This is a genomic window from Pedobacter sp. Hv1 (genome assembly GCF_001412215.1).
Classification (GTDB): Bacteria; Bacteroidota; Bacteroidia; order Sphingobacteriales; family Sphingobacteriaceae; genus Pedobacter.
The window spans coordinates 56,585-171,927 of record NZ_LLWP01000009.1 but is presented as its reverse complement, the minus strand read 5'-3'; the positions used below and the strand labels follow the sequence as shown (position 1 = coordinate 171,927).

Annotated in this window: 96 protein-coding genes and 3 pseudogenes (2 of these 99 running past the window's edge); 50 read left to right on the top strand and 49 right to left on the bottom strand. The window is 37.3% G+C overall.

From position 1 onward, the window contains the following. Together AQF98_RS16935 and AQF98_RS16930 are read right to left on the bottom strand one after the other, a co-directional pair. On the bottom strand, positions 1-940 hold the 5' portion of the coding sequence (locus tag AQF98_RS16935) for a PQQ-binding-like beta-propeller repeat protein (RefSeq protein WP_055133152.1). Its footprint begins 821 nt before the window's first position; only the first 940 of its 1,761 coding nucleotides appear in the window; its start codon is at positions 938-940; its stop codon lies beyond the left edge, outside the window. 17 nt (positions 941-957) lie between these two features. Next, positions 958-1,359, bottom strand: coding sequence for a hypothetical protein (locus AQF98_RS16930; RefSeq protein ID WP_055133151.1), 402 nt, complete (start codon positions 1,357-1,359; stop codon positions 958-960). A 179-nt stretch (positions 1,360-1,538) separates the two neighbouring features. Here AQF98_RS16930 and AQF98_RS16925 point away from each other — a divergent pair, with 179 nt between their 5' ends. From AQF98_RS16925 to AQF98_RS16910, 4 genes are all read left to right on the top strand, one after another. Beyond that, on the top strand, positions 1,539-2,651 hold the full coding sequence (locus AQF98_RS16925; RefSeq protein WP_055133150.1) for a DUF4407 domain-containing protein: 1,113 nt from the start codon (positions 1,539-1,541) through the stop codon (positions 2,649-2,651). A gap of 91 nt (positions 2,652-2,742) precedes the next feature. Continuing rightward, positions 2,743-4,569, top strand: a complete 1,827-nt coding sequence (locus tag AQF98_RS16920) for a M61 family metallopeptidase (protein ID WP_055133149.1) — start codon at positions 2,743-2,745, stop codon at positions 4,567-4,569. 54 nt (positions 4,570-4,623) lie between these two features. Beyond that, the gene (locus tag AQF98_RS16915) at positions 4,624-5,931 is read left to right on the top strand and encodes a M20/M25/M40 family metallo-hydrolase (protein ID WP_055133148.1); all 1,308 of its coding nucleotides are present in this window, start codon (positions 4,624-4,626) and stop codon (positions 5,929-5,931) included. Between the two features lie 36 nt (positions 5,932-5,967). After that, entirely contained in the window at positions 5,968-9,288 is a 3,321-nt protein-coding gene (locus AQF98_RS16910; protein ID WP_055133147.1) for a S41 family peptidase, read from the top strand. A gap of 1 nt (position 9,289) precedes the next feature. Here the strand turns inward: AQF98_RS16910 and AQF98_RS16905 are convergent, their stop codons facing one another. The 3 genes from AQF98_RS16905 to AQF98_RS16895 are packed head-to-tail and all read right to left on the bottom strand — an operon-like array spanning position 9,290 to position 10,969. Further along, entirely contained in the window at positions 9,290-9,784 is a 495-nt protein-coding gene (locus AQF98_RS16905; protein WP_055133146.1) for a GNAT family N-acetyltransferase, read from the bottom strand. After that, positions 9,781-10,344, bottom strand: a complete 564-nt coding sequence (locus AQF98_RS16900) for a hypothetical protein (protein WP_055133145.1) — start codon at positions 10,342-10,344, stop codon at positions 9,781-9,783. The genes AQF98_RS16905 and AQF98_RS16900 overlap by 4 nt, the downstream gene beginning before the upstream one ends. A gap of 22 nt (positions 10,345-10,366) precedes the next feature. Then, positions 10,367-10,969, bottom strand: a complete 603-nt coding sequence (locus AQF98_RS16895; protein ID WP_055133144.1) for a hypothetical protein — start codon at positions 10,967-10,969, stop codon at positions 10,367-10,369. 61 nt (positions 10,970-11,030) lie between these two features. Here AQF98_RS16895 and AQF98_RS16890 point away from each other — a divergent pair, with 61 nt between their 5' ends. From AQF98_RS16890 to AQF98_RS16875, 4 genes are all read left to right on the top strand, one after another. After that, positions 11,031-11,531, top strand: coding sequence for a DUF1579 domain-containing protein (locus AQF98_RS16890; protein WP_055133143.1), 501 nt, complete (start codon positions 11,031-11,033; stop codon positions 11,529-11,531). Positions 11,532-11,598: 67 nt separating this feature from the next. Beyond that, positions 11,599-12,459 (top strand): LytTR family DNA-binding domain-containing protein, encoded by an 861-nt coding sequence (locus tag AQF98_RS16885; protein WP_055133142.1) that lies wholly within the window; start codon positions 11,599-11,601, stop codon positions 12,457-12,459. A gap of 112 nt (positions 12,460-12,571) precedes the next feature. Continuing rightward, a complete protein-coding gene (locus tag AQF98_RS16880; RefSeq protein ID WP_082435141.1) occupies positions 12,572-14,098 on the top strand; it encodes a glycosyltransferase family 39 protein in 1,527 nt (508 codons plus the stop codon). Between the two features lie 80 nt (positions 14,099-14,178). Beyond that, entirely contained in the window at positions 14,179-15,330 is a 1,152-nt protein-coding gene (locus AQF98_RS16875; protein ID WP_082435139.1) for a TlpA disulfide reductase family protein, read from the top strand. 10 nt (positions 15,331-15,340) lie between these two features. Here AQF98_RS16875 and AQF98_RS16870 read toward each other — a convergent pair whose 3' ends face one another. After that, positions 15,341-16,441, bottom strand: a complete 1,101-nt coding sequence (locus AQF98_RS16870) for a DNA alkylation repair protein (RefSeq protein WP_055133139.1) — start codon at positions 16,439-16,441, stop codon at positions 15,341-15,343. Positions 16,442-16,561: 120 nt separating this feature from the next. On the opposite strand from AQF98_RS16870, the gene AQF98_RS16865 reads away from it, so the two are divergent. Together AQF98_RS16865 and AQF98_RS16860 are read left to right on the top strand one after the other, a co-directional pair. Then, positions 16,562-17,203 carry a DUF6624 domain-containing protein gene (locus AQF98_RS16865; protein ID WP_055133138.1) on the top strand — a complete coding sequence of 214 codons (642 nt, stop codon included), beginning with the start codon at positions 16,562-16,564 and terminating at the stop codon, positions 17,201-17,203. Between the two features lie 167 nt (positions 17,204-17,370). Further along, positions 17,371-18,303: a hydrogen peroxide-inducible genes activator gene (locus tag AQF98_RS16860; RefSeq protein ID WP_055133137.1), complete on the top strand. Its 933-nt coding sequence runs from the start codon at positions 17,371-17,373 to the stop codon at positions 18,301-18,303. Here the strand turns inward: AQF98_RS16860 and AQF98_RS16855 are convergent. The 5 genes from AQF98_RS16855 to AQF98_RS16835 form a co-directional block, all read right to left on the bottom strand. After that, positions 18,300-18,677, bottom strand: a complete 378-nt coding sequence (locus AQF98_RS16855) for a DUF2784 domain-containing protein (protein ID WP_055133136.1) — start codon at positions 18,675-18,677, stop codon at positions 18,300-18,302. The two genes, AQF98_RS16860 and AQF98_RS16855, sit on opposite strands and share 4 nt — an antisense overlap. 3 nt (positions 18,678-18,680) lie before the next feature. After that, entirely contained in the window at positions 18,681-19,115 is a 435-nt protein-coding gene (locus AQF98_RS16850) for a hypothetical protein (protein WP_055133135.1), read from the bottom strand. Positions 19,116-19,246: 131 nt separating this feature from the next. Further along, entirely contained in the window at positions 19,247-19,855 is a 609-nt protein-coding gene (locus AQF98_RS16845; protein WP_055133134.1) for a superoxide dismutase, read from the bottom strand. A 74-nt stretch (positions 19,856-19,929) separates the two neighbouring features. Continuing rightward, positions 19,930-20,406, bottom strand: coding sequence for a nucleoside deaminase (locus AQF98_RS16840; RefSeq protein WP_055133133.1), 477 nt, complete (start codon positions 20,404-20,406; stop codon positions 19,930-19,932). 1 nt (position 20,407) lies between these two features. Further along, on the bottom strand, positions 20,408-20,743 hold the full coding sequence (locus AQF98_RS16835; protein ID WP_055133132.1) for a tRNA-binding protein: 336 nt from the start codon (positions 20,741-20,743) through the stop codon (positions 20,408-20,410). A gap of 300 nt (positions 20,744-21,043) precedes the next feature. Between AQF98_RS16835 and AQF98_RS16830 the strand changes: the two genes are divergently transcribed. Then, positions 21,044-22,231 carry a class I SAM-dependent rRNA methyltransferase gene (locus AQF98_RS16830; RefSeq protein ID WP_055133131.1) on the top strand — a complete coding sequence of 396 codons (1,188 nt, stop codon included), beginning with the start codon at positions 21,044-21,046 and terminating at the stop codon, positions 22,229-22,231. Positions 22,232-22,253: 22 nt separating this feature from the next. Continuing rightward, a complete protein-coding gene (locus AQF98_RS16825) occupies positions 22,254-23,144 on the top strand; it encodes a bestrophin family protein (RefSeq protein ID WP_055133130.1) in 891 nt (296 codons plus the stop codon). A gap of 19 nt (positions 23,145-23,163) precedes the next feature. On the opposite strand, the gene AQF98_RS16820 is transcribed toward AQF98_RS16825, so the two are convergent. Both AQF98_RS16820 and ffh read right to left on the bottom strand, forming a co-directional pair. Beyond that, on the bottom strand, positions 23,164-24,036 hold the full coding sequence (locus tag AQF98_RS16820) for a hypothetical protein (RefSeq protein WP_055133129.1): 873 nt from the start codon (positions 24,034-24,036) through the stop codon (positions 23,164-23,166). A gap of 127 nt (positions 24,037-24,163) precedes the next feature. Further along, positions 24,164-25,504, bottom strand: coding sequence for a signal recognition particle protein (gene ffh / locus AQF98_RS16815; protein WP_055133128.1), 1,341 nt, complete (start codon positions 25,502-25,504; stop codon positions 24,164-24,166). A 190-nt stretch (positions 25,505-25,694) separates the two neighbouring features. Between ffh and AQF98_RS16810 the strand changes: the two genes are divergently transcribed. The 3 genes from AQF98_RS16810 (at position 25,695) to AQF98_RS16800 (ending at position 30,846) form a co-directional block, all read left to right on the top strand. Further along, positions 25,695-26,060, top strand: coding sequence for a BlaI/MecI/CopY family transcriptional regulator (locus AQF98_RS16810; RefSeq protein WP_235524253.1), 366 nt, complete (start codon positions 25,695-25,697; stop codon positions 26,058-26,060). Beyond that, positions 26,057-28,162, top strand: coding sequence for a M56 family metallopeptidase (locus AQF98_RS16805; protein WP_235524252.1), 2,106 nt, complete (start codon positions 26,057-26,059; stop codon positions 28,160-28,162). Before AQF98_RS16810 ends, AQF98_RS16805 begins: the two co-directional genes overlap by 4 nt. A gap of 248 nt (positions 28,163-28,410) precedes the next feature. Next, positions 28,411-30,846, top strand: coding sequence for a DUF5916 domain-containing protein (locus tag AQF98_RS16800; protein WP_055133127.1), 2,436 nt, complete (start codon positions 28,411-28,413; stop codon positions 30,844-30,846). Between the two features lie 4 nt (positions 30,847-30,850). On the opposite strand, the gene AQF98_RS16795 is transcribed toward AQF98_RS16800, so the two are convergent. From AQF98_RS16795 to AQF98_RS16755, 9 genes are all read right to left on the bottom strand, one after another. Next, complete coding sequence (locus AQF98_RS16795) at positions 30,851-31,843, bottom strand: DUF3078 domain-containing protein (RefSeq protein ID WP_055133126.1); 993 nt, start codon at positions 31,841-31,843, stop codon at positions 30,851-30,853. A gap of 102 nt (positions 31,844-31,945) precedes the next feature. Then, on the bottom strand, positions 31,946-32,269 hold the full coding sequence (locus tag AQF98_RS16790) for a hypothetical protein (protein ID WP_055133125.1): 324 nt from the start codon (positions 32,267-32,269) through the stop codon (positions 31,946-31,948). Continuing rightward, positions 32,266-33,018, bottom strand: a complete 753-nt coding sequence (locus AQF98_RS16785) for a hypothetical protein (protein WP_055133124.1) — start codon at positions 33,016-33,018, stop codon at positions 32,266-32,268. The genes AQF98_RS16790 and AQF98_RS16785 overlap by 4 nt, the downstream gene beginning before the upstream one ends. Before the next feature lie 47 nt (positions 33,019-33,065). Further along, entirely contained in the window at positions 33,066-33,905 is an 840-nt protein-coding gene (locus AQF98_RS16780; protein WP_055133123.1) for a glucosaminidase domain-containing protein, read from the bottom strand. Continuing rightward, on the bottom strand, positions 33,905-34,609 hold the full coding sequence (locus tag AQF98_RS16775; protein WP_055133546.1) for a glucosaminidase domain-containing protein: 705 nt from the start codon (positions 34,607-34,609) through the stop codon (positions 33,905-33,907). Before AQF98_RS16775 ends, AQF98_RS16780 begins: the two co-directional genes overlap by 1 nt. Positions 34,610-34,729: 120 nt before the next feature. Then, on the bottom strand, positions 34,730-35,362 hold the full coding sequence (locus AQF98_RS16770; protein WP_055133122.1) for an O-methyltransferase: 633 nt from the start codon (positions 35,360-35,362) through the stop codon (positions 34,730-34,732). A 5-nt stretch (positions 35,363-35,367) separates the two neighbouring features. Continuing rightward, positions 35,368-35,784 carry a Holliday junction resolvase RuvX gene (ruvX, locus tag AQF98_RS16765; RefSeq protein WP_055133121.1) on the bottom strand — a complete coding sequence of 139 codons (417 nt, stop codon included), beginning with the start codon at positions 35,782-35,784 and terminating at the stop codon, positions 35,368-35,370. A 104-nt stretch (positions 35,785-35,888) separates the two neighbouring features. Beyond that, positions 35,889-38,315 carry an outer membrane beta-barrel protein gene (locus AQF98_RS16760; protein WP_055133120.1) on the bottom strand — a complete coding sequence of 809 codons (2,427 nt, stop codon included), beginning with the start codon at positions 38,313-38,315 and terminating at the stop codon, positions 35,889-35,891. A 4-nt stretch (positions 38,316-38,319) separates the two neighbouring features. Next, a complete protein-coding gene (locus tag AQF98_RS16755) occupies positions 38,320-38,760 on the bottom strand; it encodes a MarR family winged helix-turn-helix transcriptional regulator (RefSeq protein ID WP_055133119.1) in 441 nt (146 codons plus the stop codon). A 151-nt stretch (positions 38,761-38,911) separates the two neighbouring features. Between AQF98_RS16755 and AQF98_RS16750 the strand changes: the two genes are divergently transcribed. Genes AQF98_RS16750 through AQF98_RS16735 form a run of 4 tightly spaced genes read left to right on the top strand, consistent with a single transcriptional unit; the run spans position 38,912 to position 43,187 of the window. After that, complete coding sequence (locus tag AQF98_RS16750) at positions 38,912-40,060, top strand: ATP-binding protein (RefSeq protein WP_055133118.1); 1,149 nt, start codon at positions 38,912-38,914, stop codon at positions 40,058-40,060. A gap of 1 nt (position 40,061) precedes the next feature. Next, entirely contained in the window at positions 40,062-41,489 is a 1,428-nt protein-coding gene (gene ricT / locus AQF98_RS16745; RefSeq protein WP_082435137.1) for a regulatory iron-sulfur-containing complex subunit RicT, read from the top strand. Next, a complete protein-coding gene (locus AQF98_RS16740) occupies positions 41,482-41,949 on the top strand; it encodes a gliding motility lipoprotein GldH (protein ID WP_082435135.1) in 468 nt (155 codons plus the stop codon). The genes ricT and AQF98_RS16740 overlap by 8 nt, the downstream gene beginning before the upstream one ends. 41 nt (positions 41,950-41,990) lie before the next feature. Then, positions 41,991-43,187 carry a thioredoxin family protein gene (locus tag AQF98_RS16735; RefSeq protein ID WP_055133115.1) on the top strand — a complete coding sequence of 399 codons (1,197 nt, stop codon included), beginning with the start codon at positions 41,991-41,993 and terminating at the stop codon, positions 43,185-43,187. Positions 43,188-43,631: 444 nt separating this feature from the next. Here AQF98_RS16735 and murF read toward each other — a convergent pair whose 3' ends face one another. Further along, the gene (gene murF, locus AQF98_RS16730) at positions 43,632-44,933 is read right to left on the bottom strand and encodes a UDP-N-acetylmuramoyl-tripeptide--D-alanyl-D-alanine ligase (RefSeq protein WP_055133114.1); all 1,302 of its coding nucleotides are present in this window, start codon (positions 44,931-44,933) and stop codon (positions 43,632-43,634) included. A 92-nt stretch (positions 44,934-45,025) separates the two neighbouring features. Between murF and AQF98_RS16725 the strand changes: the two genes are divergently transcribed. After that, complete coding sequence (locus tag AQF98_RS16725) at positions 45,026-47,509, top strand: M14 metallopeptidase family protein (protein WP_055133113.1); 2,484 nt, start codon at positions 45,026-45,028, stop codon at positions 47,507-47,509. Positions 47,510-47,721: 212 nt separating this feature from the next. Beyond that, positions 47,722-48,201: a DUF4943 family protein gene (locus AQF98_RS16720; protein WP_152969747.1), complete on the top strand. Its 480-nt coding sequence runs from the start codon at positions 47,722-47,724 to the stop codon at positions 48,199-48,201. A 59-nt stretch (positions 48,202-48,260) separates the two neighbouring features. Here the strand turns inward: AQF98_RS16720 and aspS are convergent, their stop codons facing one another. Next, positions 48,261-50,006, bottom strand: a complete 1,746-nt coding sequence (aspS, locus tag AQF98_RS16715) for an aspartate--tRNA ligase (protein WP_055133111.1) — start codon at positions 50,004-50,006, stop codon at positions 48,261-48,263. A 236-nt stretch (positions 50,007-50,242) separates the two neighbouring features. Here aspS and AQF98_RS16710 point away from each other — a divergent pair, with 236 nt between their 5' ends. From AQF98_RS16710 to rplQ, 14 genes and pseudogenes are all read left to right on the top strand, one after another. After that, a complete protein-coding gene (locus AQF98_RS16710; RefSeq protein ID WP_055133110.1) occupies positions 50,243-50,794 on the top strand; it encodes an RNA polymerase sigma factor in 552 nt (183 codons plus the stop codon). Continuing rightward, complete coding sequence (locus AQF98_RS16705; protein ID WP_055133109.1) at positions 50,791-51,324, top strand: hypothetical protein; 534 nt, start codon at positions 50,791-50,793, stop codon at positions 51,322-51,324. Before AQF98_RS16710 ends, AQF98_RS16705 begins: the two co-directional genes overlap by 4 nt. Further along, positions 51,321-52,529: a hypothetical protein gene (locus AQF98_RS16700; RefSeq protein ID WP_152969746.1), complete on the top strand. Its 1,209-nt coding sequence runs from the start codon at positions 51,321-51,323 to the stop codon at positions 52,527-52,529. Before AQF98_RS16705 ends, AQF98_RS16700 begins: the two co-directional genes overlap by 4 nt. Positions 52,530-52,584: 55 nt before the next feature. Continuing rightward, complete coding sequence (locus AQF98_RS16695; protein ID WP_055133107.1) at positions 52,585-53,955, top strand: S41 family peptidase; 1,371 nt, start codon at positions 52,585-52,587, stop codon at positions 53,953-53,955. Positions 53,956-53,973: 18 nt separating this feature from the next. Next, on the top strand, positions 53,974-55,284 hold the full coding sequence (locus AQF98_RS16690) for a hypothetical protein (protein WP_055133106.1): 1,311 nt from the start codon (positions 53,974-53,976) through the stop codon (positions 55,282-55,284). Positions 55,285-55,375: 91 nt separating this feature from the next. After that, positions 55,376-56,164, top strand: coding sequence for a TerC family protein (locus tag AQF98_RS16685; RefSeq protein ID WP_055133105.1), 789 nt, complete (start codon positions 55,376-55,378; stop codon positions 56,162-56,164). A 196-nt stretch (positions 56,165-56,360) separates the two neighbouring features. After that, entirely contained in the window at positions 56,361-57,275 is a 915-nt protein-coding gene (locus AQF98_RS16680) for an NAD(P)/FAD-dependent oxidoreductase (RefSeq protein WP_055133104.1), read from the top strand. Between the two features lie 84 nt (positions 57,276-57,359). Then, entirely contained in the window at positions 57,360-58,415 is a 1,056-nt protein-coding gene (locus AQF98_RS16675; RefSeq protein WP_055133103.1) for a nucleoid-associated protein, read from the top strand. 78 nt (positions 58,416-58,493) lie between these two features. Further along, positions 58,494-58,850 carry a hypothetical protein gene (locus AQF98_RS16670; protein ID WP_055133102.1) on the top strand — a complete coding sequence of 119 codons (357 nt, stop codon included), beginning with the start codon at positions 58,494-58,496 and terminating at the stop codon, positions 58,848-58,850. A gap of 151 nt (positions 58,851-59,001) precedes the next feature. After that, positions 59,002-60,531 carry an MFS transporter gene (locus AQF98_RS16665; protein ID WP_152969745.1) on the top strand — a complete coding sequence of 510 codons (1,530 nt, stop codon included), beginning with the start codon at positions 59,002-59,004 and terminating at the stop codon, positions 60,529-60,531. A 7-nt stretch (positions 60,532-60,538) separates the two neighbouring features. Then, positions 60,539-60,790 (top strand): DUF6814 family protein, encoded by a 252-nt coding sequence (locus AQF98_RS16660; RefSeq protein WP_055133100.1) that lies wholly within the window; start codon positions 60,539-60,541, stop codon positions 60,788-60,790. A 460-nt stretch (positions 60,791-61,250) separates the two neighbouring features. After that, positions 61,251-62,111, top strand: a pseudogene (locus tag AQF98_RS16655) (YifB family Mg chelatase-like AAA ATPase); the annotation flags it as partial. Between the two features lie 65 nt (positions 62,112-62,176). Further along, the gene (locus AQF98_RS16650) at positions 62,177-63,877 is read left to right on the top strand and encodes a hypothetical protein (RefSeq protein WP_055133099.1); all 1,701 of its coding nucleotides are present in this window, start codon (positions 62,177-62,179) and stop codon (positions 63,875-63,877) included. A gap of 433 nt (positions 63,878-64,310) precedes the next feature. Further along, positions 64,311-65,051 (top strand): 50S ribosomal protein L17, encoded by a 741-nt coding sequence (gene rplQ / locus AQF98_RS22465; RefSeq protein WP_082435132.1) that lies wholly within the window; start codon positions 64,311-64,313, stop codon positions 65,049-65,051. Here the strand turns inward: rplQ and AQF98_RS16640 are convergent. The 5 genes from AQF98_RS16640 to AQF98_RS16620 form a co-directional block, all read right to left on the bottom strand. After that, positions 65,041-65,703, bottom strand: coding sequence for a hypothetical protein (locus AQF98_RS16640; protein ID WP_055133098.1), 663 nt, complete (start codon positions 65,701-65,703; stop codon positions 65,041-65,043). The two genes, rplQ and AQF98_RS16640, sit on opposite strands and share 11 nt — an antisense overlap. 228 nt (positions 65,704-65,931) lie before the next feature. Continuing rightward, positions 65,932-66,927, bottom strand: a complete 996-nt coding sequence (locus tag AQF98_RS16635) for a hypothetical protein (protein ID WP_055133097.1) — start codon at positions 66,925-66,927, stop codon at positions 65,932-65,934. 211 nt (positions 66,928-67,138) lie between these two features. Beyond that, positions 67,139-69,184, bottom strand: a complete 2,046-nt coding sequence (locus AQF98_RS16630) for a hypothetical protein (protein ID WP_152969744.1) — start codon at positions 69,182-69,184, stop codon at positions 67,139-67,141. A 5-nt stretch (positions 69,185-69,189) separates the two neighbouring features. Then, positions 69,190-70,155 (bottom strand): hypothetical protein, encoded by a 966-nt coding sequence (locus AQF98_RS16625; RefSeq protein ID WP_055133095.1) that lies wholly within the window; start codon positions 70,153-70,155, stop codon positions 69,190-69,192. Positions 70,156-70,293: 138 nt separating this feature from the next. Then, entirely contained in the window at positions 70,294-70,617 is a 324-nt protein-coding gene (locus AQF98_RS16620; protein ID WP_055133094.1) for a hypothetical protein, read from the bottom strand. A 187-nt stretch (positions 70,618-70,804) separates the two neighbouring features. Here AQF98_RS16620 and AQF98_RS16615 point away from each other — a divergent pair, with 187 nt between their 5' ends. Continuing rightward, entirely contained in the window at positions 70,805-72,748 is a 1,944-nt protein-coding gene (locus AQF98_RS16615) for an SIR2 family protein (RefSeq protein WP_055133093.1), read from the top strand. Positions 72,749-73,118: 370 nt separating this feature from the next. On the opposite strand, the gene AQF98_RS16610 is transcribed toward AQF98_RS16615, so the two are convergent. From AQF98_RS16610 to AQF98_RS16600, 3 genes are all read right to left on the bottom strand, one after another. Further along, the gene (locus AQF98_RS16610; RefSeq protein WP_055133092.1) at positions 73,119-74,027 is read right to left on the bottom strand and encodes a hypothetical protein; all 909 of its coding nucleotides are present in this window, start codon (positions 74,025-74,027) and stop codon (positions 73,119-73,121) included. A gap of 136 nt (positions 74,028-74,163) precedes the next feature. After that, a complete protein-coding gene (locus AQF98_RS16605) occupies positions 74,164-74,862 on the bottom strand; it encodes a hypothetical protein (RefSeq protein WP_055133091.1) in 699 nt (232 codons plus the stop codon). Positions 74,863-75,161: 299 nt separating this feature from the next. Then, entirely contained in the window at positions 75,162-75,941 is a 780-nt protein-coding gene (locus tag AQF98_RS16600) for a hypothetical protein (protein WP_055133090.1), read from the bottom strand. 518 nt (positions 75,942-76,459) lie between these two features. On the opposite strand from AQF98_RS16600, the gene AQF98_RS16595 reads away from it, so the two are divergent. Next, on the top strand, positions 76,460-77,380 hold the full coding sequence (locus tag AQF98_RS16595) for a hypothetical protein (protein ID WP_055133089.1): 921 nt from the start codon (positions 76,460-76,462) through the stop codon (positions 77,378-77,380). 11 nt (positions 77,381-77,391) lie between these two features. On the opposite strand, the gene AQF98_RS22275 is transcribed toward AQF98_RS16595, so the two are convergent. From AQF98_RS22275 to AQF98_RS16575, 5 genes and pseudogenes are all read right to left on the bottom strand, one after another. Continuing rightward, positions 77,392-77,676: a hypothetical protein gene (locus tag AQF98_RS22275; RefSeq protein ID WP_235524251.1), complete on the bottom strand. Its 285-nt coding sequence runs from the start codon at positions 77,674-77,676 to the stop codon at positions 77,392-77,394. A 315-nt stretch (positions 77,677-77,991) separates the two neighbouring features. Further along, a pseudogene (locus tag AQF98_RS22460) lies at positions 77,992-78,423 on the bottom strand (TniQ family protein); the annotation flags it as partial. After that, positions 78,420-79,310 (bottom strand): TniB family NTP-binding protein, encoded by an 891-nt coding sequence (locus AQF98_RS16585; protein ID WP_055133087.1) that lies wholly within the window; start codon positions 79,308-79,310, stop codon positions 78,420-78,422. The gene AQF98_RS16585 and the pseudogene AQF98_RS22460, both read right to left, overlap by 4 nt. After that, positions 79,294-81,201 carry a Mu transposase C-terminal domain-containing protein gene (locus AQF98_RS16580; protein ID WP_055133086.1) on the bottom strand — a complete coding sequence of 636 codons (1,908 nt, stop codon included), beginning with the start codon at positions 81,199-81,201 and terminating at the stop codon, positions 79,294-79,296. The genes AQF98_RS16585 and AQF98_RS16580 overlap by 17 nt, the downstream gene beginning before the upstream one ends. Then, a complete protein-coding gene (locus tag AQF98_RS16575; RefSeq protein WP_055133085.1) occupies positions 81,180-81,860 on the bottom strand; it encodes a heteromeric transposase endonuclease subunit TnsA in 681 nt (226 codons plus the stop codon). Before AQF98_RS16575 ends, AQF98_RS16580 begins: the two co-directional genes overlap by 22 nt. Before the next feature lie 115 nt (positions 81,861-81,975). Between AQF98_RS16575 and AQF98_RS16570 the strand changes: the two are divergent. The 9 genes and pseudogenes from AQF98_RS16570 to AQF98_RS16530 all read left to right on the top strand — a co-directional run. After that, a pseudogene (locus tag AQF98_RS16570) lies at positions 81,976-82,650 on the top strand (ATP-binding protein); the annotation flags it as partial. A 1,005-nt stretch (positions 82,651-83,655) separates the two neighbouring features. Then, on the top strand, positions 83,656-84,168 hold the full coding sequence (locus AQF98_RS16565) for an RNA polymerase sigma-70 factor (RefSeq protein ID WP_082435128.1): 513 nt from the start codon (positions 83,656-83,658) through the stop codon (positions 84,166-84,168). A gap of 74 nt (positions 84,169-84,242) precedes the next feature. After that, positions 84,243-85,436, top strand: coding sequence for a FecR family protein (locus AQF98_RS16560; RefSeq protein ID WP_161805883.1), 1,194 nt, complete (start codon positions 84,243-84,245; stop codon positions 85,434-85,436). Positions 85,437-85,454: 18 nt separating this feature from the next. Next, positions 85,455-88,964, top strand: coding sequence for a SusC/RagA family TonB-linked outer membrane protein (locus tag AQF98_RS16555; RefSeq protein WP_055133082.1), 3,510 nt, complete (start codon positions 85,455-85,457; stop codon positions 88,962-88,964). 20 nt (positions 88,965-88,984) lie between these two features. Next, a complete protein-coding gene (locus AQF98_RS16550) occupies positions 88,985-90,382 on the top strand; it encodes a RagB/SusD family nutrient uptake outer membrane protein (RefSeq protein ID WP_055133081.1) in 1,398 nt (465 codons plus the stop codon). Between the two features lie 8 nt (positions 90,383-90,390). Continuing rightward, positions 90,391-91,503: a TlpA disulfide reductase family protein gene (locus AQF98_RS16545; protein WP_055133080.1), complete on the top strand. Its 1,113-nt coding sequence runs from the start codon at positions 90,391-90,393 to the stop codon at positions 91,501-91,503. Positions 91,504-91,506: 3 nt separating this feature from the next. Then, the gene (locus AQF98_RS16540) at positions 91,507-92,799 is read left to right on the top strand and encodes an amidohydrolase family protein (protein WP_055133079.1); all 1,293 of its coding nucleotides are present in this window, start codon (positions 91,507-91,509) and stop codon (positions 92,797-92,799) included. A 250-nt stretch (positions 92,800-93,049) separates the two neighbouring features. Next, positions 93,050-93,298: a hypothetical protein gene (locus AQF98_RS16535; RefSeq protein WP_200911915.1), complete on the top strand. Its 249-nt coding sequence runs from the start codon at positions 93,050-93,052 to the stop codon at positions 93,296-93,298. A gap of 215 nt (positions 93,299-93,513) precedes the next feature. Continuing rightward, complete coding sequence (locus AQF98_RS16530) at positions 93,514-94,947, top strand: M23 family metallopeptidase (RefSeq protein ID WP_055133078.1); 1,434 nt, start codon at positions 93,514-93,516, stop codon at positions 94,945-94,947. Positions 94,948-95,081: 134 nt separating this feature from the next. On the opposite strand, the gene AQF98_RS16525 is transcribed toward AQF98_RS16530, so the two are convergent. The 9 genes from AQF98_RS16525 to htpG form a co-directional block, all read right to left on the bottom strand. After that, positions 95,082-95,339, bottom strand: coding sequence for a hypothetical protein (locus tag AQF98_RS16525; RefSeq protein ID WP_055133077.1), 258 nt, complete (start codon positions 95,337-95,339; stop codon positions 95,082-95,084). Between the two features lie 46 nt (positions 95,340-95,385). Continuing rightward, positions 95,386-95,961, bottom strand: a complete 576-nt coding sequence (locus AQF98_RS16520; protein WP_235524250.1) for a TlpA disulfide reductase family protein — start codon at positions 95,959-95,961, stop codon at positions 95,386-95,388. 19 nt (positions 95,962-95,980) lie between these two features. Further along, positions 95,981-98,659: an outer membrane beta-barrel protein gene (locus tag AQF98_RS16515; protein ID WP_055133075.1), complete on the bottom strand. Its 2,679-nt coding sequence runs from the start codon at positions 98,657-98,659 to the stop codon at positions 95,981-95,983. Between the two features lie 86 nt (positions 98,660-98,745). Then, positions 98,746-100,083, bottom strand: a complete 1,338-nt coding sequence (locus AQF98_RS16510; protein WP_055133074.1) for a hypothetical protein — start codon at positions 100,081-100,083, stop codon at positions 98,746-98,748. Beyond that, positions 100,070-100,579 carry an RNA polymerase sigma factor gene (locus tag AQF98_RS16505; RefSeq protein ID WP_255352934.1) on the bottom strand — a complete coding sequence of 170 codons (510 nt, stop codon included), beginning with the start codon at positions 100,577-100,579 and terminating at the stop codon, positions 100,070-100,072. Before AQF98_RS16505 ends, AQF98_RS16510 begins: the two co-directional genes overlap by 14 nt. Before the next feature lie 169 nt (positions 100,580-100,748). After that, positions 100,749-101,441, bottom strand: a complete 693-nt coding sequence (locus AQF98_RS16500; protein WP_055133072.1) for a DUF4397 domain-containing protein — start codon at positions 101,439-101,441, stop codon at positions 100,749-100,751. Between the two features lie 142 nt (positions 101,442-101,583). Next, on the bottom strand, positions 101,584-104,412 hold the full coding sequence (locus tag AQF98_RS16495; protein WP_161805882.1) for an outer membrane beta-barrel protein: 2,829 nt from the start codon (positions 104,410-104,412) through the stop codon (positions 101,584-101,586). 234 nt (positions 104,413-104,646) lie between these two features. Continuing rightward, positions 104,647-105,867, bottom strand: coding sequence for a metallophosphoesterase (locus AQF98_RS16490; RefSeq protein ID WP_055133070.1), 1,221 nt, complete (start codon positions 105,865-105,867; stop codon positions 104,647-104,649). A 55-nt stretch (positions 105,868-105,922) separates the two neighbouring features. Further along, positions 105,923-107,809, bottom strand: a complete 1,887-nt coding sequence (gene htpG / locus AQF98_RS16485; RefSeq protein ID WP_055133069.1) for a molecular chaperone HtpG — start codon at positions 107,807-107,809, stop codon at positions 105,923-105,925. Between the two features lie 196 nt (positions 107,810-108,005). On the opposite strand from htpG, the gene AQF98_RS16480 reads away from it, so the two are divergent. The 3 genes from AQF98_RS16480 (at position 108,006) to def (ending at position 112,071) form a co-directional block, all read left to right on the top strand. Then, the gene (locus tag AQF98_RS16480; protein ID WP_082435124.1) at positions 108,006-110,153 is read left to right on the top strand and encodes a S9 family peptidase; all 2,148 of its coding nucleotides are present in this window, start codon (positions 108,006-108,008) and stop codon (positions 110,151-110,153) included. A gap of 64 nt (positions 110,154-110,217) precedes the next feature. Then, positions 110,218-111,450 carry a pitrilysin family protein gene (locus tag AQF98_RS16475; protein WP_055133068.1) on the top strand — a complete coding sequence of 411 codons (1,233 nt, stop codon included), beginning with the start codon at positions 110,218-110,220 and terminating at the stop codon, positions 111,448-111,450. A 63-nt stretch (positions 111,451-111,513) separates the two neighbouring features. Beyond that, positions 111,514-112,071, top strand: a complete 558-nt coding sequence (gene def / locus AQF98_RS16470) for a peptide deformylase (protein WP_055133067.1) — start codon at positions 111,514-111,516, stop codon at positions 112,069-112,071. Between the two features lie 5 nt (positions 112,072-112,076). Here def and AQF98_RS16465 read toward each other — a convergent pair whose 3' ends face one another. The 3 genes from AQF98_RS16465 to AQF98_RS16455 all read right to left on the bottom strand — a co-directional run bounded on the left by AQF98_RS16465 (position 112,077) and on the right by AQF98_RS16455 (position 114,125). Further along, entirely contained in the window at positions 112,077-112,694 is a 618-nt protein-coding gene (locus AQF98_RS16465; RefSeq protein ID WP_235524248.1) for a carboxypeptidase-like regulatory domain-containing protein, read from the bottom strand. A 73-nt stretch (positions 112,695-112,767) separates the two neighbouring features. Next, the gene (locus tag AQF98_RS16460; RefSeq protein ID WP_055133065.1) at positions 112,768-113,013 is read right to left on the bottom strand and encodes a NifU family protein; all 246 of its coding nucleotides are present in this window, start codon (positions 113,011-113,013) and stop codon (positions 112,768-112,770) included. Positions 113,014-113,048: 35 nt separating this feature from the next. Further along, positions 113,049-114,125: an Mrp/NBP35 family ATP-binding protein gene (locus tag AQF98_RS16455; protein ID WP_200911913.1), complete on the bottom strand. Its 1,077-nt coding sequence runs from the start codon at positions 114,123-114,125 to the stop codon at positions 113,049-113,051. A gap of 120 nt (positions 114,126-114,245) precedes the next feature. Here AQF98_RS16455 and AQF98_RS16450 point away from each other — a divergent pair, with 120 nt between their 5' ends. Beyond that, positions 114,246-115,343 carry the 5' portion of a transglycosylase domain-containing protein gene (locus tag AQF98_RS16450; protein WP_055133064.1) on the top strand. The gene runs 1,056 nt beyond the window's last position, so only the first 1,098 of its 2,154 coding nucleotides appear in the window; its start codon is at positions 114,246-114,248; the stop codon falls past the right edge of the window.

Below are 115,343 nucleotides of genomic sequence, written 5' to 3'. Positions count from 1 at the left end.
CTAAAGTTCCATAAATTCCCTTTTTAGATCGGTTGCCCAATATACTCGAAGATTTGCTCATATCGTTCTCATACTCTACCTCCCAAACCTTTTGCCCATTATCTAAATTGAAACACTGCAACCCATCTAACCACAAGAAAACCTTATTCCCTTTGATATCCAGATTAACCAAAGCCTCCCTAGAAACCAGTTTCTTTTCAATAGTTCCTCTAAATGTGGCATCCCATAAAATCTCTCCATTGGCAGCATTAATTTTAACCAATTGGTTTTTAAATCCAGAGAACAATGCTGCCAGGGCCGTTGGTTTGTAATTGATCATTACAATTTCATTTTTACTTCTGTCGTAAACATATTTACCTATACTTCCCTTAAATAGTTTGGTTTCCCAAATTTTTTCGCCAGTTTTTGCCTTTACCATGTTCAAGCCATCTTTTTGGGCAATCATAAAAGCATCTAATTCATTGATATAATTAACGGTTTCTACTGGGCCACCATCTTTTGAAAGTAGGTTCTGATAGTTTTCAGAGTTCCACATCTCTTTCCCAGTTTTCACGTTGATTACGGCAACTCTGTCTGTACCTAATTTTCTACTGTCAAAAAGAAATAGATAACCTCCATCATTACTTTTAATGTAATATTGAAACTCAGAGTTATTGGTTTTGTTGGTCGTAATTTTTTTGAAATCGCCTTCCCAAAGCTGCTTGCCATCACCATCTAAAACAGTTGCAGAGTTATCATCTGTGCCCAATATAAAAGTGCCTTCTTGATTAGTCATTGCTAACCTATTGGCCTTATTGGCAAATTCTGATTCCCAAACTGTTTTGAAATTTCCAGATTTTTTGCTGGCTTTTCCACCACCAATCAGCTTGCCCAATTGGGCATGTACAGCTCCTAAACCCACGAATAGGAGCAATGTTAAAGTGAGTAATTTTTTGTTCATGGTTTTAGTTTTTAATCTTATTCTATATTTATGGTTTGTCTAATTTTATAGCGTTGTTGTTTGGGCAGCTTGAATTCGAATTTTTGTTTCAAAACAAGGTCAGACACATATTCTATAAAGTCGATGTTTTTGATATCGCTATCTACCTTGAAAAAAGAAGATACCTTGCCATTTTGTACGATGGCCATATCTACCACCATATAGCCCTTTACCTCATTAAATTTTTTGGTCTTCTTTTTTAAGAAATCAGCACTTTTAAATAATTCATCTATTTCTTTCGTTACGGCCTCTTGTACTTGTTCTTCTTCTGTTAGTACTGGCCTCTTTTGTGCATAAGATTGGAAAGCAAATAAGGAAGTGAACAATACACAAAAGCCTAAGGCTATTAAGTAAATTTTTAGGGCGTATAATTTTTTCATTAGAAAAAGTGCTTATTGATGCCTTCAAAATTGGATGAAATAAGATTCTGTTTAAATACCCGCAATTTGGTATTTTAGCATACCCAATAACACGTAGCAAATTCATTTTTAGCAGACCGATTGTAACAAGTTCGGCCATTATGCGTTTAATAATAAATCTTGATTAATCGGTTAATCTCATGAATGATATCTCTCGTTTCTTTTGGTTTTGCTCTGGCGCTCATATCGCTACATTAGAAAAACATCCTACAGAACACAATAAATACCTTGGCATTGGCGCAACCATCTTTTTTACGGGATTATTTGCTGCACTGTCTGGCGGTTATGCCATGTATTTTGTATTTAAAGGCGGAGATTGGGCATGGTTGTTTGCCTTATTTTTCGGGATTATTTGGGGATTAGCCATCTTTAATATGGATCGTTACATTGTATCCAGTATCAATAAAAATGCAAGTACCAACAAGCAAATCTTACAAGCCACCCCACGTATTCTTTTGGCCATTATGATCGGGATGGTCATCTCTAGGCCTTTAGAACTCAAAATCTTCGATAAAGAGATCAAAGAGCGCTTAAATGTGAGTTACCTTAATGGTCAACGTTCAAAAATTGATACTTTAAATAAGGCATTCGATAAAAAATATACCATTGAACTGAATAAACTCAAAGATGCTAAAGCACAACGCGATTCGTTAGCTGCTGGTATCAAGGGCGATAGACAAAAACTAAACTTCGAGATCTTTGGGAACAAAACCAACGAAACATCTGGGGTGATGGGTTATGGACCTTATGCCAAAATGAAAGAAGCCGACCTTAAGCAACGTCAACAGAATTTAGACACTTTGTCTCAAGCGGTACGGAAGCTAGAAAATTTTGTGGATGGCAGAAAGCAGTTTGACGGTTTATTGAGCGAAAAATTATACACCAAAAAACAACTAGATAGCCTAAGCAATATTGCAGGTTTTGCCGATCGAAACTGGGCTTTAGGCCAATTGAGCTTTAATGTTGATGGAACTAGAGATACCAATACGGCAATTGCCGTTACCTTTATTGGCCTGCTCTTTATTTTCTTCGAGTGTTTACCAGTTTTTGTAAAACTGATGAGTGGCCGTGGTCCCTATGACCAGTCTGTAGAGAATCTAGAAATTTCTCAAGTTCACCATTCTAATAAAGAAAGAGAATTTGAAGTAGAAGTGGCAGATGGCATTCATGAAACCAAGGTAAGTACCGAAATAGAGAAACGAAAGGAACTGATCCGTAAAAGTGCCATTAGAGCATTAAACCAAGAAGAATAAGCGGCCTTAAATTGCCATATCTCAGGTATTAATTTACGTACAATTTGTAGTTTTTGCCGAATAGCAGTACCTTGAGGCAATATTTAAATTTATGAAGAAAATTATACTTGCCATTAGTTTAATCGCAATTGCCAGTGCCGTAAACGCACAACAGGAAATTAGCTATGAAGTTAGTTTTAAAAATGCAATTCATCATGAAGCGCAGATCAGCATGACCATTCCGAATGTGCCTGCTGGATCTTTAAAAGTTCGAATGGCTCGCTCATCTCCTGGTAGATATGCCACCCACGAGTTTGGAAAAAATGTGTATAATTTCAAAGCTTTCGATGCTTCAGGTAAAACATTAACCTTAAAACAACCCGCTGGTGATGTTTACGAAATCCCAACCCATGGTACCAGTGTAAAGATTACTTATACTTTGTTTGGCAATTGGATTGATGGTACTTATGCTGGTTTCGACGAAACACATGCCCACATGAACATTCCTGCAACTTTTGCCTTTCCTGTTGGGATGGATAAAAGACCACGAACCGTAAAATTCAACTATGCAGAAAAGCAAAACTGGAAAGTGGCTACACAATTGAAACCAATGGGGCAAGACAAGTACTATGCACCCAACTTTCAGTATTTTATGGATAGTCCGATAGAGATTTCTGCTTACAATACTGCTAGCTGGCAAGTCAAAAATCCTGATGGCAAAATACAAACCATCCATTTGGTTTCGCATTCTAATGATGAACAACAAACCATAGATAAGTACGCAGAGATGCTTAAGAAAATGGTGGCCGAACAAATGGTAGTTTGGGGAGAATTGCCAAATTTCGATTATGGTAATTATTACTTTTTACACGATGTTTATCCTACCTATGCTGGCGATGGAATGGAGCACAGAAACTCTACTTCAATTGTACAACGTACCCCAAAAATTGCAGGTAATGAGGCCAACTTGTTAGGCACCTTTTCTCATGAGTTTTTCCATGCTTGGAATGTAGAACGATTGAGGCCTAAAACCTTGGAACCTTTTAATTTTGAGCACGCTAATGTGAGCGATGAACTTTGGCTAGCCGAAGGCTTTACACAATATTATGGCAATTTGCTGTTAACGAGAGCTGGATTTAGATCGGTAGACAATGCGGCACAAACCTTTAATGGATTAGTAAATAGTGTTTTAAATTCTCCCGGAGCTAAAAACTTTTCGCCAATAGCTGCTAGTAGATATGCTGTTTTCGCCGATGCAGGTGTAGCTATCGATCAAACCAATAAAGGAAATATTTTCACTTCTTATTATACTTATGGTGCTGCCGTTGCCTTAGCCTTAGACCTTCGTTTAAGAGCAGAGTTTAAACTTACCCTTGATGATTATATGCGTGCTTTATGGAAAGCCTATGGCAAACCCGAAATTGCCTATACTGTTCCAGATCTAGAAAAAACTTTAGGTACCTTAACTAAAAATCCAGCCTTTGCTGCAGATTTCTTTAAAAACTATATTTATGGAACTACAAAAAATGATTATGCCAAATTACTGTTAAATGCAGGATTTGTGCTGCGCAAATCAAATCCTGATAAGGCCTATACAGGCTTGGGCAGGTTAACTTTCGAAAATGAAAAAGCCGCTTTACCACAAACCACTATGGGCACACCTGCCTACAATGCAGGCTTAGATGTGGGTGCTATCTTATTAACCGTTGATGGGGTGGAGATCAAAGATCAAGCCGCATTAACTAAAGTAACCGAAGCACACAAACCTGGCGATGTTGTTACAGTTACCTACAGTTACAATGGCCAAGAAAAAACAACCAAACTTACGTTTGCCGAAAACCCTGCTCTAGAATTACTAAGCATTGAAAAAACTGGTGGCATACTTACTCCTCCCATGCAAGCATTTAGAGACCATTGGCTACAAACTCAAATTAAATAATCAAACTCAACTCGGTTAAACCCGACCTTAACTATTATGATAAAATTACAACTGATGAAAAAAACACTTTACACTTTATGCTTGCTGTTTGCCGTTACTGTTGCTTCAGCTCAAGACATTAATAAAATTATTACCAAAGATTATGTAGACCATTTGATCAAAACTTTAAGTGGTGATGAGATGCAGGGTAGGGCAACTTTTTCGCCAGGTATTGACAAAGCGGCTACCTTTATTGAAAGTGAGTTCAAACAAATTGGCCTGAAACCTTTGGCAGGCGCAAGTGGTTATCGTCAAACTTTTTATAAACATCAATTGAAAGCAGCTTCTGCTCAAGTTACTATTGACGGTCAAGCGATAGCTAACGACGATATCCTTGTTGTTGGCCACAATAGCGAGCAATTGACCTTCGACCAAAGCAATAGCGATGGTTGGGTTAAACTTGATCCTGAAAAGGACTTCGCAACCCAATACAGAGCTTTATCAAGGTCAGGAAAAAAACAATTGGTATTGGTTGATGCCAAATTTGCAGAAGCGTTTAAACGCTTAAAAAACACCCCCGTAAGAACATCGATGGTTGATGATCCCAATCCGGCGAAAGCGATGGCTTCGGTTTTTATCTTGAATAAAGATAATGTTGTTAAAGATTTTAAAGTAGAGTTGAAAAATACCGTAACCAAAATGCCTTTGTTCAATGTGGCGGGTATTATTCCTGGTAAATCTAAAGCTAAAGAATTGGTTATTTTTTCTGGGCATTATGACCACATCGGCATTGTTAAACCTAAAGAAGGAGACAGCATTATGAACGGTGCTGACGATGATGCTTCTGGTACATCGGCAATGATTGCTTTGGCCAAATATTACAAGAAATTAAACAACAACGAGCGCACCTTAATTTTTGTTGCTTTTACTGGCGAAGAAATGGGAATGCTAGGGTCGCGTTATTTCTCTCAACAATTAAATCCTGATGAAGTTGTAGCCATGTTCAATATTGAAATGATTGGCAAAGACAGTAAGTTTGGTAAAAATACGGCCTTTATTACTGGTTATGATAAATCTGATTTTGGAAAAATTCTACAAAAAAACCTAGAAGGTACAGAGTTCACATTCCACCCAGATCCTTATACGGCCCAATCTTTATTCTACAGAAGCGATAATGCCACATTAGCAGCCCAAGGTGTACCCGCACATACCATTAGTACCGATCAAATTGATACAGACAAACACTACCACCAAGTAACTGATGAGTATAAAACACTTGATGTAGAGAATATTTTATCGACCATTAAAGCCATTGCCAAAAGTGCGGTGAGCATTGTTAAAGGTATCGATACCCCTTCAAGAATTCCAAAATTAAATCAATAAACAATCTATTTACCCTAAACAACACTATTTAACCTTATGAAAATTTTAAAATCGATTAGTTTTTCACTAATAGGTACCGCACTGTTAACGATCCAGGCCGCACAGCCTGCCGTTGCACAAACAGGCGAGACCTTATTATTAAGAAGCCCTACTGTTAGCAATAACAACTTGGCATTTGTGTATGGAGGAGATATCTGGATTTCGAATAGGGATGGAAGCAACCCTAGAAGATTAACAGTAAACCCTGCCGTAGAAACGAGCCCAGTATTTTCTCCAGATGGCAAGCAAATTGCCTTTACTGGTAATTATGATGGCAATACAGACGTTTATACCATCTCTATTAATGGAGGTGAGCCAAAAAGGGTAACTTATCATCCAAGTGCTGATTTGGTAAAAGGCTGGTTAAATAACAATGAGGTTTATTTTACATCAACCCGTGATTATAAATATGCATTAACATCAAGAATGCATAGCATTAACATTGATGGCAAAAACGAAAAACCTTTGCCTATGCCAGAAGCAGTGCAAGGTTCTCCATCGAGCGATAAACGTTACTGGGCCTATATTAAAAATACAGACCCTACTGACCGTTCTAATGTAGCTTTTAAACGTTACCGTGGTGGAGGTATGCCGCAGATTTGGATTTTCGATACCAAGACCAATGATGTTGAAATTATCCCAGGAACTGGTGCCAATAATGTTAAACCGCAATGGGTGGGCAATAAAGTTTATTTTTTGAGTGATAAAGACCTCACCCTAAATCTTTATAGCTACGATACCAAAAGCAAAAAAGTTGAAAAACTAACCAATTATAAAGATTTCGATATCAAGTCGTTAACAGCAGGAGATGGTGCCTTGGCTTTTGAGCAAGGTGGCAGAATTAACCTGTTAGACCCAAATACCAATAAGGTAACCAAATTGAGCATCAGCATAGAAGCTGATGCACCTTACAAACGTCCTCGTTATATAGACTTGGCAAGTGATGTTCGTAATTTTGAAGTTTCTCCAAAAGGGGTAAGAGCTCTATTCGAAAGCCGTGGCGAAATTTTCTCTGTACCTAAAGAAAAAGGTGATGCCAGAAATCTTTCCAATTCGCCAGGTAGTTATGAAAAATATCCAGGCTGGTCTCCAGACGGGAAATATATTTCTTACTTATCTGATAAAAACGGGAAATATCAATTGGTTTTACTAAACCAGGTTACCAAAGGTGCCCCTGAATATATTGATCTGGGCGATACCCATTTTTATTTCCAACCAACTTGGTCGCCAGATAGCAAAAAGCTTTTCTATGGTGATAGTCACCTGAATTTATTTTACATCGACATCAACGATCGTAAACCAGTTTTAGTTAAACAAGATAAGTTAGGTTCTACCACCAACAGAACTTACAATTCGCTTCAACCTACATGGTCGTCAGATTCTAAATGGATCTCGTATGTAGCCACTTTACCCAACACCGTAAGTGCAGTATTTCTTTATAACATAGAGAAACAAAGCCATACACAGGTAACTGATGGCATGAGTAATGCTGTTGGTCCAACTTTTAGTAAAGATGGCAAATACCTGTTCTTTTTGGCCAGTACCAATGTTGGTTTAACCAATAGTGGTTTACACATGTCGGCGTACGAACATTCGCCAAACTACAATGCTTATGCGTTAATCCTTTCTAAAAAAACACCTTCGTTATATAAAACAGAAAGTGATGAAGAAACCGTAAAAGCAGATGATCCAGCTCCAAAAAAAGAAGAACCTAAAAAAGACGAGCCAAAGAAAGATGCAAAGGACGCTAAAGACAAGCCTGCAACTCCAGCTAAACCTGCTGATGCTGTAAAACCGGTTGAAATTGATCTAGACAATTTGAGTAACCGTATCATTTCTTTACCTATTCCTGCCAGTGGTTTATCTAGCATTTTTGGCGATGTAGATGGGCATCTGTTATTTATCAGAAATGGTGAATTGAGCACCTTGAATTTAAGCAAGATGGAAGTTACCGTTTTGATGCCGGGTGTTTACGGTGGAACGGTAAGTGCCGATGGAAAAACAATGATGTATGCTTCTAGAGGTAGTTATTTTATTGTTCCTGCTGCTCAAAAACCAATGTCGCCAGATGCGGGTAAGATCAAATTGGATGGCATTAAAGTTCTTGTAGATCCTACAGCCGAGTGGAAACAGATGTTTAATGAAGTTTGGCATATGGAGAAAGAATATTTCTATGCCGAAAACATGCATGGTACAGACTGGCCTGCAATGAAAAAGAAGTATGAGAAGTTTTTGCCATACGTAAACCACAGAACAGACCTTGCCTATTTATTCAATGAAATGATGGGCGAAATGGTAGTTGGCCACAACTACATCTATCCTGGCGATGAGCCTAGTGCTACTTCGGTTTCTGTAGGAATGTTAGGTGCCGACTATTCGATAGAAAATGGTTTCTATAAAATTAGCAAGATCTTTAACCGTTTAGATTGGAATCCGAGCTTTAAGGCACCATTAGCAGAACCTGGATTAAACATTAATGAAGGCGATTATATTGTTGCTATTGATGGTGTTCCGCTTACTGCTGAAACTTCAATCTATAGCCTTTTTGATTTTAAAGCTGGCAAGCAAGTAGCCATTAAAGTAAATAGCAAGCCAACACTAGTTGGAGCCAGAGAAGTAGTAGTGGTACCAATTACCATTGCAGGCGAAATGGACTTGCGCAAAACTGAGTGGGTAGAAAGAAATAGAAAACGTGTAGACCAGCTTAGCGATGGCCAGATTGCCTATGTGTATATGCCAAACACAGGTGCTGAAGGTTATACCAGTTTCAACAGGTATTATTTCTCGCAAATGGACAAAAAAGCTTTATTGTTAGATGAGCGTAACAATGGCGGTGGTTCAGTTGCCGATTATGTAATTGACCTATTGAGCCGTGATCTAATTAGCTATTGGGGCATTAGAGATGGTAAGAGCTTTACCACTCCTGGCAATGGTATCTTTGGTCCAAAAGCGATGCTGATCAATGAGAACGCTGGTTCTGGTGGCGATGCCATGCCATACATGTTCAGGTTTAAAGGCTTGGGCAAATTGGTAGGCCGTACCACAATGGGTATCTTGGTAGGTATTAGTGGTTATCCAAATCTATTGGATGGTGGTCGCATTACCTCTCCAAACTTTGGTATTTATGATACCAATGGTAAATGGATCATCGAAAATGAAGGCGTTGCTCCAGACATTTTTGTAGAGCAAATGCCTAAAGATTTATTAGAAGGTAGAGATCCTCAATTGGAGCGCACCATTAAAGTGTTACAAGACGAGATGAAAACCTATAAATATCCGAATGTTGCAAAACCTAAAGACCCAATAAGAGGACAATAGGTTAGATGGCAATTTCCATCACATAATCATTCATCAAGAAACCGTTGCCAATTTCAATGTCAACGGTTTCTTTGATTCTAAAGCCTGCTTTTAGATAGAAATCTTTGGCATTATTATTCCTGTTAACGTTTAATTGCAATGTTTTTCCACCTGCACGTTTGGCCAGGTTAACTACTTCATTGATCAGAATTTTACCCACACCTTTGCCATGTGTTTCTGGCAACACATAAAGCTTGTGCAGTTTATAAGCCTGTTGTACAGAATCAATTACAGAAAAACCAGCAAAGCCAATGTCTTTTCCATCTTCAGAAGCAACTAAAAAAGTATGCCCTTTTTGTAATTGAGAAAGCAATTCTCCTCTGTTATACATCATGTTCAACATGTAATGCAACTGCTCTTCGCTAATGTAACTGCTATAGGTCTGTGGCCAAATTTTTTCTGCCAAATCACTAATAATGGCAATATCTTCTTCCTTCGCTTTTCTTAAAAGGATCATAATAGTTCACTTAAAAATAAATAATCGGTACTAAAATTAAAACTCACAAAGCCATCTTTGAGCACCACAAAATCGCCATTGTCTTCCTGTTTCAGATTACTGGTTTCGAAATAAGAAATAATATCAATTCTAAAAATTGCACCTGCAGGTTTCCATACACTAAATCCAGCTTTAACTGGGTAGCTTTTTTCTGTTTCGGTAAACAATACGATATTGATTTCTGGAATAAAATCGGCCAGATCATCAAATTTATTCTCTTTACTGATCACATTTACCGCTGGATATTTTTCGGCAATGAGATACTTTACCACCGTTTGCAAGTTTGGGCTTGGCGCATAGACCAATTTTGTGTTTTCCTGAATTTGCAAGTCAGTTGCATCTCCAATTACCACATCAACCTTTAGTCCTAATGAAATGGCCTTTTCATATTCGTTGGCAGCTACCAATAAAGTAGGGCTCCACTCTAAAAGCTGGCCAAGGTATTCTTCATCAAAGTTTTCTAACTGATGGATATAAAGGGCTGGTTCTTGTTTTTCTCTTACAATATGGTGTGACGACATGGTACGAAGTTAAAAATAAAGCCTATTTAAATTTCGAATTTTTAAAAGCATCCATCAATACTTTTTTATCTTCTTCATTGTTATAATTGATGTTTACACCAAAATCATAACCCTTTAATAAGGTGCTATACATTACCTGGTGCATTAATACTGCTCCACTTGGCCCATAAACTTTAATGTAAAAGGCATTAAAACGATATCCTTGTATCGTTTCCTTACCAGACAAAGTGTCTATTTTAATCTTTTGATTGCGATAAGTATCAAAAAGGAGTTTCTTGATGGCCTGGTTATTCGCTTCATATTCTCCAGCTTGTTTTTCTACATAAGGTTCAATCGTAGAATCAAAAATATTGAGTTGATTTTTCTGAAAACTAACCAAATGTTTTAAACTATCTGTATTTACATCCCCATCATATACTTCATTAATTGCTTCTTTCCCTTTCTGATCGCTCACTTCAATTTTTGCCTTACTAATTAACCGATAACCTGTCGGGATTTCGATCGTCCAACCTAATTCTTTACTGGTGTAATGTGCTGTGGTTGGCTTTTCTTCTTTTGGTGCTGAAGGATTACAAGCTACCAAAATGATGAAGCACCATAAAAGAGATAAGAATTTTGTTTTCATATCGTTTGAGTCAAATATAGAACAGTGTGTAAATCTAAATAAATTCTGTATTTTAGTACTGATGAGCAAAAGTAAATTCGAAATTTCTAAAGAAAGTGGCCCACACCTTAAGTTGGCAAACTTAGTAGGTAGTTGGGATGGCAGCACAAGAACCTGGTTTGAAAAGGATATATTGGCCGATGAATCTCCGATGAGAGGGAGAATTACCTCGATTATGGGTGGAAGATTCATCAGGTATGAATATACAGGAACAATAGAAGGGAAGCCTTTTGAGGGTTTGATGACTTGGGGCTACGACTTGAGCAACGACAAATGTCAATGTGCATGGATTGATAGTTTCCATATGGGTACAGGAATTTTAGCTTCCGAAGGTCGTGAAACTGGAAATGGCTTTTCAGTTTTGGGCAGTTATGGTGGGCCAGAAATACCCATACCATGGGGCTGGAGAACGGAGCTAGAAATCATCAACTCTGATCAATTTATCATTAGGGCTTTTAACATCTCGCCCGAAGGTGAGGAAGCCAAGGCTACAGAAACCATTTACCATCGGATCAACATTTAAACACAACATTGCCTCCATACTCTTTCACCGAGCAGATTGGTAGCTTCGCATTAACCCATACCTAAAGATGGCACAACTTGCAAAGAACTACAACAAACTTACGGTAATCTTTAGCAGCAATTTTCCCTATCGTTACCACAAAAATTTGGCGAAGCTTGTTGTTCTTCAGTTTTTGCTGGTCTTTTTGTTTCTTTATTTGTTCAGGCCTTTTGGTTATGATCCTGACAAGCACTATTTCAATTATGCAATTACCTGTTTGTTCCAAGCCTGTTCTCCAGCGCTGATTGTCTATTGTTATTTTCTAATCCTTAATCGATCAAATAAAGGAGCAGTAGCGCTCAGGTGGACATTAGGCCTACAGTTACTTCATTTAATCTTAGTTCTATTTTTAATCGGTCTAGCCAGTTTCTTCTTGCGAACATTAATTTACAAGGGCACTAATCACCTCTCGTGGTCTAACTTGGGTACCGAACTCAAAAATGTCTACTTAGCAGGATCGCTATTTGTAGTGTATTTGTTAGCCTTTGGCAATAAAAACACCTCGAAACCACCAATAACAGCGAACCCTTGTAGCATTCCAATAAAAACCGAAACCAAAAAAGACGACTTCACTTTACACAGTGAACATTTCGTTTATGCTAAGTCAGAAGGTAATTATATCGACTTATATACTAAAGACCAAGACCTATTGAAGAAAGACTTGAAGCGCATTTCTCTCAAAAACTTAAATGCCCAATTAAAGCAGAACCCTCAATTTGTACGTTGTCATAGAGCCTATCTTGTTAACACCAACCATATTGTTAAAATAACAGGAAATGCACAAGGCTACTTGCTCTCTGTGAATGGCGCAGCAGAAAAAATCCCTGTATCCAGAACTTATTTACCAGTGTTTGAACCTTTACTTATTAACTTAAAAAAGGATCAATAGTTCTTCCCTTGTTGCTGATCACAAAAGCTTGTTGCCCATCACAGATTTTCTAATTTCTATAATGGCTCTTCTAATTTTGAAACGTTAAGCTCAAAAGCCTTAATCCATTTCAATGAAGATCGTTCAACACCGTTATTTTATTATCTTTTGTTTTTGCAGTTTCAACCTGATGTTAAGGTTACTTGCCGATGCAAACTCTGGTTTTCAGGGAGATGAATTGTTACACATTGCTACAGGAAACCACCCCGCATTTGGCTACATGGAATTTCCACCGATGATAGGGTGGATGGCATGGCTACAAAATCAGTTCCATTCTAGCAGTGTATTTGTTCATCACATTTTTACACATATCGCCTCAACCCTTATCTTTATTTTAACCGCAGCCATTGTACAGCTCTTAGGTGGCCGAAATCGGGCGATCATTATTGCCCTTATGTGTTTATCCATTTCGCCTGGTTTTGGTAGAAGTTTCCAACTGTTTCAACCTACTCTTTTTACCCAGCTATTTTGGCTATTAGGATTTTACCAATTGCTCCGTTTTATACTCACCTTAAAGCACAAGTATCTGTATTACCTTGCAGTTAGTTGTGCCTTTGGCTTTTTAGCAAAATATGATATTGTCTTTTTTATAGCCGGATTAACCAGTTTGTTCTTCTTTAAGCCAACCCGACAACAACTACTAGGGATGGTTTTACCACTTAGTATAGCGCTATGGCTGGTGCTGATCTCGCCAAATTTATGGTGGCAATACCAACATGATTTTCCCGTATTTCAGCATTTTACAGAGCTCTACAAATCGCAACTCGATAAAATTGACTTCCCTACACAACTTGGCAAGCTTGTAGTGGCACTCAACCCTTTTGCTGTGATCATCTATCTCGGGGGTCTTTATTTCATGTTCAACAGCAACAATAAACCTGTTTACCGGCCATTGGCCATTTCAATTCTAGTTTCTATAGGTCTTTTGATCATCGGAAAAGGTAAATTTTATTACTTTTTCCCGATCATGATTACCCTGCTTTGTTTTGGCAGCATATGGTTTGCGCAATTGACATACCAAAGATTTAAATGGGCATTTTATACTTTAGGTTTCTTTTTTATCCTTTCTGGAGCCGTGCTTATTCCTTATGGTTTAGCTGTTTTACCTTTACAAGGCTTTATCAAATTTGCTCGGGTTAAAAAGGAAAATGGTCTTTATGAAATCAAAAATCAGGAGTATTATTCAAAACAAACCTGGAAGGAGATCATGGCAGCACTGCAAAAAACCTATCACTCCTTACCTCCAACTGAACAGAAAAATTGCCTGATCTGGGGCAAACATTACCGACAGGCTGGAGCGGTATCGCTCTTTCATCAAGAGTGGGGCATACCTGATGCTTTTTCTTATCATGGTAGTTTTTACCTCTGGGCACCAACGGGACAAATGCCAAGTGCCGTCATTGCATTTAATAGCGATGATTCGGGACAACAGTTTTGGATGAGTTATTTCGATTCTGTTACACCTGTAGCTCATGTTGTTAATCAATACTCAAAAGACCTAGATGATGGTCAACACCGTTTGACGATTTACATTTGCAAAAAACCCAAACAAGACTTTAATGGACTAAAAGAAATATTCAAGAAAAGAATTTTTGAGTAACCTAAGCATTTGTTTAATAAGCAATTATTCGTAAGTTTAATCTACGAAAACAATCGTACATTACATTTTAAGCTTTTGCTATGAAGAATTTGCTGCTATTCACCTATTTTCTTTTTATGGTATGCTCCTCAAATGCACAACCTGCAAAATTGAAAGGATTTATAAAAGGCTATACACAACCTAAAATATACATGACTATCCTCAATGGCAGTAAACTTTTAAAAGATTCGGCCTTGGTAACAGACGGTTACTTTAATTTTGCTATTGATGCGCAAGAGTCTTTGGTGGCAAGGCTCATCACCCGTGATCCGAGCAAAAGAATTACCGATCAAAGCACTCATTTTACTTCCTATGCTCCTGTTGTGCAATTTTTTTTAGAACCAAAAACCGAGCTAAGCTTAACAGGTGATTATTTGGAATGGCCAATTGTAAACATTACAGGTAGTGCTGCCAACGAACTGCAGAGCAGCTATTACCTTAACCATAAATCGACAATATTACAAGAAGAAAGTGCTTTTAAGGAATCCATTGCACAAAAAAATGCTGGTGATCATTTAAAAGCCAAAGCAATAGATTCTGTTCGTTTACAGCATACCATTACCAACACCAATGCTTATGCGCAACTGGCAAAAGAAAATCCGAAATCAATCTTAAATACATTTTATGTCTATGAGAACCTCCCTTTTACTACAAATGAAGAAAGTCTGGCCAAAGCCTTAGCTGCTTTACCCACGGTTCTTAAAAAGGGTGTATATGGCCAAGCTATCGAGAAGCGATACCAAGAGCTTAGCCAATCTGGCATAGGTACCTTGGTCAAATATTTCAATGTAAATGGCAAGGATAGCCTCATTAATATCAATGCTTATCGAGGCAAATACGTACTGTTAGATTTTTGGGGTTCGTGGTGTGTGCCTTGCAGAGAAAGTCACCCAAAACTTAAAAACCTTTATGCAACCTATAAAGACAAAGGTTTCGAAATTATTGCTATTGCATTTGAAAAAGGAAAAAATCCACGACAAGATTGGCTCAATGCCATTAAGGAGGATAACATCTCTTGGATTAACATTTTAAACAATGAGGCCATTGCAAAAAATGGACAAGACCTAATCAGCCTGTTTGCCATCAAATCTTATCCTACAAAAATACTGATTGGTCCAGATGGCAAGGTATTGTTCAAAACACAAGGTAATGATGAAGAAATAGAAACTCTTCTAAAGAAAAACTTACATTAGATTTTATAGCTTAAGCAATCAATTCAAAATCGCCCAATTGTGTTTCCTTACCATTTACCATAATTGACAACTTGTGCTGTCCTAAATAAAATTTTCTGGTGGTAATCAATTTGAAACTTTGTTTACGATTAATCCTGATTTTTTCACCAGCTTGGTAAGTCTTCTCACTAATTTTAAAAACCTTGCCTGCCAATGTTCCATTATTTTTCAGATAGTATAAAGTATATTCCAATCTGATATATCTTGCAACAGTATCATTATTTTCTATTGTAAAACTAAATGCTGCAGCATCTCCAATTTTAACAACTGGTGTTTCAATCACAAAATCGGTAATGGCTAAACTTGAAGCATCAAGACCATAAAAACTTAATATTTCTGGATGCCCCTTTTTTAACAATGTTCTACACGCATGTTTAATAATCGCATCGGTTTCCTTACTCAAACCTTTCCATTTCTTTGCAATATCAACTACTACAATGGGATTGTCTTTGGTAATATCGTTTAGGCTATTGGCCACACTTCTGCGCACATATTCACTAGGATCATTTTTTAGGTTTTCTAGAATAGGCAGCAACGCAGTTGGATTTTCTTTTAAAGCTGGGATGGCCATGGCCCAAGGCAACCTAGGCCTACTGCCCTCACTTGCAAAACGCCTAACATGGTGATTTGGATGTGTAGACCATCTGAGCATTTGGTCTGTCATCTGGGTTCCGTATTTCAAAAGAAAAGGCCTAACCGCAAACTCAGCACTAATAAATTGTGTAACCAATTCTAACGCAACTACAGAGTTTTCGAAATCTGCTAAGCCGTAAGTAGCAATATAATCTGGCAAAAACATAAACTCCAATCGATGCTCGTTAAAGCCATCAGCTTTTAACTGTTTAATCATTGGCGCTAGTAAAGCTGCACTTTGGGTATAATTTACAGGCATAAAAAGATGAAGCGTTTGTGTAGTATGCTGCATCCGCTCTTTCCATTCCATTTGTACAAAAGTGGCAGGCAATATGGCCTGCATAAATTTTTCTGCCTTAAAATTTGGCACTACTTTCTCCAAACTGAAAGCTAACCTTTCGTAAAATGCCTTTGAATAGATGTCTTTAATTAATCCCATAACTTTTCGAACTTAAGTAAAGATTTTGGTTCCTTTCAAATGAAATTTCCACATTATCGAATCGGTAGGATGCTCGATTATAGCAGCTATTATTTAACTTAGCTTTAAACAAATCATGCAATGAAAAAATTCGGTTGGATCTTATTTCTTTTCTTCAGTTCTACTGCCTTTGCCCAACAAAATAAATCGCTGAGTGATATGTTGGCAAAAATGGTCGTATCAGACCAAAAAGCAGCCAGTTTACCGCCAGCAGGAGTAGCTTTTGAATCGCCGCAATGGCAGAATTTTAAAGACAGTGTTTTTACCTCACATTATGGCCGATTAAAAGAAGTTTTCGTCAAAAATGGATTTCCGGGCGAAGATGTAGTAGGAAAAGATGGTTCTAAAAACTTTTGGCTAATGGTACAACATTTGGATAAATGGCCAGATTTTCAGCAACAAGTGTTAAATAGCATGGAAAAACAAGTAGCCAAAGAGAATGCTTCGGCAAAAGACTTTGCTTACCTAACAGACAGGGTACGTTTAAATACTGGGCGGAAACAGGTTTATGGTACACAGGTTACCTATAACCTTGACAGTTGCCAGGCTATTCCCAGATCTTTAGAAAATCCAGAATCTGTAAATCAACGTCGAAAATCCGTAGGTCTCGATCTGTTAGAAAAGTATTTGAATGGCATGAGCGGAAGTCATTTTTTAATGAATAAAGAATCTTACGAAAAAAGAGGCATCCACCAACCAAAATTATATCCAATCCAAAAGTAGTAGGATGTGTTTCTTTTTCTAAATATTTTGTCGGCTAGATAAAATTTAAAGTTCAATTTTATTGTTTAAATACGAGCTAAATTGCACCTTGTATTAAAAGAAGATTTTATCTCTTCATTTTATCGTTAAAATCGATACTTTTATATTTAATTATAAATTTTAACTATATGACCTTAGTTCAGCTAGAATACATTGTTGCAGTAGACACTTATCGTAGTTTTGTAAGTGCTGCAGAGAAGTGTTTTGTAACCCAACCTACCTTAAGTATGCAAGTACAAAAGCTGGAAGAGTTTCTAAATGTTAAAATATTCGACAGAAGCAAACAGCCAATTATTCCAACAGAAATAGGTGCACAAATTATTGATCAAGCACGGATTGTACTTCAAGAAAATAAAAAAATAAAAGAGATCATCAGCAGTCAACAGCAGGATGTAATTGGTGAGCTTAAAATTGGTATTATCCCAACCATTGCCCCTTATTTGCTACCAGAGGTTATTGCCTCGATGTTAAAGAAATACCCCGACCTTAAGTTATTGATTTGGGAATATACAACCGAAGATATTATCCATCACTTAAAAACTGGCATTATAGACTGTGGCATTCTAGCTACTCCTTTGGTAGATACCAATATCAGTGAAACACCATTGTATTACGAGAATTTTGTGAGCTACATTAGTAAAAACAGCAAACTCTTTAAAAAGAAAGCGATTGATGCAGACGACTTAGAAGATGAAAATATATGGTTGTTAAATGAGGGACATTGTATGCGAACACAGGTATTGAATATTTGTCGTTCTACAAAAAACAATCGCCTACAATCGCTAACCTATAATACCGGAAGTGTAGAAACCTTAATTAGAATGGTTGATGTAAATGATGGGGCTACCTTGCTACCAGAGTTGGCCTTGGCCGATTTAACGGTTAAACAGTTAAACAAGGTACGTTATTTTAAATCACCAGAACCTGTACGTGAGATCAGCTTGGTTACGCATAAAAACTTTATCAAAAAGAGAATGTTAAACGCTTTACGAGAAGAAATATTAGCTGTTATTCCTAAAACCATGAAACAACGAAAAAAGAAAGATATTATCGGTATTTAAGTTTGACTTGATTTTTTATTGAAGAAATTCAGCTTAACACTGATGCCAATGGCGATTAAAAAGAGCCCAAGTGTTAATATGTCAATCAGTTCAGCATTGATATTTGCTCTGGTAACCTTATCTGCAAAATATTTGATAAAAGAGGATGGTAAGTTTTGTTCGCCCATTTTTTCTTTAACCTGCCATTGCCAATCGGTAATGGGGCAGTAGCCCAGCCCAAACCAAATACCCAAAATTGTCCAACAGAACAGGGTAAGCATGGTAAACCAAAAATGAATGCGACGGGTGGCTTTAAATATCCACCCAAAAAGATTAAACCCAATAATCAGCAGGTGCAAAATGCTAAACAGAACATCTAGCAATGCAAGGTTCATTATTTAGTTGTTTTTTTTAAGCCCTTCAATCCCAACAATTTTATCTTCTTCCTCTCCCTTTTTCTTTTTCTTTTTCTTGTTCGGATCTATACCACTCAAGCGTTCTTCTGTTAACTTATCGTATTCGATAATTTGCTCTGGCTTTAAAATAGATTTGATGCTTTTATTGGTCTCATTCTGAAACTTATAATACTTGGTCATTTCCTCATCGTTATAACCACTAGCTTGTTGTTTTTTATACAATGCCAATTGCTCTTTAGCCAAGGTAAATGCATAGTTATAGATGACGCTTTTTTGGGTAGCACTTAAATTTAAACGTTTCTCCATCTCATCAACATTCTTTTTGGCTACCTCTTCAGCAGTAGGCTGCTTCTGTTGTGCAACGCTTGAAAAAACTCCACCAAGCACTAGTAACATCATTAAAATCAATCTTTTCATGCCTGCAATTTAAGAAAATATCATTTAAAAATTAAAACCCTCTTTTTAAATGTCGATTTAAGGCTAAAAAATGGGTACAACAAAAAAAGCCGAACCATTAAATGGCTCGGCTTTTATATCGATTTTCTTTATTACAATGCTTTTTTGTAACGTTCTGCTACTGCGTCCCAGTTTACTACATTCCAAATTGCCGCTAAATAATCTGGGCGTTTGTTTTGGTATTTCAAGTAGTAAGCGTGCTCCCAAACATCAATTCCGAAAATTGGTGTGCCTTTTACTTCTGCGATATCCATTAATGGGTTATCTTGGTTAGGTGTTGAAGAAATGATCAATTTTTTATCTGCTCCAACTGAAAGCCAAGCCCATCCAGAACCAAAACGAGTTGCACCAGCATCTTGAATTTTAGTTTTGAAATCTGCAAAAGAACCAAAAGCTGCATTGATCGCTTTTGCTAAATCGCCAGTTGGCTCGCCACCTTTATTTGGGCCTAAAACTGTCCAGAACAAAGAGTGGTTATAATGACCACCACCATTGTTGCGAACGGCAGCAGGGAATTTTGAAATATTTTTAACAATATCCTCGATGCTAGAATTAGCTTCTGGTTTTCCTTCTAAAGCTTTATTTAAGTTGGTAACGTATGCTTGGTGATGTTTACCATGGTGGATTTCCATAGTTAATTTATCAATATGTGGTTCTAATGCGTCTGTTGCGTATGCTAACGCAGGTAATTCAAAAGCCATAATTATATTATTTAAGTTTTAAAATCTAATGTACAAATATAATGGTCAAAGGTTAAGTTTTATACCTTTATTTGTCAAATTTCTCTTCGTTTATTCTTGAAAAAGGTACTCATTAATGCACCACACTCTTCGCTCAATATACCCCCTTTTAGTAACGTTTTAGGATGCAAAAGGTTTTGATTGATCCTTGTAAAACCTCGCTTTTCTTCACGGGCACCATAAACAATTCTGCTAATTTGTGTCCAATAACTTGCACCTGCACACATTATACAAGGCTCTATGGTTACATATAAAGTACAATCTTTTAAATATTTACCCCCCAAGGTTTGTGCAGCAGCAGTAAAGGCCTGCATCTCTGCATGGGCAGTTACATCATTTAATTGCTCGGTTAAATTGTGGCCACGGCCAATAATTTTACCTTGACAAACCACTATTGCACCAATTGGGATTTCATCTTTTTCAAAAGCTAATCTTGCCTCATTTAATGCCAAACGCATAAAATGCTCATCAGCTGCTGCTGGATCTTTATCCTCGAAGTTATAATAGCTCATCTTAAACTAGTTTACTGCCATTGGGCACTTTTTTGTCGATTGCACTCAATACAATATCGCCATTTTCATCGGCAAAACCCGTTACCAGAAACTCGCTCATAAATTTGCCAATCTGTTTTTTGGGGAAATTGATCACAGCAATAATCTGTCTGCCTACCAATTCTTCTTTTGTATAATGTTTGGTAATCTGTGCACTGCTCATTTTAATGCCAAATTCGCCAAAATCTACCTTTACCTTAAATGCGGGTTTTCTAGCTTCAGGAAAGTCAAAGGCTTCGAGTATTGTGCCAACCCTGAGTTCTACTTTCTCAAAATCGTTCCAGTTTATTTCTTCCATTAAACAAAAGTACTATTTAACTGTAAAGGCTCAAAGACAAAAGCTCAAGGCTTAAAGCGGAAGGCGGAAAGCTCAAGTTGAAAGTGAAAAGTTGAAAGTTCAAGGCGGAAAGCCGAAAGCGCAAGGCTCAAAGCATAAAGCGCAAGGCTCAAAGCGGAAGGCTCAAAGTTAAGAGTGGAAAGTTTAAAGGAGAAAGTAGTCAATTGAAAACTGTGAACCGGCAATTGCTAACTGAAAACTGTTAACCGTGAACTGCCAACTGAAAATTGAACACTAGCACCTTTTTATTACATTTGCAACATGGTAGAGATTAAGTTAAAGAAAGGAAAAGAAAAAGCAGTTTTACAACGTCATCCTTGGGTATTTTCTGGTGCATTAGAAAAAGTAAAAGGAACTCCTACAAATGGAGATGTGGTAAAAGTTTGCAGTGCGAATAATGATTTTTTGGCTTATGGCTACTATAATGATCAATCTCGAGTAGCCGTTCGTTTGTTAGAGTGGGATGAGAATGAAACAATAGATGCAGCATGGTACGAACAAAAGATCAAGAAGGCAATCGAGTCAAGAGCACATCTCTTAAAAAACAAAGACACCAATGCGTATCGTTTGATTTTTAGTGAAGCTGATTTTTTACCCGGCTTAATCGTAGATCAATATGCTGATTTTCTTTCTGTGCAAATTTTAAGCACGGGTATTGAAAAAGCAAAATCGATCATTATCGACATTTTAGTGCAAGTTTTACAACCCAAAGGGATTTTCGACCGTAGCGATGCTACTGCCCGTACCCATGAAGGCATTACAGCTGAAAATGGTTTATTATGGGGTGAAGCTCCCGCTGCCTTTATTGCAGTAAAAGAAAATGGAATAACCTACCATATCAATATCGCCGAAGGACAGAAATCTGGTTTTTATTGCGACCAACGTGATAATCGTCAGATTTTAGCGACTTATGCAAAAGGTAAAACAGTTTTAGATTGTTTCAGTTATAGCGGTGGTTTTAGTCTCAATGCCTTTAAACAAGGTGCAAAAGAGGTAACCAGTGTAGACAGCTCTGCCTTGGCCATTGAAACGCTGAAACAGAATATCGAACTTAATCAATTTAATACCAAAAGCCATGTGGCCATCCAATCTGATGTAAACAAACAATTGAGAGCCTTTAAAGAAGAAGGTAAGAAATTTGACATTGTGGTATTAGATCCACCTAAATATGCGCCATCTCGCTCTGCTTTAGATAGGGCTGCCCGTGCCTACAAAGACTTGAACCGTTTAGGTTTGTTGTTGTTAGAAAGTGGTGGTTTATTGGCAACATTTTCTTGTTCTGGAGCAGTAGATATTGAAACTTTCAAGCAGATTATTGCTTGGGCTGCACTAGATGCAGGCAAAGAAGTACAAGTGATCAGACAGTTCTCACAACCAGAAGATCATCCTGTGCGTTTATCTTTCCCAGAAGGAGAGTATTTAAAAGGTTTGCTGATCCGAGTTTTATAACATTAAATTATAGACTATACATATGTTAATTACACAAAATATTAGATTGAGTAGGGTTCTAATCGACACCTGGAAAGTAGATATCATTATGATCATCTCTTGCACAGCCGTTTACCTTGTAAGAGAATACCTTATTGCCCATCACTTTCAGATTTCGCCTATCATACCAACAGTATTGGGTACAGCTATTGCCTTTTTTATTGGCTTTAACAATAACCAAGCCTATGATAGGTGGTGGGAAGCCCGAAAAATTTGGGGTGCTTTGGTTAACGATTCTAGAAGCTTTGCCAGAAACTTGATCAATTTTGTAGAAGGAGATGAAGAAACGGTTAAAATCATGGTTCGCCGTCATATTGCTTTCATTTACGCCCTAAAGGCCAACTTGCGCTATACTGTTGATGGAATTTATATCAAATACTTAACAGAAGCTGATAAAAATGAAGTAGACCAACAAAGTAACATGCACAATGCCATTTTAAATATCCAAGCTAGAGACCTTCAGAAGCTACTTAAAGCTAATCAGATTGATGGTTTTAAGTTTATCGAAATGAATGAAATGCTGACCAGACTTACAGATAGCATGGGTATGTGCGAACGCATTAGGAACACAGTTTTCCCAACAACCTATAGCTACCTCACCAAGGTTTTTATTTGGTTGTTTGTGGTTACTTTTACCTTGGTTATTAGTCAGGATATGGGTTACTGGAGCATCTTTATGGGCTGGTTAATCGGTTTTGTATTTGTATCTACGCAAATTAACGGAATGAGGTTGGTAAACCCTTTTGAAACCAACTCTTCTAGTTTGCCTTTAAATAATATCTCTAGAACAATAGAAATAAATCTGCTACAAATGATTGGCGAAACAGATATTCCAGAACCTATTAAACCGATTAACCAGGAGTATATCTTGTAAAAAGTGCCAATAATTTGGGTTACTTATTGTTCACTAAAACGGTAGCTTGCATTTGGTATTCTAAATTTTTCTTGCTCATCCAATTATTTTCGCCTATACCAATAACAGAATAATTATCCTTATTCACACTTTTAGGGAAGGAAGTAAATGCCAACCCAGGCACACGTGCAATTGTCCAGCCATGAGCTTTCTTAGGCACTTTTGAATAATATTCGCTGGGCATGGTTTGAAAAACAATGAAAAAACCATCCTCTGGAAGTCTAATATTTAAATGAGAAATATCTATTGAAAACCACGATTTACCCTTAAGGTTCGCCGCAATTATTTCGTCCATTAATTCATCGCCAGGGTATTTTGAATTTGGTTTTCTAGCAAATAATCTAATTTTAAATGGCATATCAATACTTTTAGCCCCATTTCTCATGTGGATGCGAATTTCCTTGATGATCCCTATTAATTTCTCGTTGTTGTTAATATATAACCCATATTTTGTGCTGGCATGTGTAAATTCTTGAGAGATTGAAAATGCCTTTGTACCCAAGGTCAGCTCTTTTTGCTTCACATTTTTATTGGTTACATTCACTTCATTGAGTTCGTAAACTATTGGATTTAGGCTAACTTCTTGAGGAAGCAAACTCGTGTTTTCGACTACAAATTTAACGGTTAAATAACCCATGCAAGAGACTGATAAGGAGTCTCCCTTTTTTACTTTTGTAATGTCAAATTGAATGTTGCCATTTTCGTCTGATGGATAATAATCTGCCTTATTAATAGATAAATTGGCATTTAGAATGACCGCCTTTGTGCTAGCGTCTGTAACTTTAATTGATCTTTTCTCTTGTCCAAAAATAAATAATGGACAATATAAAAAGACCAATAAAAATCCTTTCATAGATATATTCATAATTCAATTCCTTAGCTGAATAGTTAAAGAAACAAAATGAAAAGAATATTACTACTATTTATTTTAAACTTATCTTCTTGAACAATAGGTATAAACGAGCAATTACTAAATTAGCCTACATTTTGCCTTGTGGCATTTTAGGCATATTTCTCATCATTTTTGCTGCTGCTGCCGGGTTTGAGAACTGCTTCATTACTTTACGCATGTCTTCAAATTGTTTGATCAGCTTGGTTACTTCTTCAACCTTGTTACCCGAACCTTTTGCAATACGTAAACGACGGCTTTGTTGAATGCTATCTGGATTTTCTTTTTCAAAAGGGGTCATCGATTGGATAATGGCTTCTACATTTTTAAAGGCATCATCTTCAATATCCACATTTTTCATCATCTTGCCCACACCTGGTATCATGCCCATCAAATCTTTCATGTTACCCATTTTCTTGATCTGTTGAATCTGGTTATAGAAATCGTTGAAGTCGAATTTATTCTTGCGGATTTTTTTCTGTAGTTCTGCGGCTTCTTTCTCATCAAACTGTTGTTGTGCTCTTTCTACTAAAGAAACCACATCACCCATGCCTAAAATACGAGAAGCCATCCTGTCTGGATAGAATACATCCAAGGCTTCCATTTTTTCGCCAGTACCAATAAATTTAATTGGTTTGTTTACAACAGATTTAATAGATAAAGCTGCACCACCACGGGTATCGCCATCTAATTTGGTTAAAACAACACCTGTAAAATCTAATCGATCGTTAAACACTTTGGCTGTGTTTACCGCATCCTGACCAGTCATGGCATCAACAACAAATAAAATCTCGTGAGGTTTAGTTTGTGCCTTCACTTCAGAAATCTCATTCATTAGGCTTTCATCTATTGATAAACGACCTGCCGTATCGATGATGATTACATTGTTGTTATTCTTTTTAGCTTCTGCAATACCTTCTAAAGCAATTGCTATTGGATCTTTCGATTCTTTGTTGGCATATACCGGAACACCAACCTGCTCGCCTAGAATCTGTAATTGATCTACCGCAGCAGGACGATAAACGTCGCCAGCCACCATTAAAGGTTTTTTGCCTTTACTTTTTAAATGTAAAGCCAGTTTACCTGTAAATGTGGTTTTACCCGCACCATTTAAACCAGCTATCAATATAATTGTTGGATTATTTTTGAGATCGATATCTGTTACCTCACCACCCATTAAGGTAGTCAGCTCATCGTTCATTACTTTAGTTAGCAACTGACCCGGAGATACCGCAGTTAATACGTTTAAGCCTAAAGCCTTTTCTTTAACTTCGTCTGTAAAAGATTTGGCTGTTTTATAATTTACGTCGGCATCTAATAAAGCTTTCCTAATCTCTTTCATGGTCTCTGCCACGTTGATTTCGGTAATACTTCCCTGTCCTTTTAAAACTTTAAATGCCCTGTCTAGCTTGTCCTGTAAATTCTCAAACATATTCGTTTAATTTTCTGAAATACAAAGGTATTAAATTTTGCTCTAAAAGCCATTTCTACCTCATATTAGGTTGGCTTTTTATGCATTATCCCTTGTCTTCATTCAAAAAGCATCAAAAAAGTTACACATCTCCGAGTTAATTAGTTTCGTTCCTAAAAAATTAGTACTACCTTAGTCTTATAATTTAAAGATGATGATTAAACTAGCAAAAAGAGAAGAACAAATTATGCAGGCATTTTGGGAAGTAGAAAAAGGATTTATCAGAGATATTATCCCATTACTTCCAGATCCTAAACCACATTACAACAGTGTAGCTACCGTAGTTAAAATTTTAGAAGAAAAAGGATTTTTAGGTCATGATACGGTTGGAAATATGTTCTGCTATTTCCCATTGGTAGGTAAAGAAGAGTATCAAAAGCATGCCTTAAAAGATGTGGTGAATCAATATTTTGGAAATTCATATCCACGAATGTTGGCCTTTTTTGCCAAAGAGCAAAATTTTTCTGAAGATCAGTTAAAAGAAATACTAGACCTTATTAAAGATAAAAAGTTATGATATTTTATTTGTTAAGTGTAGCCCTCATTTTGACAGCCTGCTTTATTTTTTATAAAGTATTGCTTCAACAAGAAACGTTTTTTCCATTAAACCGTTTTATCCTAATTGGCTGTTTAGCCTTGTCGTTCAGCATTCCTTTTATACCAATTCCACAAGAATGGTCTTTCAGAAAAGCGAATACCCAAATAGAGCGTTTCATCCCCCTAGCTCCATCAAATTCAATAGCAGCGCCAGAAAACAATACCGTAAGCCAGCCTATTTTAAAAAAGAGCGAAACTGTAGATACAGTAGCAGAAAAACCATCTTCTTTTTTTAAGGACCTTTCATTTTATGAGATCATGATCTGGGCCTATTGGTTAGGGGTAGTTATTTTTGCGGTAAATTTTATTGTACAACTAGGCAGCTTACTTTACAAGGCTTATTCAAGTCCATTCATTAAAGATGGTCGTTTTAGAATTATTGAGCTTTCAGGAAATGAGGCACCTTGTTCTTTTGGAAACAATATTTTTATTAATCCGGAGAAATACGATTGGGATACCTATAGTCAAATTCTCTTACACGAGAAAATACATATCCAACAGGGTCATAGCTACGACATTTTATTTGCAGAGCTTGCCCTTATATTTCAATGGTTTAATCCCTTTGCCTGGTTATACCGCAAAGCTGTTGAAGATAACCTCGAATTTTTAACCGACAACGAACTACTAGCTCATTCTAACATAGAACGTGCCAGTTACCAAATGAGCCTGGTAAAGGTTTCTGTTCCACGTTTCCCTATCAGCCTTACCACAAACTACAATCAATCCATCCTTAAAAAAAGATTAGTTATGATGAACGCAAAAAAATCAAATGTAAACTCTACATGGAAATACTTATTCATTTTTCCATTGCTATTGTTATTTGTTGCCCTTTTAAATGAGCCAATGGCTTATGGCAGCGCAAATGTAAAAAATAATACCGCTGATAAATTTCAGCCAATAGATACCGAAGGTACTTGGTTTGCAACCATTAGAAATGACCAGATTACCATTCGTTTCGAATCAGACGAAGATGGCAAGTCAAATTCGTCTCACACTTTCTCTTTGTCTGAATTTAAAAACCTACCTCAAAATAAAGAAGGTAATTTTACCTTAACCAGAGATCCGGGCACTATTGCATTCGCTGGTAAATTTGATGGGAAAACTGGTATGGGTACCTATAAGTTTAATGCCGATGCTACATTTTTAAGTTTCTTAGCCAAAGAAGGTGTGGAGGCCAAAGATAAAGATGCCTTGGTATTTTGCATGGTCAATCTTACCAAAAACTTTGTGAACTCGTTAAAAGCAGAAGGATATACCCGTTTCACTAAAGACGATCTGATCCCTTTGGCCGCTCTGAAAATTGATGTCGAATATATCCGTTCACTCAAAAATGCTGGATTAACGAACACCAGCCTACAAGATTTAATTCCGCTAAAGGCCTTAGACATAGATGGTGCTTATGTAAAGGATATCAAAAATTCTGGTTATAAAAATGTGAATGCAGGCAACCTCATTACCTTAAAGTCGCAAGGCATTGATGGCGATTTTATAAAAAATGCCAAAGCGAGTAGTGGTGTTTCAGCAAGCAGCTCAACCGACAATCAAATGTTGGCATTGGCCAATGAAAAGGGTCAAAAAGGAAGCAAAGGCCCTAAGGGAGATAAAAACTCAAATCATGATTCTGATGAGGATCATACCCTTGATAACTTAATTACTAAAAAGGTATTGAACATTACACCAGCTTTTGCAAAAAGTTTTACCGACAATGGGATTAAAGTTTCGGATGAAGAATTGATTCCATTGAAAACAATGGGCATTACAGCAGATTTTTTCAAAGAATTTGAGAATATAGGTGTCAAATTAGAAGCAGAAGAAGCAATTAGCCTAAAATCTATTGGCCTTACAGCTAATGAATATACTGATTACAAAAAGCTAGGTTTTAAAAACCTCACGTTAAGCGATGTCATTTCTGCTAAAGCGACAGGTACATCTGTAAGTTTTATCTCCTCAATGAGAAAAAAGGGGCACGACTATACTAGCATTGAAAAATATGTTACGATGAGAGTCTTATCTATTGATTAACAACCCGTAAAAAGATTTCCTCAAAACAATTAAAAGGCTCATTTCTGGTCTTTATCTAAATTCTAGAAATGAGCTTTAAGCTACACCTATGTCTAATTTTGGCAAAAAAAAGTAACGAGCTACCAAACCATGCCTTCCTATATTGATATAGAGAAAAATACTATCCATTAAGAACCCTATCTTTAAATATATTTCTTTACGTGCAACATTCTAACCATCCCTCTTGTCCTATATACAAACTAAACTTAATGAGACTATTTTTTACCCTTTTTGTCCTATCTGTATCAATTGGCTATAGCTTTGCACAAACTTCAACGCCTGTTAAAAAGAAGCTACAAGCCCAAAGAACTACCATTACTCCAAAAATCGATGGTATTTTAGACGATGCCGCTTGGGAAAAAGCACCAATAGCTACAGATTTTATAGAAAACAGACCTGTTCCCGGACGTGTTGAACCAAAAGAAGGCAGAACAGAAATCAGGATCTTATATGATGATCATGCCATTTACGTAGCTGCACGTATGTACGATAACCCCGACAGTGTGGTACATGAGCTGGTTTCTAGAGATAACATTGGCAATGCAGATTTTATTGGAATAGTTTTCGATACTTTTTTAGATGGTGTAAACGGAAATGGGTTTTATGTAACTGCTGCTGGTGTTCAATTTGATGCTAAATACTCTTTGATAGGCGACGAGGATTCTAATTGGAATGCGGTGTGGGAAAGTAATGTAAAAATTGACAGCAAAGGTTGGACAGCTGAGTTTAAAATCCCTTATTCGGCCTTACGTTTCTCTAGCAAGGATATTCAAAACTGGGGTATGAACATTACCCGCAAGCGTACTGGCAAAAACCGTCAAACGTTCTGGAATTTTGTAGATCCGAAAGTAAATGGCTTTATCAATCAAGAGGGTATTTTAGAAGGATTACAAGGCATTAAAGCGCCCTTGCGTTTATCTTTTTCTCCTTATGTTTCTACTTTAATTAGTAATTATCCATACAATACCCCAGGCGTAAAAAACACGCAAGTCTCTATAAACGGGGGTATGGATGTAAAATATGGCATTAACCAAAGTTTTACCCTAGATATGACCCTGATCCCAGATTTTGGCCAGGTACAAAGTGATAATCGTGTGCTGAATCTCACTCCGTTTGAGGTTAAATTTGATGAAAATCGTCAGTTTTTTACCGAGGGAACCGAGTTATTTAATAAAGGAGATTTGTTTTACTCTAAAAGAATTGGCTCTATTCCTTCATATTTTGATGATAGTGGCCTCAGAGCGAATGATAAGATCATTAAAGATCCAAGAGAGGGAAAAGTACTCAATGCCACAAAGATCTCTGGAAGAACCTCGGGCGGTCTTGGGCTGGGTATTTTCAATGCCGTTACCAATAAAATGTATACAGAGGTAGAAGATGCACAGGGCAACAGAAGAACATTTGAAAGCCAACCTTTAACCAATTACAACATCTTTGTATTAGACCAATCTTTAAAGAACAATAGTTCGGTAAGTGTAATCAACACCAATGTGTTAAGACAGGGTAGTGCCTACGATGCCAATGTAAGTGCAGCCTTGTTCAACATTAACGATAAGCACAATAAGTATTTTGTAAAAGGAGCTGGTAAATTAAGTTATGTTACAGCCGATCCCGATAAAAACAACCGTACCGGCTATAGCTACGATATGGAAATCGGTAAAAAAAGCGGAAATTTTACCTTTAATTACGGGCAGGTATTTTCAGATACCAGATTTGACCCTTCAGACATGGGTTTTTACACCAACAACAATTTCTTCGACCAGTCTGTAAACTTCAGCTACAATATCTATAAACCGGGCAAATGGTACAATAAGATCGAAGCATGGACCGAAGTTGAATATTCTAGAAGATACAAGCCTGGAGACTATCAAAGCTTTGGCATTTTCCCTGGAATTTTTACTCAATTTAAAAATTTCTGGTCGGTAGAGTTGAATGGCAACTGGCTGGCAGAATCTAACGATTTCTATGAGGCGAGGAATGGACAGGTTTATAAAGCCCCTGAGAGTTATCGGATGGCTATTTATGTTAACCCAAACCGAGCAAAAGCCTATAACTTTGGGGGTAATGTAGTACGGATCAAAAGAACATTGTTTGATGGTGTTGGCTATAATTTCTATTTCTTCCAAAACCTGAGGTTAAGCGATAAGTTTGCCCTTGGCTTAGACCTTAATTATGCCCCGAGCTACAACTATGTAAATTGGGCAGGTAAACAAGCAAATACACCTATCTTTTCTCGCTATGATAGAAATACGGTAGAAAACTCAATGGACGCCAAATATAGCTTTAGCAATAGAATGGGTATTAATTTTAGGGTTAGGCACTATTGGTCTGACAGAAGAAACAAAGAATTTTACACCTTAAATAGTGCTGGTCGTTTAGACCCTTATACTGGTCCAGATTTACAAATTAAGGATAGGAACTACAATGTGTTTAATATAGATCTTGTTTATACTTGGCAGTTTGCACCTGGAAGTGAGTTAAGTGTAACTTATAAAGACGCGGCTGAAACCGCTGAGCAATTTTATCCACAGCAATATGGTAGAAATTTCGAAAAGGTTTTATCTGGCCCACAAAACAACAGTGTGTCTATTAAGATGTTATACTACATAGATTACCTCAACCTGACCAAGAAAAAGAAAAGTTAAGGGATTATCTCGGAAAAACAATCATCATGCCCAAGGCCAGCGTTTGACTTCCTTGTATTTTCAGGTCTGTATCTCGATCATACAGACCTACACCTGTTACAGAAACATTGATAAAGCGATTAACTTTGGCCACAAGGTTGATATCCAATCGATGGTCAATATGCCCAAAGTTATCATAAGGAATAAACATGTTGTATCTTGTTTTGAGCATAATGTTTTGAAAAATCTCTTTCTCATAACTTGTTACAATCTGGAAAGCCAGTTCATTCCTAAAGTTTTTACCTTTTTTTACCCCAAAGTTATTGGCATTGGTTTTATAAAGGTTGGTATCTAATACAAAGGTTTGACGGGCTGTTCCGGTACCAATACGAGTAGAAAAAACTTTGTTTGGCTTGTATTCAAAACCGATTGATTCTGTTAAATAGCCAGGCGACATGAATTTAGATAGCAGATTCTCTTTTTCATTTCCCTGGGCATCTTTACTATAAGAGAAACCTTTATCAAATTGCGATTCAAAGTTAATAGATCCAAAGAAATACCAGTTTTTAGAAAGTTGGATGGCTGCTTTATTATCCCAGTAAATACGGTCGGTGGTTTTCTTTTGCAGCTGACTTTTGTTTTTTACCTTTCCGTATTGTAAAATCACTTCACTTACATAGCTGTAACTCTCTTTACTGTACTCTGCTTTGTAATTGACCAAACCTCCAATTGCCAAAGAGTTTACCCCACCACCTTTCCAATTATCGCTAAATGCGGCTTGGTTAACATTAATACCAATAGAAGTTTTTGTTTTCCAATAGTTGACCTTGGCATTTACCAATGCTGGTTTGAGGTCTACTGGTTCAAATTGGAGAATCCCTATTCTGGTAGGCAAGGGGCTACGTTTTAGTCTAATATCTAGGTTTTTTGTAGAAATGGGAATAGTATCTACCTCTTGGGCATTGACATGGAAGGAAAGAGCGATTACGATTAAAACGGTAAGCAGTAAGTTCTTCATTATATTACAAATAAAAACAAAAATTTGCGGAATGCCTTCGATTTTTTCTAAATCACCGTTTCATTACACAACGCTTAAATGATTTTAATGAAGCCTAATTCGCTATAAAAACGCTATCCATTTCAGCCACTTCCGTTCTGATAAATAATTTAAGTCTGCTTCGTAATGATAGGCTTCTCTTTCAAATGAAATGTTAAAATAAGCCCGGTCGTGATTTCTATATCTTAAAAGATTAATAAAATAATTGAGCAAGTAAAACACATAAAATGGTAGGATCAACATTTCCAGTTGCTGCCTCAAGTGAATCTTTTCGTGGTTGATGAGTACTGGATCATTTTTTTGTTCTTGCTTTTTGATGAGGATAAAAGGGAACAAGGCCATTGCATTGGCAGGTAGCCTTTTAAAAACAATCAACCAGGGTTTCATGGATTTTTAATCTCTACTTTAGGCAATTTTGGCAACCTAAATGCTGCCGGATTCCGTTTATAAGAGGCGTAGCTATTTCTGATAAAAGCCACAAATGCATAATCTGATGCTGTTAATACAAAAGTGTAGGTAGGGCGGTACTGCAGCATAAAGTCCTTCAGTTCTTCATCATTTGCCGCTACAACAGATTTCACATAATCGGGGTTAAACCGATAGTCTATAATCGATTCGTGATAGTCTCGTTCTAATATGGCCTGTAAATGTCTGGCATTTTTACCCTGCCTGCTCAGCAGGTTGTAAATGGCATCGATACCTAAGCCCACACCGCGTTGCCCTAAGTTTAAAAGGTCTTTACTGCTCCCTTTGTCTAAAGCATATTTATACTCTTTTAATGTTTTATTGTATTGTTCTTTTGGCGTAGGGATTTTGCCATATACATTAATTTCCTTTAACCTAATTACCACAGATTTCAATTGAAAAACAATGGTACTTTGTCCTTTATAAACAACGGTATCCATGGCGTAACCTTGTAAAGCTGCAAATAAGGTATCGCCAATTTTAGCCTTGGTAAAAAATTCGCCCTTGGCATTATTGTATATCCCTTCGTCGGTTGTAGGGTTGTAGATGTATACCTTTGCCAAGCGTTGCTTGCTTTCCTTATCAACCACAAATCCCTGTACCGATGCATTTTGGGCAAATGCATGTAGGCTACAAACAGCAAGAAATAAAATTAGCGCAGAAAACTTCATTGTTACAAAACTACAATATATGTAATTATTGCTTGCCTATGTTAACATTATTTAACTACCAATAGTTTTTGCCCAATTTTGATGTTATTGTCGCTTAGTTTATTTAGCGTCTTTAATTCATCTATGGTTAGTTTATACAATTGAGCAATTTTAAACAACGTATCACCTTGCTTTACGGTATAATAATTGGTCCCTTCTGCACCTGTTGGAGGATCTTTAGGTGCAACGTTAACGGGGGTAAATTTCTTTTTTTCAACCGGAATATTGGCGTTGATATCTGAAAAAACACGATCTTCTCTGGCAATTTTTTCTCGCTCCGTTTCAGGTTGGTCATATTGGTACAACTGATACTTTTCAATCAGACCGATCAACATGTCTGCATATTTTGGATTGGTAGCATAACCAGCAGTTTTCAGTCCCTGAGCCCAGTTTTTATAATCGTTCTTATCCAGTTCGAATAAAAAGCTATAACGTTTACGCTTTAGAAATTCTGAATGGTCTTTGTATGATTCTCTCGCGTCTTTATAGACTCTAAAACAATCGTCACTTTTATCATCATCTTTATAATAGGCTTTGCCTTTCCAGTCTGAAGTACATTTGATCCCAAAATGGTTATTGGCGTATTTGGCCAAACTGCTATTTCCGCTCCCAGACTCAGAAATTCCCTGTGCCAAGGTAATACTTGCAGGGATACCGTAGGCATTCATTTCGGCTATGGCCACCGCTTTAAAAGCTTCTATATAAGCAAGCGTGGTATAATTGGTGAAGTTTGGCTTCTCTTTGGTAGCTTGTTTTTCTATTTGTTTATTGTTACGACTGTACTGCCTAGATTTACATGCACTTAGTGATGTAATAACAACTGCACAGATGAGTAAAGTTTTCTTCATTAGAGTTTAATTTTTTGACCGGGTTTTAGCGCTGAAGATTTTAATCCATTTTTACGCATTAAAAGGGCAGAACTTGTTCCGTTTTTCTCTGCTATTTTATTTAGATTGTCGCCCTTTTTAACCGTGTATATTTTATTTTTCTTTGTAGCTGATGATCTAGATTTCCTACTTCTATTGGCCGATTTAACTGTTGGTTCTACAACTGGAGCTACTGCAGCCACGTAATCATCAGGTCTTTCATCGTACTGAAACAATTCGTACTTTTTAATGAGTCCTATTACCTGGTTTGCCCAAGTACGGCTACGGGCATAACCTGCCCGTTGGATACCCCTTGCCCAATTTACATAATCGTATTGGTCGTATTTATCAAAAAGCACATCAAAATAGGTTCGGCTATGCAAAAATGAAACAAAGTGATTATAGGAAGAATCAACCGAAGGATAATCTTTATAAGACGATCTGATTTCAGTGCTGCTGTTTTCACCTTTTATCCCAAAATGGTTGTTCAGGTATTGTGCAATTTTGCTTTTGCCCGCAGCAGACTCGTGAATGGCTACAGCCAATATGATACTTGCCGGCAATTGATGAACTCGCATTAATTCTTGAGCATGGCCAACATGTTCGGCAATATAATCTTCTGTTGTTTGTGCTTTGGTAAAACATACCGATAAAAGCAGTGCACAAAAGGTAATTATTTTCTTCATGTTTGGTTTAATTAATCCGTCAACTGTATACATTTAATGGCCATTTGCTAATCCAGTTAACCTATTAAACAATTTATACAGTTAACCTCATGCAATACCAACTGACAATTGCCAACTGAATTATTTCTTACGTATAATTAAAAGCCCATCCCTAACGGGTAAAATCAATTTTTCAACTCTCTGATCTGCTGCAACACGATCATTAAAGCTACTAATGTTTTTCGTGTCTTGGTCTTGGGCATTGCTTAATATTTTTCCACTCCACAGTACGTTATCAACGATGATGATTCCACCGGGCCTTACTTGGTCAAAAACCAGATCGTAATAAGTGCCATTGTTTTTCTTATCGGCATCAATAAAAACCAGGTCAAAAGTCTCTTCTTTTAACAGTTTCAAGCTTTCTTGAGCATCTCCTATAATGTATTTGATTTTGTCGTTTAATGGAGATTTGGCAAAATTTCCGCGAACCATATCCTCCAGCTCTGCATTGATATCAAGAGTAAAGATGATCCCGTCGGGCCCTAGTCCTTCTGCCAAACATAAGGTAGCATAACCTGTATAGGTACCCACCTCTAAAATTCGTTTGGGATTGTTCATTTTGCTCAATAAACTCAACACACGTCCTTGATAATGTCCACTTAACATTCGTGGCAATAAGACCTTAAGATGTGTTTCTCTGTCAATATGCTGAAGTAAAGCATCTTCAGGTTCACAATATTTTAAGAGTAGATTTTGTAGTTCTTCGCTAATCATTGTGTTTATAAACGATGTTGTTCCATAAAATATTGCAGAATTATGGTAGCAGCAATTGCATCTACCCTTTCCTTATCTCTCCTGTCGCTTTTTTTAAAGCCACTTTGCATAATGGTTCGCTCGGCCAATTTTGATGTAAAACGCTCGTCTATCCAATATTGTGGAATGGTAGGGAAGTTCTTTTTTAAAGTAGTCGAAAAACCTTTAACATGTTGTGCAGATTCTGATGGAGAGCCATCCATTTGTTTGGGATCTCCAATTACAAAAGCCTCAATCTGCTCGGTGAGCATGTATTTTTTCAGGAAATCGATAATATCTTTGGGGTGTATGGTGTCTAAGCCAGTGGCAATGATCTGTAGAGGATCAGTTACGGCAACGCCGATACGTTTGGTTCCATAATCAAATGCGAGGATACGTGCCATGGGCCAAAGATAGCAAAATATAAAAAGCTATTTCCCTAACTCAATGATCCAATTGGTTACTACATTAATCTTTCTCAGTTTTTTACCACAAAAGTTTCTACTTTTTAAGCACCAGCTCTGTTCATCTCATCACCAGCGCCACCTGTAGATCTTTTTGGGGCTTTTAAAGGTTTACCAAAACGATAGCTAAAGCCAAGGTTGATCACTTGGCTATCTCTCCATAAAATAAAATACTCATTTGCGCCAGGAAAATCTGTTAGCCCTTCCATAGACTGGGTATAGAAAATATCTCTTGCACTCAATTTCAAACTTCCTTTTCCTTTTAAAATGGTTTTAACCAACCCTGCTGATAATTGACCAGTAGGCGATAATATTTCTTGCAGGTCGTTGCGTGCCTTGGTAGTATAAAATCCAGAAATTTCTGCATTTAAGGTCGAATTGATTCGGAATTGATTGTTTAAACTGGTATGTAACTGTTTTACAGAAGATTGATAGTTGACGTTTTGATAACCACTCAATTTTTTATAATTGAAATTGCTCTGCGCTGTTAGCGACCACCATTTAAAAGGCGAAACCTGAGCGGTTACCGCAATGCCTAAATTATGCATCCTGCCCACATTACCCTCGGTGTACACCAAAATATCATTTCCCTCAGACAAAAACAGTTGCGAAAAATAATTGGTAATTCCACTATAAGAGATAGCGGTAGTTAACACTTGTTGATAAGAGTGGCTCAATTCAAAATTCCAGGTGTATTGTGGTAAAAAGAATGGATTTCCTCTTTGATAAGTATATTTATTGATGATAAAGACAAAAGGGTTGAGCTTTTGATAGGCCGGCCGATCAATCCTACGCCCTGCGGTAAAAGAAAAGGAGTTTGCCGAATCTGCTTGATAAGAGAGATAACCTGATGGAAAAAAGTCTTGGTATTTTTTAGAGAAATTACTGCCTTGTTGTGCCGCATTACCCAATTGGTTTCCATTGTAATTGGTGTTTTCGTAACGTAGGCCCAATTGATAGCTTACTCGATTAATTTTATGTTCGAGACTGGCATATACTGAGTTGATCTTTTCTTCATATAAAAAGTGGTTGCTTTTTTTCAGATCTGCGGTCCAAGCTGTTCCATTAAAATACTGGTAATCGGCCGTATTATCTGTATGTATGGCTGATGATTTTACACCCGCTTCAAACTTGGCAGTTTTACCCAACTGTAGGCTATAATCTGCTTTAGCAGAAAATATGCGGAGTTTGGAAGGGATATCCCCTCTTGAGCCTTGGTTATAGGCTGTTGCGCCTGTTCTGATGTTCTGAAAATTCTGGTCATTATCTATGGCATACCGTAAATAGTCAACATCAAAACCAATGTCTTGTTTTTTATTGATATTGTGTCTTCCGTAAACATTTACCGCTCCATTTCTCAACCTAAAATCACTTCCACTGTAGGTAGAAATGGCCGAATCGATTACTTGCTGTGCATTTAGCCAAGTTGCAACCGCATCGCCTTCGCCTTTACGTTTAACCAAAGTACCCGAAAGTGTAAGACCAAAAGTGGTTTTTTCTGAAGCATAAAAATCTAGCCCTGTTTTTAGCGAATTATTCTTTCCCGTATTCCCTAGGTAAGAAGGCTGATCTAACGCCGATATGATTCCTCCCTGATTGTTAAAATACTGGCGATAGGCATATATTGAGGTAAAGTTCTTATTGTAATTAAAGCCATAATTTACAAAAGTGTTGAGCCTTCCTTTTCTAAAATTCAACACCAATGAGTTGTTATTTTTTAGGTATTTACCTTGGCCAACATTGGTTAAAAAATTACCATTAAACCCCTCTTGTCTATTTTTTTTAGTCTTGATATTGATAATTCCAGCATTGCCACTTGCATCATATTTGGCCGATGGACTTGTAATCAGTTCGATCTGGTTCACTTGGGCCGAACTCATGCTCCCTAATAAATTGCTCAACTCAGTGCCCGATAAATAAGTGGGTTTATCGTCAATCATCACCAACACACTCGGTTTTCCTTGTAAACTAATTCCTCCATTCCGGTCTACCATTACACCTGGCGATTTTTCTAAAACTTCCAGAACAGTAGTGCCTGCATTGGTAACCGCAGCATCAACATTAACAATGGTTTTGCCTTGCGTACGTTGTACAAATGGTTTTTGGGCCGTAACATTTACCTGTTGCAAACTTTTTGCACTTTGAATTAAGTTAATAGTGATGTTTTGATTTGCCATTGGCAGTTGAAGTGCGGCTGTATTTTTTGTAACATAACCCAACGCAATAATGGTGGCTACATATTTACCTTCGCCCGCTACCTGAAAACTGGCTACCCCTTTATCTGAGGTAATGGCTGCCTTAATTAAGACTTTGGCATCTGCCTTTCGCAATTCAACCGTAGCATTTGCAATGGGCTGCTGTTGCTCGTCTAAAACAGTAATGCTTAAATCTGGCTGAGTAGTTTGGGCCATCAAAGCTTGGTTGCCTAATAGGCAAAAAAGCAAGAGAACAATGGTATAATATGTTTTCATTTGGTTAGGTATTTGGTGTTTGGCAATTCTCCATAATCTGCAATAACAGGGCTTTCATCTGTTCAATACTTTTTGCATCTATATGCTGTAATGCGGCAGCTCTATTCTGGATAGCAATTTCATTCACTGCTATTGTTATTTTCTTTCCGCTTTCGGTTAATATTAAGTTTACCCGCCTTCTATCTGTTGGGTAAGTTTCGCGAACCAAATACCCGGCATTAACCAAAAGTTGAATAATACGGGTGATGGATGCATTGTCTTTGAAAACAATTTTGCCAATGTCGTTCTGCGTAATGTCTGGATTTTCAGCTACACTTTTCAAGATCAACCATTGGTCAATGGTAATGTCATATCCCGCTTGGCGAACATTGCGCTGCGCAAACTGGTTATAAGTTCTGAAACACTTATCTAAAGTATAAAGCAGGGTATCATTTAATTTTTCCATGGAGTTTATATAGTAAAAATATTAAATGCAATATCAATTATTGATATATCAACAATTATTTTACAATGGTAATTGTTCCATATTGGTAAAACGTTCATCAAAATCTCAAACTCGTATCCTACATCTCACTTCTATTTCTTATTTTGCACCAATGCAGTTTAAAGAGATCATAGGACAGGAAGGTTTAAAGCAACAGCTGATACAAACCGTTGTAGAGAACAGGGTTAGCCATGCACAACTTTTTTTATCTGCCGAAGGAAGTGGTGCCCTACCCTTGGCCATTGCTTATGCACAGTATATCAATTGCCAAAATAGAACACCAACAGATAGTTGTGGCGAATGTTCCTCTTGCCGCAAATACGAAAAATATATCCATCCCGATTTACATTTCTCCTATCCCTTTTTTGCCTCGGCAGCTGTAAAAATAGCAGTCGATGTTTTAGAAGAATGGAGAAGTTTATTGCTGGAAGACCCTTATTTTAACTTGGATATTTGGCGCTCTAAATTAAGTGCAGATAATAAACAAGCCAACATCAACATTGCAGAGTGCCATGATATCATCAAAAAACTAAGTTACAAAGCATTTGAGGCCGATACAAAAGTACTGATTATGTGGCTGCCTGAGTTTTTAGATAGAGAGGGGAATGCCCTGCTCAAAATTATTGAAGAACCACCTGCCAATACTTTATTTATACTGGTAGCACAAAATCAAGAACAGATTCTATCTACCATTTTGTCGCGTACCCAGATTGTTAAAATACCCAAATTGCCAGATCTAGAGATCGAAAACTATTTGATCAATAAAGCACAATTGGCACCAAACCAAGCTACTGAATTTAGTTTTTTAGCAGATGGAAACCTCATTGAAGCCAAGGCCTTACTTAACGACACGCCCAATAACAATGCGGGTTACTTTGCAGAATGGCTGCGCATGGGTTTTGGCAATAAAGTGCCCGCTATGATTGCTTTTACCGAAACCGCTGCCAGTTGGGGCCGAGAAAACCAAAAGAACTTTTTAAAATACGGTATCAACTTTTTACGCGAATGTAGTTTATTGATCAGCGGAGCCGATGATTTGGTTAAATTGCCGCATCAAACGCTAGAAGTAGCTGTTAAACTATCAACCAACGTACTCAATTTACCTATGGTTGAGGCCCTCATTGCCGAACTAGAAAAGGCACATTACCATATTGAACGTAATGCGAATCCGAAAATTCTGTTTTTAGATGTATCTTTACAACTAGTTAAAATAATTAAGTTTAAAACGCTCCCGAAAGGGACTCAATATATATACAATTAATATGGGATGTGGAAGTTGTTCTACGGGTGGCGGTTGCGCCCCCTCTGGCTGTAAAAGTAATGGCTCATGCCTTACTGGTGGATGCCAAAAAATGGAAGTACACGACTGGCTATCAAATCTCGATATGCCTGCCAACTATATGCCCTTTAATGTTGTAGAAGTAAAATTTAAAGGCGCCAGAAAAGAATTCTTTTTAAATAACGATAATATTTACCTCGAAATTGGTGAATTGGTGGCTGTTGAAGGCCCCACAGGCGGTTATGATATCGGCCATATTTCCTTAACTGGAGAATTGGTGCGGATGCAGATGAAACGTCGCAAAACCGCTTTAGACCAAGTTACCCGCAAAATATACCGCAAAGCTACAGAAGCCGATGTAGATAAATGGAAATTGGCAAAAGATATGGAATGGGAAACCATGCATAAAGCCCGTACTTTAGCCCTTGACCTTCGTTTATCAATGAAAATTAGTGATGTAGATTACCAAGGAGACAAAACAAAAGCTACATTTTTTTATACCGCTGAGGGTCGTGTAGACTTTAGAGAGCTGATCAAAAAGATGGCAGAAACCTTCCGCATTAGAATTGAAATGCGCCAAATTGGAATGCGCCAGGAAGCTGGTCGTTTAGGCGGTATCGGTTCTTGTGGTCGCGAGCTTTGCTGCTCAACATGGTTAACCAATTTTAAAACTGTTTCTACAGCTGCAGCAAGGTATCAAAACCTTTCTTTAAACACCTTAAAACTTGCCGGACAATGTGGTAAATTAAAATGTTGTTTAAACTACGAGCTAGATACTTATTTAGATGCATTAAAGGATATTCCTGATCGCATTGAATCGTTGCAAACAGAAGTGGGAGTTGCCCGCCATCAAAAAACAGATATCTTTAAAAAGCTGATGTGGTTCAGTTATGCCAATCAAGAAGATTGGATTCCGCTAAAGGTTGATCGTGTAAAAGAGATCATGGCCATGAACAAAAAAGGCGAGAAACCTGTTAACCTGAAAGATGAAGCTGTTGAACTGAAAACTACAACGATTGTAGAAAAGGTACATGATTACGAAAATGTAGTTGGCCAAGATAGTTTAACCCGTTTAGACGAAAGAGCTAGAAACCGCAACAATAACAACCGTAATAAAAATAACAACAGGAACGATCGCAACCGCAATCAGTCCAATACCAATCCACAGGCTAAACCTGCTGCCCAAGCCAATAAGCCGCAGCAACAAAAGCCACAAACTAAGCCTCCACACCCAAAACAGCAAGCTCAAAAACCAAACCCACAGGTACAAAAACCATTGGCAGAGGGTGCTGAGCCAACTCAACAAGGTGGTGCACAACGACAAGGAAACAGGAACAATAAGAACAGGAATAAAAATCGAAATAAGCCAAGACCTACAGATCAATCATCTGAAAAGCCGAAAAATGACTAAGATTAAGCACATCATTCCTATTTTGGCAATGATATTTATCCTTGCAGCTTGTACCAACACTAATCTGGTTGATACCAATGACGCTATTGCAGAAAACAATTGGACTTATGCCCAAACCGCAAAAGCTAGTTTTGAAATCAAAGATGTCAACCAATTGTATCAGGTTTATTTTAAACTGCGCCACACAGCAGATTACCGTTATTCTAATCTTTTTGTGGTAGTGCATTTAAAAGGGGATAGCCTTCAGAAAAGCACCCGTTACCAATTTAAATTGGCAAAAGCCGATGGCGAATGGTTAGGAAAAGGTTCTGGAGATATTTTTACCTACAATTTCCCGTTATTAAAAGACTATCGTTTTGCCAAGCCGGGTAAATACCAGATCTCAATTGAACAAAACATGCGAGACAATCCTTTAACTGGGATAAGTGATGTAGGTATAACGATAAAAAACAAAGAATAATCATTCTGCCTAAGGGCAAATAGCATACAAATTTATACTCGATGAAAAATCTGATTTGGGCAAGTTGCCTTTTCTTGATCACTATAACTGCAAATGCTGCAGAAATCAACTTTTTAAGCAACCCAACCTGGACTACTGTTTTAGAAAAAGCCAAAAAAGAAAATAAGATTATCTTTTTAGATGCTTATGCAACCTGGTGTGGGCCTTGCAAACAGATGGATGCACAAATTTATACCAATAGTGATGTGGCAGCGTTTTACAATGCCAATTTCATCAACGTAAAATACGATATGGAAAAGGGTGAAGGCCCCATGCTTGCCGAAAGGTATTTTGTAACGGCTTATCCTCATCTACTGTTCATTAATCCTGAAGGCGTAATTCTACATAAAGGTGTTGGCTTTCATGAGCCTGCAGATTTTGTTGAATTAGGTAAAACAGCAAAAGATCCGAACACTCAATACTTCACCTTGAAAAAGAAGGCTTTAGATTTAAGCAATGCTGATTTTGCCAAATTTGCACGTACTGCCGTGGCTTTTGAGGATGAAGATTTTGAAGAAATCAGTAAAAATTACCTTGCTAAACAACCAGATATTTTAGGCAACATCGATTTGATTGACCTGATCATGAATGATTTCAATTCCTTATCGGAGGAGAAAACATTAGCCTATATTGTGGCCAACAAAGCAAAGATTGTCAATACTGGAAAATACACCCCTGAAGATGTTGATCAACGTTTGGTAAGCCTAACCTTAGGTTTTGGCATTTACCAAAGTGCCTTAAAGGATGAAAATTCGATGGATTTTGAAAGTATCAAAGCCTTATTAGATAAATACATCCCTCAAAAATCATTATTTGTTTACCAATACTTCAGAACCCAGTACTTTTTAGAAGAGAAAAAAATACCAGAGGCTATTAAAGAGTTTGACTTGATTCTTGACAATACACCTGCTAAAATTGATTTTGAGCAATTGTGTAATGCCATGATGAGCTTTGGGCCCATTTTGGCTGGAGAAGGTAAACTTGATGCCACCATTGCCCGATTTGATGCGGTAAAAATTCCTGAAAAAGAAGCTAAACTTTCTTATATGAAAGAATTTGTGAAAGGGATTATCTATATCAAAATGAAGGAGTATGAGAAATTTAAAACTGTTGCCAATACTTTAATTGCCAATCCTGATACACCAGATAACGTTAAAACTGACCTGAAATCTGCCTTAGAGAAAATAGCACAGCATTAAGAAATAACGTCGAAAAATATTGCAGGTTAAGGCGTTTAATTTGGAGCCATCTCAAGCCAAAGCACTCTCGAACGTTTTACTAAAAGCGGCCTTGGCCTGTTCGGAATGTAGCAGTAAGCCTAACCACTTTCTTTAATAGAACAGGGCGCAGCCGTGGATTTTTATTTGTACGTTCATATAGTTTTAAAGGTACAAATGAGCTTCGCTATCGCTACGGTTTTGCATACTTTTTTCATCTATAGGAAACCTAAGCCTGCGAAAGCATGAAAACCAATGAAAACATACGCTTACTTGAATAAAAGTTTGTCCGCGAAGCGACAGAACCATCAAATAGTAGCAAAAAACAATTGATTTCAAGATAAGCCATTGGTTATCATTCCAAAATGCATTTCCTTAACCCAGAACTTACATTATTTAACCACACCAATACGAACTAAATTCTCATTACAATAAAGGCAATAATTGCTCTAGAGCCATTCCACGGCTTCCTTTTAACAATACCAAATTGTCTTTAATCGGATTTTCTTGTAGGTATGTTGCGGCTTCTACTGGTGTTTCGAAAAATAGGCCAGCATATTGATCTTTAAACGCATAAAAATCTTTGCCAATAAAAATCAATAGACCAATTTCATTTTGTGCCGCTAATTTAGCTACGAGCTCATGTTGCACTGGTGCCTCTATACCTAATTCAAACATATCACCAATAATTGCTGTTTTATGATGAGCACTTAACGATTTTAAATTGTTTAATGCCGCAGTCATACTGCTAGGGTTGGCGTTGTAAAAATCGCAGATCACCATGTTGTGGTCTGTTTTGGTAAGCTGCGAACGGTTATTGCTCGGAAAATAATTTGCCAAGCCATGGTTAATCTGTACCGGTGTCAGTTCAAAAAAGTTGCCAATACAAATGGCAGCTAGGATATTTTCGAAATTATAAGTGCCTGTTAAATTGGCTTTGGCCTCAAAAACATTGTCTTTGGCCACCCATTCAAATTCAATTAAAGGGTCTGTATGTTTCAGTTGACCACTCACCGCATTTTCTCGCTCACTTCCATAATAGATCACCTTATTCAGCCCTGCGGCCTCGCTCATTTCTAGTAAATAAGGATTGTTCCGATAAATAAAAGCGTAGCCATGATGTGCTTTCAAATAAGCATATAATTCGGCCTTGCCTTTTTTAACGCCCTCAAAGCCACCAAATCCATCTAAATGAGCCATCCCAACATTGGTAATCAAGCCGTGGGTGGGTTGGGCAATTTCACACAAAAGTTCAATCTCTTTTTGGTGGTTTGCTCCCATTTCAATTACTGCAATTTCAGTGTCGCTATTTAAAGATAAAATCGACAATGGAACTCCAATATGATTATTTAAGTTTCCTTTGGTTGCAAAAGTATTGAACTGCTCTGCAAGCACTGCCCTGATCAGTTCTTTGGTTGTGGTTTTACCATTACTTCCTGTTAAGCCAATTACAGGAATTGTTAGTTGCTTGCGATGATGTTTGGCCAGTTCTTGTAAAGTGGTTAACACATCTGTCACTAAAATACATTGTTCGCTTACCGCATAATTTTCATTGTCAACAATGGCAAATGCTGCACCTAAAGCCAAGGCTTGTTTGGCAAATGTATTGGCATCAAAATGATCGCCTTTTAGTGCAAAAAATAAACATCCTTGCGTAATTGCCCTCGTATCTGTACAAATAACAGGGTGTTTTAAATAATGTTGATAGAGTTCTTCGGTACTTGCCATTTCGCCTTATGGATAAATATTCATCGTAAAATTACAAATGCAAAGACAAATAAAACATTCTTTTTAGTATTATTGATAAATAAACCATAGATATGAAAAGATCCCTACTCTGTTTTGTACTGTTAAGTGTAAGCTTCAAGCTTTTTGCGCAAACGCCATCTCCCGATGAATTTTTAGGCTATCCGTTGGGAAGTCATTTTACACCACACCAAAAGGTGGTAGATTATTTCAAAAAAGTAGCTGCAACGAACAAGAACATTCAATTGCAAACTTATGGCAAAACTTACGAAGGGCGTGAGCTATTGCTGGCGGTGGTTTCTGATGCGTCGAATATGGCCCAATTGGAACAAATTAGAAAATATAATGTTGGCTTATCAAATGTTGATAAATCGGCCTCTAAAGCAGCTAAACAACCTGCCATTGTATGGTTAAGTTACAATGTACACGGTAATGAGGCCAATTCTACAGAAACAGCTATGCGTGTTTTATATACCCTATCTGAAGCAAAAGACAGCAATACCAGAGAGTGGTTAAAAAACACCATCGTTATTATCGATCCTTGTTTAAATCCAGATGGGAGAGAAAGATATGTAAGTAATTTCAATATGGTAAGTGGCAAGGTTCCTAACCCAGACCCTACTGCCAGAGAACATAGCGAACCATGGCCAGGGGGTAGACCAAATCATTATTATTATGATCTTAACCGCGATTGGGCTTGGCAAACGCAAGTAGAAACACAACAAAGATTGGTAGCCTACCATCAATGGATGCCTCAGGTACATGTCGATTTTCACGAGCAGAGTTACAATGAGCCTTATTATTTTGCACCTGCAGCAGAACCAGTACACCAAGACATTACCCCATGGCAAAGAGAATTTCAGGTTGTGGTGGGCAAAAACAATGCAAAATATTTTGATGAAAACGGATGGCAATATTTTACCAAAGAACGTTTCGATCTTTTATACCCATCGTATGGTGATACCTATCCCTTGTACAATGGGGCGGTGGGCATGACTTACGAGCAAGGTGGAATTAGAGCTGGTTTAGCCGTAGTAACTGCCGATGGAGATACCTTAACCTTAAAAGACAGAATTGACCATCATTTTACAACTTCTATGTCTACTATAGAAACCGTTTCGGCCAATGCTGAGAAGTTGGTAAGCGAGTTTAAAAAGTATTTCGAACAAAGTCTATCCAACCCTCCAGGAATTTATAAAACATACATTGTAAAAGCGCAGAACATTCAGCGCTTGCGCAAAATGGCCGACCTATTAAAAAGAAACCACATTGCTTTTGCCTTTGGAGGTGATAGAACCTTAAATGGTTACAATTACGAAACGCAAAAAGTAGAGAATTTTAAGGTAGAACGAAATGACCTTATCGTAAACTTACAACAGTCTCATTCTGTAATGGCCAATGTATTGTTTGAGCCACAAACTGTTGTTACCGATTCAAATACCTATGATATTACTGCATGGGCACTTCCTTATGCTTATGGCCTGAATGCTTATGCCGTTAAGGAGTTTATAACTGGAAGCAACAACTTTATAGAAGAGAAAAAAGAGAGCATTCCAAATATCAGCAAACCTTATGCTTGGGTAATTCCATGGAATACGATTGACGATGCTCAAACTGTAGTGTCCTTACAAAAGCAGAAAGTTAAAATCCGTATAGCAGACGAAGCATTTACCATTGGTGGTAAAGCTTACAGAGCTGGTTCTTTATTGGTGTACAGAACAGAAAATGAAAAAATAAACAAAGATCTATCAAAGTTATTAACCGATATCGCTAAAGATCACAATGTTGCTTTTTATCCTATTGCAAGTGGTTATGTAGAAAAAGGTAAAGATTTTGGATCGTCTGTTTACCGTCTTTTAAGCGCTCCAAAAATTGCTGTTGTTAGCGGACAAGAAGTTTCATCACAAGGTGTTGGAGAAGTTTGGCATTTTCTTGAACAAGAATTAAATTATCCAATTACCATGATCAGTGTACAAAGTGCTGCTTATTTGGACATCAATAAAATAAACGTTTTGATCTTGCCTGACGGTTCTTATAACGAGAAATTAGGAGAACAATTGAGTGGCTGGATTAGTGCTGGTGGCAAAGTAATTTTGATGGAAGATGCCATTGGTGCAGTGATTGGTAAAAGACCATTCGACATCAAAAAGAAAGAATATCCTAAAAAAGACGAAAAGGAAACCAACGAACGTAGATACTCAGAAAAAGACAAAGACGATTTGCAGAACTCTATTCCTGGTGCTATTTATAAAGTAAGTATCGATCAAAGCCATCCTTTAGCTTTGGGCTTGGGTAAATATTATTATACCCTAAAAACGGATGAGAAAATATACGAACCATTAGAAAATGGTTGGAATGTGGGTGTATTAAAAGCAAACAGCTACATGGCTGGTGTTGCCGGAGATAAGGTGAAAAAGAAACTAGCCGCAGGATTATTATATGGCGTACAGCAATCGGGTAGAGGAACTATTGTTTACCTAGGTACCGATGTACTGTTCCGTTCTTTCTGGGAAAACGGAAAACAATTATTTACCAATGCTTTGTTTTTGGTGAACTAGATTAAAAAACAACCTATAAAAAGCGCAAAAAACAACAATTTTTGCGCTTTTTATATATTAAGGCTATACCATATTTCAAATGGTTACTGCTCAATGGTTATCTGACTACAATTAGTATAAGTCTATAAAAATAATTGCCCGAATGAGATTTATAACTTAACTTTATGTAAACTAACCAAATACAAAATTATCAACCCCTTTTGATCGTAAAAATGAAACCGATTTTAGTATGCATGCTCAGCATACTTGTACTATTTACAAGTGGCTGCAAGAAAAAAGACACGCCGCAAGACCCCGTAGAACAATATGTGACCTTGCTCAAATCAAACACTTATGAAAAATACACGCCTATACCTAAGTTCACAAAAGACCAGATTGGCGCATTGCTTAAACATGCCAATGATACTCAGGTGATCCAGAATTTCCCGATACCTATGGCTTCATCTTTTTCTCCATATCCTGAAAAAAAGGTGGGTATTATTATTTTGTATACCATTGAAGGCATTCGCTTGCAAAGCTTATCTGGCCCCTCTACACGTCTTCATGTGACTGATTCGGCCACACCGCAAAGAACAGTAGATCTGGCTGAGGTATTCTCTTACTACAGCAATTGGTGGGATAAGAACAAAGATAAAAGCGCTGAGGATCTCAAAAAGATATCTCCTTTTGAAGGAACTACCTTATTTTGGTAAGGTTAAAATAAAAAAGGCGACCTGATCGGGTCGCCTTTTTTATGCTTTATCAATTAGAACTAAGGTTCAGTTCTGATCTTCAATTCTTTCAACTGTTTTTCATCTATTGTGCTTGGGCTATCGATCATTACATCTCTACCAGAGTTGTTTTTAGGGAAAGCAATCACATCACGGATGCTATCTAAACCAGCGAAAATAGAACACAACCTATCGAAACCAAATGCAATACCACCGTGTGGAGGTGCACCAAACTCAAAGGCATCCATTAAAAAGCCAAATTGTTTTTGTGCTTCTTCAGTACTAAATCCTAAATGTTTAAACATTAGAGCCTGTAAAGCTCTATCGTGGATACGGATAGAACCCCCGCCAATTTCTGTACCATTAACTACCATATCGTAAGCATTTGCACGCACCTCGCCTGGGTTGGTATCTAACATGCCAATATCTTCTGGTTTTGGAGAAGTAAATGGATGGTGCATGGCATGGTAACGTTCTGTTTCTTCATCCCATTCTAACAACGGGAAATCTAACACCCAAAGTGCTGCAAATACATCTTTGCTACGTAAACCCAAACGTGTACCCATTTCTAAACGAAGCTCACTTAATTGCTTGCGTACTTTATCTGTACCACCTGCCATTACCAACACTAAATCGCCTGGCTCAGTTTTACAAGTTTCAGCCCATTTCTTTAACTCTTCTTCGTTATAGAATTTATCTACAGACGATTTTAAAGAACCATCTTCATTATGACGTAAATAGATCAAGCCAGTAGCGCCAATTTGCGGACGTTTGATAAAGTCTGTTAATTCATCTAATTGTTTACGGGTATAATGTGCGCAACCTTTAGCATTAATGGCAATTACTAATTCTGCATTGTCAAATACAGGAAAGTCTTTCCCTTTAACCACCTCGTTCATTTCAATAAATTTCATATCGAAACGTGTATCTGGCTTATCAGAACCATACCAACGCATGGCATCAGCATATTGCATCCTTGGCACCTCTGGTAAATCGTAATCACGTACCTCTTTAAACAACGTACGGATCAATCCTTCAAAAGTGTTTAAAATATCTTCTTGCTCAATAAACGACATTTCGCAGTCGATCTGCGTAAACTCAGGTTGTCTATCTGCTCTTAAATCTTCATCTCTAAAGCATTTTACAATTTGGAAATAGCGGTCGAAGCCTGAAACCATTAACAATTGTTTAAAAGTTTGTGGCGATTGCGGCAAAGCATAAAACTCGCCTCCATTCATTCTGCTTGGCACCACAAAATCTCTAGCTCCTTCTGGTGTCGATTTAATTAAAACAGGTGTTTCTACTTCAATAAAATCTAAGCCATCTAAATATCTACGAACAGATTGAGCCATCCTGTGACGCAAAATCATGTTATTTCTAATCGGATTGCGACGTAGATCTAAATAACGGTATTTCATGCGCAAATCATCACCACCATCTGTTTTATCCTCAATCAAGAATGGGGGTAATTTTGCAGCATTTAAAACTTCTAATGCCGTAACCTTAATTTCGATTTCGCCTGTTGGAATTTCTTTGTTTTTATTAGAGCGCTCTACAACCACGCCACTAACTTTAATCACAAATTCACGTCCAAGGCTACGTGCCCCTTCGCATAAATCTGCATTGTCATTCATGTTAAAAACCAATTGGGTGATACCGTAACGATCTCGGATATCTATAAAAGTCATTCCGCCTAAATCTCTAGAATTCTGCATCCAACCGCAGAGTGTTACATTTTCGCCTAAATTTTGCAGTGTTAAAGCACCGCAAGTAGTTGTTCTTAACATTTTTAAATTAAATTTTGAGCCGCAAAAATACCGATTTAGTTTTTAATCCTATAGGGTTTTTGAAACCTTGTAACATTGTTTCTCCATTTTATAGCTTACAGCACAAGCATTTGTAAGCGAAATAGATGTGATTTAAAATACTTCAGCAGCCCATTTAAGTATAAAATAGATTTTTTTTCTACCTTGATGCAACGTTTTTAAAAATAGCCTGTCTTTTAACATGAACGCTTTAGAATTTGGAAACTGTATACATAGATAAGCACCTATCGCTGGTAAATGATTGCCGAGCAGGTAATAGAAAGGCACAATTTGAATTGTACAAATTGTATGCTAGTGCCATGTACAATGTGGCGCTGCGCATTGTAAATGATGACGCCGAAGCCGAAGACGTGCTGCAAGAAGCTTTTTTAGATGCCTTTAACCGAATTGGTGACTTTAGGCAAGAAACTACTTTTGGCCTCTGGCTTAAGCAGATTGTAATTAATAGGGCTATTAATTACTTAAGAAAGCGCAAGGCCGAATTTGTAAGCCTTGATGAAGTAGAAATTGCAGATGAGCCTTCGAACGATTACGAAGAAACGCAATTAAAGGTAGAAGCCATTAAAGCAGCAATAGCAGAACTACCAGACGGTTATAGAGTGGTACTAACCCTTTATTTATTTGAAGGATATGACCATGAAGAGATCGCACATATATTGAAAATAACAGAAAATACATCACGTTCGCAATACATGCGGGCAAAAAGAAAGTTGAATAGTTTATTAGAAATGAAAGGAGTAGCAAGATGAGCAATAAATTAGAGGGGTTTGTAAAAGACAACAAAAGAGAGTTTGAGGTAAAGGGACCGTCAGACCAATTGTGGGAGCGAATTTCGGCAGAGCTGGATAAAAAAACGCAACCAAAACGTACCATTAAAATGTATCAATGGATGAGCATTGCCGCCATGTTGGTAATCAGTGTAGGAATCTATTTTACCTATAATTATAAACAAGCAAATAACGGTCAGATCGAAGTAGCCGATATCAGCTCTGAATTTGGAAAAAAAGAAATCCGTTTCGTAAACCAGATTGAAGAAAAGAGAGACAGTTTAGCGGTATATGCTTCGGCAAATCCGGACCTCTATAAAAGGTTTACTGAAGACCTTAAAAATCTGGATGAAGAATACAACAGGTTAAAAAACCAGTTGCCAAATAGCCCAAACCAATTGTGGGTGGTAAAAGCAATGGTTAAAAACCGCGAAATGCAATTGCAAGTTTTAAAACAGCAATTGATGATTATCAACCAAGTCAATCAATATAAAAAGGAGAGTACAATATGAAAAATGTAATGTTGTGTCTATCGGGGATGCTCCTCGCTACACAAATCAATGCACAACAGGTAAGCACTGCTGTTAATGTAAGTACAAACACAAATGTTTCTACCTCATACGCTTATACTGTAAATGGTGTTAAAAACCAGGTAAATGTAAAGTACAGCAGCAATATGCAAGAAGTGCAAGACGACAATCCGGTAAAATCAAAGACGTTTACCAAATCGTTTAATATAGACCGCGGTGATAAAATAAATTTAAGCAACCAGTTTGGTTCATTAACCATTAAAACTTGGGACAAAAACGAGATTAAGGTTGATGCAGACATCAAATCTTATGCAAAAACGGATGAAGAGGCCCAAAAATTATTAGATGACGTTTCAATTAGCGCAACTAAAGACGGAGACTTAGTAAGCTATAAAACCAGCACAGGCGATAGAAGCGGAAACTGGGGAAGCAGTGTTAGAAATGGCAAAGTAATTTGGCGCAGAGAGGTTAAAATACACATGACCGTTTATATGCCAGCTTCAAATGCATTAACTGCCTCGCAAACCTATGGACCACTTAATTTAGAAGACTTTGCAGGTCCTACTTCCTTAAAAGTACAATACGGAAATTTAACTACTGGCAACCTGAGCAACAGCAACAACTACATTTCGGTACAATACGGAAAAGCTGCTTTAAAAGATGTAAATGCTGCCAAAATTAAACAACAATACGGTGATGGGTTAACCATTAACACCATTGGTAACATAGAGTTAGACGCTCAATATAGTTCTGCAAAAATTGGCACCATAAAGGGTTCTGCCAATATCAAACACCAATATGGTGGCGGAACAACCATTGAAACCGCAGGTGCTTTAACTGTAAGTGCACAATACACCAAAATAAAAGTTGGAAATTTAAAAGGAAACTTAAACGGCAAAGTGCAATATGGTAAGATCACGGTTGACGAAGTGGAAACCGGCAATAAAGACATTACCATAAGTGGTGGCTATTCTGACATTGATCTGGGCTTTGGAGCAACTTACAATGGTGATTTTGAGGTATCGACAAATTATGGTGGTTTTAGATATGGTTCTAATATAAGCGCCAAAAAACTAGGCGAAGATAGAGGCTATAACTCTGTTAAAAACTACAGTGGCCAAGTAGGCAAGGGTGGTGCGGCTAAAATAAATATCCGAACAGATTATGGTTCAGTAACATTTAAATAAATAAAAAAGGGTGTGCTTAAAGCATACCCTTTTTCTGTTAACAACAATACCTCCTATGAAAATTACACTAAAATTTCTCCTATTCTTAGCTCCTTTATTTGGTTTTGCTCAATCCAATAAATTAAGCAAGGCAGATAAAATTTATGGCTTGTCTAAATTTTGGCAAGAAGTCAATTACAATTTTGTCTACTTAAATAAGGTAGATCGTCCAAAATGGGACAGCACATATAAAGCTTTAATTACCTCTATTCCCGAAACAAAAAACGATTTCGAATACTACAAAGAATTGCAGCGGTTTTGTGCCCTTTTAAAAGATGGGCATACCAATGTTTTCATGCCTAACAATAAAGACTTCGAATTGATGAATACCATGTTCGGCAATTATAGATTTTTCCTTGAAAATATTGAAGGCAAGGCCATTATTGTAAGGGTAAATCTCAGTAAAAAAGAAGAGATCCCGATAGGCAGTGAAATAGTGGAGGTAAACGGCAAACCAACTGCGCAATACATTGCCGAAAATGTAGCCCCTTATATTTCATCATCAACAGACTATGTATTAAAAGATGGCAGTATCAACAAACTACTGCAAGGTAGAGAAGGAGAGCATTTCGCCATTAAAATAAAAAAACCAAAAGGAGAGTTGGTTACTTTAAACCTAACTCATCAAATGACCACCGAAAAAGAAACCTACCCTGCTTTTGAGACAGAGACAAAACTGTTAGATTTTAAATGGTATCCAAATGATGTGGCTTATTTGGCACTTAATTCTTTTGGCGATTCGAAAATAAATGAACTGTTTTTAGAAAAGTTGCCAGAACTGTACAAAGCAAAATCAGTCATCATAGATCTCAGACAAAATGGTGGTGGTAGTACCTCTATTGGAACCAATATTTTAAAATATTTCACCACAGACGCTTTACTCTATGGTGCTAAAAATGCTACCCGTCAAAACACATCAGCATTTAAGGCTTGGGGTTATTATACCAAGGCTACAGATACCGTTGGCAACGATTGGAACAAAAAAGCCTTATTAACTTATCAAGACAATTACATCTACGAGTTTAACTACAACCCTTTGAGAGTAGATTTGAATGCGAAAAGAATAATGGTGCCTGTAGTCATTTTAATTGGACACAATACCGCTTCTGCCGCTGAAGATTTCTTAATTCATGCCGACAATCAAAAGCACATGAAAAAAATGGGTCAAAATACTTTTGGAAGTACTGGACAGCCTTATTTATTTGAAATGCCGGGTGGCGGAACGGCTAGAGTGTGCACTAAAAAAGATACTTATCCAGATGGAAGGGAGTTTGTAGGCTATGGCATTAAACCAGACATAGAAGTTGTACCCACACTTAACGATTACCTAAAAAATAGAGACGCGGTATTAATTAATGCATTAAGCTATCTGAGTAAAAACAAATAAAAGCCCTTAACCCAATTCATGAAAACTACATTAAAATTTATTTTCATCTCCCTCTTATTCATTTCCACTGCTTATGCTCAAACGCCAAAGCAAACCATTATTACAACAGATATTGATAACTTTTGGACAGCTTTTGATGAGCTAAAAACCACAACAGATAGCTTAAAGCAACTAACTATCCTACAGCAATTATATGTAGACAAAGGAACTCCAGGATTAAAAGCTTTTATGGAAGCTAAAGGTTATACTACAGCCGCATGGCTAAAATGTATCCGCAGCTATCCAAAGTATTGGGCATCCATCAGGCCCAAAACATATCAAGTTAAAACTTTGAGCAAACAGTTTGATCCCTATATCAAAAAATTCAAGCAGCTCTATCCAGAATTAAAACCTGCCAACATGTATTTCTGCATTGGTGCCATGCGCTCTGGCGGCACAACACAAGGCGATAAAGTATTAATTGGTGCCGAATTGGCAACTGGCGATTCAGAAGTAGACCTTTCTGAGCTGCCAACAAACACCAAAACATGGCTAACTACTTATTTTGGCACTAATCCTTTTAAAGAGATTGTGTTGTTAAATATGCACGAGTATGTGCACACCCAAGAGAAACGTTCTGGAAATAACTTATTGGGGCAAAGCATTTTTGAAGGTACGGCCGATTTTGTTGCCGAACTGATTACTGGAAAAGTGCCCGCAATGCCCTACATGAGTTATGGTAAAACACACGAAACAGAACTCAAACAAAAGTTTAAAGCCTTAATGTTCTTACCCGATTATAGCGATTGGCTATACAATGGCACCGCAAATAGTTTTGGTGTAGGCGATTTGGGCTATTATATAGGTTATTCCATCTGTAAAACCTATTACGATCAAGCTAAAGATAAAAAGGCTGCAATTAAAGAACTTATTGAGTTAGATTATGGAGACGATGCTATTGTAGAAAACTTCCTAAAAAAAACCAATTATTTTAAAGAAGGGTTCAATAAAGCAGAAGTCTTAAAAGCTTACGAAAGTAAAAGACCAGTTGTTACCAAACTTGGTCCATTTGCTAATGGCGATACTACTGTAGATCCAGAACTGAAAGAAATTCAACTCCATTTTTCAAAACCAATGAAAAACAGGTACTCTATAAGTTTAGGAATTTGGGGCGAAAAAAGCTATCCATTAGGTAAAATTGTTGGCTTTTCTGAAGATAAAAAAACCTTCACTATCCAAATGGAGCTCAAACCAGGTCAATCTTATAGTTTTTTAATCACAGGTCGAGGCTTCGCTTCTGAAGACGGATACCCACTTATTGAATTACCTGTAACCTTTAAGACCAAATAAACATGTTTTCATAAACCAACCAAATAATACCCTAAGCTCCGATAAAAATTGTCGGGGCTTTTTTTATCTTCGTAGCAGATAAAATGTAACTATGGATTTTTTAGCCACGCCAGAAGCCTGGATCTCTCTTTTAACCTTAACAGTTTTAGAAATTGTTTTAGGGATAGACAATATTGTCTTTATTTCAATTTTATCTGGCAAATTGCCAGAAGCACAACAGAAAAAAGCCAGGCAACTTGGTCTTGCCTTAGCAATGATTACCCGTGTATTGCTCCTCCTATCATTAAGTTGGGTAATGAGCTTAACCACTCCACTATTTAACATGGGTGCATGGGTTGGCGTATCCAGTCAAGAATGGCTCGATAAATTGGCCATTTCTGGAAGAGACCTAATCCTTTTAATCGGAGGTTTGTTCTTGATCTACAAAAGTACCCACGAAATACACAACAAGTTAGAAGGCGAAGAAGACAGCGAGGGAAAAGCCAAAGTACATTCGTTTGCAGGTACAATTGTTCAAATATTGATTCTTGACATTGTATTCTCTCTTGATTCTGTAATTACCGCAGTAGGAATGGCAGACCATATCGAAATTATGATTGCTGCTGTTGTTATTGCTGTAATTGTAATGATGGTTTCGGCTAGTGCCATCAGCAAGTTTGTAAACCAGCACCCAACCGTAAAAATGTTGGCGCTATCGTTCTTATTGTTAATTGGTGTATCATTGCTTGCCGAAGGTTTAGACCAACACATACCAAAGGGTTATGTTTATTTTGCCATGGCCTTCTCTGTTCTGGTAGAAATGTTAAATCTTAAAATGAAAAAGAACAGCAAAAAACCAGTTAAACTCCGCAATGTACCAAAAGAGGAAACTTATAAATAATTAATTATTTATAAGTAAAACAAGGTTAGAAGGGCATCGGTAACGATAGCCCTTCTTTTCGTTTCGCCCATTAAAAATGGGGCTCCACTGCAATAAGGTTTATCGTACAAAGTTTTGAAACTCTGCTGACAAAACAGTTGTTGCAATAATGTTGCGTTTGTTATTTATTGTTTAGTTTTGCTTCAAATCATTCTTTATGCAACTACAACAAAAATTCGACGCCATCATTATCGGTGGTAGTTATGCAGGCTTATCGGCCGCCATGGCTCTAGGCCGCTCATTAAGAAAAGTATTAATTATTGATAGTGGCAAACCATGTAATGAGCAAACACCACATTCGCACAATTTCTTAACCAGAGATGGAGAAACCCCTGCTCATTTAGCCGCCATTGCCAAAGCACAGGTTTTAGTTTATCCAAGCATTACCTATTTAAATGATACCGCTATTAATGCACAGCAAACCAAAACTGGTTTCAAAATCGATACCTTAACCCAAAGCTTCGAAAGTAAAAAATTGATCCTTGCAACCGGTGTTAAAGATATTTTTCCATCCATCAAAGGTTTTGCAGAATGTTGGGGCATTTCTGTACTCCATTGCCCATATTGTCATGGATACGAAGTCCGCAGCCAATCAACTGGTATCATCGCCAATGACGAAATGGGCTATGAGTTTATCAAGTTAATTAGCAATTGGACAGAAGATCTCACTTTATTTACCAATGGCCCTGTAGAGCTTGATGACTTGAGCAAACAAAAACTGGCATTAAAAAATATCGCCATTATCGACAAAGAAATTGAAGAACTGGTACATCACAACGGTTTGGTTAACAGCATCACCTTTAAAGATGGTACGCAACAAAAAATTGAGGCCATTTATGCCCGTTGCGCCATGCAACAAAATACAGCTATTGCTGCAGATCTCAATTGCGACTATACCCCAGAGGGTTATATTACAGTAACCAGCTTTCAACAAACCACCGTGCCTGGCATCTATGCGGTAGGAGATTGTACCACAATGATGCGCTCGGTTGCTAGTGCGGTTGCCACAGGAGCAATTGCTGGCGCTACCTTAAATAGAGAATTAGTTAACGAAGAGTTTGAATGTCTGTAAAATTGTTGATTAATCGCTGAGCTATAATTTCACCAAGCCAAAGCTAAAAACTACTTTTGCTGGCCAAACATTAAGCTTAAGTTTATGATTACTTTTTTCGAAGCAACCTTAGCAGAATTATCCATCCATAGAATTGGAAATAAACTGCAAGACGAATTTTATGTTCTTTCAGAAAATTCGATGCACATTCAGGATGAAATGCTGAACCAATTGTTATTACAGTATTTTCTTTCTCCTTACGAAAAAGTAAATGAGATTTACCGTTTCATGCACCCTAATAACGACCTTAACTTAAACGAGGTTTATCATTTTGCGGCAGAGATCTTTGACAACGGCACTGTTTTTCACGACAACAGTAAAAAGCTGGCTACTTATTTATATGAAATTTCCAATCATCCAAAAATAAAATCTGGTGAGCTTTATATTGCCTATTTTGAGAACGTACAGATTGAAGGCGATCTACACGATGCCATTGGCATTTTCAAATCGGAAACCAAAGAAAGCTATTTAAAAGTTTATCCAGAGCAGAATGGCTTTGGCTTAAGCTATGAACAAGAGGCTATCAATATCAGCAAGCTAGACAAGGGTTGTTTAATTTTCAATACCGATAAAGAAGAAGGCTTTAAAGTTGCAGTAATTGACCAGACCAATCGCAGTGCTGAGGCTGTTTACTGGAAGGATGAGTTTTTAAAATTGAAGATCAGAAATGACAACTATAACCAGACCCAAAATGTATTGGGCGTTTACAAAAGTTTTGTAACCGAAAAATTGGATGATGATTTTGAAATCTCCAAAACTGATAAAATAGACCTGCTCAACCGCTCTATGAAGTATTTCAAAGAAAAAGAAAGCTTTGACATTGATGAGTTTGCCAACGAGGTAATTGCCAACAAAGAAGGGATAGAATCATTTAAAAGTTATAAAAAAAGCTACGAAGAAGAGTTTGACACCCCAATTGCCGATACTTTCGACATCTCTAACGCAGCAGTAAAGAAACAAGCCAAAGCCTTCAAGAGTATTCTCAAATTAGATAAGAACTTCCACATCTATATCCATGGCAATAAAGACTTAATTGAGAAGGGTTTTGATGATGATAAGGTAATGAACTACTATAAAGTTTTCTTTAAAGAAGAAGAATAAAAGATCGAGAAGGATTTAAGTTAAAAAATCTATAAATTGGTAAGTACAAAATTCATTTGTTAAACTAAAGCAAAGGTTATGGCACTTTCCATCAAAATCCTGAATTCAGTTCTTATTCTTTTTGCCTTATACATGGGCATCAAACAAGGCATTGCCATGATTAGCGGTAAAGCAGAGCTCTTACAGCTATTCAACAAGTTTGATGTTGGAAAAAATGGGGTATTCATTTTGGGTGTATTTACCATCATTGGCGCCGTATTGGTACTCATCCCTAAAACTTTTGTTTATGGTAATTTCATTACTGCAGCTGGCATTTTATTCATTATCGCTTTAGAGTTAAACCATAAAGATTTAAAAGGAGCAGCCATTGAATTGCCTTTTTTAGCGTTGTCGTTGGTTATCCTGTACCTGCAACACCCATTGGCCAAATCTTAATCACAGCTTTCAGTATCAAATTTGCAATTTTTACATTTTTTTAATGTAATTATTTCAATTCTTACATTTTATTTCATCTCTAACATTAACGTTACCAGCTTTTTATTGATGTTGTTGTAATTTAATTTTTAAACCATTAGTTTTAGTAATTATGAGTTTAGAAACCAAGCAAAACAGCATTTTTAAAGTAATCGGGGCCTCCTCCTTAGGCACCTTAATTGAATGGTATGATTTCTATATTTTTGGAAGTTTAGCCACCATTATTGGCGCTCAACTTTTTCCTGCAGATGCAGGCGCTTCGGCCCTGATCAATACCTTAGCCATTTTTGCTGCTGGTTTTATTGTTCGTCCCTTTGGGGCATTGGTTTTTGGCAGGCTGGGCGATCTGATTGGCAGAAAATATACCTTTCTGTTAACCCTTGTTTTAATGGGTGGCTCTACCTTTCTAATTGGGCTCATCCCTTCTTATGCCAGTATTGGATACGCAGCTCCAATTTTAGTGCTCATTTTACGTTTGGTACAAGGCTTGGCTCTGGGAGGCGAATATGGTGGTGCTGCCACTTATGTAGCCGAACATGCTCCCCCAGGCAAAAGAGGTTTTTTCACCAGTTGGATCCAAACCACAGCAACACTGGGCTTATTTCTTTCATTAGGCATTATTGTGCTTGCTAAAAACATTATTGGTGCCGAAGCTTTTGCAGATTGGGGTTGGAGAATTCCCTTCCTATTATCTATTTTATTGGTTGGTGTGTCTATCTATATCCGTTTAAAGATGCACGAATCGCCCATGTTTACCAAGCTTAAAACCGAGGGCAAGGTTTCTAAAAATCCGTTAAAAGAAAGTTTCAATAAAAAAGCAAACTTTAAAATGGTTTTGCTGGCTTTGTTTGGTGCCACTATGGGGCAAGGCGTAATTTGGTACACAGGCCAGTTTTATGCCCAATCTTTTATCGAAAACACCTGTAAAATAGATTTCAACGACTCGAGGTACATCCTCCTTTGGGGTATTGCTTTCGCCACGCCATTTTTTGTTGTATTTGGTGCTTGGAGCGATAAAGTAGGTCGAAAGTGGATCATGCTAACAGGAATGTTATTGGGCATTATTTTCTATAGACCTATTTATCAATTATTTTTAGACAAAAGCGATATTGCTACACTCAATACTTCAAAAACGGTAAAAGTCGCTGAGCCGATCATTACGCACCATCCATTACATGCAAATGGCGATAGCCTGATTAATATTAGTACGGCCTATACCCTTGCTGATGGAACCTCTTTCAACAAAGTGTTGGTTGATACCGTTTATGCAGACCCCAATAAAGCGGTTGGTCATGCAAAAGAAGTATATAAAGACAAAAAATTAAATACCAGTACCTTTTGGATTTTTGTGGGGCTGGTGTTTTTCCAAATTCTATTGGTTACCATGGTATATGGCCCAATTGCAGCCTTTTTGGTAGAATTATTTCCAACCAAAATCCGCTATACCTCTATGTCTTTGCCTTATCATGTAGGCAATGGTGTTTTTGGAGGTCTAGTACCTTTTATTGCTACGCTTATTGCCAGTTTTGCGGGCTCAACTCCACTTTCGGGTTTATGGTATCCTATCGGGATTGCCGCCTTAAGCTTTATCATTGGCGCCGTCTATCTTTCTAATAAACCAGATCAAAACGTTAACGACTAAAAGAGATATGAAATCACTAAAAAAAATATTAGGCTTAGTATGGATGATCCTTGGTCCAACGGCAATGGTTTTTATGGCTTGGCAAGCTTGGGACAAAGTAAGCAAGGCTGAAGCTGGTGTGGCCCAAACCAATACCGCCTTACAATGGGGAATTATTTTGCTGATTTTTATCCCCATAGCCATTGGCCTTGTTATTTTTGGAAAATATGCGTTAGCTGGCGAATATGATCATCTTCCAGAAAACTCAGAAGAATTGTAATAAAAATTAACAAGACATGAAAGGGACTAAAATTTTATTCCATATCAGTTGGCTAACCTCCTTGTATTTTCTATTTGTGGCTTTAGACACCTATTATTTTAAATTTGATATCGTAATAATTGGTATTATTAGAGAGCTGATTACGCTTCCATTAATGGGTGTTCAACTAATTATCGCTGTATGGTCTATTCATTCTGGGATAAAAGATCCTTCAAAAATAAAAGGATATGCATTATGGACATTGATCATTTCAATTTGTAATAGTGCACTGGTTTTTTGGTCTTTCATAAGCTAAGTGAATTTGGATAAGTCTAAATTTATACCTTCTTCAACAAACAGTTACAAGCTTGGCTTTTCTCGAAAAGAAAAACAATCCTTCAATAATTAAGAAAATTACCTTTTAGTTTCATTTTAAAAAACTATTTGACAATTCCATTTTGCTTTGCATACATTTAAGTATATGCTAGTAAAAACCTATGGAAGTGCTGTTTACGGTGTTGACGCCCTCACCATTACTATTGAAGTAAGTGTGGGTGGCGGCGCCAGGTATTATGTGGTCGGACTACCAGACAATGCCGTAAAAGAAAGCATGTTTCGGGTAGAGAGCGCCCTTCGGGTTTCGGGTTACCGCATGCCTCGTCAAAAAATTGTAGTTAACCTAGCTCCTGCCGATATTAGAAAAGAAGGTTCTGCTTACGATCTGCCCATTGCAATTGGCATATTAGCCGCCTCCGGACAAATTGTAGTTAACGACTTAGAGAAATACTTCCTAATGGGAGAGCTCTCTTTAGATGGAGGCTTACAAAGCATTAAAGGAGCTTTACCCATTGCCATCCAAGCCCGTAAAGAAAATTTTAAAGGATTTGTGCTACCCCATGTCAATGCTAGAGAAGCGGCCATTGTAAATGATCTTTCGGTTTATGGAATGGAAACCTTAACACACGTAATCGACTTCCTTAATGGCAAAGAAATTCCCACACCTGTAGTTGTAGATACAAGAGAAGAGTTTTTCAGACAAGTTAACAGCTACGAACAAGATTTTGCTGATGTAAAAGGTCAAGAAAACATCAAACGTGCCCTAGAAATTGCCGCAGCTGGAGGGCATAATGTAATTTTGATTGGCCCACCCGGTGCTGGAAAAACAATGTTAGCCAAGCGTTTACCCACTATTTTACCCCCACTTAATTTACAAGAAGCCTTAGAAAGCACTAAAATATATTCAGTTGCAGGAAAACTTCCAGTAGCCAATGCTTTAATGACAGAAAGGCCCTATCGATCTCCTCATCATACCATTTCTGATGTGGCTTTGGTTGGTGGCGGTATCTGTGAAATATAAAAGATAATGCAAAACAACAAAAGGTAATGCAAAATTCTTAAATTTCCTATATGGAAAGAGAGCCTAAGAAAGTAATATTTAATAAATCCCATCAAGATCGAATTATTCTATATGTTGGCAGAATAACAAAAAAAACCTGGGATGACCATCCTAATTATGCATGTATTTTTCATCACTATCCTGTTGGCGTACCTTTCGATTCAAAGAAAAGAATACCAACGGATAAACTAGAAATAAATTTTCTCCCTTTCCTCCATCCCGGAATTATTTTTGCACCAAATCAAAAAAATGGATCCTTGTTCACCCATGATGGACTTGCATTTTCTGGATCAATCCACGTTAGCAATCCCAGTCAATATCCACATCAATCTATAGAGAATATAATAACTAAAAATGACATTAGGTGTACATTGCCCAATCTTGATATTTTTAAAAATATACCCTGTGTTTTCATCCCCCATAAGGATTATTCTCTGATTTTTCCCTGTAGTGAGATTGCACGGTACAATTTTTTCTTTGATGGGAAAATTACCCATTCTGTCCTATCGGGAGAAATCTTCAACCCAGAAAGCTATATTATTATTGACAGTAACCCAATAATCCCCAAGTTAATAATCCATTCCAGGTATTGCAATAGAGGCAGAAATCTCATAGCCCGACTCGCATTTGATCCAGAATTCAAAAGGGCGATAGCCACTATCTCTTCAACTCTAAGGAAAGCATTTATCGAAATAAATGCTGATAAAGAGAAACAGCAATCTGCTTGGATAACAACCTACTTTCCTCACAAAGAACATATAAATATAAGTTTCCGTGCTATCCAATGTGGTTTCACAGCAGAAAAAAAGCCTCTTTATTATGTTACAAAAATCCAAAATATTACAGGAGAAAAACCAAGTTGGACCAATTATGAGTATAAACCCTATCCAGACACAAGAACTTCTCCTGAAAGAAAAAATAAAAAAAAGATACCTGTAAAAAGAATTAAGCCCGTTTATAAACCTTCAGGAAATCAGGACCTCGAGATTTCACATAACTATCCTCCAAACACTAATCAGGTTGAGTTTTCTTTTTACGAAGGGAATAATGAAATTATACCAGAAGTCCCAGATTATGGGATTATCCTACCAAAGAAGGATCAACTAAAAGCATATAAAATTATCACTATCATAAAATATTTTAAAACAAAAGGTTATTCATTTGGATACGGCTCCTCATTATCCTCTGAATATGATACTGCCCTGGCCCTATTCGAAATCATGTCAAAAAGAGAGAATGGTAAAATGAATTCCATGATTAACTACTTACGAAATCAGGGTTGTATTGCACTATTCTTATCAAAAGTGGGCCAACCCCTGGATGACACGAATATTCTTAAGCTCATTCTGGCTAGGGACAACTATTTTTTTGCTATCTGTTGTAATATTTTAAACAAATACTTCTATGTCATAGAGGCCTCAAATCTAAACAACCAAGAACACTATACATTAATCTTACACCATAAGGCCCCTCAAAATAAGATTGATGAGAACAAGTTTAAAAGAGTAATTGAAATATTGGAAGAATACAGCTTTAACTGGAACAGAAGGCATAAGGACATACTATCAAAGACAAATCTTATTGACTGTTACCTAACAGCTAAAAGCCATCAAAAGTCCTATAAAGAAAACGGATCTACAATTACTGAGGAAGTTAAAGTTCAGCAACACAACTACCGTAAAATTGTAGACTATATGATTAAGACAAATTAAAATAGCTATTGGTAATTGAAACAACTTAATTCCAAAAAGCGTTAAAAGGTTTAAATATGAAGTGATATCCAAAAGACAAAGAAGCAATAACATTATCACCAATAATTATACCTGTGTTCAAAAACACCTCAGAATGAACTCTCGGATATCTATTTTAGCTTGGTTTTTCTCCTTTCACAACAATACTTGATCAAGTTACTAACATAGAACATCTTGCTATTTTATAGAACATTTCAGGTGGCTCGATCGGTTTATTAATTTAATCAAGTTCCAAAAAAACTTTTCTTACTCTAGCATGTTAATAAATTTTGTATTATTAACATGGAAAAGTCTTAATTTTAATCTTTATAAAATATCTTGATTTATACATTATCATTAAATGTTCATTTAGTAAAGTGATATTTATTATTATAAACGATATTAAGTATACAGAATGGCAGGCTTAAAGAAAAATACAGGTCATTTAGGCCGAATCAAAGGTAGTGGTAAAGCCATGTTGGCAAATATGGCAAAAGCACTTATCGTCAATAAGCGTCTAACTACAACATTGGTAAAGGCAAAAGCACTTCGTGTTTATGTAGAGCCGATAATAACAAAGTCAAAAAATGACACTGTCCATTCTCGACGTGCAGTATTCTCTTATCTACAGGATAAAGAAGTTGTATCTATTTTGTTTCGAGATATAGCTGAGAAAGTGGCAAATCGACCCAGTGGTTATACTAGAATCATCAAAGTGAAGGAACGTCCAGTAGATGGCACTGAAATGGCACTGATCGAGCTAGTAGATTACAATTCTGTTTATTCCGAAGATACCAAGCCGAAAAAAAAACCTGCTCATGTTGAGAGTACTCAAAAAATCAGCAAAGCAAATTCAAGCTATAAAGTAGTGGGAGATATTGAGAGTTCCACTGGGATGAAAAAAGAACCTTTACAAGAAGGTGTCCAGGATATGAGCTTAATTAAAGATGCTCCACATTTCGTTGAAGGTTCAAATGCTAAAATCGATGCTTTTAGAAATTATAAACTATTGTTCAAGTATCAACAGACTGGTATTATCAAAAGAACCTTGAATGAGCATGAAAGGCAGATCATTGAAGAATTTGATTCATTGAACGATAAGGAAAAAGAAGAGAAAATGGTTGAACTCAAGAATATCTATTCTATTATTTCTTAGAGTATTTCCCATTTAGACCATCTAATATTTGATGAGATAATGAGCTTTCCGTCAGATCAAATAAACCTTCCCACGGCAAGCATAGATTACTCCATGTTTTCTTCCCCATATTAGATTGCTCTGTCTCCATATATATTTCATGGATATAATCTTCACCGTGTCCCTGCTCCTTCATTGCTTTAACAAACAAATTTATCCTCTCGTCTTCATCCATAATAAACCCATACTTACCCCAAACCTTATAGCCTGTCCATGGAATTTCCTCTATATTCTTCCCGGCCACTTCGTATAGATATGGTTCTTTTTGGAACCACGCATCAAGCCATACCAAGTTATAACCTCTTTCTTTCGCATATCCTACCTGGGAAGTTAGACAATCTAAACACGCACCCTTATAATAGTCATGTCCTATAACCAGTTCATTCTTTATGGTCTTTGAATTGGTGTCTATTACTACGACATATTCTCTCAGCTCTTTACATCTTATTTCAAATTGAACTATGGTTTCGTCTTTTGGATAGGGAAATCTTAGTTCAAGTTTAGTTATGTCAGTTCCTATCTGCGGATTTTCATATAATCCTAATATTCCAGTTAATGGTAATAAACTCGCTTCAAGCTTCTTCGCTAGTTCTTTTCTGTCACTTTTAGTCATGGATTAATATTGGTTCAACCTGCAATATACAGGAATTTATTTTCAGATTAATTTTTTACCAAATCTTTCAAATATTATCTAAAGGACAACCATTGCGTAATTGCCAAGGGTAGTTGATACGCTTAAGTTTGCAAAAACCGCATAAATAGATCCTCAATAGAAAAAACCTTTTCAATACTAATCGATGTCGTTTTTGAGGAGGATTAGCTTTGAAAAGGATCTTTAGAATTATTTCCTAGGAATATTCTCAAGTGTAGCAAGGTAACGGCGGCAGTTTCTTTTTGAGGTTGAGTTTTTCCATGTCTTACTTATTGAAAACCCTTGCTTGATCACAATTCCAACAGTGGTTGTCGCCAATTTTATCACTTCAGCCATTCCTGGCGCAATTGCATCCAAAAGCAACCACGTCCCAATGCCAACACCAATAGAATCAGTTCCGATAGACATTATTTGTTCTGTAAAGTTTCCAGTCGTTTCCGAATATTTTTTAATAAAATCCTTTGAATGATCGCCTGCTTCTAGATTTGTTAGAAAATTAGATAATTCTTCATGGAATGCTTCTTGATTCTTTTTGAATCCTTTAGAGTTCCTTAGCTTAATAATATCTTCTATTTTGAGTTGGTTTATATTGGCAGGAAGTTTAAGCGAGATGACACCCTTGGCATTAACTGTTTGATTTGTACTTACAGGGGCTGTTTTTTTTAAGAAAAAAGAAAGTTTATCTAATTTTTCATAATCTGTTATTGGAGAAATCTCTTTATCATCTGCTATCCTATTCGCTAAGACCGTCATATACAATACAGCTAAGCTTTCAGTTAATCTTATACCATTGTCATCGTAAGATGCGAAACCATTTGTTACACAATATTGTGCCCATTCGTTACTGAACTTTTCATGATATAAAAAGTAATCGTGGCTACTTTTGTCCTTCCAGTTTTTTACCACATTTAGGTTGTTAAAAAACATATCAAATCTTTGTGGCGTAGCACAAATCCGATCTACAATGTCTATTGCATCTAAGGCTGATTTGTATCCTTCATGAAAACCAGGCCGGTGATTCAAAAGAAGGTCTGTTTCATTGGTTAGTTTTTTGTAAAGTTCAGAACTTTTTTCGTCAGCCCTTGTTGGCAATATTGGACTTAGTTTACCGATATAAAGTAATGCAAATTTTAACCAATTCTCATTTGTAGATTCAAACCCTGGATAATAAATCAGTCTTTTCATTTTCTTCTTTTAGTTATGGTAAGATAGGTCAATATTTTTTCGATGCTTTATTTGACGATTGATACTTATAAATTCCCATCACAAAAAACGATCAGGTTAGGCTATACAAAATAGTGCCTTGAATTATAGCAATTTCAAAGCATTCCCGATTCAGTTTTCCTTCATTAAATTTCAGGGATCAGGTCTCTATTACAAAAATCAATTAAATTGCTTACTTGAATAAATTTGTTATTATCGAAAAATCTAACGAAGCACCAAAGGCCCAGTCTGTCCTCCAATCTATGTTTTGATAAAGATTATACTGATCAGCTGTCAAATTTGTTTTTTGGAATTCGAAACCTTCCGGAGCATTGAACACATTTACCTTTCCGTAGTGGCCACCAATGAAAATACTCCCACCTCTTGCAAATTCCCAATTCAGGCCAAAAAAGAGGTTCTGAAAAATTTTGTCAGTCAATCCTACTCCAACTGTTGGATATATCCTTTCCCAAACTGGACGCATATAAAGATAATCTTTTGAATGTAACTGAAAATCTGCTACAGGATTATTTATTTCATTAAGCCTGCCTTGGCTGATCTTCTTTTTGTCAACATAATATTTGATCAACGTTATTGGTGATGTATACAATGTTGCAAAAACAGTCCCAAACCCCCTATTACGACCTTCTGTTTCTTTAGCAAGTTTTAATAAATTGTCAGCAGGATCTGTTACTAGACTATAAGTTGGGTTTTTTAGTTTTGTATTAAGCAAACCAACACTAATACTTGTGGTAAAACTTTTTGTCATTGTCAATGTATAGTTCATTTTTTTTGTAACTGTACCATTTTCAAACCTCCTGATCTCAAAGTCAAAGTCCGAATCCGTTGTCTTAATCAATACTGTGTATTCGTCAAATATTGGGTCTGATGTACCTGTAAGCTCTCCAGGGTTTGTCTTTCCATTTTCAATTTTATTCCCTCCGGTGAAAGTTCCCCCAGTTACATTTATCCCATAAGAAACCTTTCTACCTGCATTTTCCGAATTATATATAATATGTACCACATATTGCATCTCTGGTATCCCTTGTGGAATTGTGGTCATAAGCGGACTGCCCATTTCATCCAAAAAGATATGAACATAGTTTGGACCACCATATAGATAGTCTTTTCCATTGATCTTGGCATTCATCAGTAGCCCATAGGGGGTTACCTTGAATGTTTTCCTCGTAGTTCCATAAGTCTCATCAATGTAATTAATATAAGAAGTATTGGCCAAGGCTAATCCTAGCCTCTCTCCTTCATCACCACCACTAAGCTGAATGGTATAGACATCAGTACCAGATGGATCAGAAAATTCAAGTTTTTTAGCCGTATTGGGTATACTATAGACATAGTAATCATTAGGGGCCTTTGCAAAAGGAACATTTTGATCTAATGAGATACCACCATTTGTTTTTACCGTATACTTAGTGCTAACTCCTTGTATGGGTGTTCCATAAGCTTTCAAGGTAACGGTCATTGTTCCTACAGCTGTAACTTTCCCTGTTCCTCTAAAAAAAATGCCGTTTATTATTTCTGTCGTAATATCGTAGAACCCTGTTCCAGTTGAAGTCACAGAAACCGCCATTGTGTTGTTGGAATTCATTTCGGCACCTTCTTTATAAGTTCCGTTAAGTACAGGTGAGGCAATAGCTGAAATGGTAGATATTGTCTGGTCAGTTCCTGAAAAGGTTATTGGAATTGTTTGTGAACCTGCTCCAAACTTAACTTGAAACTGAAAAGTTCCTGCCTTTATAGGTGTTCCATTTGCTTTAAGCGCAATATCTCTTTGGCCACTAACATCCACATAGCCGGTTGCAAAAAACTGTATCCCATTTACGACATCAGAACTAATACTATAGAAACCAGGCGAGGTGAAATTTACCTTCATTTTTAGGGCATTTCCATTTGTTGTTTCTGTACCTGCTATATAAGAGCCGTCTTCCGAAAGTGAACCGGGCACAATCACTCCCAAAGCGGTTCCTTCTTTATTTTTCCCTTCCATTGGCTTCATATCTGGTGATGGTACACCATCCATTTTAATGGTATATGCGGTCGGGCTGTACACTTTAATGAGCATTCCATTTGACTTTGGAATTTCTTTTGTTTTATTCTTTATTTCCTGATCCTTGATTTCTTTGTAGTTCTGACCATCTGCAGAATAGAGAATTGTCTGTGCTTTTATCTTAAAACAGATAATGGACAACAGAATAAGCGAGATTGTTAGTTTTTTTTTCATAAGTTTCATATTAGTTGTAAGTGAAAAGCAGATTGTATTGCAGGATAGGGTATTACGAAGGAAAATTCAAGATTCTGATCGCGTCCAACGATAATGCCTATTATCCTTCCTGATTCCGGTTCGTAGACAGGGCTGCCAGAATCACCAGGCTGTGAACAACAGGGACGAAGTGCAATCATAAAATCTATGGTCCTTTCACCAAAGGGATAATTAAAGGTCTTTGATGCCATAACAGAAACAATTTCACTATTCATAAACCCAGAAACAGCTCCTAACATCCTTACCGGTATTGGCTGTTTGATTGGTTTCGGTGGAAACATAATGGGATCCCGTAAGCTGAAGATATCTTTGCGTTCATTTATCTTATTGAAAAGTTTTGGGGGTATAATTGCAATCGCAGCATCGATCCTATTATCAACTATTCCACTGCGGAAATATCCAACAGGAGTCAGTACCTGATCAACCAAGGTATTTATATCAGGCCTAGTATTGGTATCAATTGGTTTGTCAATGATCATATGTGAATGCGGTAGATAAGACCATCCTAGAACGTGCATGTTGCTTAAAAGATGGGGGTGGTCATCCTTAAAAACGATAAGACCCATCGAGCCTCTTTTAGATGAATTATTAAACTGCATTACATTTCTACCCGGTGCGATGTGCTGAAGCTCAGATTCGCCGGTGAAAATTACATCAGTAGGCACCATTTTTTCAATCCCATTATAAACAACCGTTATTTTTTTTGGGATTTTCTCAGCAGTCTGGATAAGATCAGTTTTTACAATAACATGAAAAATGATGGCATACCTATTAGTTTCACGGCCTTTGATCATTTTTCGTCCTATATGCACGCCAGATATATTCAAAAAACTTTTTTTCCATTCTTCGTAGTTCTCCAACACATAACTGGTCAAAAAACCGAAAAATGCATTTCTATTGAAATGTTTGGGGAATGGATTCTTTTTTTTCATAAGAGCAAAATTTAAATAGATGTATTGATATTTAGTTAAAAACCCATTTAATCGAATAGTTTGCTGTTATTTTGAGCATCATTTCTAATTAACTACAACCACTCGTTGCACCTTTAGCTGCTTCAGGGTTATCACTCCTTATATCATAGTCTTTTTGACACCATTAATTGGTAACTCTACAATATCTGTTGAACCCATATCGGCCATGATAGGCCTACCATAAGAATAGCTAAATTCATCCCCAAGCTTTAGAGTCTGTAAAAAGGTTAGGTTCTCAGTCGAGAGAATGGAAATTTGTTGTTTTTCTATCCATTGTTTGGCTTTAACAATGCTGATTGAGCTTAATTTACTTTCTGGATTATTTGGAGCGGAAGTATCTTTCTTACAGGCGTAGGCTAAAGTTACTAATGTGACCACAATAAGTAAGTACTTACTGAAGTTGAGCGTTGAATTTTTAAACATAGTTTTAGATTAGGTTATTTTAAATGTCGCATTTTTATTACAAACAGACAAATAATTGTACCAAAGGGCTTTACGGGAGTATGAAATGCTCTCTACAGTATATATCTTGGCTCTGAGCAAGAAAGTTAGAATAGGAATTATGAATAACTTCTAATCCCCTTCAATTAAGATATTCTTATTTTCGATCATGGATTTGGATTTTTTAATTGAAAGGATCAGAAAGGAAGAGGTTGCCCTTTTTATAGGGTCAGGTTGTTCACTTTATGCCGGTTATATTGGTGCTACTGCGTTACGCAACCTAATAAGAGAGAGTGCAGAAGAATTTTGTGATGATGCATCTGAAAAGCAAAGCTTAAAAGATAAGACTCTTGAGGAAATAGCTGAGTGCTTAATTCGTTATTCTGGAAATAGAAATATTCTAAATTCAATCCTAGTGTCTGAATATGGAAAGGCGCCGACTTCTACGCTAATGCATGACCGATTAGGTCGCATACCACATTTCGATCACATATTTACTACAAATTATGACACCCTAATTGAAGACAGCATGGATAAACGCTGTTATATCATTGGTTCTGAACATAATTTTCCTCTGCAAAACAATAACCTTCCTAAAGTATACAAGTTGCATGGAGATGTAAATCATCTAGACAATATAATCATTGCCAAAAGTGATTATGCCCGCAACATTTCTGGCCAAAACCAAAATCTGTTATGGAATAGGTTTTCTGATACATTAGCATCAAAGGACATCTTATTTATTGGACATGGTAATGAAGACAGTAATATTTGGGAGGTTTTTAATCATATCTCAAGTAGACTGGTAGACCACAAACGTTATAAATTTATTATAAGTCCCCAAATACCCTTACATCAACAAAATCTTTTGAACGAAAAAGGATTTACCTATTTTAATTTGGATGCTGAACAATTTTTGGATATTCTTCATCCCAAGCTTATTGAGTATGCCGTTTCGGACCTTGAAGATAAGGTCTTGAGCGTTGGCACTTTTGAACGTTTTCTAGGTTTCAATGATAGAAGTGTAATTATTAAGTCAGAGTCTCAAAAAATATCCGTAGAGGCTATAATGGAACGGGATGGTAAAGTTCATTCTGAAATAAATTTCACTATCAAGGAAAATGTCTATCAGGATTTTATGAAGTTCAATAATGGAGAGGTTAGATCACGATCCTTTACCCTTCAACAAAATGATCTAGTTGAATTTAAAATGGCATTAAGTGGTTTCAAGCTTCCTTTGGACCATAATAAGATGGCTTCTGTCGAGGTGTTTCATGTCGCTGAAAGCGAAAGCCTTAGTATAGAAAGTGAAGATGGAAAAATAGAGTTTCATAAGCTACAGGCAGAGAAATTTCAATTTGCGGATGGTACAGATCTAGAGTTTCGACTCCACAATACTGTTTTTACCTTTTCGTTTACCCTGAGCGAAGATAGTATTGGCTTTAATACGTCTATGAGGTTCCAGTTTCCGGATCATTTTAGTTCGGTTAAAGATGCAACGGAGGTAATTGATCTTATTTATTACCTCTGCATTGGTGAAAAGATAAATTTATATCTTGACCATGTTGGGCCGCTCGAGATAAAGAGCCAAACTCCGAAGGACATACATTTCGATGGGTGGTCATGCCCTTCGTTAATCTGGCACTTTGACCAACTGCGTTTCTTAGAAAAAAAATTAAAAATAAGATTCCAAAGAATAGCCCTAGAACTTATTACGCAAAAAGTTGTCAATGAAATAAATATTCTGTTCAATATCTTTAAATATGGTTTTATTGAAGAAGAATTTGAAAAAATAATCATTTTACCAGATGAACTTGAGAGACAGAATGATACAACAGACCCTAACGTTCAAGATCATTCTACTAGTTTAATTGTGGAAGTGCCTTATGAACCTGAATTTTACGGAACCAAGCTTCCAACTTTATATGCTAAAATCGAGATATTAGACCATGAATTTCTTCAGCATGAACAGTATTTTGGAATAAGAAGCAAGTCCAAAAGAATCCGGCATAAATTCCTTAACCATTCTGAATTCATACAGTTTCAGACAAGTAAGAAACAATTAATCCAAACGGCACAATTAGTTAAGAATAAGGGCCAAATAGATCAATGAGAATTGTGAGTATTCTTTGCAATCTGATCAAATATTGTATACAAAAACATTCAATAGCGATATTATAATTTTATTAGTAGATTGAAAAGCCTTATCAAGAAACCGTCTATTATCCTCTTTAGGAATTACTTTTGCTAAGCCGTTATAGACATTTGAACGAATTGAATATTTACAAAAATACTTTAAAGTATTTGCTGACTAATCTATAGCCTAACGTTTTATAACCAATAGGTTATTTTCTACATACCTGGACTTACAAAACCTCAAGTTGCTTCTTTTTAAACCATTTATAAAATAATTTCAAATAGAAACAATCGCTCTATTTCTATTTATTGTCCCAACACACCATTAAGTACTATCCTTCTATGGCTCACTTTAGCTTTCTGTTGAACAGGGGCTGATAAAAGGAGGCTAAATTTTCACCTGTTTGACAGAATTTGTTACTCATCGTAGAACAACATTGTTTGGTCGAGTTCACCAATATCCTTAAGGAATCTATATCACCAATCGCTACCTGAATCTTATGATGATAGTTCCAGAACTCCTTCACATCCAATATTTGAGTTATTGGCTCAGCATTGGCTTCCTCAAAATTCAGGATAGCAATAAAATACTTCTTTACCATAACGATACCCTTAGAGTTAGGCTTTGCCAAGTAATCTTCATCCAGTTTTTCTCTTTGGTTTAGCCAGTCTACAAAAGATGTATTGGGAGGTTGTTTTTTCAGTTTGATATAAATATCTCCGATATTTTCAAAAGCATCCTTCATGCTTAGGTTCAACCTAGTCACTATCGGTGCTGCATCCTGTTGAAACCTGGCCAAGATGGGAAACATTCTTTCCTGCTCTATTTTAATTGAGGATAGGGAACTATACAGATTATCAAAGGCCTGCGCCTTTAGTATATTCCTTCTTAACCGAATATTTTCGGCACCAACAAAAAAAGCCCTAAAACTGTTACCATAAGATATCTCCCTATAATTGTCCAAGGCTGAACAGGAATTGACGTACAGATTAAAGTTCGGACTGCTCTTTATACTGACCTGCCTTTCAAAAACTTTCAAGTTTTCCGCCTGTTCAAACAGATAGTTCTTAAAGATCAGGTAATTTCTCCTCACTATTTCTCTGATTGCCCGTCTTTCTCTATACTTCCCATAAGCTTTCAATGACTCATTGATTAGGATGCCCAAGCAGAACACCGAAACCGAAACGATGATCGTAGCAGTAGGATTCCTGTCAATGCCAAGATATCTGGAAAGCCAATCTATAAAATCGTCCATAGCTGTAAATTCTTTATTTTAACCATATTTTCTAAAGTTATTGTTCTCTATCCCAGTAACAAAGAGAAATTAAATAAATAAAAAAGAAGATTTGACTTTACCATTGTCAGAGTTGTTTTCCCTTGCCTTCTTGTACTTATTCTCCCTTTTTTTGTTTGATCAAATGCATATTACTACCCATACGGTCAAATGCCAGATAAGTTGCGAATGATTGCAAAATTGCAGTACTGATCTGCGGATTATCAATTAGTTTAATGGATGTGAACATAGAAAGGTTGGAGACTATAAGGCCAAGAAAATAGAGCAAAAATATTACGAATTTGATCTTTCTTCTATCAAGTGCAAAAAGAGCTGCATCTTGGCTAAATTTCCGATAATCCTTGTGTTGTGTATAATGATAAAATTTAACGATGTGATCAAAGTAATTGGTAGCAATGATCGAAAAAGTAGTTATTGATAAATAAACCTGAGCCGCTAGAGATAGGTCAATTTTTATTACAGAAACGAAGAATAGAGGTAGAAGAGCACTTCCCATAACAACAATCGCTGTCGCAGTTACAAGCGAAGATGCCGCTGACCAGAGTGGAACAGATAGGGTGAAAACAGTTAATGGAATATTAATGATATTACGAACCAATGGACTGATTTTTAGTGTTTTCAGATAGGCCAGCAATAAAATAATCGTTGCCATTGCAAATACCCACCTGAAGAAAATATCAAGATTCTTGAATTCAGTTTCTCGAAAAAGAGCAAATATGAAAAGAGACAGAAATGCAAAAAAATGGATAAAAATCCTCCTGCGGTTGGGAGGGGGAGTTGGCTGTTCAGTGCTCAAATGTTGGGAGGTATTAGTCCAAGTACAAATTTAATAATTTTTTCTTTCTTCTTTAGGTTGACTAGAATTACTACGCTGGTGAATTGAACATTGTCTTTTTGAGGCTATACAAATCGGTATCAAATTATCTAATGGTATATCAGAAACATTGATAAAGATGAATGATCTCCTAGGGCAAGGCCCATCTTTAGTGACAACTCCTAATATAGATGACCGAAGAAACCGCATCAACATTCATAAACAAGAAGGTGTGCACAAAGAGGTTGAAAATTTCATTTGGAGAAGACTGGTAAATGGTGTTAATATACCTCTTTAACTATTTTCATTGCCGCTTTATATGCCATTTCACTATTTTTAAAAGACTTGCTGTAAAAGTAGAATATAGCAATACCATATTTTGCCAATTCGAGAAAAATAAAATCATTGAGGGTATGAAAAAAGTGATCTGATTTGTTGCTTGTCTTGAATATCACCAGAGAATTTAAAGATAATTTCTTGTCCTTTATACTCAAACGATAAAGTATTTTTCTAATTTCTGTTAGTACCCTACTTGGCGAATAATCCTTATTTGGGAGCAACATATAAAGAGGGAGGTTCTTTAAGTAAGGGATATGATTTGCATTTTTTAGATTCAAAAAACGATTACTAATATTCATTATATGAAATTTATAATCAATGATCTCTAGCCAACGGATTATATTTTGAGCATCTTGACTGGTAAATTCGACGTTTTTTGGATCGGCAGTTGTAAATAAGACCTGTATTTTCCGCTCTAAATAGTTCAGCAAAACTGAATTGCATTTAGCACAGGCTGGAATTGTTGACTTATTATAAGTTTGACTCTGACCGTTCAGGGTAATATTAAAAAACCGTTCTGTATCATTTTGAAAAGTCCATCTTGGTAATATATGTTCTTTAGTTATAGGCCCAACCGAACCGCAAAACATGCAAATAAGACTGTCTGGTTTTACCGTCTTGTCATTTTCCCTCGTAAGGTAATTATGATCAATAAAATCCATCACGGTTTTAATGTTTTGTCTAATTGACTTACGAAGTGATATTAGTGGTTCATCGGGCATATTAGGTCTGTTAAGGTTTTATTTTAACTCCAAGAATTGCTTTTTTTCAACTCCATTTAAGACCGCACCTCCAATCCGGCTAATTTTTATATAATCATTACTTGACATATTTGCTGATTTTACTTCTTAATTTACGGCCATTAAATTTAAGATAACAATCACAGATTTTATAATGGCATGTATAAAACTATGTTTAGAAAAACCTGGATAAAACTTATGGTACACCAAGGCTATTTTGCCAAAAGTGCCAAGATCAAATTCTGTCCGTTTATAATGGTTTGACAAAAGTAATCCCTAAAGAAGATAGTGGACGACCTTTTTTAAATGCCCTAGAAACCACTAGCTTATCCTCCATTAGCTTAATGAAGGGATTTTTTGTCTTTGGCCTGCAGTTGTTGTTTTCGATATGTGATTTATTTTTTCTCACAACGCTAATATCGCTATTTTTAATTAAATTATCATACGAACTTTTTTAATGTCGAACATAATATTTAATATATTTATTCTTAAAAAATACCATGAAACATAAACCTTTCCTTTGGTCACTCCTCTTTTATTTAATTTTTTTTCTCTTTGGAACTACCTTTGCACAAGTTTCCCAAAAAGACCAGACAATATCCTTTGAAGTAGATTCATATACACGAAAAACTGATCTTCAGCTAAGAATAGGTGATAGGCTTAAAATAGAGGCCTCTGGAAAGATAAGTTTAGGTTTTTTTGCTGGATATGGAGGGGTTGAGGGTATCGAAGGCTACAAAGACTATTGTATTGAGCCAAATTTTCGTCATGGAGCCCTATTGTACAGAATTGGTAATGGTCCATGGCAGCTGCTTGGTAGTGAACTTTCAACTACTGCTAAAACGGGGGGTATATTGCAGTTTATGGTCAATGACAATGACCCAGGCAATAACAGTGGGGTATTCAATGTAAGCATCCAAACGAATGGAATACATACGAATACAATATCGTCTACCAATCCAACCTCCAAAAATCCCGATAAAGTTCGGCAGTCATCAAAAACTACTCAAGGAAAAAAAATGTCTATCAGCCTCCAGGAACTACAGACCCTGATTGGCTCCAACAAAACCGTTATTAACGATATCCTAAAACCAAAAGGCTACTTTAAAGAGTATAATGAAAATGGATTTATTTCTTATACGGCACAAGAGATTGAAGATTATAGCAAGCCTTTGATTTCTAGTTTTTTGAAAGATCCAAAAAAAAATAGGATTGGATATTCTAGCAATGTGCCTTATAGCTATGATCTTATTAAACTTTCCTTAGGTAAACTTGGCTATAAATTAAGAAAACACATTGCAGAGCAAAACAGGTTTGAATATCAAAATTCAAAATATTATTTAGATATTGTTATTGAAGAAGTACGTGAAACAAATGGCTTTCAATATTCAAAGTATTCTTTTGGCATGGGATCTTTATAAAGTTTCATGCTCTATGCCAGATTAGGTAATAATTTTCTATTCCTATTGTTCACATAAAAGTTCTCCTTAATAATTGAAGTGAACCAAAAGTGCCGTTCTCTAAGATCCTTCAATAGCCAAGCGCTTTTTAGCCTTGGGTGGTTGGCCATTATCTTGGCAAAGGCATATGGCCAATCATTCAGCATATCTGTTGCCGTCTTTAACACCTGCGCCCTGACCTGCACTGTATTTTCTTCAAAAATATTCGTTCGCACCATTGTTCTTCTTAATAGGCTATCCTGGAGGCCAGTTAACATTGGGGATCTGCTTATTAATAGTCTACATATATGGTGAAGGATATCCAAATATTGAAAAGGATAGCTTATATGTGTAATAGGTGGGCATAAAGTTCTGTCCAATATATCATAAATCATTTTTTGGAGTGCGATTAGTTCAGGCCCAACGGTGCTGCCTTTACTATTCTTTAGCTCTGATCGACAATAATAGCATACACTAAGCTCGTAGTCTGGAGGTGCATTTCTTGAGCCCATCTCAGTTCTAAAAAAATTCACGGGTCTATTACAGTTTGGGCAGGCATCCAATAATAATACTCCACAGCATGGGCAACAAAAACTTAGCGCTAGTCGCCATTTTCTTCTAAAATAGGGCTGTGGATCTTGTTTCAGACAGTTTGGACAGAACAACATCCCTCTTTTTGTTCTAAGACGATGGTATATGCCCAAAGGAAGAATCCAGATATTATTGTTTTTATATCCAACATTTTCACGGAGCGAACCAGAGTATGCAGAAAGAAAAGTATCATGTAAAGACTTTTCATCCAAAGGACAGCATCTCAAGACAACATCCTTTACGATAGGATAGAAGAACCTATCAATATCACGGTTCCAGAATGTCTCGTTTGGCCAAAGGATATGGCAGAACGACTGCACTTTTGTACCCTGGTTATAAGCCGTCCTACAGAGCCAGCTTGAAAACAGTTCATCAGGTAGGGGCGCTTGATATGCCCCCCAAATTGGTCTTTTACCAATTTTTAGGTTTTTCAAAACCCGACCTGGTTAAGCTGGTTCTTACGTTTGGATTGGGGAATATAGTCTATAGCTCCCAACACCTTTGTATCAATGTATTCTTTCCCATTTTCTATGGCCAAAATTGCCGCTTTTTTGATAATAGTAGAAATTTCACCAAGCTTACCGTCCGACATTGTGAATATTTTCATAGCAAGTTCTTCCCTAATAAGGTTTGATGGCTGTCCTAAAGGGATAAGCCGTTCAAAACTCGCCAAAAGTCTCAAAAAATCATCATCTGGTTTCCAAGAAGGAAGAGAGGCAACCTCAAACCTGTTTCCTAATTGGGGATCTGCATTAATAGCATAGTAGGCATCCTTTATTCCTGCTCCAACAATAGATATCTGCAGTTCATTGCTGATATATTTGATCACATTCAAAAACACTCTTTGTGCACTAGGCGTTCCCGCAAGTATATGATGGAACTCATCAACGATCAGGACCTTAGTCTCCATGCGTTCCAAAAGTCGCATGACCTGGTACTGTTTCTTATCGATGTGGTCATTAAATTTATATACTGCCCCAAGGTTATCAAGAAGACTATTATAGAACCGTTTTTCATCTGGCCGTGGCGGGGCCTGTATCAAAAGAACGGGCAGGATAAGGGAATTATCCGTCTCCCTTATATAATGTTTATGCTTTGAGACAAAACGGTTCACCAGAACAGTCTTGCCATTATTGGTTTCTCCGATCACCAACATGTTGGGCATCCGGAGTGACTTTGGATGATCCAGAACGTCCTCCAATTTATCCAGTACCTGAAGTGCACGTGGATATCCGATCCATAACTGTTCCTTACATTTTAGAATCCTTTCAGTATTGGAAAGGTTTAGCCATTTTTTGGCTGTATCATTCAAATGTTCCATGCTCTAGTTCGTCAAATGGTAATATAATTTTATTGAAAACACTTCCATAGGATTTGGTATCTGGTTCCCTTTCTTCTGCAATGTCCCCCATTAGTTGTGCCTTTGATGTCTCTTTACTTATTTTTGCCCTGTAATCCTTCTTCAGCCTACTATTCCTCTGCTTGGACCTGGTGGCTCCCTGCTCAATCTCTTTCATGGACTGATAGGCTGAAAAAATAAGATCTTCATTTACATTTGCCTTCCCTTTGGCCTCCAATGTTCTTAATGCTTCCCTATACTCCCAAAGTGTTAATGGGGGATGGCTGAGGTTCCTATAGTTTACAGTAAAGTATTCCTTAAGTTCAGGCTCCCAAAAGTATACCAGGCTTATGTCCCTTGGATCCCTTTTAAAAATAAATTTGCGCTTGGTCCGCGAACGTTGTGTCTTCGCATCATACGAGTGGATCCATTTTCTCATTACATCGGAATAATAACATATATGGTCGATCTTTACCCCATATTCCTGTATTGTCCTTTCAAAATATGGAAGGAAATCAATACGAAGTTTTTTTTCGTTCAAGATCCGTTTGGGAAGGCCTGTCCCTATCGTTTTTCCATTGCCCAACAAACCAGCCTTAAATTGAGCTAATGGAGTATTCATTATTCCTTTATGGTAGGATACGTGATAAATATTGACTATCAGATGCAACAGCCACTTATCGAGTTCATGGATCGTGAGCACAGCCTTTTTTTCGGATTCATATCCGGATCTCTCAACAGTATTGCTAAAAGTTGTCCCTGGCAGATCGTGAAGTTTTGTGGCAAAATTACCCATCATCCGCTCAATGATCCCACCAAAATTTGGTCTTCCTCCCGGTCGAAACCTGAGGTTAATACTGTACTCGGAACAGGCTTTCTGAAACGAGGCACTCTTGAAGTCCGCTCCATTATCTGTATAGATCTCTTTCATTATGCCCCAACATGGCCATTCTCCTTTTAGGTCTATTTCCATAAGGACACCCTCCTTTGGAAGGATGCTATTTGCCACACACATCCCTACAGAAACAAAACTTGGCGCATCGAAAGATATATAATACCCCAAGATCATCCTACTATAAGAGTCTATAGCTACGGTAAGCCACGGACGGCCAATGACCAGGGACCTGTCCTCACCTACACATAGGATATCAAGGGGTGTATGGTCGATCTGCACACTCTCCAGTGGATAGTTACCATAAGGATATGATTTTTCGTGTGGCTTATAATGTTCATTTGAGATTTTTTTCCCGTACCGCTTGGTCATCTTTACTTCGTCAGATAAGGCGAGGATCCTATTTCTTAAGGTGTTCAGGTGTGGTGGCTTTAGTCCCAGGTCCCTGCACCTGAGTTTTAGTTCCATATATGTTTTTTCAATTGATATCCGTCCCTTTGTAAGGTAACAGTCTTCCAGAACTTTTTCTATAACAGCATCAACATCCCCCTTAAGTCGGCTCAGTCCCTTTCCTCCACTTTTGGTCTCTGGAATAAGGGACGAAAGCTCTCCACTCTGTTCATATCTCTTTAACCACCGGTAAATAGTTGTATAATGGATATTGTTCTCCAGAGAAATACGGACCACCTGCTCTGTAATGGGTTCATCTCCCGTTGGGAAGAGTATGGGCTCAATTATCGCATATCTTTTCTCCGCCTTGTTCCACTGTTCATCGGTAAAAACATCAGGAGAACTAAAGGGTCTTTCATCTATATGTCCTAATGGCAAAAGCTGCGATATTGGAGCTGTAACCAGGCTCTTTTCAGAAGAATGCTGTAAAAGTATAGAAGAGAGGTCTATAACTTTTTTTATAAAGTATTTTTCTCCTTGATAGGTAACTTCCGACCCTGGGTGAAAGCTTAATTTGTTTTGGCTATCCATAATTCCGAACTCATTGTTAAAGGTATTGTCAGGTCGCAGTCTACTTCTCCAATAGAAACCATGTGCCATAGGCAATATAGCAGCTGGGCCTTTCTTTCAAAACTTGCTGCTGCCTTTTCGATAATAAGGTCAGCGGTATTGTGTTCTGAACGGGAGAACAATCTTCTTAGTATCTCTCTGTCGTCTTCACTTATCTGGTCAAATGCACGGTATCGGTTCAAAAATTTCGCATTATATAAAAACGGTGTGCGGATGAACTGTTCTGTCGCCACCTTGAACCTCATATTTTTTATTTTAGCATACGCTCTTCCAGCCCTGAATTTATGCATTGCACTGGCATAGGTGGTTTTTAACAGGCCAAGACTCTTTACTTCGAACAATATGGGCTGCTCAGACGTAATCAGATATACAAGAACATCCGGTGTATAATAGTGTCGTTCACCATTTATTAGGTACTCTATTTCCACTGGTTGTTCAACATACCTATCTACATCCCTGCTAAACTCAAGAATCTCAAAAAAATCCTTTTCGAGCGAACTTTCAAATCGCTTGATCTTTTGGTCATGTCTGGATGTAACAACCCCGACCTCTGTAGTCTTGGAAGATTTTACTATCCGTTTTGGATAAAAACTATCGTTCGAATCTATTTGCATTTTCATGAGGTAAAATCCAATTTATTGGCAATAACATTTATCAAAAATTTTGCAGTAACTTTTGTTATTGACTATCATTTCTAATTACAATTTAGCAACAACTTTTGAAAATAACAGTATCCATCCACAACCAGGCGAAATTTCTTTGGCCCACAATGGGGTTCTTTTTTTAGACGAGTTACCAGAATTTAAACGTGCTGTACTCGAAGTTATGCGCCAACCTTTAGAAGATCGGAGGGTAAGTATTTCTCGAGCTAAATTTTCGGTAGAATACCCTGCCAGTTTTATGCTCGTTGCTTCTATGAATCCCTGTCCATGTGGTTTTTTCAATCATCCAGAAAAAGAATGTTTATGTGGGCCAGGTGTTGTACAAAGATACCTCAGTAAAATCTCTGGTCCTTTATTAGATCGTATAGACCTCCATGTTGAAGTTACTCCTGTTAATTTTAGCGAACTTTCTTCTTCTCGTGAGGAAGAAAAAAGTAGCCTGATTAGGGATCGTGTAATGAAGGCTAGGGAAGTACAAGATAAACGCTTTGAGTTGAACGAAATGCTCCATTTTAATGCACAAATGAGTTCAAATATGGTGCGGCAGATTTGCGCAATTGACCAAACAGGGCAACTATTGATCAAAAGTGCAATGGAAAAATTAGGACTCTCTGCCAGAGCTTATGACCGGATCTTAAAAGTAGCACGTACCATAGCAGACCTCGCAGCTAGTGAGGCCATAGAAGCAGAGCATTTGGCAGAAGCTATTCATTATAGAAGCTTGGATAGGGATAGTTGGGCAGGATGATGAAAACAATTTTGCTTATAATTATCTTCAATAAATTGAACTCAACCACGCAATGCATCACCCGTTCATGTTCCTTTTGGTGATTCGTGTTTGTAGTATATTTAACAGCAATCCATCCAGTTCATGGATCATAACTATCATTAAAAAATTCAGTGTTTAAACTAAGGCAAGAGGCTGTTTCCAGCAGGGGTACAAATTTTACAGTAAAAGTATTTTCTCCTCCAGTAAGGTCAAACAGAAAGCATTGGCAACCAATGGCATCAATGCTACAGCGATGGCTAATACTGCGCCAACCATATCACTGGCCTTTATCATTTCGTACACAACCTTTAATGCTGACAATTGCAAATTGCAGGGGTTCTTCAAAATGCAAACCAAAGCAGTCGCCCCTTCCTTTCCACAACGTTTGCTAAAATAAATCCATTCGCATCACCCTTTTTTCCACTTGAGTTGTCATAATGACAAACAGCAAACAATATGAAAAAATTAATACGCATTACATTGATTAGTATTCCAGTATGGTCATGTGGCCAAACTTCATTTCACATCAAGGGCAGCTTTAAAGATCCCGGAACTACAGGAATGGTTTACCAGATGTACCAGATGATAGACTCAGGTGATCGCTCCGAATACTGAGAAAAGTAATGCCGGAAAACTATATTCGATCAAAAGCATCCCTTCCAACTTCCTGATTGACCTCCAGGGGAAAATAATTGCTAAAAATTTAAGCGTAAAAGAACTGGAAAAGGTGCTGGCAGATTTAATTGGAAAGATATAGCCTGCTAAACGATACACAAAGCAATTGTAATTTTACCTTTATTTTTTTAAAAGAAATATTAAATAAGCATCATCTAGTATTTATCAACCCCTCTATAATGTCTTTAAAAGATAGATCTTCTTTGATCAATTTTGCGAAGAAGGGTTTCGTTATACATGGTATAGCGGAATTTTTTGCGTAAATTAATGGTAAATTAATGCTACCCCAACTTATTAGGCCGAGCCATTATGTACACGCTGTTTGAACAACTTTTCCGTGAGCACTATAAAACACTTTGTTATTATGCCAATATCATTACTAAAGATATGGAAGTTGCAGAAGATGTAGTTCAGGATGTTTTTGTTAAATGCTGGTCGGCCATTCAAAATGAAAAACTGGAAATTCAGCAGGAGCATTACCTATACCGGTCTGTTAAGAATTCAGCATTGAACTATATAAAAGCAAAAAACATCAGACAGAATTATGTCAATGCCCAGAAGACAGGACCTCCCGAGGAATCAACAGACAGCGACACTTTAGTCGCTACAGAAACCCGGGAACGAATTATGGAAGCCATAGATCAGCTTCCTCCTCAGTGCAGAAAAGTATTAATCCTTTGTGTATTGGAAGACAAGAGTTATAAGGAGGCTGCTGCCGAGCTGGGAATTTCCATAAATACTGTTAAATCACAAATGACCAAGGCCTTTTCTATCCTTAGACCCCGCTTAAAAGACCTTACCATGCTCATTTACTTTCTTTAAATTATTTTGTAAAAAAATAAATTCTGGCATCACCCTTTTTTCTCGCTGAGTTGTCATGGTGATATATGAAGGATATGAACCCGGTAGAAAAAGCAAAAATGCAGGATTTAATGATCAGAAGTATCACTGCTGATCCACTTACTGTAAAAGAGCAAAAGGAGTTGTCAGACTGGTTAGACCTGAACCTCAGGAACAGACAGGAATATGATGACCTTATAACTTTTCGCAGCCTGATTAAAACTGAACAGGTGAATCCTCCTGATGTAGACCGGGCATGGCGAAAAGTCTCGAAAAGGATCAGTACTCCTCTTGTAGCTCCATTAAGAACCTCTCTATTCCCTAAGTGGTTAAAATATGCAGCGGTCCTAGCAATAGTTTCCGCTATTGGTTTACTTCTCTATCGAAACCTATATTCCGGATCTGGAAATCGGCCTGAACTGATATTTGCTGCAGTAAGGTCCAGTAGTCACCATGCAGAGCTGATTCTTCCCAATGGGGACCACGTAAAACTGCAAGACCAGACGCCCTTAAACATTTCAGGAAATCAAAATGCCCTCGTTGCCAGAAACAAAGGAAACGTTTTAGTCTATAATGCAGGCGAAGGTCAGCAGGGCTACCATAAGTTAATTGTACCTGAAGGTACTCAATATGAAATCATTCTGCCCGATAAAAGTCATGTCTGGGTGAACTCAGGCTCTGAACTCACCTACCGCGTCGATTTTAACAACGCAGCGATAAGGGAAGTAAAACTCGTTGGAGAGGCTTATTTTAAAGTCGCCAAAGATAAAAAACATCCTTTTATCGTGAAGACAGACCATATGGATGTAGAGGCAGTAGGTACCGCTTTCAATGTCATTGCCTATAAAGGCGGAGATTATGCAGAGACTGCTCTGGTGGAGGGAATTGTCAATGTGACCGATAAACATGGAAACAAACAGCGCATGCTGGCGGGTTCTAAAATTCGGATCAGCAATAAAAAGGTAAACGTATTACCTGCACTAGAAAAAGTCAGCCTTGCCTATGATGATTACGCCTGGAAAGATGGTGTTTTTGTCTTTGACAATATGCCTTTGGAAGAAATTTGTGAGCAGATCACCCGTTGGTACCACATTAAAATTGTTTTCACAAATGATGGAGCAAAGAAACTCCGCTTTACTGGATCCATGCAAAAAGACAAACCATTGTCTACCGTACTCAAGTTTATTAGTACCTCTACAACCGTAAAATTCGAATTCAAAAACAGTACCCTCTATATCACAAAAGCCTAATATTTAAACCACCAAACCATGAACCAAACCTTTACCAGAAAAAGGCGTTTACGCCATTTATTACCACTTTTTAAGTTTCTTTTTTTCTTTTACTTTACTTTCATCTGTATCTCTCCTGCCAGTGCCTATGCACAGGGAATGAAGTTTAGCATCTCTGCCAAACACATCACTATACAGGAAGTCTTCAAGATCATGAAACAGCAGCACCAAGAACTGGGCTTCTTTTACAACAATGATCTTTTTGACCCGACGAGAAAAGTAGATATAAATGTTTCTGATGCATCTTTAGATGAGCTCATGACTATAGTTCTGGGCGGAAAGCACAGCTACGAGCTCGTGGAAGACCATATCGTCATTAAACCCCTGCAGAAGAACAATGTTCAAAAACAAATCTCCAGCCAAACGGTAACCGGCCTGGTAGTAGATAAAGATGGAGCCCCATTATCTCAGGTATTGATCAGGGCACTACAGGCGAAAACCACTACCACAACAGATGTCAATGGCAGATTTATTATCAGAACTGATGAGGATGATGTTTTATCATTCAATTACCTCGGGTGTAAAAAACAGGAAGTCAGTGTAAAAGGCAGAAATAACCTGAACATCACGATGCAGGAAGATGTCTCCTCTTTAACCGAGGTAGTGGTGACCGGATACCAGACTTTATCCCGCAAAAATGCACCAGGATCTTATGCCATCATTGATAAAAAAGAACTAGAAGCCAGAAACAACAGAACCATTGAAGGCATGTTGGAAGGTCTGGTTCCTGGATTGAGCGTTTATAAGGGTGGTAATGGATTAAACGACCTGCGCATTCGCGGCGGAAGTTCTTTACGTGCAGGAACACAACCGCTGATTGTGATCGACGGATTTGTGAGCACCATATTTCCCGACATCAATGAAATAGAGAATGTATCTGTACTTAAAGATGCTGCAGCATCGGCAGTATGGGGTTCACAGGCAGCGAATGGGGTGATTGTCATCACTACTAAAAAGGGTAAAACCGGTAACTTGCAGATCAATTATTCCGGCAATGCTCGCATGATGAATCAACCGGATTACGACAAATTATACCGTGCAGATGCCGCCGCTTTAATCGACTATCAAAAAGAACAATATGACAGAGGCTATATCGAAGCCGCTATTTTTGACGGTTCAAAATCGGGTTACTCTTCTTCCATTGGAATTTTCAATGATTATAACCGGGCAGGGGGAATCAGCCTAGAAGAACGAGACAAAAGGCTCGCTGCCCTGGCCGGACTGTCCAATAAAGACCAGATCGACAATTTGCTGTTGCGCCCCAGCCTTAGTCAGAGTCATTTTCTTTCCTTTTCAGGAGGCTCAGATAAAATGCAATATTTTTTATCTGGAAATTACAAGAACGAACAGGCGGGAACGGTTGGCACTGGTTCAGATGCGTTGACCATAAATTCGAGAAACACCTATAAACTGGCTTCTTTTCTTGATTTGCGCACAGATCTTTCGGCCAATTATATTTCTGCAAAAGCTGGTTATTCTGGTCTTGAAGGCAAAATCAGGTCACTGATGCCTTATCAGATGTTACAGGATGCCCAGGGAAATTACGTCTATGATTATACTGGTTTCAATAAAATAGAAAACGACAGGCTGATGAGATTGGGTTATCTGGATAACGGATTTAACCTGCTGGAAGAAAACCGTCAGGCCAAAAATACGGCATCTGGTTGGGGGCTAAAAAGCAGGGTTGGGGCCGACTGGAAAATCATTAAAGGCTTAAGCTTTTCTAATGATTTCATTTATGAAAAGACCACAAACGATAACAGAAACTTGATGTCGGAAAAAGGGTATGACACACGTAGCTTGATCAACCGTCTGACTTCTACCGACGCCAGTGGCAAATTGGTTTTCAATATCCCTAAGGGTGATGTTTTGGATTTCAGAAATACGGGGTATAACAATTATGCCTTACGTAACCAGCTAAACTATACCAACACTTTTAAAGAGAAACATTATATCAATATCATTGCTGGATTTGATTTGCGTAAATCGGTAAATCAGACCAACAGAAACCGCCGTCTTGGCTATAACGACGACTTGTTGACCGGTCAAAATATAGATGCCAAATTACTGGCTGCCCAGGGAATCATTTGGTGGAATGGAGACCTCAACAAGTACGATCCTGCAACTTACGAAGGATTTGAATTCAGAGATACCCGTGAGTATTCTTATTATTCTACCTTGGCCTATACTTATGATGACCGCTATACCTTTAGCGGAAGTTACCGAACAGATCATTCCAACTTATTTGGTGCAGATCCGAAGTTCAGAAGAACTCCGCTATGGTCTGTTGGTGCTAGCTGGAACATCAGTAATGAGCATTTTTTCCACAATCATATAGAAAGCATCTCCAACCTGAGCTTAAGAGGGAGTTATGGTGTAACAGGAAATTTCGACAGGCTCAATTCTACCACCACTTTTCTTGTGGCCAGCAGGTTCTTTAATACCATTGCCAATGATTATGTAGCACGCCTTCAAACCCCTCCCAATTCAAAACTACGGTGGGAACGTTCCAAAACCTTTAACCTTGGTGTAGATCTCGGACTGTTAAAGAACCGTTTTTCCCTATCCTTCGATTATTATCGGAAATTCAGTTATGACCTGTTAGGAAGCCAAGACCTCGATCCAACTGTTGGTCTGACAACAGCAACGATTAATGCCGCCAGTATGGTTAACCGCGGAATTGAGCTCAACTTAAAGGCAGCGATATTTGCCGGGCAGGGCTTTAACTGGAACAGTTCATTTAATCTGGCTTATAATAAAAATGAAATCATAGAGAATAAACTCGTAGAGAGTAGTGCTTCCATTAGCAGAACCAGTGGAAGAGACATTTTCCTTACAGGTTATGAACGAGAGTCGGTATGGAGTTATAAATGGGCCGGACTGGATAACACCGGAAGGCCACAAACCTATGACGCAAACGGAAACAAAATATACATTCCAAACATAGGATCTCTGGAATACAGTGGTACATACAGACCTAAAGTAACTGGTGGCTGGACCAATAGCTTTAACTATAAAGGATTTGAGGCGATGATTTTTCTCGTATTTAACTACGGCCATGTGACCCGTCGGGAGATGCCAAATATGTATGGATACGATTGGAGCGGCAGCTATAATAACCAGATCGTTAACAGATGGCGCAAACCTGGAGATGAGCAGTTTACAGAAATCCCTGCAATTCCTGAATTAAAATACCTGAGCGACGATTATTCCAGAGTAGCTACGCTATCAAGTAACAGCATCATTGATGCTTCATTTGTCAGACTGCGGGAAGTGCAGTTAGGCTACCGCTTAAATCCAAAATACCTGAAAAGAACACCTTTTAAAGCCATCAGAGTGGTTGCCCAAATGAACAACCTGTACCTGTTCAAAGCCAACAAATACGGTATTGATCCTGAGGCCGTAAGAATGGGCGGTACAGGAGGCGGTTACACTTATGCCTTACCAGAGCCCATTGTCACCACTATAGGTCTTAACATTACGCTTTAAATCACTAAATCAACAACAAGATGAAAACATCAAACTATATACTGATGAAACCATACAGCCTCCTGATCTTACTTGCTTTAAGCCTTACCAGCTGTGAGAAGTTTCTGGACGTTACCCCAAAAGGAAAGTTTATTCCCAAATACATCAAAGATTATGAAGAGCTGGCAGCCAATCCCTCTTATTCTTCGAACAGTAATGCGCTTTTAGAACGGTTATCGGACAATACTTACCTCAGCGACGCCAGAATATTAGCTTCGCTGACTTCCAATACCACAAAAGCCTATAAGTGGTTGCCTGAGCTGTACATTGAAACTGAAACCGATGGCGGCTGGGACCCAATGTATAACAACATCTACAATGCAAACATCATCCTTCAGGATGTCGAAAAGTTGGAAGATGGCACAGAAATTCAACGCAAAGAAGTACTTGGCGATGCCCATTTTAACCGCGCTTATGCCTATTGGAGCCTGATTAATATCTATGCTAAAGATTATGAAGCAGCAAGTGCCGGTACAGATTTTGGCGTTCCCTTATTGACAGTTCCGGACTTGGAGGCACAGCCAAAAAGGGCTACCGTAGCGGCAGTCTATGACCTGATCCTAAAAGATTTACTACTTGCAAAAGATCAGCTTCCTGATGTCGCACGCAACGTTTACCGGAATAACAAAACAGCTGCTCTGGCGCTACTGGCAAGAGTTTACCAGAGTATGGACAATTATCCAGAAGCAAAACAATACGCCAATCTTGCTTTACAAAAAAAGAATACCTTACTGGACTTCAATACACTCAGTTTTAAAGACCCCCTGAAACCGTACTCAGGTGTTAACAACCTGCCTGTTGTGTACCTACATCCGGAAATGATCTCTTATAAAGTCACCAGTTTCGGAACAATTCTGACAAGATCATCGATTTCTCCAGATTTCTTAAGCATCCTCGGCACCAAAGATTTACGTTATGTATTCAGCTTCACAAATTTTGAAACCAACGGTAAACCAACTACCGAGCCTTATCCTTTATATCTGAATACGGAACTCTCCTTTAATATTGGTGTTCCCGAAATGATGCTTATTGTTGCAGAGACAGAAGCTAGAGGTGGTCAGATTGCTCCGGCATTAACCTTACTGAATGATTTAAGAAAGAAAAGATTTAAGCCCGCCGATTATGCTGACCTGACTGCTGCTACCGCTGATGAAGCCCTAAAGCTTGTGATTGACGAACGCAGAAGAGAACTTTTTGGTAAAGGACTACGCTGGTTTGACATGAGACGACTAGACAACGACAGTCGCTTTAAACGGAATTATACCAGGGGGAACACTACAGAGACCTATCAATTACTTGCTGGTTCTAAGAATTTTGTACAGCAGATCCCACCTAAAGTATTATTACTGAATCCGAATATTGAACGTAATCCAAGATAAGACCAGAGATGAAAAACACTTCAATCCTTAGAAATATGATGCTGACAGGACTAATGCTCCTGATGGCAAAAAATCAGGTATCCGCACAAACAGGTTACCAAATTACAGGCAGAATTGCAGACTTTGATCAACCTTCTGTTGCCTACCTCTATAAATTTACAGAGAAAGGTCGCGAACTGATCGATAGTACAACCGTTATTAACGGAGCCTTCAAATTTAAAGGCGTAGTTCAACATCCACTCTCTGCAGCCGTTCAGATTAAAAAAGTACGGAGGTCTTTAAGCCTGTTTCTGGAAAATGAAAACTATCAGCTGCTGATGCAAAGCGACTGGAAAAACAAGGAAGAGATCCATGGCGGAACAGAAATGGGAATTAAAGAAAGTTATGAGACTGAAACGGCAACTCTATCTGCACAAATGAGAGAGATTGCAGGGCGCTACGATAAGCTGCCAAAGGAAGAGCGAATTAAAGAAGGTGAGGAAATGAATGCTTTGAATGCCAAAGAAATGGACATTAAGTATAAATACATTCGTAAATACCCTGCCTCACTCGCCGTATTAAACATCATGAAGCCACAATTTGAAGTGATGAACCTGAAAGAACTTCAGGAAATGAAGTCCCTGTTTTCTCCGGAGCTCAGTTATGCCCCGGAATACAAAAAACTACTCAAATTGTACGATCAGAAAGCTGCTGCATCGCTCGTCGGACAGCAGGCGCCAGATTTCAACCTGTTTACCTTGGCTGGAACATCCTTTAAACTATCTGCACTGAAAGGAAAATATGTAGTCATCGATTTTTGGGCCTCTTGGTGCACTCCTTGTCGTACAGCAAATCAGAAGATAAAACCTATTTATCAGCAGTATAAAAATAAAGGTTTCGAAATGGTTTCTGTTTCTATGGACGACAAGCGCAACCTCTGGGAAAATGCAGTAAAAAAAGACGGCCTTCCATGGATTCAGGTATCAGAGCTCAGCGGAATAAAGAATTCTACAGTGGCTCAAAAGTATAGTGTAGTCAGCTTACCGACCGTATTCCTTCTGGATAAAACCGGAAAAGTTATAGCACAAAACATCTCAGAAAAAGAACTGGAAGAATTACTGAATCACAATTTGAACAAATAACGGATGAATAAACTGAAAATAATCTTAGTGCTCTGTCTTTTACCTTTGGGTATTTTTGCACAGAAAAGACAGCAAAGCGGGCCTAAGAAAACGGTAAAAACGATTTTAAAAAATGGCACTGTAATCAATGGAAAGCTCCATTCTCCGGCAGTAATTGCAGATGTCTATCTAGAAGACGGCCTCATTACCGACGTTATTCCTAAGGGCCAGCCCCAAAAAGCGGGATATGAAGCAGCAATAGTGATGGACCTGAATGGCAAATTCATTCTGCCTGGATTAATCGACACGCATGTTCACCTGGGTACCATCACCGAAGGTACCATAGAAGAGTTAAACAAAAGAACACATCATGATCTTGAACGCGTATTAATGGGTGGCATTACTACCGTACGAGATATGGGTGGCGACGGGCGTTTAGTGGCTGGTTATCAGCGTTCGGCAAATCTCGATCAGATTCCTTCACCCGATATTTTTTATGTGGCTTTTCTCGCCGGTCCCAACTACATGAAAATGATGGGTGACAGGGAAATATTGGGCCTGGAAAATCAGTCCATTGGCTGGCGTCAAACCGTTAATGAGCAAGACAATGCCCATGATATCATTGCCATGGCCAAAGGAAGCGGTGCAACAGGAATAAAAATCTATTCGGATATCTCGGGAGCAATGGTGAAAAAACTGGCAACAGAAGCCACTTTGCAGAAGATGCAGGTCTGGTCACATGCCACAATCATGCCTGCCATCCCTTCAGAAGCGGTTAATGCTGGGGTAAAAGTCATTTCTCACGCTCATGATGTACCATGGGAGCAGGTAGGAAAGAATGGGAAAATGGTCAATGATCACAATGGATATTCTGCATTAAAAATGGATTTCCCTCAACTCAATCCTTTAATGGCTTTGATGAAAAAGAACAATGTGATTCTGGATGCTACCATTTATTTGTCTTCCTTAAACAAAGGATATGATGTCAATGCCTTTTACATCACCAAAAGGATGCATCAGGCTGGCGTAAAGGTATCTGTAGGAACAGACTGGATGATTCCTGAAGGTACTGCGCTTCCTAACATTCATGAAGAGATGGCATTGATGGTGAGTAAATGTGGCTTCAGTCCTGAGGAGGTGATCCATGCGGCGGCGATGATCGGCGCTGAAGCCACCGGGCTTTCCGACAGAGGGCAGATTACGGAAGGCAAAAGAGCCGATATCCTTATCCTGAACAGTAATCCATTGGAGAACATCTCTGCGACCAAAGACATCTTTGGAGTGATCAAAAATGGTAAGTTTTATCCGAAGTCCTAAAGCTTATCGCTTAAAAGTAAAAGGTGTCCTTCAATCAAGCGGCACCTTTTCTTGTTTTACCGGCATTTTATAGTAGGAAGATCTTTTGCAGATTCCACCATTGCAGACAGACCTAGCAGCTAGTGAGGCCATTGAGGCAGAACACTTGGCAGAAGCCTAGATAGGGATCGTTGGGTGGGTTAAGATATTCAAAAAACCAGATTACTAAAAAAGCGAATTACTTCTTATGTTTACTAAAATATATCCTTACATGAATACACTTCTTAAAACGCTCTTTTTTACAATTCTTCTTATCGCCCATACCACTTTTCTTTTTGCCCATGAGGGCAATGAAACTTCCAATACACTAATTAGCGGTGGCATTGGAATGGGTAGTGTTTTGGCCATTGTAATTTGTTGGGATAGGACTAATTCGGTTTTAACTTCTTTTTTTGCAGGAATTTTTGGATGGTTGTATGTCATCTATTATTTGATCATTCGAGAAAATGAAAAGGATTAATCCTAGCATACGATTATCAATTAATAAGCATATCGCAATTTCTATCGGTTAGTTGTAGAGGGCAATTCTATCCTAAAAGATTAACTACCGTAAAAACACCTTATCAAAAGAGGTGAATGAACCCTAAGTTGCTGTAATTACTTCATATAGTTTTGAGGAATATCTATTGCTTATACATTCTGAGCAGTATAACATTTAGTTAAACTTTAAACGCTATGAAAAACCTTTACTATTACATTCTCGGTATTGTATTTATTTTAACTGTATTTACAATTGCTTGCAAAAAGACACCAAAAGATAAAGAACCCGTTTCGAAGGAAATTGTTAAAGAAGCTCACTTAGGAGACACCATAAAAGTTAATTTTCCAAAAGGATCCATTCTTGCCACAGAAGTTTCTTTAAAAACAGTAAACGATAAAGCAATTTTAGACCTTTTTAACGAGACTGCTACTTTTTACAAAATAGATAAGGTGCTCCCTTATCAGATTACACTTAACATTGCAAAAGATGCCCCACTAAATGATAGTATCTCTATTGCTATAAAGTTACCCACTAAATTCAAAGCCTTGTTACCGGCTAAATATGGCTTCCAGATATTTGCGCAAGCAATTCAGGAATCGTCATTTGAAATCATTGATAGCTTTTATCAAATTCCTTCCAATTACAACCCAATAACTAGTGAGTTAACAGCAACACTTTCTAGAGAACTTTTTACAAATCAACGATCAACCGCTAAAACCTATGAGGCGATATTAATTATTGGGACAACACCTGGTGAAAATCTAATTAGCAGCCCTCCAACAAAAAGCAAGTCTATAGGTAATTCAGTAGCAGCTACTAGTGGCTGTAATGCATCTCAAATTGCTTGTCCACTTGGTAGTTTTGATAAATGCACTACATTTCTTAGTCCCGATGATCTTTTTGGGCCTAGATACGACCCACTTCATAGAACTGTCTTAAAAAACCATAGGGGTGTAGATTATAGAGTTGCGACAGGAACGCCCATTTATGCAGTTTCAGATGGAACAATAGAAATAGTTAAAACCAGTACCAGTTATGGAAAAATTATCTTTGTACGACATAAGGATAACACAGCTACATTATATGCTCATTTATCTGAGCAAAATGTAACGAATGGACAATCAATTAAAAAAGGACAACTCTTAGGCAAAACTGGGGCCACTGGCAGTAGAGTAACTGGTCCACATTTACATTTTGAATATTATGCAGAAGGCGAAAAATATGCACAAAGTGGCCAGATTGATCCTACTCCATGCGTATCAAGTGGAAATATAGATGGTAACATCACCATTAGAGACAATGGCAATTTGGCAGACGATGCTTTTGAAATATATTTAGATAACAGTTTCTTAGGTGCAACAGAAATTGGGCAATCGAACTCGGTTGCAGCTTCTAACTTAAAACCAGGCACCAAAAGTTTAACCTTAAAATGTACTGTTGCCCCCGATAATGTGGGCACTTATGAAGTTATCTTAAATAATGGCCTTACATTTAGTTCTGGAGGAGTATTAAAAGAGGGCACAATCGCTCAAGGTCAATCTGTTACTTGGCAAATTATTATCCCTCAAAAATTAAATGGCACCAACAATATACTCCTTCGCAAAACTAATGCTGTTAAAGAAAAATAAATGAGTTAATTAAATTTTAAAGAAATAATGATTTGTTCCTGTTGTATTTACACTTGAGATCTCGTTTTTCAATTGAGTTGTCACAATAAGTTAGCATTTTACATTCCGACACCCTTAAACTGGCAAACAATTATTTAATCTAAAACATCCTCCTCCTGATCATCTTGAGGAGTTTGTTTATAGGCTTCTATTTGTTGGCCAATGAGGTTAACTTCTTCGTTTTCTTCAAAAATTGGCATGTCTGTTTTATAATCCAGCTTTAACCAAATAGTTGATGTATCTTTTTGGATCTGGATATACTCCGTTCCATTTTTAAAAATGGTATAGGTATCATTCCCCTCTGGGAAAACGGCATAATTAACTGCTCCTACTTCTATATCAAAGGGTTCCATATTATTTAAGGTTTAAAGGCCTAAAGATACGGATATCCCCTTTAAATTAATATTTCAGGGCTTTCAATTGATGAATAAAGTCTATAAATTTCTGACTTGCATAGTTTGCTGCACCAGCTTCATTATAAGAAATTCTACCCATCTTATCTAAAACTACAGTGGTGGGCAAAGATCCCTTAAAAATAACATCAGGAATATCTCCAGCGGCAACAAATACTGGCATCTTATATTTTTTCCGATCCATGTAAGCCTGTGCTTTCTCAAAGTTACTATCTGCATCAACCATCAAAAAAACGACATCCTTATCATTGGCAAATTGCTGGTGTAGTTTATTTACAGATGGCATTTCTGCCAAACAAGGTGGGCACCAAGTAGCCCAAAAATTAAGAAATACAACTTTACCTTTTAAATCGGCTAAACTCACTACATTACCCTTGGCGTCTTTAAATTTTATACTCGACAAGTCGGCAGATAGGGTTGCTTTTTCGGTATTAAACTGTGGTTTAAATAAGCCCAACTGCATCAGTCCTTGCATTAAAAGTGCTTTTGCTGAAGGCACAAAAAGGATCATCAAAACAAAGGCTATCAAAAGCCCATTGATCATATTTTTCTTTGTCATCATCTTTTTTATCTCCATTGCATTAATAATAAGTTACCATTCCTCTACTTCCTCCAAATTTCTGCAAATTATAACTCAGTCCAAATGTAAAATAACGAGTAATTTGGTTACTTCTACTGTCAATTGTCGAATTTCCAGAAACATATCTCGATAAATTATTCCCTTGATTTAATAAATCGGCCACCTTCACATTTGCGATAAGCACCTTACTTTTTAAGAAAGTTCTACTTAGCGACGCCCCAATTAAAAATGGATTGGTATTCACAATTGCATACCCTGTATTTATTCTTTTAGAAAAATTTGTTTCAAACTTATAGCTCTTTAAAAAATTGCCCCGAGCTGTTAATACAAAATTCCATGTTTCTACATTTCTAGATACTCCTTTAATAAGGGTATAATTATTTGCACTTAAACTATAGGCAGCGCTTCCTCCTATAGCTATTTTTTTGAGCATCAAAGTAGAGTTCAAAGATTGAGAGAAACTAAATGCTTTATTAAATAATTTAACATTGTCTGTAAAAACAATATTGTTCCCGTAGTTAAAATTACCTCTAATGCTAATTGTAAATTTGTTCTTAGCTAACGGAATATTATAGAAATAATTGCCATTAAGGTTATACATTCCATTGGCATTTTCGTAGTGCGTTTCTTGCTTTAAGCCATTTAAAGTATCGCGTATTAAAATGACATTGCTTACAATCTGGTTTTGTGTGGTTGATACACCGATAGATAGTTGTAAAGATTTTCCACTCTTTGCATCATTTCCATTATAGCTGATGTTAAAATTATGATTAAAAGAAGGTTTGAGATCTGGATTACCAACAATAACGTTCTGTAGGTTTTGTGTATTTCTAACAGGCTGTAATTGACTGGGGCTAGGACTATTGCTATTCCCATTGTAACGCATACTTAATGTTTTGTTCTCCTTTACCCTGTATGAAAGGTTAAAGGTAGGGGCATAATTGATGTTGGTATTCTTGAGGTGAACGTTTAAGTTTTCATAATCGCCAATCAACGTATTTGGCCTAACACTTGCACCCAGGGTATAATTCATCTTTTTGCTGTTATAGGCATAACTAAGTCCAATGTTCTGCGAAAAGAACAGAGAAGAGTATTGTGTACTTAAAGAGTCTACATAACGTATATTATTTGCTTTATCAGTTACATAAGTTAGGATATCATTATTGGTATTGCCAATAGAGAAGCCATAAGAAGCATTGATATTTCTACTTGCCAATGTATCCTTCGGTTTTTTTAAAGGGTGACTATAGGTTAATGTACCTCCAAAGTTGTTATTATTATAATTAGTGTTTACCCTTCGGTTTAACAGCGAATCTTTAACCAAGAAATCGGTTATTGGATCATAATACAAGGTATTGCTAATGATGTTCTGGCCATTTTTACCCAAAGACGCTCGCAGATTCATATTGGCAGAAATTGACGCTCCTTTTTTTGCTAATCTTCTAGACCAATTTAAATTGCCGTTTACACTGGGCGCTGTATTTCTGGAATTGCTTTGATTGGTTAAATCTTGCTTAATGATCCCTTCTTGTTTAGAACTCGAACTATTATTTCCCGTATTTTGTGAGTAGCCAATACCCATAGATGCGTTTAGAAAATCTTTTTTGGTATTGTTCTGAAAGTCTAAGCCTAGATTATGGTTAAATCCTTTGCTATTCCCTCTATTTTCATTGGCGCTATAAATCGTTCCCAAGGTATTTACACTCTCTATAAACGAAATATTTTCACTATCGTTAAAATTGCTATAGAAACTATAGTTGATCCCAAAACTACCATTCTTTTTAAAGGTTCTACGAAGGTTAACAGAGGCACCACTGTTTCTGCTTTGCCCAGCACCGTTATTGGCTTGTGTAGCGTTCAAATTAGTCCCAATTTGCTCTCTTTCTCTCCAAATATTGGCATTTCCATTTAAAGAAACTTGTTTGCTCGTTCCGCCATTGATACCGATGTTGCCAAAAACTCCTTTATTAATATCTGATTTGGTTACAATATTTAGCATTTTTTGGGGCTCGCCAACTTTAATGCCTGTAAAGTTGGCATCATCTCCGTAATCATCTATTACTTGTATTTTAGCCACAATACTTGCAGGCAGCTTACTGATAAAATCTTTGACATTATTGGTAAAAAAATCCTTTCCATTTACCCTTAGCTTAGTCATCCCCTTGCCCATGGTAGTTACATTATCTTCAAAATCTACATCAATACCAGACATTTGTTTAATCAGATCGCTTACCTTATCTCCGGCCAACACCTGAAAAGCAGCAGCATTAAACTCTACCGTATCCTTCATTACTCGCATAGGCTTAACAGGCGCATGTACCACAACCTCTTTAAGCATGATACCCGAATTTTTTAAAACGATAGGGGCCATCTGCAACTGTTTCTCTCCTTTATCAAATTTGTAGTTGCCCACATTAGGGTAATACCCCATGCTACTGATACTGAGCGAAAAATTTTCTGCTTTAATCCCCTTGAAACTAAACTTCCCCGATTTGTCTGTAACTGTTTTGAGGGTATCTGACCCTGCAATTAAAAGGATATTTGCGTCAGCAATCGCGATACTTAAACTATCTACCACGCTACCCGCAACTTTATGAGTGGTTTGGGCAGATGCTGTTATTGAATAACAAAGGCTAAAGAAAAGGAATAAATGGGCGCTTAATTTATAAATGGCTTTCAATTTGTTTTAGACAAAATCCGTTAACAAACTTAATATTTAGTTTTTACGGAAACGAAAGACAGCTGATATTATTATAAATTAGGTAGTTAGAAATCAAATTTTAACCGTAATCCGGTACCAATCAATTTAAGGTTATCTTTGCTCACTTCTTTCATCGGTAACTTCATAAAGGGTTCTATCGCAACCGAATTGTTTTTAGAAATCTTCTTTTTATAACCAACAGATAGGTTGTAAAAACCAATATAGTTGCTTTGATTTTTACTAGATTCTGGTGCTGGTTCTGTTGTGAGCTGATTGATAATCCTACTATTGGTAAATGAAGCTCCATCGGCACCAGTAATTGGGCTATTTGGTGTAGACGGTCCTCCTGAAATAAAGGCGCTTGAAACCAATTTATTCTCGAAATAAGTGTTTTCCCGTTGATAGTTGAGTATGGCAAAAGCAGAAATACCAAAATTAGCATAAACGTTGTTACTAATGTGATATTTAAGTTCTAAAGGAATGTCTAAACCAACTACTCTTTCGCTAACAGAGGTTAAGTTTCTGGTATCTTGAACAAAAGCTGATGCCTCTGATGGGCTGGCAGAAGCACCATTATTGCCAACACTCTTGCTCGCTGTCATTTCATTATAGGCTATACCCGAACTTAGAGATAGCTTATCAGAAAGGTTATATTCCATACTTAATCCATAACCCATATTCAGTTTTTTGGTATTACCGAATGATGGTGCAACCATTACCCCTAGTTCCCATCTATTTTCTCGTTTATTGAGTAGGTTTTCTTTTGGATTGGCCTTGTTTTTTTCTGCCTCTTTGTCAAAGAAATCCATAATATTTGGTTTAGGTCTTTCTTCAGCCATTTTCTCTGCTTGTTGCGGGTCTGGTTTCGGTTTGGTTACATTTGCCATAACAGGATTTTCATTTACTGGGCTTACCACTACCTGTTGATTTGTAGGATTGTTATTGTTGATAGGGTTAGTAACCAGCAAAGGTGGTGCTACAAAATCTTGCTCTTGTTTTGCTGCTCTTGGTTCAGTAGCATCGGCCAACAAGAGCTTACGGCCTTCATTTTGCTTATCTGTAGGTATCGTAACTTCCTTTTGCGTTTCAATTGCTGTAGGTAAACTTTCTGTTGTTGTAGCCTTTGGTTGCTCGGTTGTGGCCGAAGAATGGCTTTTGGCTAGCTCATTTTTCAATTCTTCTGGCTTTTCCTTTGTCATCAATAAAAGCGTAACGCAAAGCGCAAGTATGGCCGCAGCTCCGCTTAAGACACTGATCCATAAAAATGGGCGCTTCTTTGTTTGTTGTTTATTAAATTTCTCCCATGCGCCCGCCTCATAAGTTTCCTCATGAGCCATTAGGCTTTGTCTGATGTGAGCAATTAGCTCCTCTTCAGTTGGCTGCTTATGTTCAGTTGGTTGCATATGAATTAATTAATGTCTTGGAATAAAGTGTTCTCAATTTACTTTTCGCTCTTGCTAAATAAACCCTACTTGAGCTCTCTGGGATTTTTAATATTTTTGATATCTCATCATGAGAAAAGCCCTCTATCTCAAATAAATTAAAAATGAGTTTTTGTGTTTCTGGCAACGCATCAAGAAGTTTTAATATATCCTTTACGTTTAATGCCGCAATAACAGTTACTTCAGTTAATGGCTCTTGATGTTCTGTGATTTCATCAATAGATAATAAGCTACGTTTAGTCCGTAAAAAATCTATGGCCGTACGGGAGGCAATTTTGGCTATCCAGGCTTTAAATGCCCTTTGGTGTTCTTCGGTATTTTTGGGAAGATTAAATTGAACAATAGCTTTAAAAACCTTTATAAAACTATCATTAACCAACTCTTCAGCATCATCTCTTTCATTAACATAACGTAAAACTACGGCCATTAGGTAGCCATAAAATGATTTGTAGATCATTTCTTTGCTCTTGTTATTGTTTTTTAGACAGCCCTCAATAATCTCCTCAAACTTGAGCATTCCTAATTATGTTCCTTTAAGTTTCTTTCAATCATGAGATGATTAAACGTTTTTCCCTATTAAAAATTTTAAAAAAGCCAGCCCATATGAAGCTGGCTTTTGGCAAAAGCTATTTGTGTGTGAAAACAGCAACGCCTAATTTCATATTATCTGTAGCAGCTTTAAGACCTTTGGCATAAATGGTGTAAATCTTTCCCGCTTCGATTTTAACATCTGCAATTGAGGTCTCTATATTTCCGGTAGCTTTATTTTTAACAATAAACTTCACATTATCTCCCGCATCTATAGTCTCAAAATCTGAATATTCTTTAAATGCTTTGTTGGTAACCAAATCTGTAGGTTTTCCTTCAATAGCTAAGTTTAGCGCCTCAGCATCAGGGCTTAAATTTACAAATCTAATTCTAGCCTTACCAGTTGCCGGCTTTGTTAAATCGTCTTCTAATAAAAGGAATTTAACATTTTCCAGTTTATCAATTACAAAAAGTGAATAGCCTTTATTTGTAAAAAGTGTAACCATTTCTGTTTTTAAAGCTACACCAGCATCTTTTCTGGATAACCTCAATACTCTGTTTCCCGAATAGGCGTTCAAATAATCTATTTTAGATCCGTAGGCAAAATCACTCACTGTCGCTTTTGAATTATCTACATATACATCTAATTTTTCTATAGTAGGCGATGCATGGATCAAGCTTAAGCCAGAAATGTCAACTATAGTATAATCTTGTTTCTTTGAACAGGAGAGCAAGGCTACAGATAGTGTAACAGCAGCTATGATGGCTTTATAGTTAAATGATATTTTCATGATTAAATTTTAAGATATAATAAACAAATAGGTTAACGGCCATTAACGTTTCATCATCAATACGAGAATGGTTCGTTAAACGCTACATCTATATTGAATTATTTTGCACCAATATTTAACTATAGCGGAAAAAATGATTGTCCTAATCTCTATCAACCCGGATATTTTTACCTCCAAATTTAGAGATATTATAACTAAGGCCAAAAGTAATCACACGGGTAACCTGATTGGTTCTACTATCTATTATTGAGTTTCCCGAAACATAGCGGGCTAAATTATTGCCTTGATTTAGTAAATCGTTCGCATCTATATTTAAGCTTAACGATCTGTCTTTAAAAAAGGCTTTATTCAAGCTCGCACTAATCAGCAATGGGTTGGTATTGGCTAAAGCATAACCCTTGTTGAATCTTTTTGAGGTATTAAGGGTAAAATGATAGGTTTTTTTGATCGTTGTATTTAACATCAAGGAGAGATCTAGACTCTGGATATTTTTAAACCTGTTGTTAGCATCGCCAGTAGTAGTAGTCAGGCTATAATTGATATTTGTATTGATGTTAAGATTTTTTAGTCTTAAGGAACTGTTAACCGCTGTGGCATAGTTATGTGTTTTGTAAACTGTTGTTCCATTGATCTGGCCCAACACATCTGCAATGGAGCCTTGATTTAGCATATTGTTGTTAGAGCTAAAACTATAACTCACGTTTGCATCTGTTGTAATCTTTTTTGATATAATTGAGGCTCGCAAATACTGAGAAAGATTTATCCCTCTATTAAATCTCTTGTTATTATTAACGAATATTGCTCGATTTGAAAGACCAAGATTGCCGGAATAGGAGACCGAGTACCTGTTCTTTTTAATGGGAATATTGATCATATAATTGCCTCTTGCATTATAATTGCCATTGGTGTTTTCGAAGCGGGTTTCTTGTTTTAAACTATTTAAAGTATCTGGCACTAAAAGCACGTTGGTTACGATTTCATTTTGAGTAGTGCTAAAGTTTAACCCGGTTTGTGCGGAGATACCAGTTTTTGTATTTACATAATTGTAATTTGAAGAAATGTTATGGCTAAAGGAAGGTTTTAGGTTTGGATTTCCAATTACTATATTCTGTAGATTTTGGGTATTTCTAATGGGCTGTAACTGATAAGCTGATGGGCTATTGTTACTCCCGCTGTAATTAACCGAGATGGTTTTACCCAGTTCTATTGTTCTACTCAGGTTAATATTTGGCGAATAATTAAGGTTGTTGTTTTTTATTTTTTGATGAAGGTTGATGTAATTACTGGTTAACAGACTAGGTCTGGCATTAAAGCCAAAATTATAACGCATCTTTTTATTGCTATAGTTGTAGCTTACACCTAAAGACTGGTTTATAAATAGAGAATTGGTATTGGTGCTTAATGAATCGACATAATTTGGCTGATGATTTAAATTATCAAACACAAAGGTGGATATGCTGCTGCTGCTTTTACCAACCGAGATGCTATAGTTAAAGTTTAAGCTTTGACGTGCTAGTGAATCTTTTAACTTTTTTAGACCCAGACTAAACCCAATACCCAGATTAAAATTTTGATTGTTACTTTGGGTAACCAGATTCCTGTTCAGTAAAGAATCCTTTTCTAAAACCTGAGTAACCTTGTTATAATATAGGGTGTTGGTACTAATGTTTTGATCGGCATTGGTAGAAGAGGTTGAAAAACCAAAATTGCCAGATAAGCCATTCTTTTTATTCTTTAGTTTTTTAGACAAATTGACATTCACATTTAGGTTTGGTGTTTTATTACTCGATTGATTGACATTCTTGAGATCTTGTCTAATTACACCCGATTGCTTGTTTAAAGACATACTTTTATTCTCCGAATCTCTGTAGGAAGCACCAACAGAGCCACTCAAGAAGATATTCTTATTGTCATTATAGTTAAAATTGGTATTGAGGTTATGATTGTTGTTCTGGTTTGCGCCATTACTTAACGTTTCATTATAAAATGTACCTAATGGATTTAATGTTTCTATGGCCTGCTCATTTGTAAATGCTCCGTTGTTTCTCCCGTAATTGTAATTAAGGCCATAGCTTGCGTTTTTCCCTATCTTATTCGAATGGCTAATGCCTATTCGTGCATTTTGGGCTGTTCCGGCACCATTGTTTGAAGTGTTATAGTTTAAATTGCCACTGCTTTGTTTTGTCCCTTTCCACAAATTGAGGTTGGCATTACTTCCAAGTTGGTCATTAGTTCCAGCACTGATACCTGCAGACCCAAACCTTCCATTGTCCATACCTGGTTTGGTTACAATATTCAGCATCTTTTTGGGTTCGCCAATCTTAATCCCAGTAAAGTTTGCTTCATCACCAAAGTCATCAATAACCTGAATTTTTGCCACAATTGCAGCTGGTAATTTGCTAATAAAGTCTTTTACATCATTGGTAAAAAAATCCTTCCCGTTAACCCTAAGCTTAACCATTTCCTTGCCCATGGTTTTAACATTATAATCCTTATCTACTTCTAAACCTGGAAACTGTTTCAATAAGTCGGCAACATTATCGCCATCTAAAACCTGATAGGCGGCAGCATTATATTCAATCGTATCCTGCATTATTCTTATCGGGTTGAGCTTCGCTTTTACCACAATCTCTTTGAGCATGTTTTTCGCTAATTTTAACTCAATCGTACTGATTTCTAATTGCTTTTTTTGCCCAAACGAATAGCTCTTGATAAACTCTTGGTAACCAACCGTTGTGATCTTTAATGAAAATTCTTCTGCTTTGATCTTTGAGAAACTAAAATATCCCTCACTATCAGTAGTAGTTCGCAAGGTGTCTTTTCCTAAAATGAGCATCACATTGGCATCGTTGATGGCAGTTTTACTCGTATCTACCACATAACCATTGATACGCTTATTATTTTGTGCAAACACAGTAGATGTGCACAATAGCATGATCACGAAGAAAATAAATAAGAAGTGTTTTTTCAAGATGTTGGTTACCTATTACAAATATATTTTTTAGTGTGAGGCATTCATCCTTTTTAACAAAATTTAACCGTAAATTAAAATTACTCACACTTTAACGAAATTGTAACGATACTTTACCAATCGCACCAACAACAGCCAAGGTCAGTTGGACACTTTCACTTATAGGCGCACACCACTTAACCCATTTGGGGTGAAGGAATAAAAATATTTTTAATAGGAGTGAAGAAATGTAATTTATCCTTTCTTGAGTTCAATTACCGTAATTTCTGGCCAGATACCAACCCTGCCCGAAAAACCAATAAAGCCAAAGCCACGGTTCACATTCAGGATCCTGCCATTTTCTTCTTTAATACCTGCCCAATGTTTATAGCGAAGTTTTACAGGGCTCCATTTGATACCAAAGGCTTCAATACCAAACTGCATACCATGGGTATGCCCCGCTAATGTCAAATGGATTTTAGAAGGGTTATTTTTAACTTGTTGCTCCCAGTGTGAGGGATCATGAGAAAGCAGGACTTTAAATTCATCTTTTGTAGTATTCAATAGTGCCTTTTGCAAATCGCCACGTTCTCCAAAACCCAGGCCCCAGTTTTCTACTCCCGCCAGCACAATCTTTTCTCCATCTTTATGCAATTCAACATGTTCATCGAGCAATAACCTAAAACCCAGTTCATGATGATAGTTTTTTAATTGTTGCAGGTTTGCTTTTTTTACTTCGTCATTTGACCATTTTACATAATCTCCATAATCATGGTTGCCCAAAATAGAAAACTGTCCGTATGGCGCCTTAATTTGCGAAAAATGGCCAATCCAAGGCTTAATCTCTTCTGCCTTATTGTTTACCAAATCACCAGTAAATACAAACAGATCCGATTGTTGTTCCTTAATTAAATCTATCCCTTTTTGAACGGCTTTGGCATTGCTAAAACTACCTGAATGGACATCAGAAATCTGGGTAATTGTAAAGCCATCAAATGCTTTTGGCAAGTCTTTATAATACAACGTGTGTTTAATTACACGATAGGCATATTTCCCTCTCAGTATGCCATATAAAAATAATAACACACTAATAGCAAAGATAATGAGCCCAAAAATAACCCATTGCGGGTTTCGGAGCGGAGCCAAAAATTGATGCTGACTGACCCAGTTAATGAGCCCAAACGTAGCTCTATACAAATCGGCCATTAACAACACCAGACTAAACAATATTTCGCTCACAAAGAGCACCAAAAAAGTATGGGTAGCAACTTTAAAAAACAGGCCCATACCTCTTTGTTGCATTCCTTGCAAAGCATAGAGCAATGCAATAGCAATTACACTAACTGTTGTCCAAAAAACTGGCTGTATATAACTTTGCTTTGCCACAATCTGTAACCCACTCCACACATACCAATTCAACAAAAAGAACAGTAAGGTAAAAATAGTAATTGGCAGCAATTGAATTCTTCTCCTCATGGGGTCATCTATAAAAGAAAAGGAGCGATAAATCGCTCCTTTCTGAATTGTTTATTTAAATCAGCTCTACACTGCGACTTACAAAAGCAGTTAATTCTGCTCCTGTTAACATTCCTTGTGATAATAAAGCCAAATCAACTGCTTGTTTTGCAAATTTACTTTGCTCTTCTTCGTTCTTGGCGGCCAAAATCTTACCTACCAATTTATGGTTTCCATTAATGGCGACTTTATAGCTATCTGGCATGTTGCCATAAAAGCTCATTCCGCCACCCATTTTGGCCATATCTTTCATGCGGCGCATAAATTCGTCCATGGTTACTGTTACTGGAGAATCGTCAGGGCTTAAGCCTACCACTTCAACGTTGAAACCTGGTTTTACAATCGCTTTTTCGAAAATAGATTTTACTTTAGCTGATTGCTCTTCGCTCAATACAGATTCCTGCAATTCATCTTTTTCAATCAATTGACTGGCTACACTTGCATCAACTCTTTTAAGCTGTGTTTTTTCTAGCTTTTGCTCTAAGCTGCTCACAAAATGTCCATCTATTGGTGTGTTCATTACCAATACATCATAGCCTTTTTTCTCTGCCGATTGGATAAATCCATCTTGTTTATCTGGATCTGTTGTATACAGATAAACTAACGAACCATTTTTATCGGTTTGGGTAGCTTGTACTTTTTCTTTGTACTCTTCAAAAGTGAAGTTTTGCTGTTGTGTATTGGTTAATAGTGCAAAATCTTTCGCTTTATCATAGAATTTCTCTTCGCTGATCATTCCGTACTTCACAAATAAACCAATATTGCTCCATTTTTCTTCGTAAGCTTTACGGTCTTTATTAAATAGCTCCGCTAATTTATCCGCTACTTTTTTGGTAATGTAGCTATTGATCTTTTTAACATTGCTGTCTGCCTGTAGGAAACTTCTTGATACGTTTAATGGAATATCTGGCGAATCGATTACCCCATGCAATAACATTAAAAACTCTGGAACAATGTCTTTTACTTCGTCGGTGATGAATACCTGGCGACTGAACAATTTGATTTTGTTGCGTTGCATGTCAAAATCATCCTTCACTTTAGGGAAGTACAATACTCCTGTTAAGTTAAATGGATAATCTACATTCAAGTGGATCCAGAATAAAGGTTCTTCCGAAAATGGATAAAGTTGTTTGTAAAAATCTAAATAATCAGCATCTGACAAATCTGCAGGTGTTTTGGTCCAGATCGGGTTGGTAGTATTGATGATGTTGTCAATTTCTACCGATTTGTATTTAGGTTTTCCTTCTTCATCTGTTCCATCTTCTTCTTGTTCGGTCTTTACACCAAACTTAATCGGAACAGGTAAAAACTTAGCGTATTTATCTAAAATTTCCTGCAATTTATGTTCGCTCAAAAACTCTTCAGATTCTGCGTTTACATGTAAAATAATGCTGGTTCCACGAGTTGTTCTGCTGCCTTCAGAAATTTCAAATTCTGTACTCCCATCGCAAGTCCATTTGGCAGGTACAGCACCATCCTGATAAGATAAAGTTTGAATTTCTACTAAATCTGCAACCATAAATGCAGAATAGAAACCCAATCCAAATTTACCAATGATCTCATTTGCATCTTTTGCATCCTTAAATTTCTCTACAAACTCACTAGCGCCAGAGAAAGCAACCTGATTGATATATTTCTTAATTTCCTCAGCAGTCATCCCTAAACCATTATCGCTAATGGTAATTGTTTTAGCTGTTTCGTCAACACTAACTTCTACAAGTGCTTGGCCTAGCTCGCCATTATATTGCCCTAATGATGCTAAACGTTTTATTTTTTGAACCGCATCAACGGCATTAGAAACTAATTCCCTTAAAAAGATTTCATTATCCGAATACAGGAATTTCTTAATGATTGGGAAAATGTTTTCAGTGTGTATGGAAATACTTCCTTTTTCTGTTGTCATATTTTATTTATAATTTTTTGATTATACCTAGGCTTATCAATGCCTGTTCCAAAAGTGCGAACAGGTCAAAATGACAGCATCGCACAAAACCTTTAAACCAGAACTTATTTACTGAAAAAGAAAGTGTTACGAAAAATATTTATTGATATAGCCAAATAGGTTTTATAAATTGCAGTAACCTATAACAGAAATCAAAATGAAAAAACTGTCAATTTATTTCTTATTGCTAAGTTTGATGATGTCTTGTTCAAACCCAAAAGAAAAAACCGTCGCTTACAAATGGCCTGATGCCAAAGCTCCAGTAGCTGCAATTGTTCCACACAATAGAGTTATACATGGAGATACCGTGGTAGATAATTATTATTGGATGATTGATTATTTTAAAAAGGGACCAGACAGCACTAAGGTTGTAGATTATTTAAAGGCTGAAAATGCTTACCTAGATACCATGATGAAAGGGACTGATCAGTTCCAAGCAGATTTGTTCAAGGAAATGAAAGCCAGAATAAAGGAAAAAGACGAGTCGGTTCCTGTTCTCAAAAACGGTTATTTTTATTACACCCGAAATGAAGATGGAAAGCAATATTATAAGTACTGTCGTAAAAAAGGAAGCTTAAGTGCCAAAGAAGAAGTTCTTTTAGATGTAGATGAGCTTGCAAAAGGTCATTCTTATTATAACGCAACTGGTTTTAACATTAGCCCCGACAATAAATTGATGGCCTTTGGGGTGGATAAAGTTTCTCGAAGACAATACACCATCAGTATTAAAAATTTAGAAACAGGCGAAATTTATAAAGATGCCATTACCAATACCGAGGGTGATGCCATTTGGGCAAATGACAATAAAACACTTTTTTATACGGCTAAAAACCCTGTTACCTTATTAAGTGAGAAAATTAAAAAACATACCCTTGGTACCGATGCGAAAACTGATGCAGTAGTGTATGATGAAAAAGACAATACCAATTATATAGGCGTTTTTAAATCAAAAAATAACCGATACATCTTTATTGGCTCTCAAGGAACGTTAACCACAGAGTATAGGATGATTGATGCCGATCATCCAGAGCTTGCTTTTAAGGTTTTCACACCTCGTTCAAAAGATGTATTGTATGATGTTTTTCCAGTTGATGGGAAATTCTTAATTAGAACAAACTGGAATGCAAAAAACTTCCGCCTAATGGAGTGCCCATTAGATAAAACAGAAAAAGAGAACTGGAAAGAGGTAGTGCCAAACCGCAACGATGTGTTACTAGAAAGCGTTGATGAGTTTAAAGATTACACGGTGCTATCTGAGCGTAAAAATGGTTTGAATGAGTTGCGAGTGCTCAAGAAAGATGGCAGTGACTATTACATGAAGTTTGAAGAACCTGTTTATACGGCTTATGTTGGTGCCAATCCAGAATACAGCAGCAAAACACTTCGTTACATTTATACCTCATTAACTACGCCAACGGCTACCTACGATTACGATCTGGCCACAAAAGATCAAAAACTGATGAAGCAACAAGAGGTTGTTGGAGGTTATAATCCTAAAGATTATGTAACTGAACGTCTTTTTGCTACAGCTAAAGATGGCACCAAAGTTCCAATTGCATTGGTTTATAAAAAAGGTTTCGAAAAAGATGGCAATGCACCACTTTTACTTTATGCTTATGGCTCTTATGGGTCAAGCTCTGATGCTACTTTTTCGTCTCCGAGATTAAGTTTACTTAACCGAGGTTTCGTTTTTGCCATAGCCAATATTCGTGGCGGACAAGAGCTAGGTCGCCAATGGTATGAGGATGGCAAATTGATGAAAAAGAAGAACACCTTTACCGATTTTATTGCCGCAGGAGAGTATCTGATTGATCAGAAATACACCTCAAAAGGACATTTATATGGACATGGTGGTAGTGCTGGGGGCTTATTAATGGGTGCGGTTGTAAACCTGGCTCCTGATTTATGGAATGGTGTAATTGCCGATGTGCCTTTTGTTGACGTCATAAATACCATGTTAGATGAAAGCATTCCCTTAACTACAAATGAATTTGACGAGTGGGGAAATCCTAAGCAAAAAGCGGCGTATGATTATATGAAAAGCTATTCGCCTTACGAAAACGTAGAAAAGAAAAACTACCCAAATATGTTGGTAACTACTGGCTTACACGATAGTCAGGTGCAATATTTTGAGCCTGCGAAATGGGTAGCTAAACTTCGAGCCACCAAAACCGATAAAAATGTATTGTTGCTTAAAACAAATATGGATTTTGGTCATGGAGGTGCCTCTGGAAGATTTGATTATTTAAAAGATGTTGCTTTACGATGGGCTTTCTTATGTACATTAGAAGGGAAAACCAAGTAAGGTAGATGTCATTAAATTTGGTGTTTGGGTTTTCACAACTCGTTTTGCGTATCTTTGCTTATTAATGGAATATAACGTTCATACTTTAAGCAATGGCATTAGGCTTTTGCACGTACCTTCTACATCAACTATTTCTCATGCCTGTATCATTATCAACACAGGTTCAAGAGACGAAGATGAAAAGCAAATGGGTTTGGCCCATTTTATTGAGCACCTAATTTTTAAGCGTACCGAAAAGCGAAATACCAATCAGATTTTAACCCGTTTAGAAAGTGTTGGTGCCGATTTAAATGCCTACACTACTAAAGAATATACTTGTATCCACGCTTCTTTTTTACAGCCCTATCTAGATCGGACATTGGATCTGTTTAATGATATTGTTTTTCACTCTTTATTTCCAGAAGATGAAATGGAAAAGGAGAAGGGGGTAATATTAGACGAGATTACTTCTTATCTGGATCAGCCTGAAGAGGCCATTAATGATGATTTTGAGGATCAGCTTTTTGCTGGCCATTCTTTTGGAAGAAACATTTTAGGAACCCCAGAAACCGTAAATGCCTTAACACAGGAAAACATTCTTCAGTTTATTAAGGATAATTATAAAACCGATCAGATTGTTGTTGCCGTATTAGGGAACTATCCTTTAAATAAGCTGGTTAAAGTTGGCACCAAGTATTTTGAACCTGTACCCGCAAATCTTTCGGTAAAAAAGAGAATTGCCCCTGTTCAAAATCTACCGCAAAATATCGTTGTCAATAAGCAAATTATGCAGGCCCATTGTATGATGGGAGTTCAGGCCTATTCTTTGCACCATCCTTATAAAGCAGGCTTATTGCTGCTCAATAATATGCTAGGTGGTACTGGAATGAGCTCTATCTTAAATTTACAGCTCAGAGAGAAATATGGGATTGCCTACACCATAGAATCTAATTATAGCCCTTTGAGTGATACGGGAATTTTTGCCTTATATTTTGGTACAGATAAAGAAAAAGTAGACAAGGCCATTAGCTTAATTTTTAAAGAATTTAAAAAAATCAGGTCCAACCCATTAACAGAAATCCAATTACAAAAAGCTAAAAACAAGTTTATTGGTCAGATTGCACTGGGAGAAGAAAATAGAATTGGGTTGATTATTTCTATGGCAAAAAGCTTAATCGATTACCATAAAATTGACGATCTGGAAACTGTTTTTAACAAGATTAGAGCGGTTAGCGTTACAGATATGGCAAATATTTCCAATGAAATCTTAGACGAGAATAACCTGAGTTCGCTTACTTTTTTCCCCACAGAAAATTAGTCTTTCTATTTTCATTTCTTATCCGTTATTTCCCTTTTGCTCAATAATTTGTATTTTTGCGCTATGAAATTACCAATTGTAGCTTACGGCGACCCTGTTTTAAAGAAAGTTTGTGTAGACATTGACGAAACATATCCTGACTTGCAACAACTCATTAACAACATGTGGGACACCATGTACAATGCTAGTGGGGTAGGTTTAGCAGCACCTCAGATTGGTTTGGCCATTCGTTTATTTATTGTGGATACCAAGGCTGATGAGGAAGAAGAAGTTTTCAAAAAGGTATTTATCAATGCACAAATTCTAGAAGAAACTGGCGAAGCTTGGGCCTTTAATGAAGGTTGTTTAAGTATTCCAGAAGTACGCGAAGATGTAATGCGTAAACCCAATATCCTCATTAGGTATTATGATGAGCACTGGAAACTTCACGAAGAAAAGATCACTGGTTTTGCGGCTCGTGTAATTCAACATGAATACGACCATATTGAAGGCAAACTTTTTACTGATAAGTTAAGCTTATTGCGCAAACAAATGCTAAAAAGTAAGTTGGATAATATCTCGAAAGGAAATGTGCACACGGACTATAAAATGCGTTTCCCTAGGCAAAACAAAAGAAGATAATTCGATTAATTTTCGCTTTTAGCCTTCTCTCCGGCAAAGATCTGTTGCATTAACTTACCCCAAGCAAATGGATTAAGCAGTGGATTGGTCTGACGCATATTTACATTCATCATCCGATCAAAATTGTAACGGTAATTGCTATTGCTAATTTCCTGTGCGTCTCTAGACAGGGTAAGCGACATGCCTTGGATACTTCTTTGAGACAGGTTTCGTTTAGCTAGGGCCATATCGTCATCAGCAACTTTCATAGATAAAAATTGCTTGTTAAACTCTTCAACAGTGGCCCATGGATATATGGTAATGGCTTTTAGGTAAACAACCTCAGGCTTGATCTTCACCATTGCCGTATACTGATGTTCAGTAATCACACTAGGTAAAACCAATGTTTTGCTCACAAAACCAACTGCAGAGAATACAACTGTATCGCCGGGGTTTACAATAATCGAAAAATAACCTTGGTAGTTTGCCGCATACTTTATGCCCTTATTGCTCATGTTGGTAATGGTCACATAAGGTACAACCGTATTGCTGTCAGTATCGGTAATTATTCCCGAAAACTGCACCAATTTGCTACTTTTTGGCTGTTCTTGTCCAAACGCCATCATAGCAAATAATAGCAACATAAAGGTTAAGCTATATCTCATTTTACAAAAATAATTGTAAATGCTTAATTGGCTAGTTAAATTGTGTTAAAATCTAATCTTGCTCGGCTAGATCTACCGCAACAACACTAGTAATTTCTGGTACTGCTTTCATAATCGCTTGCTCAATGCCCGCTTTCATGGTCATAAAACTCATTTTGCAGCTTCCGCAGTTACCCAATAATCTTAATTTAACAACATACTCTGGCGTGATCTCTTCTATGGCAACATTGCCACCATCAGCTATTAAATAAGGTCTAATGGTTTCTAATGCTTGCTCAACTTGTTCTGTTAAACTCATCTTATTAATTTTTAAAGTATAAAAATAGTAAATTTTTAGCAATTAGCCGTTTGTACGTTATTAATGGAAATCTGCTGGGCAATTTTTCCAGCAATTTCACTAAACGCAGCACACAATGGACTTTCTTGATCTAGCGCAATAGGTTGCCCTTTATCGCCAGCTGCAGTAATTCCCTGAACCAATGGAATCTCTCCCAAAAATGGCACTTCAAATTGTGTTGCTAATGCTTTACCCCCATCTTTACCAAAAATATAATACTTATTGTTTGGTAATTCTTCTGGCGTAAAATACGACATATTTTCTATTACACCTAACACCGGAATATTAATTCCCGGCATTCTGAACATGGCTAAGCCTTTTCTCGTATCGGCCAATGCCACTTGTTGTGGTGTAGTTACAATTACAGCTCCAGCAATTGGGAAACTTTGGCTAATGGTAATATGAATATCTCCGGTTCCAGGAGGAAGGTCTACAATGAGGTAATCCAGTTCGCCCCAATCGGCATCGTTAAACAACTGCTTAATGGCATTAGAGGCCATTGGCCCTCTCCATGGCACAGGTTGGTCTGGATCGGCAAAAAAGCCTAGAGAAAGTAGCTTAATGCCATATTTCTCAATTGGCAAAATGAGTGTTTTTCCATCTTCCGTTTCACGGGCACTTGGTTTTGCACCCACCAGATCGAACATGATCGGAACCGAAGGACCATAGATGTCTGCATCAATTAAGCCAACCTTTGCCCCATCTGCGGCTAAAGTTACCGCAAGGTTACTAGACACAGTTGATTTACCAACCCCGCCCTTTCCAGAAGAGACCAAAATGATATTTTTAATCGCCTTCAATTGTGTAGTATCTAAAGGCTTGGTTACTCTTGAGGTAATATTAAGCTCAATTACCGCATCGGCAGCAACAAAATGTTTAATAGCATTGATACAGGCATTCTTCAACATTTCCTTCATCGGACATGCAGGAGTGGTCAATTCTAAGGTAAACGCAACTGTTCTATCCTCAATTTTAAGGTCTTTAATCATGTGAAGTGTAACCAGATCCTTTTTCAGATCCGGATCTTCAACATTGCGTAAAGCAGCTAAAACTTGTTCTTCGGTAATTATCATTCCCCAAAATTAACAAAACATAGGCATAAAAAATTTTCTATCCCCCTTTTTGTTGTAATTTTAACACGAAATAAACATTTGCCCTTGGCGTTTGTTTAACAATAATTTCTACATTAGTTTATGCAGCTACCAAAAATCAAAATTCCTAAAAAATATCTGAAGGTTGGCGCCTGGGTTTTAGGTGTATTTTTGCTCTTATTAATTTCTTTAGGAGCCATCGCTTACAGCAAAAGGGAAGCTTTATTGAAAAAAATGATTGCCAAAGCTATTGCCAAAGCAGATAAAGATTATGGGTTGGATGTTAAAATTGGTTCTGCTGGTTTTAGTGGTTTAAGTGCTGTACGCATGACAAATATTTCTGTGGTACCCAAAGACCGAGATACCTTAAGTACCATTAACGACATTACAGTGGGCGTTAAGTTGTTCCCTCTTTTGTTTGGCAATGTTAAACTATCAGAAATTAACTTAGATAGAGGCAAACTGAACATTGTATTGAGAGACTCTTTAACCAATTTGGATTTTATCCTGAAAAGAAAAAAGAAAGACAGCACTTCTACAAGTTCAAATAAAGTTGCACTGAGCGATTTAGCCAATAACCTGTTGAACGAAGTTCTTTATAAAATTCCAGACGATATGGAAATTAAGAACTTTATGATGCAATTGAACGACAACGATACGGCTTCGCTCTCTTTCTTAACCACAAGTGCCACCATTGATGGTGGAGAATTAAAATCAAATATCTTGGTTAACGACACCGTTGCCACTTGGCATGTTAACGGGAAGGTGAAACCGGGTAAAAAACAGCTTGATGTAATGCTTTTTGCTGATGGTAAAAAAGTAGAACTGCCTAGCTACCTAGAAAAAAAGCTCCATACTAAAATTAGTTTCGACACCGTAAGGACCGAAATGAAAGATGCCGATTATAGTGGCGATAATTATAAAATTTCTGGCTCTTGGGGCATTAAAAACCTATTGATTAACCAAAAAAGAATATCTGGAGCCGATGTAATTGTTCCAGACGCCAAAGTTGATGCAGATATGTTAATCGGCGAAAATTTTGTTTGTTTAGACAGCACATCTACCATTTACCTTAAAAATGCAACTGTACATCCTTATCTAAAATACACCTTATCTCCGAATAAAATTTACGAGATGAAGGTCAATGCCACAGAGCAAGATGCCCAGGCCATTTTCGAATCTTTCCCACTAGGTCTTTTC

Excerpts from the sequence above, each read along its gene's own strand:
- AQF98_RS16750 (WP_055133118.1), top strand. The coding sequence starts at position 38,912 with ATGCAGTTTAAAGAGATCATAGGACAGGAAGGTTTAAAGCAACAGCTG.
- AQF98_RS16610 (WP_055133092.1), bottom strand. The coding sequence starts at position 74,027 with ATGGACGATTTTATAGATTGGCTTTCCAGATATCTTGGCATTGACAGG.
- AQF98_RS16640 (WP_055133098.1), bottom strand. The coding sequence starts at position 65,703 with ATGACTAAAAGTGACAGAAAAGAACTAGCGAAGAAGCTTGAAGCGAGT.
- AQF98_RS16825 (WP_055133130.1), top strand. The coding sequence starts at position 22,254 with ATGTTAATTACACAAAATATTAGATTGAGTAGGGTTCTAATCGACACC.
- AQF98_RS16665 (WP_152969745.1), top strand. The coding sequence starts at position 59,002 with ATGAGTTTAGAAACCAAGCAAAACAGCATTTTTAAAGTAATCGGGGCC.
- AQF98_RS16530 (WP_055133078.1), top strand. The coding sequence starts at position 93,514 with ATGAAAAACCTTTACTATTACATTCTCGGTATTGTATTTATTTTAACT.
- AQF98_RS16460 (WP_055133065.1), bottom strand. The coding sequence starts at position 113,013 with ATGAGTTTAACAGAACAAGTTGAGCAAGCATTAGAAACCATTAGACCT.
- AQF98_RS16465 (WP_235524248.1), bottom strand. The coding sequence starts at position 112,694 with ATGTTGCTATTATTTGCTATGATGGCGTTTGGACAAGAACAGCCAAAA.
- AQF98_RS16840 (WP_055133133.1), bottom strand. The coding sequence starts at position 20,406 with ATGAGCTATTATAACTTCGAGGATAAAGATCCAGCAGCAGCTGATGAG.
- AQF98_RS16890 (WP_055133143.1), top strand. The coding sequence starts at position 11,031 with ATGAGCAAAAGTAAATTCGAAATTTCTAAAGAAAGTGGCCCACACCTT.
- AQF98_RS16860 (WP_055133137.1), top strand. The coding sequence starts at position 17,371 with ATGACCTTAGTTCAGCTAGAATACATTGTTGCAGTAGACACTTATCGT.
- AQF98_RS16925 (WP_055133150.1), top strand. The coding sequence starts at position 1,539 with ATGAATGATATCTCTCGTTTCTTTTGGTTTTGCTCTGGCGCTCATATC.
- AQF98_RS16920 (WP_055133149.1), top strand. The coding sequence starts at position 2,743 with ATGAAGAAAATTATACTTGCCATTAGTTTAATCGCAATTGCCAGTGCC.
- AQF98_RS16690 (WP_055133106.1), top strand. The coding sequence starts at position 53,974 with ATGAAAACTACATTAAAATTTATTTTCATCTCCCTCTTATTCATTTCC.
- AQF98_RS16895 (WP_055133144.1), bottom strand. The coding sequence starts at position 10,969 with ATGAAAACAAAATTCTTATCTCTTTTATGGTGCTTCATCATTTTGGTA.
- AQF98_RS16755 (WP_055133119.1), bottom strand. The coding sequence starts at position 38,760 with ATGGAAAAATTAAATGATACCCTGCTTTATACTTTAGATAAGTGTTTC.
- ruvX (WP_055133121.1), bottom strand. The coding sequence starts at position 35,784 with ATGGCACGTATCCTCGCATTTGATTATGGAACCAAACGTATCGGCGTT.
- AQF98_RS16865 (WP_055133138.1), top strand. The coding sequence starts at position 16,562 with ATGAAAAAATTCGGTTGGATCTTATTTCTTTTCTTCAGTTCTACTGCC.
- AQF98_RS16630 (WP_152969744.1), bottom strand. The coding sequence starts at position 69,184 with ATGAAAAAAAAACTAACAATCTCGCTTATTCTGTTGTCCATTATCTGT.
- aspS (WP_055133111.1), bottom strand. The coding sequence starts at position 50,006 with ATGTTAAGAACAACTACTTGCGGTGCTTTAACACTGCAAAATTTAGGC.
- AQF98_RS16675 (WP_055133103.1), top strand. The coding sequence starts at position 57,360 with ATGATTACTTTTTTCGAAGCAACCTTAGCAGAATTATCCATCCATAGA.
- AQF98_RS16455 (WP_200911913.1), bottom strand. The coding sequence starts at position 114,125 with ATGATAATTACCGAAGAACAAGTTTTAGCTGCTTTACGCAATGTTGAA.
- murF (WP_055133114.1), bottom strand. The coding sequence starts at position 44,933 with ATGGCAAGTACCGAAGAACTCTATCAACATTATTTAAAACACCCTGTT.
- AQF98_RS16595 (WP_055133089.1), top strand. The coding sequence starts at position 76,460 with ATGAAACATAAACCTTTCCTTTGGTCACTCCTCTTTTATTTAATTTTT.
- AQF98_RS16525 (WP_055133077.1), bottom strand. The coding sequence starts at position 95,339 with ATGGAACCCTTTGATATAGAAGTAGGAGCAGTTAATTATGCCGTTTTC.
- AQF98_RS16705 (WP_055133109.1), top strand. The coding sequence starts at position 50,791 with ATGAGCAATAAATTAGAGGGGTTTGTAAAAGACAACAAAAGAGAGTTT.
- AQF98_RS16560 (WP_161805883.1), top strand. The coding sequence starts at position 84,243 with ATGAACCCGGTAGAAAAAGCAAAAATGCAGGATTTAATGATCAGAAGT.
- rplQ (WP_082435132.1), top strand. The coding sequence starts at position 64,311 with ATGGCAGGCTTAAAGAAAAATACAGGTCATTTAGGCCGAATCAAAGGT.
- AQF98_RS16930 (WP_055133151.1), bottom strand. The coding sequence starts at position 1,359 with ATGAAAAAATTATACGCCCTAAAAATTTACTTAATAGCCTTAGGCTTT.
- AQF98_RS16915 (WP_055133148.1), top strand. The coding sequence starts at position 4,624 with ATGAAAAAAACACTTTACACTTTATGCTTGCTGTTTGCCGTTACTGTT.
- AQF98_RS16845 (WP_055133134.1), bottom strand. The coding sequence starts at position 19,855 with ATGGCTTTTGAATTACCTGCGTTAGCATACGCAACAGACGCATTAGAA.
- AQF98_RS16670 (WP_055133102.1), top strand. The coding sequence starts at position 58,494 with ATGGCACTTTCCATCAAAATCCTGAATTCAGTTCTTATTCTTTTTGCC.
- AQF98_RS16805 (WP_235524252.1), top strand. The coding sequence starts at position 26,057 with ATGATATTTTATTTGTTAAGTGTAGCCCTCATTTTGACAGCCTGCTTT.
- AQF98_RS16575 (WP_055133085.1), bottom strand. The coding sequence starts at position 81,860 with ATGAAAATGCAAATAGATTCGAACGATAGTTTTTATCCAAAACGGATA.
- AQF98_RS16505 (WP_255352934.1), bottom strand. The coding sequence starts at position 100,579 with ATGATCTACAAATCATTTTATGGCTACCTAATGGCCGTAGTTTTACGT.
- AQF98_RS16780 (WP_055133123.1), bottom strand. The coding sequence starts at position 33,905 with ATGAAGAAAACTTTACTCATCTGTGCAGTTGTTATTACATCACTAAGT.
- AQF98_RS16475 (WP_055133068.1), top strand. The coding sequence starts at position 110,218 with ATGGAATATAACGTTCATACTTTAAGCAATGGCATTAGGCTTTTGCAC.
- AQF98_RS16820 (WP_055133129.1), bottom strand. The coding sequence starts at position 24,036 with ATGAAAGGATTTTTATTGGTCTTTTTATATTGTCCATTATTTATTTTT.
- ffh (WP_055133128.1), bottom strand. The coding sequence starts at position 25,504 with ATGTTTGAGAATTTACAGGACAAGCTAGACAGGGCATTTAAAGTTTTA.
- AQF98_RS22275 (WP_235524251.1), bottom strand. The coding sequence starts at position 77,676 with ATGTTAACTGGCCTCCAGGATAGCCTATTAAGAAGAACAATGGTGCGA.
- AQF98_RS16580 (WP_055133086.1), bottom strand. The coding sequence starts at position 81,201 with ATGGATAGCCAAAACAAATTAAGCTTTCACCCAGGGTCGGAAGTTACC.
- htpG (WP_055133069.1), bottom strand. The coding sequence starts at position 107,809 with ATGACAACAGAAAAAGGAAGTATTTCCATACACACTGAAAACATTTTC.
- AQF98_RS16880 (WP_082435141.1), top strand. The coding sequence starts at position 12,572 with ATGAAGATCGTTCAACACCGTTATTTTATTATCTTTTGTTTTTGCAGT.
- AQF98_RS16795 (WP_055133126.1), bottom strand. The coding sequence starts at position 31,843 with ATGAAGAACTTACTGCTTACCGTTTTAATCGTAATCGCTCTTTCCTTC.
- AQF98_RS16635 (WP_055133097.1), bottom strand. The coding sequence starts at position 66,927 with ATGAAAAGACTGATTTATTATCCAGGGTTTGAATCTACAAATGAGAAT.
- AQF98_RS16770 (WP_055133122.1), bottom strand. The coding sequence starts at position 35,362 with ATGATTAGCGAAGAACTACAAAATCTACTCTTAAAATATTGTGAACCT.
- AQF98_RS16875 (WP_082435139.1), top strand. The coding sequence starts at position 14,179 with ATGAAGAATTTGCTGCTATTCACCTATTTTCTTTTTATGGTATGCTCC.
- def (WP_055133067.1), top strand. The coding sequence starts at position 111,514 with ATGAAATTACCAATTGTAGCTTACGGCGACCCTGTTTTAAAGAAAGTT.
- AQF98_RS16830 (WP_055133131.1), top strand. The coding sequence starts at position 21,044 with ATGGTAGAGATTAAGTTAAAGAAAGGAAAAGAAAAAGCAGTTTTACAA.
- AQF98_RS16500 (WP_055133072.1), bottom strand. The coding sequence starts at position 101,441 with ATGAAAATATCATTTAACTATAAAGCCATCATAGCTGCTGTTACACTA.
- AQF98_RS16620 (WP_055133094.1), bottom strand. The coding sequence starts at position 70,617 with ATGTTTAAAAATTCAACGCTCAACTTCAGTAAGTACTTACTTATTGTG.
- AQF98_RS16910 (WP_055133147.1), top strand. The coding sequence starts at position 5,968 with ATGAAAATTTTAAAATCGATTAGTTTTTCACTAATAGGTACCGCACTG.
- AQF98_RS16625 (WP_055133095.1), bottom strand. The coding sequence starts at position 70,155 with ATGAAAAAAAAGAATCCATTCCCCAAACATTTCAATAGAAATGCATTT.
- AQF98_RS16540 (WP_055133079.1), top strand. The coding sequence starts at position 91,507 with ATGAATAAACTGAAAATAATCTTAGTGCTCTGTCTTTTACCTTTGGGT.
- AQF98_RS16735 (WP_055133115.1), top strand. The coding sequence starts at position 41,991 with ATGAAAAATCTGATTTGGGCAAGTTGCCTTTTCTTGATCACTATAACT.
- AQF98_RS16535 (WP_200911915.1), top strand. The coding sequence starts at position 93,050 with ATGAATACACTTCTTAAAACGCTCTTTTTTACAATTCTTCTTATCGCC.
- AQF98_RS16900 (WP_055133145.1), bottom strand. The coding sequence starts at position 10,344 with ATGTCGTCACACCATATTGTAAGAGAAAAACAAGAACCAGCCCTTTAT.
- AQF98_RS16720 (WP_152969747.1), top strand. The coding sequence starts at position 47,722 with ATGAAACCGATTTTAGTATGCATGCTCAGCATACTTGTACTATTTACA.
- AQF98_RS16585 (WP_055133087.1), bottom strand. The coding sequence starts at position 79,310 with ATGGAACATTTGAATGATACAGCCAAAAAATGGCTAAACCTTTCCAAT.
- AQF98_RS16740 (WP_082435135.1), top strand. The coding sequence starts at position 41,482 with ATGACTAAGATTAAGCACATCATTCCTATTTTGGCAATGATATTTATC.
- AQF98_RS16760 (WP_055133120.1), bottom strand. The coding sequence starts at position 38,315 with ATGAAAACATATTATACCATTGTTCTCTTGCTTTTTTGCCTATTAGGC.
- AQF98_RS16480 (WP_082435124.1), top strand. The coding sequence starts at position 108,006 with ATGAAAAAACTGTCAATTTATTTCTTATTGCTAAGTTTGATGATGTCT.
- AQF98_RS16615 (WP_055133093.1), top strand. The coding sequence starts at position 70,805 with ATGGATTTGGATTTTTTAATTGAAAGGATCAGAAAGGAAGAGGTTGCC.
- AQF98_RS16555 (WP_055133082.1), top strand. The coding sequence starts at position 85,455 with ATGAACCAAACCTTTACCAGAAAAAGGCGTTTACGCCATTTATTACCA.
- AQF98_RS16885 (WP_055133142.1), top strand. The coding sequence starts at position 11,599 with ATGGCACAACTTGCAAAGAACTACAACAAACTTACGGTAATCTTTAGC.
- AQF98_RS16680 (WP_055133104.1), top strand. The coding sequence starts at position 56,361 with ATGCAACTACAACAAAAATTCGACGCCATCATTATCGGTGGTAGTTAT.
- AQF98_RS16700 (WP_152969746.1), top strand. The coding sequence starts at position 51,321 with ATGAAAAATGTAATGTTGTGTCTATCGGGGATGCTCCTCGCTACACAA.
- AQF98_RS16810 (WP_235524253.1), top strand. The coding sequence starts at position 25,695 with ATGATGATTAAACTAGCAAAAAGAGAAGAACAAATTATGCAGGCATTT.
- ricT (WP_082435137.1), top strand. The coding sequence starts at position 40,062 with ATGGGATGTGGAAGTTGTTCTACGGGTGGCGGTTGCGCCCCCTCTGGC.
- AQF98_RS16775 (WP_055133546.1), bottom strand. The coding sequence starts at position 34,609 with ATGAAGAAAATAATTACCTTTTGTGCACTGCTTTTATCGGTATGTTTT.
- AQF98_RS16725 (WP_055133113.1), top strand. The coding sequence starts at position 45,026 with ATGAAAAGATCCCTACTCTGTTTTGTACTGTTAAGTGTAAGCTTCAAG.
- AQF98_RS16800 (WP_055133127.1), top strand. The coding sequence starts at position 28,411 with ATGAGACTATTTTTTACCCTTTTTGTCCTATCTGTATCAATTGGCTAT.
- AQF98_RS16650 (WP_055133099.1), top strand. The coding sequence starts at position 62,177 with ATGGAAAGAGAGCCTAAGAAAGTAATATTTAATAAATCCCATCAAGAT.
- AQF98_RS16695 (WP_055133107.1), top strand. The coding sequence starts at position 52,585 with ATGAAAATTACACTAAAATTTCTCCTATTCTTAGCTCCTTTATTTGGT.
- AQF98_RS16550 (WP_055133081.1), top strand. The coding sequence starts at position 88,985 with ATGAAAACATCAAACTATATACTGATGAAACCATACAGCCTCCTGATC.
- AQF98_RS16565 (WP_082435128.1), top strand. The coding sequence starts at position 83,656 with ATGTACACGCTGTTTGAACAACTTTTCCGTGAGCACTATAAAACACTT.
- AQF98_RS16660 (WP_055133100.1), top strand. The coding sequence starts at position 60,539 with ATGAAATCACTAAAAAAAATATTAGGCTTAGTATGGATGATCCTTGGT.
- AQF98_RS16685 (WP_055133105.1), top strand. The coding sequence starts at position 55,376 with ATGGATTTTTTAGCCACGCCAGAAGCCTGGATCTCTCTTTTAACCTTA.
- AQF98_RS16785 (WP_055133124.1), bottom strand. The coding sequence starts at position 33,018 with ATGAAGTTTTCTGCGCTAATTTTATTTCTTGCTGTTTGTAGCCTACAT.
- AQF98_RS16490 (WP_055133070.1), bottom strand. The coding sequence starts at position 105,867 with ATGAGGAGAAGAATTCAATTGCTGCCAATTACTATTTTTACCTTACTG.
- AQF98_RS16855 (WP_055133136.1), bottom strand. The coding sequence starts at position 18,677 with ATGAACCTTGCATTGCTAGATGTTCTGTTTAGCATTTTGCACCTGCTG.
- AQF98_RS16520 (WP_235524250.1), bottom strand. The coding sequence starts at position 95,961 with ATGATGACAAAGAAAAATATGATCAATGGGCTTTTGATAGCCTTTGTT.
- AQF98_RS16850 (WP_055133135.1), bottom strand. The coding sequence starts at position 19,115 with ATGAAAAGATTGATTTTAATGATGTTACTAGTGCTTGGTGGAGTTTTT.
- AQF98_RS16545 (WP_055133080.1), top strand. The coding sequence starts at position 90,391 with ATGAAAAACACTTCAATCCTTAGAAATATGATGCTGACAGGACTAATG.
- AQF98_RS16790 (WP_055133125.1), bottom strand. The coding sequence starts at position 32,269 with ATGAAACCCTGGTTGATTGTTTTTAAAAGGCTACCTGCCAATGCAATG.
- AQF98_RS16510 (WP_055133074.1), bottom strand. The coding sequence starts at position 100,083 with ATGCAACCAACTGAACATAAGCAGCCAACTGAAGAGGAGCTAATTGCT.
- AQF98_RS16870 (WP_055133139.1), bottom strand. The coding sequence starts at position 16,441 with ATGGGATTAATTAAAGACATCTATTCAAAGGCATTTTACGAAAGGTTA.
- AQF98_RS16835 (WP_055133132.1), bottom strand. The coding sequence starts at position 20,743 with ATGGAAGAAATAAACTGGAACGATTTTGAGAAAGTAGAACTCAGGGTT.
- AQF98_RS16905 (WP_055133146.1), bottom strand. The coding sequence starts at position 9,784 with ATGATCCTTTTAAGAAAAGCGAAGGAAGAAGATATTGCCATTATTAGT.
- AQF98_RS16600 (WP_055133090.1), bottom strand. The coding sequence starts at position 75,941 with ATGCCCGATGAACCACTAATATCACTTCGTAAGTCAATTAGACAAAAC.